General features: G+C 60.6%; 101 protein-coding genes and 1 tRNA gene (1 of these 102 running past the window's edge). 78 read left to right on the top strand and 24 right to left on the bottom strand.

Annotated elements, in window-relative coordinates; all coding sequences use genetic code 11:
* The first annotated feature begins 85 nt into the window (after positions 1-85).
* The 7 genes from JC616_RS22540 (at position 86) to JC616_RS22510 (ending at position 7,422) form a co-directional block, all read left to right on the top strand.
* Entirely contained in the window at positions 86-1,894 is a 1,809-nt protein-coding gene (locus tag JC616_RS22540) for a 2-isopropylmalate synthase (RefSeq protein ID WP_107802039.1), read from the top strand.
* Positions 1,895-2,191: 297 nt separating this feature from the next.
* Positions 2,192-2,830, top strand: a complete 639-nt coding sequence (gene bioD, locus JC616_RS22535; RefSeq protein ID WP_107800998.1) for a dethiobiotin synthase — start codon at positions 2,192-2,194, stop codon at positions 2,828-2,830.
* Between the two features lie 240 nt (positions 2,831-3,070).
* Positions 3,071-4,123 (top strand): cytochrome c oxidase subunit II, encoded by a 1,053-nt coding sequence (gene coxB / locus JC616_RS22530; RefSeq protein WP_253313900.1) that lies wholly within the window; start codon positions 3,071-3,073, stop codon positions 4,121-4,123.
* 38 nt (positions 4,124-4,161) lie between these two features.
* Positions 4,162-5,799 (top strand): cytochrome c oxidase subunit I, encoded by a 1,638-nt coding sequence (gene ctaD / locus JC616_RS22525; RefSeq protein WP_227105563.1) that lies wholly within the window; start codon positions 4,162-4,164, stop codon positions 5,797-5,799.
* A 10-nt stretch (positions 5,800-5,809) separates the two neighbouring features.
* Positions 5,810-6,364, top strand: coding sequence for a cytochrome c oxidase assembly protein (locus JC616_RS22520; RefSeq protein ID WP_227105561.1), 555 nt, complete (start codon positions 5,810-5,812; stop codon positions 6,362-6,364).
* Entirely contained in the window at positions 6,361-6,537 is a 177-nt protein-coding gene (locus JC616_RS22515; protein WP_081544914.1) for a DUF2970 domain-containing protein, read from the top strand. The genes JC616_RS22520 and JC616_RS22515 overlap by 4 nt, the downstream gene beginning before the upstream one ends.
* A gap of 21 nt (positions 6,538-6,558) precedes the next feature.
* Positions 6,559-7,422: a cytochrome c oxidase subunit 3 gene (locus tag JC616_RS22510; protein WP_227105548.1), complete on the top strand. Its 864-nt coding sequence runs from the start codon at positions 6,559-6,561 to the stop codon at positions 7,420-7,422.
* A gap of 57 nt (positions 7,423-7,479) precedes the next feature.
* Here the strand turns inward: JC616_RS22510 and JC616_RS22505 are convergent, their stop codons facing one another.
* Positions 7,480-7,677 carry a DUF2909 family protein gene (locus JC616_RS22505; RefSeq protein ID WP_019102806.1) on the bottom strand — a complete coding sequence of 66 codons (198 nt, stop codon included), beginning with the start codon at positions 7,675-7,677 and terminating at the stop codon, positions 7,480-7,482.
* A 91-nt stretch (positions 7,678-7,768) separates the two neighbouring features.
* On the opposite strand from JC616_RS22505, the gene JC616_RS22500 reads away from it, so the two are divergent.
* The 22 genes from JC616_RS22500 (at position 7,769) to JC616_RS22395 (ending at position 24,573) form a co-directional block, all read left to right on the top strand.
* On the top strand, positions 7,769-8,398 hold the full coding sequence (locus JC616_RS22500) for an SURF1 family protein (RefSeq protein WP_158274378.1): 630 nt from the start codon (positions 7,769-7,771) through the stop codon (positions 8,396-8,398).
* Positions 8,382-8,909 carry a hypothetical protein gene (locus tag JC616_RS22495; RefSeq protein WP_107800992.1) on the top strand — a complete coding sequence of 176 codons (528 nt, stop codon included), beginning with the start codon at positions 8,382-8,384 and terminating at the stop codon, positions 8,907-8,909. The genes JC616_RS22500 and JC616_RS22495 overlap by 17 nt, the downstream gene beginning before the upstream one ends.
* A 74-nt stretch (positions 8,910-8,983) precedes the next feature.
* The gene (locus JC616_RS22490; protein ID WP_227105545.1) at positions 8,984-10,000 is read left to right on the top strand and encodes a COX15/CtaA family protein; all 1,017 of its coding nucleotides are present in this window, start codon (positions 8,984-8,986) and stop codon (positions 9,998-10,000) included.
* Positions 10,001-10,026: 26 nt separating this feature from the next.
* Positions 10,027-10,926, top strand: coding sequence for a heme o synthase (locus JC616_RS22485; RefSeq protein ID WP_019102802.1), 900 nt, complete (start codon positions 10,027-10,029; stop codon positions 10,924-10,926).
* The gene (locus JC616_RS22480) at positions 10,926-11,513 is read left to right on the top strand and encodes an SCO family protein (RefSeq protein ID WP_227105544.1); all 588 of its coding nucleotides are present in this window, start codon (positions 10,926-10,928) and stop codon (positions 11,511-11,513) included. Before JC616_RS22485 ends, JC616_RS22480 begins: the two co-directional genes overlap by 1 nt.
* 93 nt (positions 11,514-11,606) lie before the next feature.
* On the top strand, positions 11,607-12,323 hold the full coding sequence (locus JC616_RS22475) for a flagellar brake protein (RefSeq protein ID WP_227105543.1): 717 nt from the start codon (positions 11,607-11,609) through the stop codon (positions 12,321-12,323).
* 55 nt (positions 12,324-12,378) lie between these two features.
* A complete protein-coding gene (hisG, locus tag JC616_RS22470; protein ID WP_107800989.1) occupies positions 12,379-13,020 on the top strand; it encodes an ATP phosphoribosyltransferase in 642 nt (213 codons plus the stop codon).
* 10 nt (positions 13,021-13,030) lie between these two features.
* A complete protein-coding gene (hisD, locus tag JC616_RS22465) occupies positions 13,031-14,323 on the top strand; it encodes a histidinol dehydrogenase (protein ID WP_107800988.1) in 1,293 nt (430 codons plus the stop codon).
* 60 nt (positions 14,324-14,383) lie between these two features.
* On the top strand, positions 14,384-15,373 hold the full coding sequence (locus JC616_RS22460) for an ABC transporter substrate-binding protein (RefSeq protein WP_227105542.1): 990 nt from the start codon (positions 14,384-14,386) through the stop codon (positions 15,371-15,373).
* Between the two features lie 99 nt (positions 15,374-15,472).
* Positions 15,473-16,543 (top strand): histidinol-phosphate transaminase, encoded by a 1,071-nt coding sequence (gene hisC / locus JC616_RS22455; RefSeq protein WP_227105541.1) that lies wholly within the window; start codon positions 15,473-15,475, stop codon positions 16,541-16,543.
* A gap of 3 nt (positions 16,544-16,546) precedes the next feature.
* Positions 16,547-17,140: an imidazoleglycerol-phosphate dehydratase HisB gene (gene hisB, locus JC616_RS22450; protein WP_107800985.1), complete on the top strand. Its 594-nt coding sequence runs from the start codon at positions 16,547-16,549 to the stop codon at positions 17,138-17,140.
* Between the two features lie 82 nt (positions 17,141-17,222).
* On the top strand, positions 17,223-17,864 hold the full coding sequence (gene hisH / locus JC616_RS22445) for an imidazole glycerol phosphate synthase subunit HisH (protein WP_227108620.1): 642 nt from the start codon (positions 17,223-17,225) through the stop codon (positions 17,862-17,864).
* Positions 17,865-17,884: 20 nt separating this feature from the next.
* A complete protein-coding gene (gene hisA / locus JC616_RS22440; protein ID WP_107800984.1) occupies positions 17,885-18,625 on the top strand; it encodes a 1-(5-phosphoribosyl)-5-[(5-phosphoribosylamino)methylideneamino]imidazole-4-carboxamide isomerase in 741 nt (246 codons plus the stop codon).
* 77 nt (positions 18,626-18,702) lie between these two features.
* Positions 18,703-19,467 (top strand): imidazole glycerol phosphate synthase subunit HisF, encoded by a 765-nt coding sequence (gene hisF / locus JC616_RS22435; RefSeq protein ID WP_019103912.1) that lies wholly within the window; start codon positions 18,703-18,705, stop codon positions 19,465-19,467.
* A gap of 118 nt (positions 19,468-19,585) precedes the next feature.
* A complete protein-coding gene (hisI, locus tag JC616_RS22430) occupies positions 19,586-19,978 on the top strand; it encodes a phosphoribosyl-AMP cyclohydrolase (protein ID WP_107800983.1) in 393 nt (130 codons plus the stop codon).
* A 124-nt stretch (positions 19,979-20,102) separates the two neighbouring features.
* The gene (locus JC616_RS22425) at positions 20,103-20,429 is read left to right on the top strand and encodes a phosphoribosyl-ATP diphosphatase (RefSeq protein ID WP_043589545.1); all 327 of its coding nucleotides are present in this window, start codon (positions 20,103-20,105) and stop codon (positions 20,427-20,429) included.
* Between the two features lie 22 nt (positions 20,430-20,451).
* Positions 20,452-20,778, top strand: a complete 327-nt coding sequence (locus JC616_RS22420; protein WP_107800982.1) for a histidine triad nucleotide-binding protein — start codon at positions 20,452-20,454, stop codon at positions 20,776-20,778.
* Between the two features lie 72 nt (positions 20,779-20,850).
* Complete coding sequence (tatA, locus tag JC616_RS22415; RefSeq protein ID WP_043589548.1) at positions 20,851-21,060, top strand: Sec-independent protein translocase subunit TatA; 210 nt, start codon at positions 20,851-20,853, stop codon at positions 21,058-21,060.
* Between the two features lie 14 nt (positions 21,061-21,074).
* Positions 21,075-21,575, top strand: a complete 501-nt coding sequence (tatB, locus tag JC616_RS22410) for a Sec-independent protein translocase protein TatB (protein ID WP_107800981.1) — start codon at positions 21,075-21,077, stop codon at positions 21,573-21,575.
* Between the two features lie 72 nt (positions 21,576-21,647).
* Entirely contained in the window at positions 21,648-22,388 is a 741-nt protein-coding gene (gene tatC / locus JC616_RS22405; RefSeq protein WP_107802034.1) for a twin-arginine translocase subunit TatC, read from the top strand.
* Positions 22,385-22,738, top strand: a complete 354-nt coding sequence (locus JC616_RS22400; protein ID WP_107800980.1) for a DUF2069 domain-containing protein — start codon at positions 22,385-22,387, stop codon at positions 22,736-22,738. Before tatC ends, JC616_RS22400 begins: the two co-directional genes overlap by 4 nt.
* 203 nt (positions 22,739-22,941) lie before the next feature.
* On the top strand, positions 22,942-24,573 hold the full coding sequence (locus tag JC616_RS22395; protein ID WP_107800979.1) for a methyl-accepting chemotaxis protein: 1,632 nt from the start codon (positions 22,942-22,944) through the stop codon (positions 24,571-24,573).
* Between the two features lie 16 nt (positions 24,574-24,589).
* Here the strand turns inward: JC616_RS22395 and JC616_RS22390 are convergent, their stop codons facing one another.
* The 6 genes from JC616_RS22390 to kynB all read right to left on the bottom strand — a co-directional run bounded on the left by JC616_RS22390 (position 24,590) and on the right by kynB (position 32,655).
* Complete coding sequence (locus JC616_RS22390) at positions 24,590-25,384, bottom strand: TatD family hydrolase (RefSeq protein WP_227105540.1); 795 nt, start codon at positions 25,382-25,384, stop codon at positions 24,590-24,592.
* 18 nt (positions 25,385-25,402) lie between these two features.
* Entirely contained in the window at positions 25,403-27,160 is a 1,758-nt protein-coding gene (locus tag JC616_RS22385; protein ID WP_107800977.1) for an ABC transporter ATP-binding protein, read from the bottom strand.
* On the bottom strand, positions 27,150-28,922 hold the full coding sequence (locus JC616_RS22380; protein WP_107800976.1) for an ABC transporter transmembrane domain-containing protein: 1,773 nt from the start codon (positions 28,920-28,922) through the stop codon (positions 27,150-27,152). The genes JC616_RS22385 and JC616_RS22380 overlap by 11 nt, the downstream gene beginning before the upstream one ends.
* Before the next feature lie 143 nt (positions 28,923-29,065).
* Complete coding sequence (locus JC616_RS22375) at positions 29,066-30,454, bottom strand: amino acid permease (RefSeq protein ID WP_227105538.1); 1,389 nt, start codon at positions 30,452-30,454, stop codon at positions 29,066-29,068.
* Positions 30,455-30,739: 285 nt separating this feature from the next.
* Entirely contained in the window at positions 30,740-31,993 is a 1,254-nt protein-coding gene (gene kynU / locus JC616_RS22370; protein ID WP_227105536.1) for a kynureninase, read from the bottom strand.
* 8 nt (positions 31,994-32,001) lie between these two features.
* On the bottom strand, positions 32,002-32,655 hold the full coding sequence (kynB, locus tag JC616_RS22365) for an arylformamidase (protein WP_227105534.1): 654 nt from the start codon (positions 32,653-32,655) through the stop codon (positions 32,002-32,004).
* 140 nt (positions 32,656-32,795) lie between these two features.
* Between kynB and JC616_RS22360 the strand changes: the two genes are divergently transcribed.
* The 3 genes from JC616_RS22360 to JC616_RS22350 all read left to right on the top strand — a co-directional run bounded on the left by JC616_RS22360 (position 32,796) and on the right by JC616_RS22350 (position 36,462).
* Positions 32,796-33,266 carry an Lrp/AsnC family transcriptional regulator gene (locus tag JC616_RS22360; protein WP_107800972.1) on the top strand — a complete coding sequence of 157 codons (471 nt, stop codon included), beginning with the start codon at positions 32,796-32,798 and terminating at the stop codon, positions 33,264-33,266.
* Between the two features lie 109 nt (positions 33,267-33,375).
* Complete coding sequence (locus JC616_RS22355; RefSeq protein WP_227105532.1) at positions 33,376-35,646, top strand: TonB-dependent receptor domain-containing protein; 2,271 nt, start codon at positions 33,376-33,378, stop codon at positions 35,644-35,646.
* A 255-nt stretch (positions 35,647-35,901) separates the two neighbouring features.
* Positions 35,902-36,462 (top strand): DUF2939 domain-containing protein, encoded by a 561-nt coding sequence (locus tag JC616_RS22350; protein ID WP_107800970.1) that lies wholly within the window; start codon positions 35,902-35,904, stop codon positions 36,460-36,462.
* Between the two features lie 80 nt (positions 36,463-36,542).
* On the opposite strand, the gene JC616_RS22345 is transcribed toward JC616_RS22350, so the two are convergent.
* Positions 36,543-36,627, bottom strand: a tRNA-Leu gene (locus JC616_RS22345).
* An 82-nt stretch (positions 36,628-36,709) separates the two neighbouring features.
* Complete coding sequence (gene rsmI / locus JC616_RS22340; protein ID WP_404990259.1) at positions 36,710-37,606, bottom strand: 16S rRNA (cytidine(1402)-2'-O)-methyltransferase; 897 nt, start codon at positions 37,604-37,606, stop codon at positions 36,710-36,712.
* 30 nt (positions 37,607-37,636) lie between these two features.
* Between rsmI and JC616_RS22335 the strand changes: the two genes are divergently transcribed.
* From JC616_RS22335 to JC616_RS22315, 5 genes are all read left to right on the top strand, one after another.
* On the top strand, positions 37,637-38,719 hold the full coding sequence (locus JC616_RS22335) for a penicillin-binding protein activator (protein ID WP_227105530.1): 1,083 nt from the start codon (positions 37,637-37,639) through the stop codon (positions 38,717-38,719).
* A complete protein-coding gene (locus tag JC616_RS22330) occupies positions 38,719-39,054 on the top strand; it encodes a YraN family protein (protein ID WP_107800967.1) in 336 nt (111 codons plus the stop codon). Before JC616_RS22335 ends, JC616_RS22330 begins: the two co-directional genes overlap by 1 nt.
* A gap of 39 nt (positions 39,055-39,093) precedes the next feature.
* The gene (locus JC616_RS22325; RefSeq protein WP_107800966.1) at positions 39,094-39,684 is read left to right on the top strand and encodes a phosphoheptose isomerase; all 591 of its coding nucleotides are present in this window, start codon (positions 39,094-39,096) and stop codon (positions 39,682-39,684) included.
* Positions 39,684-40,265: a BON domain-containing protein gene (locus tag JC616_RS22320; RefSeq protein ID WP_227105528.1), complete on the top strand. Its 582-nt coding sequence runs from the start codon at positions 39,684-39,686 to the stop codon at positions 40,263-40,265. Before JC616_RS22325 ends, JC616_RS22320 begins: the two co-directional genes overlap by 1 nt.
* A 235-nt stretch (positions 40,266-40,500) precedes the next feature.
* The gene (locus JC616_RS22315) at positions 40,501-41,298 is read left to right on the top strand and encodes a DNA-binding protein (protein WP_227105526.1); all 798 of its coding nucleotides are present in this window, start codon (positions 40,501-40,503) and stop codon (positions 41,296-41,298) included.
* Positions 41,299-41,315: 17 nt separating this feature from the next.
* Here the strand turns inward: JC616_RS22315 and JC616_RS22310 are convergent, their stop codons facing one another.
* The 4 genes from JC616_RS22310 to JC616_RS22295 all read right to left on the bottom strand — a co-directional run bounded on the left by JC616_RS22310 (position 41,316) and on the right by JC616_RS22295 (position 45,193).
* On the bottom strand, positions 41,316-42,509 hold the full coding sequence (locus JC616_RS22310; protein ID WP_107800963.1) for a sensor domain-containing phosphodiesterase: 1,194 nt from the start codon (positions 42,507-42,509) through the stop codon (positions 41,316-41,318).
* Positions 42,510-42,653: 144 nt separating this feature from the next.
* Positions 42,654-43,643 carry a Tim44 domain-containing protein gene (locus JC616_RS22305; protein ID WP_107800962.1) on the bottom strand — a complete coding sequence of 330 codons (990 nt, stop codon included), beginning with the start codon at positions 43,641-43,643 and terminating at the stop codon, positions 42,654-42,656.
* Between the two features lie 56 nt (positions 43,644-43,699).
* Positions 43,700-44,401 carry a tRNA (N6-threonylcarbamoyladenosine(37)-N6)-methyltransferase TrmO gene (tsaA, locus tag JC616_RS22300; RefSeq protein WP_227105524.1) on the bottom strand — a complete coding sequence of 234 codons (702 nt, stop codon included), beginning with the start codon at positions 44,399-44,401 and terminating at the stop codon, positions 43,700-43,702.
* Between the two features lie 42 nt (positions 44,402-44,443).
* Positions 44,444-45,193, bottom strand: coding sequence for a GNAT family N-acetyltransferase (locus JC616_RS22295; protein ID WP_107800960.1), 750 nt, complete (start codon positions 45,191-45,193; stop codon positions 44,444-44,446).
* 199 nt (positions 45,194-45,392) lie between these two features.
* Here JC616_RS22295 and mnmG point away from each other — a divergent pair, with 199 nt between their 5' ends.
* From mnmG to glmS, 16 genes are all read left to right on the top strand, one after another.
* Positions 45,393-47,288, top strand: a complete 1,896-nt coding sequence (gene mnmG / locus JC616_RS22290) for a tRNA uridine-5-carboxymethylaminomethyl(34) synthesis enzyme MnmG (protein ID WP_227105522.1) — start codon at positions 45,393-45,395, stop codon at positions 47,286-47,288.
* Positions 47,285-47,926 carry a 16S rRNA (guanine(527)-N(7))-methyltransferase RsmG gene (gene rsmG / locus JC616_RS22285; protein WP_048410014.1) on the top strand — a complete coding sequence of 214 codons (642 nt, stop codon included), beginning with the start codon at positions 47,285-47,287 and terminating at the stop codon, positions 47,924-47,926. Before mnmG ends, rsmG begins: the two co-directional genes overlap by 4 nt.
* Complete coding sequence (locus JC616_RS22280) at positions 47,923-48,714, top strand: ParA family protein (RefSeq protein WP_107800958.1); 792 nt, start codon at positions 47,923-47,925, stop codon at positions 48,712-48,714. The genes rsmG and JC616_RS22280 overlap by 4 nt, the downstream gene beginning before the upstream one ends.
* Positions 48,715-48,719: 5 nt before the next feature.
* The gene (locus JC616_RS22275; protein ID WP_227105520.1) at positions 48,720-49,577 is read left to right on the top strand and encodes a ParB/RepB/Spo0J family partition protein; all 858 of its coding nucleotides are present in this window, start codon (positions 48,720-48,722) and stop codon (positions 49,575-49,577) included.
* Between the two features lie 90 nt (positions 49,578-49,667).
* The gene (locus JC616_RS22270) at positions 49,668-50,030 is read left to right on the top strand and encodes an ATP synthase subunit I (protein ID WP_048413015.1); all 363 of its coding nucleotides are present in this window, start codon (positions 49,668-49,670) and stop codon (positions 50,028-50,030) included.
* Between the two features lie 11 nt (positions 50,031-50,041).
* Positions 50,042-50,854, top strand: a complete 813-nt coding sequence (gene atpB / locus JC616_RS22265; RefSeq protein WP_048413016.1) for a F0F1 ATP synthase subunit A — start codon at positions 50,042-50,044, stop codon at positions 50,852-50,854.
* A gap of 77 nt (positions 50,855-50,931) precedes the next feature.
* Positions 50,932-51,219, top strand: a complete 288-nt coding sequence (gene atpE, locus JC616_RS22260) for a F0F1 ATP synthase subunit C (protein WP_019101091.1) — start codon at positions 50,932-50,934, stop codon at positions 51,217-51,219.
* A gap of 50 nt (positions 51,220-51,269) precedes the next feature.
* The gene (locus JC616_RS22255) at positions 51,270-51,740 is read left to right on the top strand and encodes a F0F1 ATP synthase subunit B (RefSeq protein WP_048410019.1); all 471 of its coding nucleotides are present in this window, start codon (positions 51,270-51,272) and stop codon (positions 51,738-51,740) included.
* Between the two features lie 7 nt (positions 51,741-51,747).
* Complete coding sequence (locus JC616_RS22250) at positions 51,748-52,284, top strand: F0F1 ATP synthase subunit delta (protein ID WP_043589588.1); 537 nt, start codon at positions 51,748-51,750, stop codon at positions 52,282-52,284.
* 8 nt (positions 52,285-52,292) lie between these two features.
* A complete protein-coding gene (gene atpA / locus JC616_RS22245) occupies positions 52,293-53,837 on the top strand; it encodes a F0F1 ATP synthase subunit alpha (RefSeq protein ID WP_107800956.1) in 1,545 nt (514 codons plus the stop codon).
* A 43-nt stretch (positions 53,838-53,880) separates the two neighbouring features.
* Positions 53,881-54,747, top strand: coding sequence for a F0F1 ATP synthase subunit gamma (atpG, locus tag JC616_RS22240; protein ID WP_048410022.1), 867 nt, complete (start codon positions 53,881-53,883; stop codon positions 54,745-54,747).
* A 41-nt stretch (positions 54,748-54,788) separates the two neighbouring features.
* Positions 54,789-56,186: a F0F1 ATP synthase subunit beta gene (gene atpD / locus JC616_RS22235; protein WP_019103741.1), complete on the top strand. Its 1,398-nt coding sequence runs from the start codon at positions 54,789-54,791 to the stop codon at positions 56,184-56,186.
* Between the two features lie 11 nt (positions 56,187-56,197).
* Positions 56,198-56,620: a F0F1 ATP synthase subunit epsilon gene (locus JC616_RS22230; protein WP_019103740.1), complete on the top strand. Its 423-nt coding sequence runs from the start codon at positions 56,198-56,200 to the stop codon at positions 56,618-56,620.
* Between the two features lie 75 nt (positions 56,621-56,695).
* Positions 56,696-58,063 (top strand): bifunctional UDP-N-acetylglucosamine diphosphorylase/glucosamine-1-phosphate N-acetyltransferase GlmU, encoded by a 1,368-nt coding sequence (gene glmU / locus JC616_RS22225; RefSeq protein WP_227105518.1) that lies wholly within the window; start codon positions 56,696-56,698, stop codon positions 58,061-58,063.
* Positions 58,064-58,237: 174 nt separating this feature from the next.
* Positions 58,238-59,029, top strand: coding sequence for a DeoR/GlpR family DNA-binding transcription regulator (locus tag JC616_RS22220; protein WP_227105517.1), 792 nt, complete (start codon positions 58,238-58,240; stop codon positions 59,027-59,029).
* A complete protein-coding gene (gene glmS, locus JC616_RS22215; RefSeq protein WP_227105515.1) occupies positions 59,029-60,858 on the top strand; it encodes a glutamine--fructose-6-phosphate transaminase (isomerizing) in 1,830 nt (609 codons plus the stop codon). Before JC616_RS22220 ends, glmS begins: the two co-directional genes overlap by 1 nt.
* A 567-nt stretch (positions 60,859-61,425) precedes the next feature.
* On the opposite strand, the gene JC616_RS22210 is transcribed toward glmS, so the two are convergent.
* Positions 61,426-61,944: a DUF6471 domain-containing protein gene (locus JC616_RS22210; RefSeq protein ID WP_227105513.1), complete on the bottom strand. Its 519-nt coding sequence runs from the start codon at positions 61,942-61,944 to the stop codon at positions 61,426-61,428.
* Positions 61,945-62,932: 988 nt separating this feature from the next.
* Between JC616_RS22210 and JC616_RS22205 the strand changes: the two genes are divergently transcribed.
* From JC616_RS22205 to JC616_RS22135, 15 genes are all read left to right on the top strand, one after another.
* Positions 62,933-64,201, top strand: coding sequence for a hypothetical protein (locus tag JC616_RS22205; RefSeq protein WP_227105510.1), 1,269 nt, complete (start codon positions 62,933-62,935; stop codon positions 64,199-64,201).
* 5 nt (positions 64,202-64,206) lie between these two features.
* Positions 64,207-65,940, top strand: coding sequence for a TnsD family Tn7-like transposition protein (locus JC616_RS22200; RefSeq protein WP_227105508.1), 1,734 nt, complete (start codon positions 64,207-64,209; stop codon positions 65,938-65,940).
* Positions 65,941-65,994: 54 nt separating this feature from the next.
* On the top strand, positions 65,995-67,494 hold the full coding sequence (locus tag JC616_RS22195; RefSeq protein ID WP_227108618.1) for a TniQ family protein: 1,500 nt from the start codon (positions 65,995-65,997) through the stop codon (positions 67,492-67,494).
* Complete coding sequence (locus JC616_RS22190) at positions 67,470-68,396, top strand: PDDEXK family nuclease (RefSeq protein ID WP_227105506.1); 927 nt, start codon at positions 67,470-67,472, stop codon at positions 68,394-68,396. The genes JC616_RS22195 and JC616_RS22190 overlap by 25 nt, the downstream gene beginning before the upstream one ends.
* Before the next feature lie 44 nt (positions 68,397-68,440).
* Positions 68,441-70,711, top strand: coding sequence for a hypothetical protein (locus JC616_RS22185; RefSeq protein ID WP_227105504.1), 2,271 nt, complete (start codon positions 68,441-68,443; stop codon positions 70,709-70,711).
* A 287-nt stretch (positions 70,712-70,998) separates the two neighbouring features.
* Positions 70,999-72,651: a glyoxalase superfamily protein gene (locus JC616_RS22180; protein WP_227105502.1), complete on the top strand. Its 1,653-nt coding sequence runs from the start codon at positions 70,999-71,001 to the stop codon at positions 72,649-72,651.
* Positions 72,648-73,601: a DUF2726 domain-containing protein gene (locus JC616_RS22175; protein WP_227105500.1), complete on the top strand. Its 954-nt coding sequence runs from the start codon at positions 72,648-72,650 to the stop codon at positions 73,599-73,601. Before JC616_RS22180 ends, JC616_RS22175 begins: the two co-directional genes overlap by 4 nt.
* A 170-nt stretch (positions 73,602-73,771) precedes the next feature.
* Positions 73,772-74,371 (top strand): helix-turn-helix domain-containing protein, encoded by a 600-nt coding sequence (locus JC616_RS22170; RefSeq protein WP_199225938.1) that lies wholly within the window; start codon positions 73,772-73,774, stop codon positions 74,369-74,371.
* Between the two features lie 242 nt (positions 74,372-74,613).
* Positions 74,614-75,450 (top strand): vWA domain-containing protein, encoded by an 837-nt coding sequence (locus JC616_RS22165; RefSeq protein WP_107802018.1) that lies wholly within the window; start codon positions 74,614-74,616, stop codon positions 75,448-75,450.
* Positions 75,451-75,458: 8 nt separating this feature from the next.
* On the top strand, positions 75,459-76,187 hold the full coding sequence (locus tag JC616_RS22160; RefSeq protein WP_227105498.1) for a protein phosphatase 2C domain-containing protein: 729 nt from the start codon (positions 75,459-75,461) through the stop codon (positions 76,185-76,187).
* A gap of 5 nt (positions 76,188-76,192) precedes the next feature.
* Positions 76,193-77,941, top strand: a complete 1,749-nt coding sequence (locus tag JC616_RS22155) for a protein kinase family protein (RefSeq protein ID WP_146176738.1) — start codon at positions 76,193-76,195, stop codon at positions 77,939-77,941.
* Positions 77,942-78,013: 72 nt separating this feature from the next.
* Positions 78,014-79,564, top strand: a complete 1,551-nt coding sequence (locus JC616_RS22150; protein WP_227105496.1) for a hypothetical protein — start codon at positions 78,014-78,016, stop codon at positions 79,562-79,564.
* 151 nt (positions 79,565-79,715) lie between these two features.
* Positions 79,716-82,109, top strand: a complete 2,394-nt coding sequence (locus JC616_RS22145) for a tellurite resistance TerB family protein (protein WP_227105494.1) — start codon at positions 79,716-79,718, stop codon at positions 82,107-82,109.
* Entirely contained in the window at positions 82,106-83,410 is a 1,305-nt protein-coding gene (locus tag JC616_RS22140) for an ATP-binding protein (RefSeq protein WP_107800905.1), read from the top strand. Before JC616_RS22145 ends, JC616_RS22140 begins: the two co-directional genes overlap by 4 nt.
* 8 nt (positions 83,411-83,418) lie before the next feature.
* Entirely contained in the window at positions 83,419-85,656 is a 2,238-nt protein-coding gene (locus JC616_RS22135) for a DEAD/DEAH box helicase (RefSeq protein WP_227105492.1), read from the top strand.
* A gap of 50 nt (positions 85,657-85,706) precedes the next feature.
* On the opposite strand, the gene JC616_RS22130 is transcribed toward JC616_RS22135, so the two are convergent.
* The 6 genes from JC616_RS22130 to JC616_RS22105 form a co-directional block, all read right to left on the bottom strand.
* On the bottom strand, positions 85,707-86,888 hold the full coding sequence (locus tag JC616_RS22130) for a type VI immunity family protein (RefSeq protein ID WP_107800903.1): 1,182 nt from the start codon (positions 86,886-86,888) through the stop codon (positions 85,707-85,709).
* 14 nt (positions 86,889-86,902) lie between these two features.
* Entirely contained in the window at positions 86,903-88,081 is a 1,179-nt protein-coding gene (locus JC616_RS22125; RefSeq protein ID WP_227105490.1) for a VRR-NUC domain-containing protein, read from the bottom strand.
* Positions 88,081-90,942 (bottom strand): type VI secretion system Vgr family protein, encoded by a 2,862-nt coding sequence (locus JC616_RS22120; protein WP_227105488.1) that lies wholly within the window; start codon positions 90,940-90,942, stop codon positions 88,081-88,083. Before JC616_RS22120 ends, JC616_RS22125 begins: the two co-directional genes overlap by 1 nt.
* A gap of 234 nt (positions 90,943-91,176) precedes the next feature.
* The gene (locus JC616_RS22115) at positions 91,177-92,499 is read right to left on the bottom strand and encodes a DUF6035 family protein (protein ID WP_227105486.1); all 1,323 of its coding nucleotides are present in this window, start codon (positions 92,497-92,499) and stop codon (positions 91,177-91,179) included.
* Positions 92,500-92,599: 100 nt separating this feature from the next.
* The gene (locus JC616_RS22110) at positions 92,600-94,351 is read right to left on the bottom strand and encodes an SIR2 family protein (protein WP_227105485.1); all 1,752 of its coding nucleotides are present in this window, start codon (positions 94,349-94,351) and stop codon (positions 92,600-92,602) included.
* Between the two features lie 283 nt (positions 94,352-94,634).
* A complete protein-coding gene (locus JC616_RS22105; protein ID WP_227105483.1) occupies positions 94,635-95,258 on the bottom strand; it encodes a hypothetical protein in 624 nt (207 codons plus the stop codon).
* Positions 95,259-95,857: 599 nt separating this feature from the next.
* Here JC616_RS22105 and JC616_RS22100 point away from each other — a divergent pair.
* Positions 95,858-96,226, top strand: coding sequence for a hypothetical protein (locus tag JC616_RS22100; RefSeq protein ID WP_227105481.1), 369 nt, complete (start codon positions 95,858-95,860; stop codon positions 96,224-96,226).
* Positions 96,227-96,455: 229 nt separating this feature from the next.
* On the top strand, positions 96,456-97,076 hold the full coding sequence (locus JC616_RS22095) for a DUF6037 family protein (protein ID WP_227105479.1): 621 nt from the start codon (positions 96,456-96,458) through the stop codon (positions 97,074-97,076).
* 992 nt (positions 97,077-98,068) lie between these two features.
* Here JC616_RS22095 and JC616_RS22090 read toward each other — a convergent pair.
* Positions 98,069-99,100 carry a serine/threonine-protein kinase gene (locus JC616_RS22090; RefSeq protein ID WP_227105478.1) on the bottom strand — a complete coding sequence of 344 codons (1,032 nt, stop codon included), beginning with the start codon at positions 99,098-99,100 and terminating at the stop codon, positions 98,069-98,071.
* Positions 99,100-99,573, bottom strand: coding sequence for a hypothetical protein (locus JC616_RS22085; protein ID WP_227105477.1), 474 nt, complete (start codon positions 99,571-99,573; stop codon positions 99,100-99,102). Before JC616_RS22085 ends, JC616_RS22090 begins: the two co-directional genes overlap by 1 nt.
* Before the next feature lie 402 nt (positions 99,574-99,975).
* Here JC616_RS22085 and JC616_RS22080 point away from each other — a divergent pair, with 402 nt between their 5' ends.
* From JC616_RS22080 to JC616_RS22050, 7 genes are all read left to right on the top strand, one after another.
* Positions 99,976-100,572: an HD domain-containing protein gene (locus JC616_RS22080; protein ID WP_107800896.1), complete on the top strand. Its 597-nt coding sequence runs from the start codon at positions 99,976-99,978 to the stop codon at positions 100,570-100,572.
* A 354-nt stretch (positions 100,573-100,926) separates the two neighbouring features.
* A complete protein-coding gene (locus JC616_RS22075) occupies positions 100,927-101,451 on the top strand; it encodes a hypothetical protein (RefSeq protein WP_107800895.1) in 525 nt (174 codons plus the stop codon).
* 305 nt (positions 101,452-101,756) lie between these two features.
* Positions 101,757-102,392, top strand: coding sequence for a hypothetical protein (locus tag JC616_RS22070; RefSeq protein ID WP_107800894.1), 636 nt, complete (start codon positions 101,757-101,759; stop codon positions 102,390-102,392).
* 63 nt (positions 102,393-102,455) lie between these two features.
* The gene (locus tag JC616_RS22065; RefSeq protein WP_107800893.1) at positions 102,456-103,151 is read left to right on the top strand and encodes an EcpB family pilus assembly chaperone; all 696 of its coding nucleotides are present in this window, start codon (positions 102,456-102,458) and stop codon (positions 103,149-103,151) included.
* 61 nt (positions 103,152-103,212) lie between these two features.
* A complete protein-coding gene (locus tag JC616_RS22060) occupies positions 103,213-105,702 on the top strand; it encodes a TcfC E-set like domain-containing protein (protein ID WP_227105476.1) in 2,490 nt (829 codons plus the stop codon).
* A 54-nt stretch (positions 105,703-105,756) separates the two neighbouring features.
* Complete coding sequence (locus tag JC616_RS22055; protein WP_227105475.1) at positions 105,757-110,466, top strand: hypothetical protein; 4,710 nt, start codon at positions 105,757-105,759, stop codon at positions 110,464-110,466.
* A 60-nt stretch (positions 110,467-110,526) separates the two neighbouring features.
* Positions 110,527-111,189, top strand: a complete 663-nt coding sequence (locus JC616_RS22050) for a hypothetical protein (RefSeq protein ID WP_227105474.1) — start codon at positions 110,527-110,529, stop codon at positions 111,187-111,189.
* Positions 111,190-111,326: 137 nt separating this feature from the next.
* On the opposite strand, the gene JC616_RS22045 is transcribed toward JC616_RS22050, so the two are convergent.
* A complete protein-coding gene (locus tag JC616_RS22045; RefSeq protein WP_227105472.1) occupies positions 111,327-113,789 on the bottom strand; it encodes an ATP-binding protein in 2,463 nt (820 codons plus the stop codon).
* Between the two features lie 479 nt (positions 113,790-114,268).
* Between JC616_RS22045 and JC616_RS22040 the strand changes: the two genes are divergently transcribed.
* Positions 114,269-114,952 carry a response regulator transcription factor gene (locus tag JC616_RS22040; RefSeq protein ID WP_107800888.1) on the top strand — a complete coding sequence of 228 codons (684 nt, stop codon included), beginning with the start codon at positions 114,269-114,271 and terminating at the stop codon, positions 114,950-114,952.
* 44 nt (positions 114,953-114,996) lie between these two features.
* Here JC616_RS22040 and JC616_RS22035 read toward each other — a convergent pair whose 3' ends face one another.
* A protein-coding gene (locus JC616_RS22035; RefSeq protein WP_227105470.1) for an isocitrate lyase/PEP mutase family protein crosses the window boundary here: on the bottom strand, positions 114,997-115,343 show its 3' end. 535 nt of this gene lie beyond the right edge of the window; the window shows 347 of its 882 coding nt (coding positions 536-882); the start codon falls outside the window, past its right edge — the gene reads right to left on this strand; the stop codon is at positions 114,997-114,999.

The following is a 115,343-nucleotide window of genomic DNA, read 5'->3' as shown; positions in this document are numbered from 1 at the left end:
TTTAATCACAGTTTTCAGCATGCAGATTTGACTTTATGTCTTGCTTGCCGGTAGGCTGGATCAAAATTTGCTGCGGGAGCACATGATGCAATTGGACATTGAACGCTTGATTGCGGACTTCGGCGGGCCGGGACAGCTGGCTGAGGATCTGAATCGCTTGTTCGCCGATGAGCCGGTGACTCGGGCGGCGATATACAAATGGAGAGAACGCGGCAGCCTGCCATTGGCCCAGCTCAACAAGCTGGCGGTGATGGCGGCCAGCCAGGGTAAACGCTTCGATTTCAACGATTATCTGATCGGCGTCGGGACAGGCGCGGAAATTGCAATGCAGGGACCAGGGAGAAACAGCCAGATGGGCAATCGTCTTTATATATTCGACACCACCTTGCGCGACGGCGAGCAATCGCCGGGCGCATCGATGACCAAGGAAGAAAAGATCCGGATTGCCCGCCAGCTGGAGCGTCTGGGCGTGGACATCATCGAAGCCGGTTTCGCCGCGGCGAGCCCGGGCGACGCCGACGCCATCCGCGCCATCGCCGAGGTGATCAAGGACTCCACCGTCTGTAGTCTGGCCCGCGCCAACGAGCGCGACGTCCGCGCCGCGGGCGAAGCGATCAAGCCGGCGGCGCGCGGCCGCATCCATACTTTCATCGCCACCAGCCCCATCCATATGGAGAAGAAGCTGCGCATGAGCCCGGACGAAGTGGTGGCGGCGGCGGTGGCGGCGGTGAAAATCGCCCGCGAATACACCGACGACGTGGAGTTCTCCGCCGAAGACGCGCTGCGCTCGGACATCAACTTTCTGGCGCGCATTTTCGGCGAAGTGATCAAGGCCGGCGCCACCACGCTGAACGTGCCGGACACCGTCGGTTACGCGGTGCCCTTCATCACCGAGGCTTTCTTCCGCGAATTGATCGCCAAGACGCCGGGCGGCGACAAAGTGGTCTGGTCCGCCCACTGTCACAACGACCTGGGCATGGCGGTGGCCAACAGCCTGGCCGCGGTGCTGGGCGGCGCGCGCCAGGTGGAATGCACCATCAACGGCCTGGGCGAGCGCGCCGGCAACGCCAGCCTGGAGGAAGTGGTGATGGCGGTGCGCACCCGCAAGGACGTGTTCGCGCTGGAAACCGGCATCGACGCCACCCAGATCGTGCCGGCCTCCAAGCTGGTGTCCACGGTGACCGGCTATCCGGTGCAGCCCAACAAGGCCATCGTCGGCGCCAACGCCTTCGCCCACGAGTCCGGCATTCATCAGGACGGCGTGCTCAAGCACCGCGAAACCTACGAGATCATGTCCGCCGAATCGGTGGGCTGGAGCACCAACCGCCTGACCCTGGGCAAATTGTCCGGCCGCAACGCCTTCAAGACCAAGCTGATCGAGCTGGGCATCGTGCTGGACAGCGAAGAAGCGCTGAACGCCGCCTTCGCCCGTTTCAAGGAGCTGGCGGACCGCAAGCGCGAGATTTTCGACGAGGACCTGCACGCGCTGGTGTCGGACGAGTTCAGCACCGTCCGCGAAGAGGATTACAAACTGGTGTCCTTGAAGATCGCCACCGAAACCGGCGAAGCGCCGGTGGCCTCCATCGTCTTCCTGGCGCACGGCGAAGAGCGCCGCGCCCAATCCAGCGGCTCCGGTCCGGTGGATGCCGCCTTCAAGGCGATTGAAAGCGTGGCCGCCAGCGGCGCGGAACTGGAACTGTACTCGGTGAACGCCATCACCAAGGGCACCGAATCCCAAGGCGAAGTGACGGTGCGCCTGGCGCGAGACGGCCGCATCGTCAGCGGCCTGGGCGCAGACACCGACATCATCGTGTCCTCGGCCAAGGCCTATTTGTCGGCCTTGAACAAATTGATGAACCAGGAGCAAAAGCTGAACGCACAAGCGCTGGTATGAGGTTTTCCGGCCGAGGCGGCCAGCGCGGCGCGTCGTCGACAAGGTTTTCCATCCCGTCCTTGTCGGCGTGCAGTCAGCGTTAGACCGTCCGGCCCAGGGAGTTCACTTTATCGAGTGTGAAGTCCATCAGGCCCACAAGGCCGACCCTTTTTGCCCCGGCTCACAAGGCCGCGCGGCGGACAGCCGACCCATGAGGTCGGCGTCGTTGCGCGGCGGAGCCGGGGTTTTTGCGTTTTACGCGCGGACGGGCCGGCGCTAGACTGCCAGCTCTCTCCTTCCCCATTACGGAAAGCGCCCATGTCCGCAGCCTTCTTCATCACCGGCACCGATACCGAAATCGGCAAGACCCACGTCGCCGTGCAATTGATCCGCCAATGGCAGGCCGAAGGCAAACGCGTGCTGGCGATGAAGCCGGTGGCTTCCGGCTGCGAACTGCTGGCCGACGGCAGCTGGTGGAACGACGACGTGGCGCGGCTGACCGCCGCCACCGGCCAGTCCGATCTGGAACTGATGAACCCCTATCGATTCCTGCCGCCGGTGTCGCCGCATATCGCCGCGAGCGAGGCCGGCGTGGACATCCGGCTGGACGTGATCGTCGACCATTACCAGCAATTGGCCGCCTGCGCCGACGTGGTGGTGGTGGAAGCGGCGGGCGGCTGGATGGCCCCGCTGTCCGACCGGCTGTTCATGGCCGATATGGCCAAGGCCTTGCAACTGCCGGTGATTCTGGTGGTGGGCATGCGGCTGGGCTGCATCAACCACGCCTTGCTGACCGCGCGCGCGGTGCTGGACGCCGGCCTGCCGCTGGCCGGCTGGGTGGCCAATCGAGTGGTGCCGCAGCAACAGGCCTACGAGCAGAACCTGGAAACCCTGCAAAGACACATGCCGGCGCCGCTATTGCTGGAAGTGCCGCACCTGGCCGGCGAATCCAACTGAGCCGCCGGGCGCGGAACGGCGCGCGCCGCGATTCCCATCCGTAATATTTTATTGCGTTGCCGCAAGACATTTTCTTGTTTTCCTTGACCTTTTTTTCTAGCATGCCATTAACCGGTCATGGGAATAGACCGGACCAGTCAGCACCATTTCATGTCAGTTGAGGATTTCTAGGGGGGCTCCATGTCCTGTATGCGCGTCCTTTGCTGTTGGCTGCCGATATCCTGCGCGTCAGCGGCCGAGTTGAATCTGCAAGCCCCCGTCACTCCCATTGCCCGCCAGCAATACGACCTGCACACCATGTTGCTGGTGATCACCTGCGTCATCTTCGCGCTGGTGTTCCTGGTGATGATGTACGCCATCGTCCGCCACCGCAAAGCCGCCGGCCATCAGGCCAAGCACTTCCATGAAAACACCACGGTGGAAATCATCTGGACGGTGATTCCGCTGCTGATCCTGATCGGCATGGCCTGGCCGGCCACCAAGGCGGTGTTGTCGCAGAAGAGCACGCGCGGCGAGGACATGACGGTCAAGGTCACCGGCTATCAATGGAAGTGGCGTTACGACTACCTGGACGATAATTTCGGCTTCATGAGCCATTTGTCCACGCCGCGCGAGGCCATCGCCAACGCCGCGGCCAAACCGGTCAATTACCTGCTGGAAGTGGACGAGCCGCTGGTGGTGCCCACCGGCAAGAAAGTGCGGCTGCTGCTGACCGCCAACGACGTGATCCACTCCTGGTGGGTGCCGCAGCTGGGCGTCAAGCAGGACGCGGTTCCCGGCTTTCTGCGCGACAGCTGGTTTCGCATAGACAAACCCGGCACTTATCGCGGCCAGTGCTCCGAGTTGTGCGGCAAGGACCACGGCTACATGCCCATCGTGGTGGAGGCCAAGACGCCGGACGACTACGCCAAGTGGCTGGAAGCCAAGAAAAAGCAAATGGCCGCGGCGGCGGACGATCCCAACAAGGTGTGGACGCTGGCCGATCTGAAAGCCCGCGGCGAAAAAGTCTACGCCCAGAACTGCGTCGCCTGTCATCAGGCCAACGGCAAGGGCCTGCCCGGCGCCTTCCCGGCGCTGGACGGTTCCAAGATAGCCATCGCCGACAAGCCGGCGCACATCCACATCGTCTTGTTCGGCAGTCAGAAAAACCCGGCGATGCAAGCCTGGGGCAAGCAGCTGTCCGATACCGACATCGCCGCGGTGATCACCTATGAGCGCAACGCCTGGGGCAACCACACCGGCGAATTGGTGCAGCCCAAAGAGATCAAGGCGGCCCGCGGCGCCACCGGCTGAGGCCGGGAGCGGCGGCGAACCCATGCAAGGAGAGCGATATGGCAATTGTCGATGACGCCGGCCATGCCGGGCACGCGCCGGGGCATCACGAGCGCCCGCGCGGCATCATGCGCTGGCTGGCGGCCACCAACCACAAGGACATCGGTTCGATGTATCTGTGGTTCTCCTTCATCATGTTCCTGTCCGGCGGGGTGATGGCGCTGTGCATCCGCGCCGAACTGTTCCAGCCCGGCCTGCAGTTCTTCCAGCCGGAGCTGTTCAACCAGTTCACCACCCTGCACGGCCTGATCATGGTGTTCGGCGCCATCATGCCGGCCTTCACCGGCCTGGCCAACTGGATGCTGCCGCTGATGATAGGCGCGCCGGACATGGCTTTCGCCCGGATGAACAACTGGAGCTTCTGGCTGCTGCCGCCGGCGGCGCTGCTGCTCCTGCTGTCCTTCATCGTGCCCGGCGGCGCGGCGGCGGCCGGCTGGACGCTGTACGCGCCCTTGTCCACCCAGATGGGCATGGGCATGGACATGACCATCTTCGCCATCCACATCATGGGCGTCAGCTCCATCATGGGGTCGATCAACATCATCGTCACCATCCTCAATCTGCGCGCGCCGGGCATGACCATGATGAAGATGCCGATGTTCGCCTGGGCCTCGCTGATCACCGCCTACCTGATCATCGCGGTGATGCCGGTCCTGGCCGGCGTGGTCACCATGGTGTTGACCGACCGTCACTTCGGCACCCATTTCTTCAACGCCGCCGGCGGCGGCGACCCCATCCTGTATCAGCACGTGTTCTGGTTCTTCGGCCATCCCGAGGTCTACATCATGGCGCTGCCGGCCTTCGGCATCGTCAGCCAGGTGATTCCCACCTTCGCCCGCAAGCCCTTGTTCGGCTACGCCTCCATGGTTTACGCCACCTCCAGCATCGGCATCCTGTCCTTCATGGTGTGGGCGCACCATATGTTCGCCACCGGCATGCCGGCCACCGCCCAGCTGTTCTTCATGTACGCGACCATGCTGATCGCGGTGCCCACCGGGGTCAAAGTGTTCAACTGGGTGGCCACCATGTGGGAAGGCAGCATGACGTTTGAAACGCCCATGCTGTTCGCCATCGGCTTCATCCTGCTGTTCACCATAGGCGGCCTGTCCGGCGTCACCCTCAGCGTGGCGGCGGTGGACATCCAGCTGCACGCCAGCTACTACGTGGTCGCCCATTTCCATTACGTGCTGGTGGCCGGGGCGCTGTTCAGCCTGTTCTCCGCCATCTATTACTGGTTTCCCAAGATGACGGGCAAGATGTACCACGAGGGCCTGGGCAAGCTGCATTTCTGGTGGTCCTTGCTGTGGTTCAACGTCACCTTCTTCCCCATGCACTTCCTCGGCCTCGCCGGCATGCCGCGGCGGATTCCCGACTACGCGCTGCAATTCACCGAATTCAACCAGCTGGCCAGCATCGGCGCCTTCATGTTCGGCCTGGGACAGTTGATCTTCCTCTACAACATCCTGCGCTCGCTGCGCCACGGCAAGCCCGCGCCGCATCATCCGTGGGAGGGCGCCAATACGCTGGAGTGGGCGATTCCCACCCCGGCGCCCTATCACAGCTTCGCCGAAGCGCCGCAGCTGGAGGTGATTGAAAACGGCGTGGTGGTGTCCAGCACCGGCGGCGAGCACCACTGAGGACGATGCGATGGAAGCCGCCGCCAAGCAGGGTCGCAGCAACCGCCAGCTGATGAAGAAACTGGCGGTGGTAGCCTTGCTGATGTTCGTTTTCGCCTGGGGGCTGATCCCGCTATACCGCGTGGTGTGCGAAGTCACCGGCCTCAATAACGTGGTCAAGGCCGATAGCCTGGACGAGTCCGCGCCGGCCACGGCGGCGGCGCACGATGTCGAAATGACTTTCGATGCCACGGTGCAGGCCGGCCTGCCGTGGCAGGTGCGCCCCTTGCAGACCCGGCTCAAGGTGAAGCCCGGCCAGTTCGTGCAGGTGGAGTATGAGATCACCAATGCCAGCGGTCAGCGGGTGGTGGGGCAGGCGATTCCGCGCTATCTGCCCGCCGCCGCCGGTGAGTACGTCAAGAAGCTGGAGTGCTTCTGCTTCCGCCAGCAGGCCTTCGCGCCCGGCGAAACCAGACGCTTTCCGGTGGTGTTCGTCGTCGACAAGCGTTTGCCGGCCTCAATAGACAGCATCACGCTGGCCTATACCGTGTTTGACGTGCCGGGCAATGCGGGAGCGGGCTCATGAGGGCATGGCAAGGCGTGTTGGCGGTGTTGTCCGCCTTTTTCGGCGTGCGCCGCAAGGCGGACGCGCGCGAGGACAGCAAGCTCTCGCCGCTGCAGCTGATACTGACCGCGCTGCTGCTGGCGGCGACTTTTATCGGCGTGTTGCTATTGGTGGTGCGGCTGGCCACGTCCTAATCGGTGTGCAGGGAGAACGCAATGACGACAGCGAACGAGCGGGAACAGACGCATTACTTTGTGCCGCAGCCATCGCGCTGGCCGGCGGTGGGCGCGGTGGCGCTGTTCTGCCTGGGCTTGGGCGCGGCTTTCGCCGTCAACGGCCAGCCGCTGGGCAAGCTGTCGCTGGGCGTGGGCGCGCTGATACTGATCTATATGTTGTTCGGCTGGTTCGGCGACGTGATCCGCGAAAGCCGGCACGGCGACTACCAGGGCAAGGAAGACATGTCCTTCCGCTGGGGCATGGGCTGGTTCATCTTCTCCGAGGTGATGTTCTTTGGCGCCTTCTTCGGCGCCTTGTACTGGGTGCGGGTGGTGTCGGTGCCGACCTTGGGCGAGATGGACTACAAAATCTTGTACCCGGATTTCGAGCCGTCCTGGCCGCTGCTGACCGGGCCGGGCATCACCAAGCCCTATCAGGCGATGGGGGCCTGGGGCCTGCCGGCGCTGAATACCCTGATCCTGCTGAGTTCCGGCGCGATGGTGACCTGGGCGCATTGGGCGCTGCTGCAAGGCCGGCGCGCGCAATTGAAGCTGGGGCTGCTGTTGACCGTGTTGCTGGGCAGCTTGTTCCTCTGCCTGCAGATGTACGAATACGGCCACGCGATGAGCGAGTTGAATCTGAGCCTGGCCTCCGGCGCTTACGGCATGACTTTCTTCATGCTGACCGGTTTTCACGGCCTGCACGTGCTCTTGGGCACCATCATTCTGGCGGTGGTGTGGCTGAGGGTGATGCGCGGGCATTTCGACGGCCAGCATCATTTCGCCTTCGAGGCGGCGGCCTGGTACTGGCACTTCGTCGACGTGGTGTGGCTGTTGCTGTTCGTCTTCGTCTACTGGCTGTGAACCGCGGGGCCGGACCAAAGGCCAGGGGCCGCGCCGGGACGAGGGCGGCCGGCTCGGCTAAGCTTGATGAGGGCGCCACCAGCCGAACAGCGCGCCCAGCAGCAAGAGCAGGAACAGGCCGATGGACAGGCCGATGCGCAAAGTGAGGGAGCGAACCAGACGTTGAGAGCCTTGATCGGACTTCAGCAGGCCGGTCAGGCCCCAGAACAGGGCAAGCACGATGCAGGCGAGCAAGAACAGAATGACAAGTTTCATTGCGGAATCCCCCGGTCGATTGGGCCGTCGATCTACAGCTTTGAAGTCTAGCGGCAAACGGCTGGTTTGGCTGTGTTTATTGGCCATGGCGGTGCTGCCTTTCTTTTTGGCGGCCTGGCAATGGCAGCGCGCGCAGGAAAAGGCCGAATTATTGCGCTCGCTGACCAGCGCCATCGGCGTGCCGCCGGTCAGCCTGATTTATCGCGAGGCCCGCCCGCAGCCGGAATTCAGCCGGGTGGCGCTGCCCGGCGCGCAGCCGGCCGGCCCGGCCTTGCTGTTGGAAAACAGCTATCTTGGCGAGGTCAAGGGCCGGCGCATGCTGCAACCCTGGCGGCTGGAAGACGGCGCGATGGCCCTGTTGGACCTGGGTTGGCTGGCCGACGGCGTGACGCCGCCCGCCGTCGATCCGAAAACGCTGACCTTGCGCGGACACTGGATGCCGCTGCCGCGCCACTTCGTGCTGCCCGGCGCGGTGGCCGGCGTGGAGGGCCGCGTCGACGCCATCGACATGGCCGCGCTGCGCCAGCGCTACCCCGGCCATTGGCATCAGGGCGTGGTGGTGCTGGAGCACTCGCCGGACCCGCTGCGGCATTGGCCGGTGCTGCCGGAATTCATGCCGGAGCGCCATTACGCCTATGCGGCGCAGTGGCTGCTGCTGGGCCTGTTATTGCTGCTGTCCTTGCATTCGCTGAGGAGACGTTCCCATGAGCCGCGTCGATGAAGCGTCCCCCGAGCCGTCCCGGCGCCGCGGCCGGCTCAAGCTGCTGCTGATGGCGGCCATCTGCCTGGCGCCGGTGCTCGCCTCTTGGGCGGCTTACCGGCTGATGCCGCCGCAGGGCGGCAAGAGCTACGGCCAATTGTTGCCGACGCGGCCGTTCGCGCTGACCGGCGCGCAAGGATGGCCGCGCGGCAAATGGGTGCTGGCGGCCAGGATAGAACCGGGCTGCCAGACACGCTGCCAGCAGCGCTTTTTCGCGATGCGCCAGATCCAGCGCGCGCAGGGCGAGGCCGCCGGCCGTCTGACCCGGCTGGGCTGGCAGGAGAGCGCCGCGCACGAGGAGGTGGACGCCACCCACATAGTGCAAACCGCGCAGACGGACGTCGACGGCGGCGGCTACTACCTGGTGGACCCCTTGGGCAATCAGGTCTTGTTCTATCCCGACGCCGCCGATCCCAAGAAAGTGATCCAGGAAATAGGCCGCGTGCTGAAAACCAATAACGGCATCGGTTGAGCTTGTTAAGCCGCGGCGCCCGCGCGGCCCGCGACATCCGCAGTTTCTTGGCCGCTCGACAAGGGGAGAGCAGCATGAGGCGACTGATCTGGCTGGCATTCATCCTGGCATGCGTGGTCGTGCCTTTCGGCGCCTATGTGCGCCTGTCCGACGCCGGGCTGGGCTGTCCGGACTGGCCGGGCTGTTACGGCCAGATCTCCCCGCATCACGCCGCGGAACGCATTCAGCAACAGCAAGCCCAGAGCCCGGACGGCCCGGTCAGCCTGGGCAAGGCCTGGAAGGAAATGAGCCATCGCTATCTGGCCGGCGCGCTCGGCGCGCTGATCGTCGCCATCGGCTGGCAGGCGTGGCGGCGGAAACGCCACCGCCGCGTCGCCGGGACGCTGTTGGCGGTGGTGCTGCTCCAGGGCTTGCTGGGCATGTGGACGGTGACCTTACTGCTCAAGCCGGCCATCGTCACCCTGCACCTTATCGGGGGCGTGTCGGTGCTGCTGCTGCTGGCCTGGCTGGCGCTGTCGCCGCGGCTCGCTCCGGTGGACGCGCCTGCGTCGTTGAGCTGGCTGGCGCGCGCTCTGGCGCTGGCGGTGGCTTTGCAATTGGCCCTGGGCGGCTGGGTGTCCACCAACTACGCCGCGCTGGCCTGTCAGGGCTTTCCCGCCTGCAATGGCGAATGGTGGCCGCAGATGCGCTTCGAACACGCTTTTCATCTGTTCCGCGCCTTGGGCGAGGCGCCGGACGGCAGCCCGCTGGCGGTGGGCAATCTGGTGGCGGTGCATTGGCTGCACCGGCTGGGCGCCGCCCTGGTGACCGTCTTGTGCCTGAGCGCGGCGCGCGCCGGCTGGCGGCTGCCGGCGCTGCGCGGCCACCTGTGTTGCTTGCTGGCGGCGCTGTCGCTGCAGATCGGGCTGGGCGTCGCCAATGTGTTGCTGGCGCTGCCCTTGCCGGTGGCGGTGCTGCATAACGCCGGCGCCGCCTGTCTGCTGCTGATCAGCTGCCTGCTGGCGCTGCGGCTGAGGCCGGCGCGCGCCGCGCAGGCGCGGCCGGTCGGGCCTTTGCCCCGTCTTTCCAAAAACCATCGCGAATGGGTTTGAGCGCCGCATCCTGAGGGGGGAAAAACATGAACGCAGCGGAGCTTCAGCAGGCGCGCCAGCACGCGGTCGCCTTGATGCAACTGGCCAAGCCCCGGGTGGTGGGGCTGATCGTGTTCTGCGCGGTGATCGGCATGTTTCTGGCGGGGCCGGGCTGGCCGGATCCGGCGCGCCTGTTGCCGGCCACCGCCGGCATCGCGCTGGTGGCCGGCGCGGCGGCGATGATCAATTGCCTGGTGGAGCGCACGGTGGACGCCAATATGCGCCGCACCGCCTGGCGCGCCACCGCCCGCGGCGAGGCCGGCGCGGCCGAGACCCTGATCATCGCGCTGACCGCCGGCGGCATCGGCATGGCCTTGCTGGCCGGCCTGGTCAACGCCTTGACCGCCTGGCTGACGCTGGCCACCTTCGTCGGCTACGCCATCGTCTACACCCTGCTGCTCAAGCCCAATACGCCGCAGAACATCGTGATCGGCGGCGCCAGCGGCGCGATGCCGCCGGTGCTGGGCTGGGCGGCGATGACCGGGGAGGTGCACGCGTTCGCGCTGGTGCTGTTCCTGATCATCTACGCCTGGACGCCGCCGCATTTCTGGGCGCTGGCGCTGTACCGCCGCGACGATTACGCCCGCGCCGGGCTGCCCATGCTGCCGGTGACCCACGGCCAGCGTTTCACCACGCTGTCCATCTTGCTGTACTCGCTGCTGTTGTCGGCCATCACCCTGTTGCCGGTGGCGATGGGCGCGGCCGGCTGGCTCTATCTGCTGGCGGCGCTGGCGCTGGACGCGCGGCTGCTCTTCCTTGCCGTGCGCCTGCATCGCCAGTATGCTGACGCTCTGGCCCGCCGCGCCTTCGCCTGGTCGATCTGGTATCTGACCTGGCTGTTCGCGGCCCTGCTGATAGACCATTACTGGCTGATACCCGTTTCCTGATGCGCAAATTGATAAAACTCGCCGGCTGGCTGCTGCTGCCGTTGTGGCTGGCCGCGTGCTCGCCGAATGAACCCAAGCTGGATTTGAAAGGCACCGACGTCGCCGGCGCGTCGATAGGCGGCGATTTCACGCTGACCGACCACCAAGGCCAGCGCCGCAGCCTGTCCCAATACCAGGGCAAGGTGGTGGCGCTGTTCTTCGGCTACACCCATTGCCCGGACGTCTGCCCCACCACCATGCTGGAATACGCGGCGGCGGTGAAGCAGCTGGGCGAGCAGGCCAGCCAGGTGCAGGTGCTGTTCGTCAGCATAGACCCGGAGCGCGACACGCCGCAGGTGCTGGCCGGCTATGTGCCGCATTTCAATCGAAGCTTCGTCGGCCTGACCGGCACGGCCGGCGAGGTCGAGCAGATCAAGAATCAATACAAGGTCGTCGCCCAGCGGGTGAGCCAGCCGGGCGGCGGCTATAGCGTGGACCACAGCGCCGGCTCCTATCTGTTGGATAAACAGGGCCGTTTGCGAGTGTTTGAGGCCTATGGCACGCCGTCGGCGAGCTTGGCTCATGATATTGGCCAGTTGTTACGCTAAACTTGGCGTATCGGAAACTGACGCAGACATGAAAGTCGGATCAAAGTGAGCAACGACCATAACGCTGGCGCAACATCCGGCTCGCAGCCATCGTTGGACCTCGCCAAATACACGCTGTCCACGTCGGTGGAGATCGCCCATCATCTGGCCGGCATCGCCAAGAACGGCCACATGGTGACGGTGTTTTCCAATAAGGGAAAAACCTTCATCCTGACTCGTTTCCTGGAGGTGGACCATAAGGCGGGCACGCTGGTGTTCGACTGGGGCGCGGACCCGGAGACCAATGAACATCTGCTGGCCAGCGAGCGCAATGTCTTCGTCTGCTCGCCGGAGGGCGTCAAGACCCAGTTCGTCACCGGCCAGGTGCGCCGCATAGACTGGGAGGGCCAGCCCGCCTTCCAGGCGGATCTGCCCGAGCAGGTGATCAAGCTGCAGCGCCGCGAATTCTTCCGCATCCAGACCCCGGCGGCCAGCCCGGTGATGTGCCATGTGGCGGATTACCCGCACAAGCCCATCGACCTGGCCTTGTTCGACGTCAGCCTGGGCGGCGTCAGCATGTGGCTGCCGCAGCCGGCCACGCCCGGCTTCGACATCGGCCAGCAATACCAGCGCTGCACGCTGGACCTGAAACCGCTGGGCGGGCTGCATATCGGGCTGGAAGTCCGTCACCGGCTGGCCGCCAAGCTGCGCAACGGCAACGAGGCCGTGCGCATCGGCTGCTCCTATCTGGGGCTGACGCCGGCGATGGAGACGCTGATCCAGCGCTACGTCGGCCTGCTGGAGCGCGAACGCCGCGCGCTGGTCGGCTGAATCCGCGCGCCGCTTCGCCTTAACCTCGATTTCGTCATCCTTGCCGCAAGACATCATGAAGCTGACTATTGCCCTGTCCAAAGGGCGCATCTTTGAAGAGACCCTGCCCCTGTTGGCCGCCGCCGGCATTTTGCCGGCGGAGGACCCGGAAGCCTCGCGCAAACTGATCATCGGCACCAACCATCCGGGCGTGCGGCTGGTGATCGTGCGCGCGTCCGACGTGCCGACCTATGTCCAGTACGGCGCCGCCGATCTGGGCATCGCCGGCCGCGACGTGCTGATCGAGCACGGCGGCGCCGGCCTGTACCAGCCGCTGGATCTCAATATCGCCAAATGCAATATGATGGTGGCGGTGCAGAACGGCTTCGACTACGAGGCCGCGGTGCGCCGCGGCGCGCGCCTGAAGATCGCCACCAAGTATCCGCAGATCGCGCGCGAGCATTTCGCCCGCAAGGGCGTGCATGTGGACATCATCAAGCTCTACGGTTCGATGGAGCTGGCGCCGCTGGTCGGCCTGGCCGACGCCATCGTGGACCTGGTCTCCACCGGCGGCACGCTGCGCGCCAACGATCTGGTCGCGGTCGAGCACATCGTCGACATCAGTTCGCGGCTGGTGGTCAACCAGGCCGCGCTCAAGCTCAAACACGACGTGATCCAGCCGGTGCTGGACGCATTCGCCGGCGCCGTGCCGGCCTGAGGTCCGCTCCATGCTGAAACTGTCCTCTTCCCAAGCCGATTTCACCGCCCGCCTGCAGGCGCTGCTGGCCTTTGAAACCGCGCAGGACCCGGCCGTCGACGCCGCCGTCGCCGCCATCTGCGACGACGTCAAGGCGCGCGGCGACGCCGCGGTGATCGACTACACCAACCGCTTCGACCGCATGCGCGCGGTCTCGATGGCCGATCTGACGCTGTCGCGCGAGCAACTGGAAGCCGCCTTCCACCGGCTGAGCGATCCGGTGCGCCACGCGCTGAGCACCGCCGCGGAACGGGTGCGCCGCTATCACGAGAAGCAACTGGCGCATTCCTGGAGTTATCAGGACGAGGACGGCACCTTGCTGGGCCAGCAGGTGACGCCGCTGGACCGCGTCGGCATCTATGTGCCGGGCGGCAAGGCCGCCTATCCCAGCTCGGTGTTGATGAACGCGATGCCGGCCAAGGTGGCCGGCGTCGGCGAAATCATCATGGTGGTGCCGACGCCGGACGGCGAGCGCAACGACCTGGTGCTGGCCGCCGCCTACATCGCCGGCGTGGACAAAGTGTTCACCTGCGGCGGCGCCCAGGCGGTGGCGGCCTTGGCCTACGGCACCGAGACCGTGCCCCAGGTCGACAAGATCACCGGCCCGGGCAACGCCTACGTCGCCGCGGCCAAGCGCCGGGTCTTCGGCGTGGTGGGCATCGACATGGTGGCCGGCCCGTCCGAAATCCTGGTGATCTGCGACGGCGACACCCCGCCGGACTGGGTGGCCATGGATTTGTTCAGCCAGGCCGAACACGACGAAATCGCCCAGGCCATCCTGCTGTGCCCGTCGGCGGACTATATCGCCCAGGTTGAGGCCAGCATCGCCAGACTGCTGCCGCAGATGCCGCGCCGCGCCATCATCGAGGCCAGCCTCGGCAATCGCGGCGCGCTGATCCAGGTCGGCGATCTGGCGCAAGCCTGTGAGATCGCCAACTACATCGCGCCCGAGCATCTGGAATTGTCGGTGGCCCATCCGGACGAGCTGTTGCCGTTGATCCGTCACGCCGGCGCCATCTTCATGGGCCGTTTCACTTCGGAGAGCCTGGGCGATTATTGCGCCGGCCCCAACCACGTGCTGCCCACCAGCCGCACCGCGCGTTTCGCCAGCCCGCTGGGCGTGTACGACTTCCAGAAGCGCAGCAGCCTGATCCGGGTGTCCCAGGCCGGCGCGCAGACGCTGGGCCAGGTCGCCAGCCTGCTGGCCCACGGCGAAGGCCTGAGCGCGCATGCGCGCGCGGCGGAGCTGAGGCTGGACGCCTAGCGGCGCTGGAGGCGAAACGCCGCTTCATCGCTTAATCTGGATAGGTAACCGGAGAAGGCGATGGCTGGGCTGAAACGCATCATGGCCGGACTCTGTCTGGCCTTTTTCTTGTCCGCGGCGGCAGGGGCGCAACCGCGGGTGCTGGTGGTGGAGAGCTATCACAGCGACTACCCCTGGGATCAGGATTACCGCCGCGCCCTGCAGGAGCGCCTGGGCAAGCGCGCGCAGCTGAGCTATTACGCGATGGACACCAAGCGTCTGCCGCCGGCCCAGCATCAGGCGCGCGCCGACGAGGCGCTGGCGATGGCGGCGAAAATAAAACCTGAGCTCGTCATCGTCGGCGACGACGCCGCCTTGCAAAGAGTGGGCAGCAAGCTGGCCCAGCGGGGCGTTCCGGTGATCTATCTGGGCATCAACAACAATCCGCGCAATTACTTCCCGGACGCGGCGTTGGGCGTCAGCGGCGTGCTGGAGCGGCCGTTGATTCTGCGCAGCGTCTTCGAATTGGGCAAAACCGTCAAAGGCCTGCGCAGCGCGCTGGTGCTGTTCGACGACGATCTCACCTCGCGCATCATCCGAGACGAGACCTTCGTCGGCCGCGACACCATGCTGCTGGCCAATATCCACGTCGACCTGGCCTTGACCGGCTCCTACGCGGACTGGCAGCGGCGGGTGCTGGGCGCCGCCGGCCGTTATCAGGCGGTCTGGGTCGGCCTTTACTTCACCCTGCGCGACGCCGGCGGCAAGGTGGTGCCCGGCGATGAAGTGCTGCGCTGGACCGCCGCCCACGCCAAGCTGCCGCTGTTCGCGTTCTGGGATTTCGCCGTGGGCAAGGACAAGGCCGCCGGCGGCCTGGTGCTGTCCGGCTACGAGCAGGGCCGCGAGGCGGCCAAGCTGGCCGAGCAAGTGTTGTTCCACGGCAAGCCGGTGGCCAGCCTGTTCCCGGTGACGCCGTCGGAAGGCCGCTATGTTTTCAGCCGCGAAGGCCTGGCGCGAGACCGCATAGAGCTGCCGGCGCGGCTGCGGGAACGGGCGAATTGGGTCGAGTAGCTGAAAGCGAATGAACACGCTACTATAGCTTTTCGTCTTTTCCGATAACACGGCTCCGCCCGCGGGGCTTTTGTTGGCCGCCAGGCCGATTGCGAAGTCATGAAAAAGTCCGTCCGACAGCTGGTGCGCGATGAGATCGCCGCCATCAGCGCCTACCCGGTAGCCTCCGCCGACGGCTACATCAAGCTGGACGCCATGGAGAATCCGTGGCCGCTGCCGGCCGAGCTGCGCCAGGAACTGGCGCGGACGCTGGCCGACGTCGCCGTCAACCGTTATCCGGACCCGTCCGGCGGCACGCTGAAAGCCCAGCTGAAGCAGGCGTTTTCCATCCCGGAGCCGGCCGAAGTGCTGCTGGGCAACGGCTCCGACGAGCTGATCACCCTGGTGGCGCAGGCGCTGGCCCGTCCCGGCGCCAAGTTGCTGGCGCTGGAGCCGTCCTTCGTGATGTACAAGATGAACGCGCTGTTCTCCGGCCTGGACTATGTCGGCGTGCCGCTGCGTTCCGATTTCAGCCTGGACCTGCGGGCGACGCTGGCGGCCATCGCCGAGCATCAGCCGGCGGTGGTGTTCGTGTCCTACCCCAACAACCCGACCGGCCCGCGCTTCGCCCGCGCAGAGGTGGAAGCGATCTGCGAGGCCGCGCCCGGCCTGGTGGTGGTGGACGAGGCCTATCAGGCTTTCGCCAGCGACAGCTTCATGAACCTGGCCGGCCTGCGCGACAATCTGATCGTGATGCGCACGCTGTCCAAGCTGGGCCTGGCCGGCATCCGCCTGGGTTACGCCGCCGGCCCCGCCGACTGGATCCGGGAACTGGACAAGGTGCGCCCGCCGTACAACGTCAATGTGCTGACCCAGGCCGCCGCGCGCTTCTCGCTGCGCCATATCGAGGTGTTCAACCGCCAGGCCGCGGAACTGTGCGAGGAACGCGGCCGGCTGGCCGCCGGGCTGGCGCGCCACGCCGCCATCGAAGCCTTCCCGTCGGAAGCCAATTTCATCACCATCCGGGTGCCGGACGCGCTGGCCTTGTACCAGCATTTCAAGGCCAGCGGCATCCTGATCAAGCAACTGCACGGCAGCCACCCCTTGCTGGAGCGATGCCTGCGCCTGACCGTGGGCGCGCCGCAGGAAAACGACGCCATGTTGGCGGCCCTGGACGCTTACTTCGCCTGAGCCATGAGAACCGCAACCGTTACCCGCAATACCCTGGAAACCCAGATCACCGTCAGCCTGAATCTGGACGGCGCCGGCGTAGGCCGCTTTGAAACCGGCGTGCCCTTTCTCGACCACATGATGGACCAGATCGCCCGCCACGGCCTGATTGATCTGGACGTGGTCGCCCACGGCGATCTGCATATCGACGCCCACCACACGGTGGAAGACATCGGCATCACCCTGGGCCAGGCCTTCGCCAAGGCGATAGGCGACAAGAAGGGCATCCGCCGCTACGGCCACGCCTACGTGCCGCTGGACGAGGCGCTGAGCCGGGTGGTGATCGACCTGTCCGGCCGTCCGGGCCTGGTATACCAGGTCGAATACACCCGCGCCAGCATCGGCCAGTTCGACGTAGACCTGTTTTCCGAGTTCTTCCACGGCTTCGTCAATCACAGCATGGTCACGCTGCACATAGACAATCTGCGCGGCGTCAACAGCCATCACCAGGCCGAGACCATCTTCAAGGCCTTCGGCCGCGCCTTGCGCATGGCCTGTGAGGCGGACGAACGCATGGCCGGACAGACGCCGTCCACCAAGGGCACGCTGACCGCATAAGTCGGCCGCGCCGTTTTTTCAGGGCTCCGGCCGCATTTGGCCGGAGCGCCGCCACACCCCGAAGCGAGCTTGCAGGATGGCGATTAAAGTTGCAGTAGTGGATTACGGCATGGGCAATCTGCATTCGGTGCTCAAGTCGGCGCAGGCCGTCAACGACATCGGCGCGGACATCTTCCTCACCAGCGAGCCGGAAGCCGTGCTCAAGGCGGACAAGGTGATCTTCCCCGGACAGGGCGCGATGCCGGACTGCATGCGCGAGCTGAACCAGCACGGGCTGGCCGAGGCGATAAGGGAAAGCACCAAGAACAAGCCGTTTTTTGGCATCTGCGTCGGCGCGCAGCTATTGTTCGAGGAAAGCGAGGAGGGGCCGACTCAAGGCCTGGGCCTGTTCCCCGGCAAGGTGGCGCGTTTTGCCGCCGGACTGCGCGACGCCGAGGGCGAGCGTTTGAAAGTGCCGCACATGGGCTGGAACCAGGTGTTCCAGACGCGGGTCCATCCCTTGTTCGCCGGCATCGCCGACGGCGAGCGTTTCTATTTTGTGCATAGTTACCACTTTGCGCCGGCCGATGCGGGCCTGACGCTGGCGGAAAGTGAATACCCTGAGCGGTTTTCATGTATTGTCGGTCGTGGGAACATCTTCGCAAGCCAGTTCCACACCGAAAAGAGCCACCGGGCCGGCCTTCAGATGATGAAGAACTTCCTGGCCTGGGATGGCAGTGTTTAACTCACGTTTGATTTAGCACCATGCTGCTCATACCCGCGATAGACCTGAAAGACGGTCAATGCGTACGCCTGAAACAGGGCGTGATGGACGATGCCACCGTTTTCTCCGACGACCCCGTGCAAGTCGCCGCCCATTGGCGCGATCAGGGCGCTCGCCGCCTGCATCTGGTCGACCTCAACGGCGCTTTCGCCGGCAAGCCCAAGAATCTGGCGGTGATCCGCGACATTCTGGGCGAGGTCGGCAATGAAATCCCCGTGCAATTGGGCGGCGGCATCCGTGATCTGGACACCATTGAGAAATACCTGGACATGGGTCTGGCCTACGTGATTATCGGCACCGCCGCGGTCAAGACGCCGGGCTTTCTGCACGATGCCTGCGACGCCTTCCCCGGCCAGGTCATCGTCGGCCTGGACGCCAAGGACGGCATGGTGGCGATAGACGGCTGGGCCAAGGTCACCAACCACAAGGTGATCGATCTGGCCAAACGCTTCCAGGACTACGGCGTCAATTCGGTGATCTACACCGACATCGGCCGCGACGGCATGATGAACGGCGTCAACATCGACGCCACCGTCAAGCTGGCGCAGGCGCTGACCATCCCGGTGATCGCCTCCGGCGGCCTGAGCAATCTCGACGACATCCGCGCCTTGTGCGCGGTGAAGGACGAGGGCGTCGAAGGCGCGATCACCGGCCGCGCCATCTACGAGGGCGGCATCGATTTCGCCGCCGCGCAGACGCTGGCCGACGAATTGTCGGACTGAGAGCCTGTTCTCGACTTATCAAGCCATGCCGGCCCGTACACACTGTTCGGGCCGGTTGGCCGTTTGCCGGACCCCATATGCTTGCCAAACGCATCATCCCCTGTCTGGACGTGACCGCCGGTCGCGTCGTCAAAGGCGTCAACTTCCTGGGTCTGCGCGACGCCGGCGACCCGGTGGAAATCGCCCGCCGCTATAACGAGCAGGGCGCGGACGAACTGACCTTTCTCGATATCACCGCCAGCTCGGACCAGCGCGACATCATTCTGCACGTGATCGAATCGGTGGCGGAGCAGGTGTTCATTCCGCTGACCGTGGGCGGCGGCGTGCGGGAAGTGGCGGACATCCGCCGCCTGCTCAGCGCCGGCGCGGACAAGGTCAGCATCAACACCGCGGCGGTGACCCGGCCGCAGCTGGTGAGCGAGGCGGCCGATCGCTTCGGCAGCCAGTGCGTCGTCGTGGCGGTGGACGCCAAGGCGGTGACGCCGGAGAACGACCGCTGGGAGGTGTTCACCCACGGCGGCCGCACGCGCACCGGCATCGACGCGGTGGCGTGGGCGCGTCAGATGCAGCAACTGGGGGCGGGCGAAATCCTGCTGACCAGCATGGACCGCGACGGCACCAAGATAGGCTTCAATCTGGAGCTGACGCGCGCGGTGTCGGAAGCGGTGGACATTCCGGTGATCGCCTCCGGCGGAGTGGGCACGCTGCAGCACCTGGTGGACGGGGTCAAACTGGGCAAGGCCGACGCGGTGCTGGCCGCCAGTATTTTCCATTTCGGCGAGCACACGGTGGCGGAGGCCAAGCAGGCGATGCGGGACGCCGGCATCGAAGTGCGGCTGTGAGCGCTTTCCGATCGACACTCTTGCCGGCGTCTTAATTTGAGGCGAAGCGGGCGCCGCGCTGAATCATTTGCCGCGCCGCCACTCATAGCCAAGGCGCGTGGCCTTCTAAAGGTGAGCCATGAATTGGTTGGATGAAGTCAAATGGGACGACAAGGGCCTGGTCGCCGCCATCGCCCAGGACGCCGCCAGCGGCCGGGTGCTGATGGTGGCGTGGATGAATCGCGACAGCCTGGCCCTGACCGCCGAAACCGGCGTCGCCCATTACTGGAGCCGCTCGCGCGGCAAGCTGTGGAAGAAGGGCGAGGATTCCGGCCACCTGCAAAGCGTCAAGGAGTTGCGGCTGGACTGCGACGGCGACGTGGTGGTGATGCAGATCGAGCAGGCCGGCGGCATCGCCTGCCATACCGGCCGCGAAAGCTGCTTCTACCGCCGCTTCGATCCGGCGCGGCAAGATTGGGAAGTGGTGGACGCGGTCTTGAAGGACCCGGGCGCCATCTACGGCAAGGCCTGACTTGCGCGCGGTCAACGCCTTGCGGCGGCTGGCCGTTAGAATGGCAGCCGGCAAGGCGATTGTTATCGTTTTGCCATCGGAACGACATATACTTGCCGGGGTTGCGGCGTAAAGGAATAGCGACATGAGCCAGGATGTGCTGAAAACCATCGCGGACACGCTGGAAGCGCGGCGCGAGGCCAGTTCCCAGTCTTCCTATGTGGCGTCCCTGTTTCACAAGGGCGAGGACGCCATTCTGAAGAAAGTGGCGGAGGAGGCGGCGGAAACGCTGATGGCCTCCAAGGACAAGGACAAGCTGCATCTGGTGCGCGAAGTGGCCGACCTGTGGTTCCACAGCATGGTGTTGCTGACCTATCATGGCCTGCGGCCCGAGGACGTGCTGATGGAGTTGAAGCGGCGCGAGGGTATTTCCGGCCTGGATGAAAAGGCCTCCCGCGCCCCCACCCCTTAAGATTGAGCGAGAGCCGACAATAATGACAGACTGCATCTTCTGCAAAATCGTGGCCGGGCAGATTCCGGCCAATAAAATCTACGAAGACGACGATGTGCTGGCCTTCCACGACATCCGTCCGATCGCTCCCGTGCATTTCATGCTGATTCCCAAGCTGCACGTGGATTCGCTGGCCCATTGCGGCCCCGAGCACGAGGCGGTGCTGGGCAAGATGCTGACCCTGGCGCCCAAGCTGGCGCGCGAGCAGGGCCTGGAGGGCGGCTTCAAGACCGGCATCAACACCGGCCGCGGCGGCGGGCAGGAAGTGTTCCACCTGCACGTGCATGTGTTCGGCCACAAGAATAACTGATCGGCCCGCGGGCCCGAAGCGGGAGGCCGGGCGGCCTCCGCGTACTAATTCGATTTGATAAGGAAGTGAATCATGGGTTCTTTCAGCATCTGGCACTGGCTGGTGGTATTGCTGATCGTGGTGCTGGTGTTCGGCACCAAGAAACTGCGCAATATCGGTGAAGATCTGGGCGGCGCGGTCAAAGGCTTCAAGGAAGGCATGAACGGCGAGAACGACAAGGCCGCCAAGGACAAGCCGGCTGAAACCGGCCGCATCATCGACGGCGACGCCGACAAGAAATAAGGCGCGGCTCAAGCGTGTTTGAAATCAGCTTTGGCGAAATCCTGTTGATAGGCGTGGTGGCCCTGGTGGTCTTGGGGCCGGAGCGCCTGCCCACGGTGGCGCGCACCCTGGGCGCGCTGGTGGGCCGCGCCCAGCGTTTCGTGGCCACGGTGAAGTCCGACATCCAGCAGCAGGCCAATCTGACCGGCCTGAACGAATTGCGGCAGGACATCGAGGACGCGGCGCAGTCGTTCAAAGGCCAGCTCGACTCCGAAGTGCGGGGCGTGCGCGAGGCGATGGAGCAGAACAGCGCCGAACTGCGTTCCCTGGCGGACGAGGCGCGCGCGCCGGTGGAAGAGGCGGCCAATCTCATCCACGGCGGCCTGCAGCCGGATCTGCTGGACCCGCTTCCGGCCGACGTCGAGGCGCAGGCCGAGGCGGCGCCGGTCAAGGACGAGAACCAGCTGGACCTGTTCGACGACTTGCCGCCGGCGGCGCCGGCTCCCCAGCCGGCCGATCCGCCATCGCCGCGTTGAGCTTGGCCGCACCCGGCCGGGCGGGACTGGCGCCCGCTCCGGCCGTTCCTGAATCCATTGGACATCCCGCGCATGAATGAACAACCCTTGCTCGCGCATCTGATCGAGTTGCGCACCCGTCTGGTACGGGCGCTGCTCGGCGTCGCGCTGGTGTTTCTCGGCCTGTTCCATTGGTCCGGGGACATCTACCATCTGCTGGCCAAGCCGCTGCTGGACGCGCTGCCTAAGGGGGCGAACATGATCGCCACCGACGTCACCGCGCCGTTCTTCGTACCGGTCAAGGTGACCATGCTGGTGGCCTTCCTGATCTCGCTGCCCAATACCCTGTACCAGATTTGGGCCTTTGTCGCGCCCGGGCTCTACCACCATGAGAAACGGCTGGTGCTGCCCCTGGTGGTGGCCAGCCTGTTGCTGTTCCTCACCGGCATGGCTTTCGCCTACTTCCTGGTCTTCCCCGTGGTGTTCGGCTTCATGTCGGCGGTGACGCCGGTCGGGGTCAGCATGATGACCGACATCGATAAATACCTGTCCTTCGTGCTCGGCATGTTCATGGCCTTCGGCGTCACCTTCGAGGTGCCGGTGGTGGTGATCCTGCTGGTGCGCATGGGCGTGGTGTCGGTGGAAAAACTGCGCCAGGGCCGGCCTTACGTGATCGTCGGCGCCTTCGTGGTGGCCGCCGTCGTCACGCCGCCGGACGTGCTGTCGCAAACCCTGCTGGCGGTGCCGCTGTGGCTGTTGTACGAGGCGGGCATTCTGTTGGCGGTGTTCCTGGGCCGCAAGAAGGAGCGCCCTTTGCTGGAGGATGGTTCATGAATCGAAACGCCTGGCATTACGGCGCGTCGGCGTCGCTGATCGCCCTGATCCTGCTGTGCCTGGCCTGGGAGCTGTGGCTGGCGCCGCTGCGTCCGGGCGGCTCGCTGCTGGCGCTCAAGGCGGCGGTGCTGCTGCTGCCGCTGCGCGGCATCCTGGCCCAGCGCCTGTACACCTATCAATGGGCCAGCATGTTCATCTTGGCTTATTTCACCGAGGGCGTGATGCGCGGTTGGGCGGATCGCGGTCTGTCGCAACAACTTGCATGGGGCGAAATCTTCTTAAGCGGACTATTCTTCGTCTGTGTATTGGGCTTTGCCAGAACCTTCAAGTTGTCGCGTCAGCCGCAGTAGACCTCGCGCGCAGCCAAAAGGAAGCCGTCAGCTCATGCTGACGGCTTTTTTTGCGTCCACCGCGCATGCCGGGCGCAGAGTGTGAAACTTGCCGGAGTCATGCGGTGAAAACCGTGAACGGCTTGGTTTACCATCGCGGCGAAACCGCGGACTTGAATCGGCGGGAATCCAAAAAAAACATAGTTTGGTTGGGGAGTGTGTAAATGCGGAATATGACGATTGCGGCCCGGATCACCCTGGGTTTCGCCTTGTTGCTGGTGGCGCTGGCGGTGACCAGCTTGCTGGCCTTCATGGGGTTGGGCAGCATTTCCAGCCGGGTGGAGGATGTCAGCACTCATGAACTGGCCTTTTACCGCGACGTGGTGGAGTTGCAGCAGCATATGGGCAATCTGCGGCGTTTCGAGAAGGACTATTTCATCAATCTGGGCGACGCCGCCAAGCGGAGCGAGTACAGCGGGAAATGGAGCAAGACGCTGGACGGCGCGCACGCGGCGATCAAGAGCGCCGGCACCCATCCGCTGAACGGCGACGCCGCCCAGCAGCTGACGACGCTGGACGGGCTGCTCAACAGCTACGCCGACGGCTTCAAGACGGTGGGCGCCAAGGTGGACAAGCAGGAACTGGCCAGCACCAGCGACGCCAACAAGGCGTTTGGCCAGTACAAGGGCAGCATCCACCAGATGGAAGAGGTCTCGGCCAAACTGGCCAAGGGCGCTTCCGACGCGGTGGCGGGGCTGCGCGGCCAGATCGATGCCTCCGCGGACGCGGTGCGCAGCCAGTTGCTGGCCACGGTGGCGGTCGGCCTGCTGGCCAGCCTGGTGGTGTCCTGGTACATCATCCGCTCCATCCGCGTGCCCTTGCTGCAGATGCGGGATTCCGCGCAGCAACTGGCGCAAACCTGCGATCTGAACCTGGAACTGCCGGACTTCGGCCGCAATGAGCTGGGCAGCGTCGGCGAATCGCTGGCCTCGCTGGTCGGCACCGTGCGCCGGCTGGTGCAGGAAGCCCAGGGCCACGCCACGCAACTGGCCAGCGCTTCGGGGCAGATGGCGGACGTCAGCTCCCAGGTGTCCGGCGCCGCGGCCAATCAGGCGGAATCCGCCGCCAGCGGCGCGGCGGCGATCGAGCAGATGTCGGTCAGCATCAATCTGGTGGCGGACAATACCCGCGACGTGGAAGGCCAGGCGCGCCAGACCATGGCGCAGGCGGATCGCGGCAACGGCCTGGCGGAAAAAGCCGCCAGCGAGATCCAGCTGATCGCCAGCGGCATTACCGAAACCTCCACGGTGATGGGGCAGCTCAATCAGCGTTCTAGCGATATCGGCGACATCGTGCGGGTGATCCGCGACATCGCCGAGCAGACCAATCTCTTGGCGCTGAACGCGGCGATCGAGGCGGCGCGGGCCGGGGAGATGGGCCGCGGCTTCGCGGTGGTGGCGGACGAGGTGCGCAAGCTGGCCGAGCGCACCAGCCAGGCCACCACCGAGATTTCCACCCATATCGAAGGGGTTCAGACCGATACCCAGCGCGCCTACCAGAGCATGCAGCAGGCCAACGCCCGCATCGAGAGCGGCGTCAGCAGCACCTCCAGCGTGGCCGAGTCGCTGCGTGAAATCCATCAGCTGTCCCAGCACTCGGTGGAGCGCATCACCGACATCGCCAACGCGATCAAGGAGCAAAGCCACGCCAGCCAGCTGGTGGCGGGCAATGTGGAGCAGATGGCGCAGATGAACGAGAGCACCGCCAAGGCCTCTGGCCAGGCCAGCCAGCTATCGCAGGAGCTGCAGCAGTTGTCGGTGGATTTGGACTCCAATCTCAGGCGCTTCCGCACCTGAGGGAAGGGGCTTCATCTCAGCCGGCGATGCCCAGCGCCTCCAGGCTATTGCGGTACAAGGCCTGGCGCAGCGCCGTCTCCGGCAGGCCGCGCAGCTCGGCTAGCTGCGCGCTGAAGGCGGCCAGATGGGCCGGCTCGTTGGGCCGGTCCTGGGCGAACTCGGGGCGGATGTCCGGCGCGTCGGTTTCCAGCACCAGGCCGGACAGCGGCAGCGTGGCCGCCAGCCGGCGGATGCGCTGGGAGCCGGAGTAGGTCATCGCGCCGCCGAAGCCCAGCTTCATGCCCTGGCGCAGCATCGCGTCCGCTTGCTGCGGGCTGCCGTTGAAGGCGTGGGCGATGCCCCGCTCGACGCGCTGCTCGCGCAGATGCTTGAGCACGCGGTCCACCGATCGGCGCACGTGCAGCACCACCGGCAGCGCGTATTTGCGCGCCAGCTTCAGCTGTTCGACGAACAAGGCCTCCTGCCGCGCCGGATCCAGCTCCGGCAGATAGAAGTCCAGGCCTATCTCTCCCACCGCCTCCGGCCGCTGTTCGCGCAGCGCGCGCTCCAGCTGCTCCAGATGCTCGTCCAGGTGCCGTTCCAGATAGATGGGATGCAGGCCGAAGCCTATCCAGCAGCCGTGATCGCGGCGCATGGCGGCGGCGGCGTCGAAGGTGTCGGCGCGCACCGCCGGCACCAGGATCTGGTCGACGCCGGCGGCGCGCGCGCGCTCCAGCACGGCGGACAGCATGGGCGCCAATTCCGGCGCGTCCAGATGGCAGTGGGTGTCGATCAGCGCGCCGGGCGCGGGCAGGGCGGGGAAACGGTGCATGGCGGATTCGTCGTTCGTTCAGCCGGCTTCCGGCTGCAATTGCTGCAGCAAGTATAGCCGTTGGTAGATGCCGCCCTCGGTCATCAAGGCCTCGTGATTGCCGGTTTCGGCGATCTGGCCGTGGTTGAGCACGATGATGCGGTCGGCGTCGCGGATGGTGGACAGCCGGTGGGCGATGGAGATCAGGGTGATCTGGCCGCGCAGCTGTTCCAGCGCTCCTTGCACCAGTTGCTCGGTTTCGCTGTCGATGTGGGAGGTGGCCTCGTCCAGCAGCAGGATGCGCGGCTTGCCCGCCAGCGCGCGGGCGATGGCGATCAGCTGCTTCTGTCCGCTGGACAGCCGCGAGCCGCTCTCGCCCATATCGGTGTCGTAGCCCTGCTCCAGGGCCAGGATCAGATCGTGCGCGCCGGCCGCGCGCGCGGCGTCCTCGATCTGCTGCTGCGTCAACGGCCGGCCCATGGCGATATTGTCGCGCGCGCTGGCGGCCAGCAGAAAGGGCTCCTGCGGCACCAGGCCGACGCCGTCGCGGAAGGCGGCGTCGTCGAAGGCGGCCAGCGGCTGCTCGTCGATCAGGATCTCGCCGCCTTGCGGCGCGTAGAAGCGCAGCAGCAGCGACAGCAGCGTGGATTTGCCGCTGCCGGTGTGGCCGACGATGCCGATGAAGCCGCCGGCCGGAATCTCCAGCGAAAGATCGGGCAATACCGGCCGCTCAGGCTGATAGCCGAAGCTCACCCGGCGGAAGCTGACCGCGCCCCGCTCGATGCGGCCCTGGCCGTGGCCGGCCGCCGCCGCCGGCTCCTGCAGCAGCGCGTCCACCCGCGCCGCCGCCACCACCGCCTGCTGCAGCTGGCTGAACTGCATGGTGATCTGGATCAGCGGGTCCACCATGCGGCCGATATAGCTGATGAAGGCGTAGAGCACGCCGATCTGCAGCGCGCCCAGCGGCCGCTGGCTGAAGCTGTAGATCACCCCGGCCAGCAACAGCACTTTCAGCAGGTCCAGCGCCGGACGCAATAGCCAGGCGTTGGCGCTCAACTCCGCGATCCGCGCCCGGTAGTAATTGTGGTTGGCCTGATCGAAACGCGCGGCGAAGCGGCCGGTGGCGTTGGCGGCCTGCAACACGCTCATGCCGGAGATGGATTCGGCCATCTGGGCGTTGATGTCGCTGCGCAGCGCGCGGGCGCGCGTCACCGACGGCGCGCTCCAGCGCTGGTAGAGCCAGACGATGGCCAGCATCGCCGGCAGCAGCAGCGCCGCCAGCAGCATCAGCCGCCAGTCCAGCCAGGCCATCGCCGCCATCACACCGATGACCACGATGCTGCTGTCCAGCATCACGAACAGCACCTGCACGTACAAGGCCTTCACCGATTCGGTGTCGTTGGTGACGCGGCTGACCAGCTGGCCGGTGATCGCCTTGTCGAAAAAGGCCATCGGCAGCCGGATCACGTGGCGGTAAACCTGTTCGCGCAGTCTTTGCACCGAGCGCATCGCCACGCCGGACAGGCGCACCAGCTGCAGATAGCGCAGGCTGGACGCGGCGTAGCCGGCCATCAGACAGGCGAGCAGCAGCAGGCCCATTTCCAGCCATTGCGGCGCGCGCGGCAGCAGATAGCGGTCGATGAACACCTTGCCCAGCAGCGGCGACAGCGCCTCCATCAGCGCGGCGGCGATCAGCCACAGCGTGCCCCACAGCACATGGCGCTTTTCCGGCGCGGCGGAGTGGCGCAGCAGGGCCACCGCCCGGCTGCGGTTGATCGCGGATTGATCAGATTTCATCCAGGCTGGCCTCCAGTTGTTGATAGCGCCACTGGCTGGCGTACCAGCCGTTCAATTGCAGCAGCGCCTCGTGGCTGCCGGCTTCGGCGATGCCGCCGTGCTGCAGTACGACGATGTGGTCGGCGTCCGCCACCGCGGACAGCCGATGGCTGGCGATGATCACGCTGCGGCCGCGGCGCGCCTCGCGCAGATGTTGCAGAATCTGGGTCTCGGTCTGGGTGTCCACCGCGGACAAGGCGTCGTCCAGCAGCAGCAGCGGCGCGTCCGCCAGCAAGGCGCGGGCGATGGCCAGCCGTTGGCGCTGGCCGCCGGACAAGGCCACGCCTTTTTCGCCCACCGGGGTGGCGTAGCCCTGGGCCAGGCGCAGGATGTCCTCGTGCACCGCCGCCAGCCGCGCCACGCGTTCGATCTCGCGTTCGGCGGCGTCCGGGCGCGTCAGCGCGATATTGTCGGCTACCGAGGCTGAGAACAGAAAGGACTCCTGCGGCACCCAGCTGATCGCCGCGCGCAAGGCGTCCATCTTGTATTCCTCCAGCGGCACGCCGTTCCAGCTGACGCTGCCGGCCGGCAGCGGATACTGGCGCAGCAGCAGGCGCAGCAGCGTGGATTTGCCGCTGCCGGTGGGGCCGACGATGCCCAGGGTCTGGCCGCGGCCCAGGCGCAGATCGATCGCGCGCAAGGCCGGCGCGCTTTGCCCCGGATAAGTGAAGTTCAGGTCGCGCCAGCGCAGTTCGCCGGCCGGCTCCGTGGCGTTGACGCCGCTGTCGTCCACGGACTCGGGCGCGCTCAGCACCGGCTCCAGCCGGTTCCAGCCGGCGCGGCCGCGTTCCAGCAGCGACAGCACCCAGCCGGCGGCGAACATCGGCCAGATCAGCTGGCCCAGATACATGCTGAAGCTGGTCAGCGCGCCTATGGTCAGCTGCTGCTGCCACACCAGATAGCCGCCGATGCCCAGCGTGGCCGCCGCCGCGGTGCTCAGGGTCAGCCCCACCACCGGTTCGAACGCCGCCTCCCAGCGTTGCGCCTCCAGGCTGTTGTCGGCGGCGGAGGCGGCCAGGCCGGCCAGCTCGCGGCTATTGCGTTCCTCCAGGCCCAGGGTGCGCAGCGTGCGCACTCCGCTCAGCGTTTCCTGCACGTGGTCGTTGAGCCGGCTGAAGCTTTGCAGCGAGCCGGCCCAGGCCTGGTGCACGCGGCGGGTGATGCGCCAGAAGGCGAAGGCCATCAGCGGGAAGGGCAGCAGCGCGGCGGCGGCCAGCCGCCAGTCTATGCCCAGGGTCATCATCGCCAGCACCATCACCAGGGTCAGGCTGCCGTCGAAGCCGGCCAGCATCGCCTCGCCGGCGGCCATTTCCACCGCGTCGATATCGTTGGTGGCGCGCGCCATCAGATCGCCGGTGCGCTGGTGATGGTAGAAGCCCGGCCCCTGGCGGCTCAGCCGCTGATACAGCCGGGTGCGCAATTCCACGCCCAGTTGGTAGGCGGCGGCGAAGAGCTGCAGCCGCCAGCCGGCGCGCAGCAGATAGATCACCACGCCGAAGAGCAGCAGCCAGCCCAGCTCGCGCATGAGTTGCGGGGCGCCGAGCTGGCCCTTGGCCAGCAGGTCGACGATTTCTCCGATCTGGCGCGGAATCAGCACGGTGAGCACCGCCACGGCGGCCAGCATCAGCGCCGCGCGCAGATAGTAAGGCCAATGACGGAGGACGAAGTCGCGCAGCAGCGCGGACAGGCTGGCGCCGGGGGCGAGAGCGGACGGGCGTGACATGGCGGGGGCGGATTATCCGGATTGGGTGCGAGCCGAATATTCTATGCCGAATCCGATCGCGGTGTCAGAACCGCTTCAAGCCCGTATCGCGCGAAGCGCGGCGGATCCTGAAGCGGCTCTCGGGCGGGCCCTCGTATGACGGTCTAGCCCTGTTGCGCCGCCGGCTTCGGCCGCGGCTTGCGCACGGTGTGGAACAACACGACCAGCAGCAGCAGGAAGGGCAGGCCAAAGACCAGGGTCAGCCGGAACACCTCGGTGAAGGCGGTGGTGATCATGATCGCCAGCATCAACACCAGGCCGGCCAGCGTGGTGTAGGGAAACAGGCGCATCTTGAACGGCAGATCCAGGCCGCCGGCCTGATCGTGATGGCGGCGGAAACGCAGATGGGTGTAGAAAATCATCAGCCAGGTGAACAGCGCGCCGAACATCGACAGCGCGATCATCAGCGTGAACGCCTGTTGCGGAAACAAGACGTACAGCACCGCCGCCAGCGCGATGCCGCTGGTGGACAGCAGGAGCGCGTTGACCGGGATGCCGCGCTGGTTCAGTTTGCCCAGCCCGATCGGCGCGTCGCCGGCGCGGGACAGGCTGAACATCATGCGGGTGGTGATGTAGAGCTGGCTGTTCATCGCCGACAGCGCGGCCACCACCACCACGAAGTTGAGAATGCCGGCGGCGTAGGGGATGTTCAGCACCTGCATCACGGTGACGAAGGGGCTGTTGCCGGCGCCGATCCGGCCCCAGGGCACGATGGCGATGATCAGGCTCAAGGACAGCAGATAGAACACCACCAGCCGCGCGATGGTGGCGCGGAAAGCCTGGCGCACCGCCTGTTCCGGGTTTTCCGCCTCGCCGGCGGCCACCGCGATCATCTCCACGCTCAGATAACTGAAGATGGAAATCACCACCGCCACCCACATGCCCCAGACCCCGTTGGGGAAGAAGCCGCCATCGGCGCTGAAGTTGCGCGCGCCGTAAGCGGGGTTGCCGCTGCCCCACACCACATAGCAGCCCATCAGGATGAAGGCGACGATGGCGAAGATCTTGATGGTGGAGAACCAGTACTCCACCGTGCCGAAGGCCTTGACGCTGGTGGCGTTGACGCCGATCAGCGCGCTGGAGAACAGCAGAATCCAGATCCAGGGCGGGGTGTCGGGAAACCAGTAGCGCATGTATTCGGCCACGGCGGTGATTTCGGTGCCCACCGCCAGCACCACGCAGGCCCAATAGCTGTAGCGCACCAGGAAGCCGGCCAGCGGGCTGACGTAGTGCTCGGCGTAGGCGCCGAAGGAGCCGGAAGTGGCGTGCGCCACCGTCATCTCCGCCAGGCAGCCCATCAGCAACAGGGTGATCAGGCCGCCTATGGCGTAGCTGAGCACCACGCTGGGGCCGGCGAAGCCGATGGCGAACTTGCTGCCTAGGAACAGACCGGTGCCGATGGCGCCGCCGATGGCGATCATGCTCATCTGCCCGGCGCTGAGCCGGCGCTGCAGGCCCTGTTCCCTATCCTTGATGTCCTGGAAACTGCTCATGATGTTCTCCTCTGTCTATGCGGCGCGGTCTGGCGGGATCTGACGTCCCTTGCGCTATGGCGCCGCCGCGCGGGGCTGCCGGCGGCGGTTTGATGCGGCGCGCGGCCAAGCCGCGCGCCATGCAGGTTTTGAACAGCTCTCAGAACGTGCTGACGATCTCGCGAGCTAGGGCGAGACAAGGCGAAAACGAGCGAAAAAGCGGAATGTACGAGGGGTACATGAGCATTTTGAGCTTGTACTCACCGTGCAACGCTCCACGAAGCGCAGCAGATCGTAAACAGGTTCTCAGGTCACCGCGCCGCGGCGGTGGAACTCAGGTTTATCCCAGCTGCCGCTGTCCAGAATCTCGCGCAGGATTTCCACCGAGTCCCAGATGTCGGCATGGCTCAGGTAGAGCGGAGTGATGCCGAAGCGCAGCACTTCCGGCTCGCGGTAATCGCCGATGACGCCGTTGGCGATCAAGGCCTGCATCACCGCGAAGCCTTGCGGATGGCGGAAGCTGACGTGGCTGCCGCGGCGCGCGTGCTCGCGCGGGGTGATCAGGGTCAGCGGGTGGCCGCCGCAGCGCTGCTCCACCAGCTCGATGAAGAGATCGGTCAGCGCCAGCGATTTGGCGCGCAGCTGCTGGGCATCCACCTGGCGCGCCACGTCCAGACCGCATTCCACCAAGGCCAGCGACACGATGGGCTGGGTGCCGCACAGGAAGCGGCGTATGCCCTGGGCCGGCGCGTAGTCGGCCGCCATCTCGAAGGGCTTGGCGTGGCCCCACCAGCCGGACAAGGGCTGCCAGAAAGCGTTCTGATGGCGCGGGGCCACCCAGATGAAGGCGGGCGAGCCCGGTCCGCCGTTCAGGTATTTGTAGGTGCAGCCCACGGCGAAATCGGCGTCCGCGCCGTTCAGGTCCACTTGCAGCGCGCCGGCCGAGTGCGCCAGGTCCCAGATCGCCAGCGCGCCGCGCTGATGGGCGCTGCGGGTGACCGCGGCCATATCGTACAAATAACCGGTGCGGTAATTGACGTGGGACAGCAGCAGCACCGCCACGTCCTCGTCCAGCGCCTGTTCCAGCGGCAGCGCCTCGTCGATCAGACGCAATTCATAGCCCTGCTGCAGGAATTCGATCATGCCCTGGATCATGTAGAGATCGGTGGGGAAGTTGTCGCGCTCGGACAGGATCACCTTGCGCTCCGGATGAGCCTGCCGCTGGATGCGCAGGGCCGCCGCCAGCGCCTTGAACAGATTCAGCGAGGTGGTGTCGGTGACCACGGTTTCGCCGGGACCGGCGCCCAAGAGCGGCGCCAGCTTGTCGCCCAGACGCGCCGGCATATCGAACCAGCCGGCGGTGTTCCAGCTGCGGATCAAATCATGGCCCCATTCGCCGGTGATCACCTGCCGGCTGCGCTCCAGCGCGCCCTTGGGCAGCACGCCCAGCGAGTTGCCGTCCAGATAGAAAGTGTTGGCCGGCAGATCGAACCGCTGGCGGAAGCCGGCCAGCGGGTCTTGCTGATCGGCGATGAGACAAGCTTCGCGAGTGTGTTTCATGGCGGGTCCTACACGAGAGGGGTGGAAACGGGCAAGGACCGCAGCACGGCGCGCACCGGGCTGGCGTCCAGATTCATCAACTTCAGCGGCAGCGCGATCAACTCGTAATCGCCCTCCGGCGCGTGATCCAGCAGCAGCTGTTCCAGGATGGCCATGCGCTGGCGCGCGGTGGCGTGATGGGCGTCCATGGTCTTGCTGTCCATCGGGTCCAGCGAGGCGGTGTCCACGCCTATCAGCCGCACGCCCTGGCCGCCCAGCCAGTCGATGGCGGCGGCCTCCACGCCGGGGAAGTCCGCGTCCCAGGCCTCCAGCGGATAGCGCGCGTAACTGCGGATCAGCAGCCGCGGGGGCAGCGGGCCGGGCCGGGCCTCAAGCCGCGCGCGGATCTGCTCCAGCCGGATCAGCGGGCCGGGGGACAGGCAATGGATCAGCCGGCACGGCCCCAGATAGGCGTCCAGCGCCACCTGGCCTATACCCTGGCCGGCGGCCTGGAAGTGAGCCGGCGCGTCGGCGTGCGCGCCGCTGTGAGGCGACAGCGTCAGCCGCGCCACATTGACCGGACAGTGGGCGTCCAGCTGCCAGGCGGGGCTGGCGTCGAAGGCGGTGTCGCCGGGCCAGACCGGCAGGCCGGCGCGCAGCGGGGGGCTGATATCGAGCAACATGGAACGGTTCCTGAGCGGTAAGAAGCCTGGAATCATGCTAGCACCAAGGCATCCGCCAGAAATTGCAAGTTGGTCTTGCTAATGGCATGCTTTTCGCAGGAACTGCAGCGGAGCAGACAGATAACGATGGGAAATTGCAAATGCAGCTTGACGCGATAGATTGCCGGATTCTTTCCGCATTGCAGCACAACGCCAGGCTCAGCAATCAGGATCTGGCCGACCAGGTGGCCCTGTCTCCGTCCGCCTGTCTGCGGCGGGTGCGCGCGCTGGAAAGCCAGGGACTGATCCGCGGCTATCACGCCCAACTGGACCCGGCCCTGCTCGGCTACGAGCTGGAAGCCATCGTCCACGTGACGCTGGATCGGGCGCGCGAAGACTGGCATGAAGACTTCATGGAGCGCATCCGGCAGTTTGAGGAAATCGCCGCCGCCTACATCGTCGCCGGTCCCAGCAACTACGTGCTGCATGTCCGTTGCCGCAATCTGGCCGCCTTCAGCGGCTTCATCGTGGAGCGGCTGAACCGCATTCCCGGCATGCGCGACATCTGCTCCTATATTGTGATGCGCACGCTCAAGGATCAGCGCTGGCAAGTGCCGCTGGACGGTAAATAGCCGCGTGCCGGGTGGGGCCGGTGCGGAGAGGGGCTTGGTATAATTACCATTGTTAATGAGAATCATTAGCATTAACTTCGGCGCTCCTGAACCCCACCCCACCCACGCCATGAAATACCGGAGCCTTTCCGCCTGCCTGTTATTGTCGGCAGCCCATCCGCAAACCCTGCTGGCCGCCGAACCCGCGCCGCAAATGGAAACCGTCCACGTCAACGCCGAGCGCAAAGCCGCGCTCTTGCATGGCGAGGTGCTGGACGCAGAGCAATTGCGCCGCGCGCGCGGCACCGGCAACGCCGACATCTTCTCCGGCCTGCCCAGCGTGCAGGTCAACAATATCCGCAACGAAGCCGGCGCCATCGACCTGGGCATCCGCGGCCTGCAAGGCGAAGGCCGGGTGCCGGTCTTGATAGACGGCAGCCTGCAATCCACCCACACCGCCCGCGGCTACCAGGGCACCAGCGACCGCACCTATATCGATTCGGACCTGATCAGCAAGGTCAGCGTGGAGGAGGGCGCCAGCAACGGCGCCTTCTCCAGCGGCGCGATCGGAGGCCTGGTGCAGATGCGCACCTTGGGCGTCGAGGACGTGCTGCGCCCCGGCAAGGATTTCGGCGTGCTGCTGAAGGGCAGCGTGTACAACAACAACAAGACGCCCCGGGTGCCGGACGATGAGCGCGACCAGGTGTATTACCAGCTCAACAACGGCCTCAGCCCGCGCACCTTCAACAACGGCTCGGCCACGCTGGCGCTGGCCTATCGGCAGCCCGGCCTGGACGCCTTGCTGGCCTACAGCAAGCGGCGCTCCGGCAATTACTTCGCCGGCAGCCACGGTTTCGACGGCTACCCGGAGGCGGTGGTGTCGCGCGGCCAGGAAGTGGTGAACACCAGTTACGAAAGCGATTCGCTGCTGGCCAAGCTGGGCTTCGCGCTGAACGACGCGCAGCGACTGAAGCTGATCTTCCGCCGCCACCGCCAGCAGGCCGGCGAACTGCTGGCCGCCTACTGGTACAAGAACTCCAACGACAAGAACTTCCAGGAACTGCCGCCGGGCGTGGAGTCCATGCCGCAATGGGCGCTGGGCAGCGCCGTCGTGCACGCCTACAGCGCCAACTACAGCTATACGCCCAGCGACAACAAGCTGATCGACCTGAACCTGGGCCTGTGGGCCACCGAGGCGGATCTGGACCAGCACAACGGCTTGTGGGCCGGCCGTCCCGGCGCGTCCTACGGCGATCAGTACATGCATGCCTACAACAACAAGCGCCATGGCTTCAATTTGCTCAACCGCTCGGAACTGGAGGCGCTGCCCTTGAGCCTGAGCTACGGCCTGGCCTTCCAGCAGGAGCGCACCCAGCCCACCAGCCGCTACACCGAGCAGCCGCGGACGCTGGTGGCCTCGCGCAACGGCGTGCGCAACGAGCGCAGCCTGTTCGGCAACGCCGTGCTGTCCTATCGCTGGGCCAGCTTCTCCCTGGGCGCGAATCTGCATGGTTCGACCACGCGCGACTATGCGACCAATCTGGAAGCGGATTACGCGCCCAAGCTGGATTTGACCGGCCAGGTCGACGTGCACCTGGCCAAGTGGCTGGATGTCTACGCCAAGGGCGGCCGCGCCTATCGCACTCCCAGCCTGTATGAAACCACCACCTCCTCCGAGGTGTTCAGCTACAACCCGTACAACCCCTTGCGGCCGGAACGTTCGCTGAACCTGGAACTGGGCTTGAAGGCGAGCTTCCAGGACGTGTTCCGCGATCAGGAACGCATCGGCTTCAAGGCCGCTTATTTCAACAACAAGGTGGCGGATTATATTTCCAGCGCCTGGCTGGACCGGACGCCGGGCATGCCGTCGTGGCAGGGCAATCTGACCTTCCTCAACTACGACAAGGTGGAGCTGCGCGGCTTCGAGTTCGGCGTGGACTACCACAGCCCGTCTTTCTTCGTGGAGGCCGCCGCCACGCGCTACCTGGACCCGGAAGTGTGCTCGGTGAACCAGGCGAGCCGGCGCGACGCCGCGGTGTGCAATCAGAACGGCTTCGCCTGGAGCCTGATTCCGACCCGCATCCCGCCCAAGAGCGTATACGTGATTTCCGCCGGCAAGCATTGGCTGAACGGCGACCTGACCGTGGGCGGCCGCCTGAAATACCATGCCGGCAAGACCAATCCGGCCGGGTGGCTGAAAGGCACCGGCGCGCAGCCGGTGCTGGAACTGGCGTCCGAGCGGCTGGTGGACCTGTTCATCGAGTACCGGCTGAACAAGCAGGTCAATCTGAATTTCAATGTGGACAACCTGACCAACCGCTATGCGGTGGACACCGGTTCCGTGATCAGCATGCCGATACCGGGGCGGACCATACGGATGGGGATGGAAGCGCGCTTCTGAGAACCTGTTCAGAGTCCGCTGCGTTTCGTGGAGCGTTGCACGGCGAGTACAAGCTCAAAATGCTCATGTACCCCTCGTACATTCCGCTTTTCGCTTGTTTTCGCCTTGTCTCGCTCTGGCTCGCGAGACGTTGAACAGGCTCTGAGCCGCCGGCCGCGCGTTTTTTGCCGCGGCCGGCGGGAATCTGCGCGCCGGCCGGCGGTCTGTAGACTTTATGAGCCGCATGAGGCGGCCGCTTGATTCAGGGGGATAAACATGAGCATGAAAATGAAGTTGACGCTGGGCGCGGCGGTCGTGGCCCTGGGGGCGTGGTTCTACGCGACGCCGTATTTGGCGGTGCGGGGCATGCAGCAGGCCTTGGACGCGCGCGACGCGGCCAAACTGTCCGGCTATGTGGACTACCCGGCCTTGCGCAACAGCCTGAAAGAGTCCGTCGTGCCCAAATCGGTGCTGGACCTGAACCAATCCAAGGACAAGAACCCGCTGGCGGCGATGGGCGCGGCCATTGCCGACGCGGTGGTCGCCCCGGTGGTGGACGCCATGGTGACGCCGGAAAGCCTGGCTTTGATGATGCGAGGGATCAAGCCCAAGCCGGGCCTGCCGCAAGGCGGCGCGGATGAGCCGGCGGCCGGCGGAGGCGGCGCAGCGTCGACGGAGCCGCGCGCCGGCGTCGACACGGCCATGGGCTATGAAGACATCGATCGTTTCGTGGTGACGGTCAAGCAGAAAGACAAAGCCGAACAGTCGCTGGGTCTGGTGTTCAAGCGCGACGGCTGGTTGGGCTGGAAACTGTCGGCGGTGCGCCTGCCGGAATAAGAACGGCTGCTTGAGACAACAAAAAACCCGCAGAGCTCGCGCTGTGCGGGGTTTTTGATGTTTCGGCCTGCCAAAATCGCTGGTGCCCAGAGTCGGACTCGAACCGACACACCTTGCGGCGGGGGATTTTGAATCCCCTGCGTCTACCAATTTCGCCATCCGGGCGTCTTCGGCATTCCGAGAAGGAGAATAATAGCGATAGCAAATCGCTTTGTAAATCCTTTTTTCCCCGGCGCTTGGCCGCGGTTCACTCCTGCTTCAATTTAAGCGCCAAGTCGTAGAGCTGTTTGCGGTTGCCGTCGCAGATCTGCGCGGTCAGCGACGCCGCCTGCTTGGTGGGCAGTTCCGCCGCCAGCAGCTTGAGCACGCGCACGGTGTCTTCCGGCACCGCGTCGTCGGCGTCCTCGCGCGCCGGCGCGGCGTCCAGAATCAGCACGATCTCGCCGCGCTGCTGATTGGAGTCTGACTCCACCCACTCCAGCATGTCCTGGGCCGGCAGATTGCGGAAGGTTTCGAAAGTCTTGGTCAACTCGCGCGCCAGCAGCAGCCGGCGCTCCGCGCCCAGTTCCGCGACGATGTCGCGCAAGGTGTCGACGATGCGGTGCGGCGCCTCGTAGCACACGGTCAGATGCGGCGCGGACAGCCATTGGCGCAGCGTCTTGCGGCGCTCGCCGCTCTTGGGCGGCAAGAAGCCGTGGAACAGGAAGGACGGCGCGGTCAGGCCGCTGGCGGACAGGGCGGCGATCACCGCGCTGGAGCCGGGCACCGGCCGCACCGGCAGGCCGGCGGCGCGCACCGCCTCCGCCAGCCGCGCGCCGGGATCGGACACCGCCGGCGTGCCGGCGTCGGACACCTGCACCACGACCTGGTCTTCGGACAGCCAGCGCACCACTTGTTCCGCCATGCCGCGCTCATTGTGTTCGCGCAGGCTGACCAGGCGTTTGGCGTGAATGCCGTAGGCGGACAACAGCTGTCCGGTCACGCGTGTGTCCTCGGCGCAGACCACGTCGGCGGCGCTGAAAGCGGCCAAGGCGCGGGCGCTGATGTCGGCCAGATTTCCAATGGGCGTGGCCACCACATATAATGTGCCGCGACAGAAACTTTCCCTGGCTGATTCAAGCAGATGAGCGAACGAAGTATGCAAAGACTGACTCCGCTGTTGGTTGGCGTCTTGATGACTTGGTTGACGCCGACAATGGCGCAAACCCCGGACTATATCATCCAAAGCAATACCGCGCCGCTCAAGTTGTTGGGCCAGCAGGCGCCGAAACCGGCCGTGCCGGCGACCGCGCCGCGGGACGCCAGCGCGACGGCGGCGAAACCGCAGCCGGCCGGCGGCCGCCTGCGCGTCGGCCTGCTGCTGCCCACCGGCTCCGCCACCCTGGGCGAGGCCGCCGCGGTGGTGCGCAGCGGCGTGGAGGCGGCGGCGCGCGTGGATCAGAACGCAGAGCTGGTGCCCATAGAGGCGTCCGAGGACACCGCCGTGGCCGGCTACAAGCAGGCCTTGGCCAGCGGGGTCAATGTGGTGATCGGCCCGCTGTCGCGCGGGGCCATCGCCGCGGTAGCGCCCGCGGTCACGGTGCCTACGCTGGCTTTGAACTCGATAGGCCGCGAAGTGCCGGCCAATCCGAAGCTGTTCTCGCTGTCGCTGATCGTCGAGGGCGAGGCGCGCCAGGTGGCGCGCCTGATGTACGAAGACGGCCGCGCCAATCCCTTGCTGCTGTTCGGTGCGGACAGCCTGTCGCAGCGGCTGCGCCAGGCCTTCATCGACGAATGGCGAAGCCTGAGCCGCGGCAAATCCCCGATGGCGCTGGAAGCCAAGCCGGACAGCCTGCCGGCGATTCTGCAGGCGGCGGCCGGCGCCGACGCCGTGTTCATGGCGCTGGACGCGCACGAGGCCGGCATCGTCAAGGCCGCGCTGGCGCCGGAACTGCCGGTGTACGGCACCTCCCAGCTCAACGGCCGCGGCAGCGCGGTGGCGCTGGCCGGGGTGAGGGTGATAGACATGCCCTGGTTCCTGATGCCGGAGCATCCGGCGGTGAAACGCTATCCGCGGCCGGCGGCGGCGTTGACGATGCAGACCGAGCGCCTGTACGCGCTGGGCGTGGACGCCTGGCGGCTGGCGGTGCTGCTGGCGGGCGCGCGGCAGCCGCTGGGCCTGAGGCTGGACGGCATCACCGGCGATTTGAGGCTGGGGCGCGACCGCCTGTTCGAGCGCCAGCTGCCGATGGCGGTGCTGAGCGTGGAGCAGCCGTAGTGAATCTTCAAGGCCGGCTTGCCGAGGACAAGGCGCTGGCCTGGCTGCTGAGGCGGGGCCTGACGCTGGTGGAGCGCAACTGGTCCTGCCGCGGCGGCGAAATCGATCTGATCATGCGCGATGGGCGCTACTGGGTGTTTATCGAGGTGCGCCATCGCGCCAGCGCGGCCTTCGGCGGCGCGGCCGCCAGCATAGGGGCGGCCAAGCAAAGGAAACTCATGCTGGCCGCCGAGGTCTATCTGTCCCAAAAGGGAATAGACGCGCCATGCCGTTTTGACGCGGTATTGACCGTGGGCGAGGCGGAGCCGCAGTGGTTGCAGAATATTTTCATGTAGTGCGATGGGTCGACCGACCCTAAAAGATAAGGATGTCCCATGGATTTGATTGACCGCGTCAGCGGGCATTTCCTGGAAAGCATCGCCGTCAAGCAAGAGGCGATGGAGTTGTTGTCGCCGGCGATAGCCGCGGCGGCGGAACAGATGGTGGCTTGCCTGATGAACGAAGGCAAGATTTTGACCTGCGGCAACGGCGGTTCGGCGGCGGATGCGCAGAACTTCGCCGCGGAAATGGTCGGGCGCTTTGAGAAGGAACGCCCGGGCCTGGCGGCGATTTCATTGGCCACCGACAGCTCGGTCTTGAGCGCGATCGGCAACGATTACGATTTCGACATGGTGTTTTCCAAACAGGTCAGGGCCTTGGGCCACACCAACGACCTGCTGCTGGCGATTTCCGCGTCCGGCAACGCCGCCAATGTGATCGAGGCCATCTACGCGGCGCATGAGCGCGGCATGAGCGTGATCGCCCTGACCGGCATGGACGGCGGCAAGGTGGCCGAAATCCTGTCGCCGGAAGACATACAGCTGATTGTGCCGGCGCTGCGTCGCTGCCGGATTCAGGAAGTGCACACCCTGATGGTCCACGCCCTGTGCGACACCATCGATTACATGTTGTTGGGAGGTGAATGATGAAGCGTCGCGTATTCGCGGTATTGCTGGCTGCTGGCTTCAGCAGCGCTCTGAGCGGTTGTTTCGGCGTAGTGGCGGCGGGCGCGGCCGGCGGCGCCTTGGTGGCCACGGATCGCCGCACCAGCGGCGCCTATGTGGACGACCAGGGCATAGAATTGAAAGCCGCCGACCAGATCGGCAAGCTGTTGCCGTCCGCCCACGTCAACACCACCAGCTTCAACCGCGCGGTGTTGCTGACCGGCGAAGTGCCCAGCGAGCAGGCGCGCCAGCAGGCGGAGCTGACCGCGCGCGGCATCCCCAATGTGCGCCGCGTGTTCAACTACACCGTGGTGGCGCCGGCGTCCGGCTTCTCCGAGCGCAGCAGCGACACCTGGGTGACCAGCAAGGCGCGCACCCGCCTGCTGGACGGCAAGGGCTATAACCCGAACAACGTCAAAGTGGTGACCGAGCGCGGCGTGGTCTACATGCTGGGCATGGTGACCCAGGCGGAAGGCGCGGCGGCGGCCAAGGTGGTCAGCGAGACCTCCGGCGTGCAGAAAGTGGTGACCTTGTTCGAATACATCAACGACATCGCGCAGTAAGGCGGATGTCCCGCGATCACAAGCCCGGCTTAGGCCGGGCTTTTTCATTGTTCGGCGGCGGGGCGGCGGAGAATTCCTGGGTTTTTTAGGAAAAATCCTATGTCCGCTCGCCGGCGCTTCTGCTGCAATCTGCCTTGCTGCCGAAACCTCGCGTTTCGGCGCAATTTCTGACGCCCGGTTTTGGCCGGGCGGTACCGGCAACGCAGTTGGCAAAGATGGGCGAGGACGCGGCTTTATGAACCAGGCGGGCAAGATATCGGCGGAGGCGCGGGAGCGCATCATCGCGGCGGCGACGGAACTATACGAGAAGTCCGGCCGCCAGCGGCACCCTGCCGTCGACCAGGTCCGCCAGCTGGCGGGGGTGGACATGGACGCCGCCAGCGTGGTGCTGAAAGACTGGCGACGGGTGCAGCCGGCGACGGCGGCGGCCCTGGACGGCGAGGTGCCGGAAGGCGTCAGCCAGGCGGGGATGGCCGCGCTGGAGGCTATCTGGACCCAGGCCAAGGCGCTGGCCAACGACAGCCTGAGCGCCGCGCAGGCGGCTTGGGAGCGCGAGCGGGCCGAACTGGATCATCTGCGCGCCGAACTCGCCGGCGCTTTCGAACGCCAGGCGGCGGAACTGGACGCCACGCGCCGCCAGTTGTCGGCCTCCCTGGCCTTGACCGCGCAGCAGGCGCAGGACCTGGCGGTGGCGCAACCGCAGGCGGAGGCGTTTCGGGAGCGCATGGACAAGGCCGAGGTCCGGGTCGGCGAACTGGAGCGGGAGCTGTCCGAGGCGAAAAGCCTGTTGTTGCGGTCTCAGAACGAGTTGCGCCTGAGCGCCGCCGACGGCCAGGCGGCGGAAACGGCGCTGGCCAAACTGCGCGGCGAATTGCTGCAATCCAGCGCCAGCGCCGCGATGAAGGCGGAAGTGGCCCGGATCAAGATGTCGCCCAAGCCGGGCGCCGCGCCGGAGGCCGGCGAGGAGGACGAGTCCTTGAAGGCCGCCTACACGCCGCAGCCCGCGGCTGAGGACATCCTGAAGTTTCGCTGATCCTGGCGCGGCCGCCGTCAGTGCTGGGGAATCAGCACGTCGGCGCACAGCACGTGCATGATCTCGTCGATTTCTATCGCCATCGAGATGGTGACGCAGGAGCGGGTGTCGGTCATGGACAGATAAGGCTCGCTCATATACAGCACGCCGGGCTGATCCACCGCGTGTTGAAAGTAGCTGCGCCGCGACCAGACCGCGCCGGTGGTGTCCACCAGCGGCGCGAACTTGGGATTGGCGGCGGCCCGCGGCTGGCGGCTGTTCAGGTTGCGGCCGATCTGGCGTCCGGCGCTGTCCAGCAGGAAGCAACGCACCACGTCCGGCAGCGCCAGCATGGGCTTGGCGGCCAGATCGAACGGCGTGCCTTGCATCAGCGAGATGGCGCTTTGCACGAAGGATTGCCGCGCCAGCTCGATCTGGCGTCGCGTCAGTTTGCGTTTCAGCAGCTCGCGCGCCATCAGCTCGTCCCAGCGTTCGTCGATGCGCGGCGTGATGACGTGGTCCTGATCCGGCTGATCGCTGGGGTGGGCGACGAAATAGCCTTGCACCAAATCGCAGCCCGATTCCAGCGCGATCAGCACGTCCTGATCGGTTTCTATCCCTTCCTCCACCACCAAGGCACCAATTTCGTGCATCAGCCGCACCAGCTTGGCCAGCAGGTTGCGGGTGCGCGGCTGGTGGACGGCGGCGCGCAGCAGGTGGCGGTCGAATTTGACCAGGTCCGGTTCCAGCTGGCAGACGCGGTCCAGATTGGAATGGCCGACGCCGAAGTCGTCGATGGCGATCAGGAAGCCGCTGCTTTTCAGCACATTGACGCCTTCGATCAAGGCCTCGTCCACTTCCAGCACATGTTCCAGCACTTCCAGCACCACCTGGCTGGGGTCCAGCCCGGCGGCCTTGATGCCGTTGGCCAGCGCCATCGCGCGTTCCGGCCGCGATAAGGACGCGGCGTCGATATTGAGAAACAGCCAGCAGGGATGATCGCTTTGCATCTGGCTGAAACGGACGGCATGGGCTTCGCTCACCGCCAGATCCAGCTGGTGGCGGCGTTCGGGCGAGACGACGGAATAAAAAGCCTCCGCCGGCGTCAGCGGGGACGTGTCCTGTCTGGCGCGCAGCAAAGCTTCCATGCCTATCGTGCGGCGATGCGCCAGACTGTAGATAGGCTGGAAGTGACTGCCGAGTTTCAAGCCGGCATGCTCGAATTCTTTCATGGAATAGCTGCCCTCCGTGGCGCGGACTCTACGGCCGGTATTGTTTTTTTGCCTGAAGCAATCGGCATTCCAGTTTAGTGCATCGCCATTAAAAATAAAAAACGGGCCATGCGGCCCGTTTGGATAAAGATGTTAAGAAGCTTGCTACTGTTGGATGCCCGCCACCAACCACTTGCCGTTGGTGCTGTCGTCCTTGATGTAGTGCCAGTATTCGGAGAACGGCTCCGCCGACGCGCCCACGGCCTCGCTGACCGTGCCGGAGAAGCGCACGCTGGCGATGTAGCGGCCGCCTTCCATGCTGGCTTCGGACAGCTGGCAGTCCAGTTGCGGGAAATCGGCCACCTCGGTGTTGGCGGCGATGTCTTCGCGCAGCGCGTTGAACAGATCCGGCGTCATGTACTTGCGCACTTCTTCCAGGCTTTCTGTGCTGTTCAGGTTTTGCAGGTGCAAGAAGGTGGCCTTGGCCTGACGCAGGAAGTGCGGGGTCTCGGTGCCGTCCGGCAGGCGCGCGGGCGCCTCGCTGATCGCGCCGCCGCCAAAGCCGGCTTGCGCGCCGCCCAGGCCGGAGCCGATTTTCGGGATGGAGTCGAAACGGGCCGGTTCTTGATAGCCGCCCATGTTCTGCGGCATGCCCGCTGCTTGCGGCGCAGCCATGGCCGGACGCGCCGCGCCGGCCTTGCGGCGGAAGAACATGTAGCCGCCTGCCAGCACCAGGCCCAGCAGGGCCAGCGTGCCCCAGGGCATGCCGCCGCTCTTCTGCGGCTGCTGACCTTGGGCTTGCGCCGCCAGCGCCGGATCGGCGTTGCCGTTGGCCGCGGCCGGCGCTTGTTGCTGGCCGCCTTTGTCGCTCATGGCGGAGCCCAGCATATAGCCGGCGGCCGCGCCCGCGGCGCCTGCGGCTACGGCGGTGCCGATGCCGGGGCCGGACTTGGGTTGAGCTTGAACCGGAGCGGGCGCTTGCGCGGGCGGCGCAACCGGGCGCGCCGGCGCTTGTTGTTGGTAAGAACGGGTGGGGGCCGAGCGCTGCATGCCGGCGCTCTTGCCTTTACCTAGGCGGGCCGCTTCCGCGAACGGAGCGGCCAACATGGAAACCATGGTGAAGGCGAGCATGATCGTCTTCGCGCGGGTGGTCATATTTGCTTTTTTCCTGAGTGGTTGGTATCGCCCCGGTATGACTGGGGCGCAAAAGATTAGTTCGGGGTCAACGGCTGAATTTCAATGACTTGCGCATGGTTTTTTTCCACGCGGAAACGCACATTCCAGTGGTGCAGCGCCACGCCGTAGACCCGCTGCGGGTCGTCTTGATAGGCCGGGCGCGGGTCCTGGGCCAGCACCTGTTCCACCAGCGCGGCGAAATCGCCCGGCAGGCCGGCTTCGGCGGCCAGCTGCGCGCGCGCGGCGGGGTCCCAGCCCACGCTCAATTGCGGCGGGGGACCGTCGACAAAGCCGCCGCGGGCTTCCGGCCGGGCTTCGACGAAGGGAATATAGGGCTTGATGTCCAGCACCGGGGTGCCGTCCAGCAGATCGGCGCCCTCCAGCGTCAGCACCACCTTGGGCTGGGTGTCCACGCGCAGCAGCCGCACTAGGGACAGGCCCAGCGGATTGGGGCGATGGGTGGCGCGGCTGGCGAACACGCCGACCTTGGCGTTGCCGCCCAAGCGCGGCGGCCGCACCAGCGGCTGCCAGCCGCGCTCGGCGGTTTGATGGAACACGAAGCTGATCCAGACGTGGGAAAACGCGTCCAGCCCGCGCACCATGTCGGGGTGGTCGTAGGGCGGCAGCAGCTCCAGCGTGATGCGGGCGGCGTTGACCAGCGAGGGCTGGCGCGGGATGCCGAATTTTTCGCGGTAGGGCGAGCGGATCACGCCCACCGTGTCGAAGGTGTAGCTCATGGCCGGATTGTAGCATCCGGCCAGGGGCGCGATCTGCGGCGGCTAGCCGACGAAGTGCTTGTTGTAGCGGCTGCTCAGCCGCCCCATGGGCAGCAGCATGAAGAAATCCGCGCAGTTGAAGTCCGGGTCCCAGGCCGGTTCGCCGCAGATATAGGCGCCGGCGCGCAGATAGCCCTTGATCAGCGCCGGCAGCGGCGCGGAGGGGGCGTCGTCGCGGACCCGGTCCAGCGGCAGCGGCAGGTGGGGGAACACCCGCCATTCCGGCGGCGACAGATGCTTGGCCTCCAGTTGGCGATAGAGGCTGACCGCCTGGTGGCCGCCGTCGCTCAGCGACACGCTGGCGCAGCCGGCCAGGTATTGGCCGCCGTGCTGTTGCACGTAATCGGCGAGGCCGGACCAGAGCAGGGCGATCACCGCGCCGGAGCGGAAGTCGCGGTGCACGCAGGAGCGGCCCACTTCGATCAGGCCGGCGCGCAGGTGGGCCAGCCGGGTCAGATCGAATTCGTGTTCGGAATACAGGCTGGGCGCGCGGCGCGCCATGGCCGGGGACAGCATGCGGTAAGTGCCCACCACCAGGCCGCTGGCGGCGTCTTCCACGATCAGGTGATCGCACAACTCGTCGTATTCGTCGCAATCGATGCCCAGGTCGCGGGAGCCGAGCTCCGCGCCCATTTCCCCGGCGAACACATCGAAGCGCAGCTTCTGCGCGCGGCGGATATCCCGCGCTTCACTGGCCACGCGCACGCTTAGGCGCGGTTTGGCGCTCACGGCAAGCTGTTCATTTAGCAGCATGTTTTGCTCCCTTTTGTGGTGAGTCCCATGCTAGGCAGCTTGTTTGACGCGGCGATGTCTTTAATATGACTATCGGGTGACCGGCGCTTGACGCCGTCGTTACCGGCTGGATTTATTGAAATCAACGACTTACGCTGGTTCAGGATTTGGCGTAGAATAGGCCGTTTTTCCGTTCGATTTGCTCTTTACCGACAAAGCCATGATTTATCCGACAAACTTCGACGTGATAGTGGTGGGCGGCGGCCATGCCGGCACCGAGGCCGCGCTGGCGGCCGCGCGCATGGGCTGCGACACCCTTCTTTTGACGCACAACATCGAGACCTTGGGTCAGATGTCGTGCAATCCGTCGATCGGCGGCATCGGCAAGGGCCATCTGGTCAAGGAAGTGGATGCCCTGGGCGGCGCGATGGCGCTGGCCACCGACATTGGCGGCATCCAGTTCCGCACCCTCAACGCCTCCAAGGGCCCGGCGGTGCGCGCCACCCGCGCCCAGGCCGACCGCATCCTGTACAAGGCGGCGATCCGCGAGATGCTGGAGAACCAGCCCAATCTGACGCTGTTCCAGCAGCCGGTGGACGATCTGCTGATAGAGGGCGACCGCGTCGCCGGGGCCATCACCGCCATCGGCATCACCTTCCGCGCCAAGACCGTGGTGTTGACCGCCGGTACCTTCCTGTCCGGCAAGATCCACGTCGGCATGGAGAACTACACCGGCGGCCGCGCCGGCGATCAGGCCGCGTCCACGCTGGGCGCGCGCTTGCGCGAACTGGCCCTGCCGGTGGGACGGCTGAAAACCGGCACGCCGCCGCGCATCGACGGCCGCAGCGTCGACTTCTCTGTGATGGAAGAGCAGCCGGGCGACACGCCGGAGCCGGTGTTCTCCTACCGCGGCAGCCGCGCGCTGCATCCCAAGCAGCTGCCGTGCTGGATCACCCACACCAATGAACGCACCCACGAGATCATCCGCTCCGGCTTCGACCGCAGCCCGATGTTCACCGGGGTGATAGAAGGCGTTGGCCCGCGTTACTGCCCGTCCATCGAAGACAAGATCAACCGCTTCGCCGACAAGGACAGCCACCAGGTCTTCCTGGAGCCGGAAGGTCTGACCACGCACGAGTTCTACCCCAACGGGATTTCCACCAGCCTGCCCTTCGACATCCAGCTGGCGGCGGTGCGTTCGATCCGTGGCATGGAGAACGCCCACATCCTGCGGCCCGGCTACGCGATCGAATACGACTACTTCGACCCGCGCGGCCTGAAGGCCTCGCTGGAGACCAAGGCGATCCAGGGCCTGTTCTTCGCCGGCCAGATCAACGGCACCACCGGCTATGAAGAAGCCGCCGCCCAGGGCCTGCTGGCCGGCATGAACGCCGCCCTGTTCGCTCGGGACCAGGCTAGCTGGTGTCCGCGCCGCGACGAGGCCTATCTGGGCGTATTGGTGGACGATCTGATCACCAAGGGCGTGGCCGAGCCTTACCGTATGTTCACCAGCCGCGCCGAATTCCGCCTGCAGTTGCGCGAAGACAACGCCGACCTGCGCCTGACCGAGATTGCCCGCCAACACGGCCTGATCGGCGATGCCCAATGGGACAGCTTCTGCCGCAAGCGCGACGCGGTGGAGGCGGAGAAGGCCCGCCTGAAGGCCACCTGGCTGCATCCGGCGCGGCTGAGCGACGCCGCCGCGCTGCAAGCGTTGCTGGGCAAGGCGATAGAGCGCGAATACAGCCTGTACGATTTGCTGAAGCGGCCCAATGTCGCCTACGCCGATTTGATGACGCTGCCGGAGGCCGGCGGCGCGGTGGCGGACGAGGCGGTTGCCGAGCAGGTGGAAATTCAGGTCAAATACCAAGGCTATATCAACCGCCAGAACGAAGAACTGGCGCGCCGCGACAACCTTGAAGACGTGCGCCTGCCGGCCGACATCGACTACGGTCTGGTCAAGGGCCTGTCCAAGGAAGTGCAGCAGAAACTGAACCAGCAACGCCCGGAAACCCTGGGGCAGGCTTCGCGCATCCAGGGCATTACCCCGGCAGCGGTTGCTCTTTTGATGGTCCACCTGAAACGCGGCTTTGCCGACGCAACGAAAACCGCATGACACATAACGCAGAACTACAACAAGGCCTGTCGCAGCTGAAACTGGAACTGAGCGACGCGCAAATCGATTTGCTGGACCGCTATCTGGCGCTGCTGGCCAAGTGGAACCAGACCTATAACCTGACCGCGGTGCGCGAGGAAAAGCGCATGGTCAGCTACCATCTGCTGGACAGCCTGAGCCTGGTGCCGCATCTGGACGGCGGCAGCCGCCTGCTGGACGTCGGTTCCGGCGGCGGCATGCCCGGCATTCCGGCGGCGATCGCTCGCCCGGATCTGCAAGTGGTGCTGCTGGATTCCAACCATAAGAAAACCACCTTCCTGCGTCAGGTGGTGGTGGAACTGGGCCTGCCCAATGTGCAGGTGATGACCGAGCGGGTGGAGGCCTACCAGCCGGAACAGAAGTTCGACCGAATCACCAGCCGGGCGTTTTCCGAGCTGGCCGAGTTCGTCAAGCTGACCCGCCACCTGCTGGCGGATCACGGTCAATATGTAGCAATGAAGGGTGTCTATCCTTACGAGGAAATCGCCTTGTTGCCGCAGGGTACGGTGGTTTCCGAAGTATTGCCGGTGACAGTGCCGGGCCTGGATGCCGAACGGCACCTGGTGAGAATGCGCCTGGAAGGGGTGGGTGCGCAATGAATTCAAGGGTGATCGCGGTCGCCAACCAGAAGGGCGGGGTCGGCAAGACCACGACTGTGGTGAATCTGGCGGCGGGCCTGGCCGACTTGGGCCGGCGCGTGCTGATTGTCGATCTCGACCCGCAGGGCAATGCCACCATGGGTAGCGGCATCGCCAAGCAATCCCTGAAACTGTCCGGCTACGACGTGCTGCTGGGCGAGGCTTCGATCGAAGACGCGCGCCAGCCGGCGAAGGAGGGCGGTTACGACGTGCTGCCCGCCAACCGCGATCTGGGCGGCGCGGAGCTGGAGCTGGTCAACGAGCTGGCGCGCGAAGCGCGGCTGAAGAACGCGCTGCAGGCGGTGGAGGAGCAGTACGACTACGTGCTGATAGACTGCCCGCCCTCGCTGAACCTGCTGACCCTGAACGGGCTGGTGGCGGCGCACAGCGTGCTGATCCCGATGGTGTGCGAATACTACGCGCTGGAAGGCCTGTCCGATCTGGTGGCGACCTTGCGCAAGGTGCGGGTGGCGGTGAATCCCAAGATCGAGATCATGGGCCTGCTGCGCACCATGTTCGACGCGCGCAATAATTTGTCGCAGCAGGTCTCCGAGCAACTGGCCCGCCATTTCGGCGCCAAGGTGTTCGACACCGTGATACCGCGCAATGTGCGGCTGGCGGAAGCGCCCAGCCACGGCTTGCCCGGCCTGGTCTACGATCGCGCCTCGCGCGGCGCGCAAGCCTATCTTGCGCTGGCGCAAGAGCTGGCGGACAGGCTAGAGCCCGCAACCACAACCCCCTCCGTCTAAGCGATATGGCCAAATTAAAAGGATTGGGGCGCGGCCTGGACGCGCTCCTGTCCACTGCCGAGACAGTGGACGACAGATTGACTTCCCTTCCCATCGACAGCATCCGTCCCGGCAAATACCAGCCGCGCAGCTTCATGGACGAGGGCGCGCTGGACGAACTGGCCGCGTCCATTCGCTCCCAAGGCGTGATCCAGCCGCTGGTGGTGCGCGAAATCGGCTTTGGCGATTACGAACTGATCGCCGGCGAGCGGCGCTGGCGCGCCTCGCGCAAGGCCGGCTTGTCCGAAGTGCCCGCGGTGATCAAGAGCGTGCCGGACGAAGCGGCGCTGGCGATGGCGCTGATCGAAAACATTCAGCGCCAGGAGTTGGATCCCATCGAGGAGGCCCAGGGCCTCAAGCGCCTGATCGACGAGTTCGGCCTGACCCACGAGGCCGCGGCCGACGCGGTGGGCCGTTCGCGCAGCGCGGTCAGCAATCTATTGCGTCTGCTGGCCCTGCCGGAGCCGGTACAGACCATGCTGCATCAGGGGCGGCTGGAGATGGGCCATGCGCGCGCCTTGCTGGCGCTGCCGGTGGTTGAGCAGCTGGGCCTGGCGCAGGAGGTGGGTGAGAAAGGCCTGTCCGTGCGCGAGGTGGAGCGCAGGGTACAGCAGAAAGCTGTGGAAAAAACCACAGTTGCACCGCAGCAAAAACAGACAGACCCGGACGTGAGCCGGCTGGCGGAACAGGTGTCGGAACGCATAGGCGCGCGCGTCAGCATCCGTCACGCAAACCGCGGCAACGGCAGGCTGGTCATAGAATATGCAACGCTGGACGAGCTGGAAGGCTTGTTGGAAAAGCTGCAGAAAACTTCAAGCAAATGAGACTGTTGCAACGCAGCATGTCAATGACAGGCAAGTTGACGCAAATCAAGCGTGAAGCCTATAATTCGGCGGTTTTTTTGCTGGGTAAACATGGTTAATCCAGAAGTTAAGCGTATACTGCGCCTGCAGTGCACCCTGGTGGGGGTCGCGCTGCTGATCGGAATGGTTGCAGGGGGAGGAAACCTGGCCGTTCCGGTTTCTGTCTTGCTTGGCGGATTGTCGGCCTTGGTGCCGGCTCTGGTGTACGCCAGAATCGCCTACGCCAAGCGCCATGTCGCTCCCGCGGAACTGATGAAAGCGCATTTCAGGGCAGAGGCCGTCAAATACGTCCTCACCATCCTGATATTTGGTGCGACTTTGGTATTTTTCAAGGATTTATCGATAGTCGGTCTTTTTGGCGGATTTTTTGCCGCCGTATCCGGCTACTGGTTCGGGCTTTTAATCAAAAATTGAGAAAATGAGCGATGGCAAGCAACGCAACTGACTACATCAAGCACCACCTCACCTTCTGGAATTCGGATCCTTCCGCCGGCTTCTGGAGCCTGCACCTTGATACCTTCTCCATTTCGCTGGTTCTCGCCTTCATCTTCGCCGGCGTGTTCGCTGTCGTGGCGCGCAAGGCCAAGCTGGAGAATCCGGGCCGGCTGCAGCTGTTTGTGGAAAGCATCGTGGAGATGGTGGACAAGCAGGTGCGCGACGTATTCCACGGCCAGAGCAAGGTGATCGCTCCGCTGGCGCTGACCATTTTCTGCTGGATCTTCCTGATGAACTTCATGGACCTGCTGCCGGTGGATCTGCTGCCGACGCTGGCCCAGTGGGTGGGTTACACCTTCTTCGGCGCCGAGCCGCATCATGTTTACTTCCGCGTCGTGCCGTCCGCCGACGTGAACGCCACCTTCGCGATGTCCTTGTCCGTGATGTTCTGCATCATCGGCTTCTCCATCAGCGCCAAGGGCGTGGGCGGTTACACCAAAGAACTGTTCACCGCGCCTTTCCACGCGGAAGGCACCGTGGGCAAGATCCTGCTGGCTCCGGCCAACTTCCTGTTGCAGATGGTGGAACTGCTGGCCAAGCCGATTTCGCTGTCCCTGCGTTTGTTCGGCAATATGTACGCCGGCGAAATGATCTTCATCCTGATCGCGCTGCTGCCCTGGGGCCTGCAATGGCTGCTGGGTGCGCCGTGGGCGATCTTCCATATCCTGATCATCACCCTGCAGGCCTTCGTGTTCATGATGCTGACCATCGTGTACCTGAGCCTGGCGGTGGAAGCGCACTAATACCGGTTTCTTTGTTTTACCTTTGTTTTTTTAGCTTTTTTACCAACCATCCTTGATTAAGTCTTAGGAGATACACAATGGAAGCACTCGTTTCTCAGATCCAGTCCATGACCGTACTGGCCGCTGCCCTGATCATTGGCCTGGGCGCCATCGGTACTGCTCTGGGTTTTGCCATCCTGGGTGGCAAATTCCTCGAGTCCTCCGCCCGTCAACCGGAAATGATCCCGGTTCTGCAAACCAAACTGTTCATTCTGGCCGGTCTGCTTGACGCCATCTCCATGATCGGTGTTGGTATCGCCATGCTGTACACCTTCAATAACCCGTTCCTGTCCGCCGCCCTGGCCGCTCTGAAAGCCGGCGCTTAATTTTTAAGCGGAATTGGTTGTTGCAGTAATACTACTGGAGGAAAACAAGCGTGGAATTCAACGTAACACTACTGGGCCAGGCGATCACGTTCGCCATCCTGGTATGGTTCACCATGAAGTTTGTTTGGCCTCCGCTTACCAACATGATGGATGAGCGCGCCAAGCGCATCGCAGACGGCCTGGCCGCCGGCGAGCGTGGCAAGCAAGATCTGGAAGCCGCTGAAAAGCGCGTTGCGGACGAACTCCGCAAGGCCAAACAGCAAGCGACCGAAATCGTGATGGCCGCTGAAAAGCGCGCCAGCCAGATCGTGGATGAAGCCAAGGATGCCGCACGCGTTGAAGGCGCGCGCATTGTGGCCGACGCCAAGTCTGAGATCGATCAGGAAGTCCTGCGCGCCAAGGAAACCCTGCGCGCGCAAGTGGCCGACCTGGCGGTTGCGGGCGCAGAGAAGATCCTGCGCAAAGAGATCGACTCGGCCAAGCACGCTGATCTGCTTGCCTCCATCAAAGCGGAGTTTTAATTAACTCATGGCAGAACTCATTACCGTAGCTAGGCCCTATGCCGAAGCGGTATACAGCCTCGCCACCGAGCAGCACGCCACCCAGCAATGGTCGGAATCGCTGTCGTGGCTGGCTGCCATGGTGAAGAACCCGGATTTGGAAGCCGTCATCACCAATCCGAAACATACCGCACAAGAGCTTGAGGCGCTGATGCTGGATGTTCTGGGCGCGCGCGGCAACGAAGACGTAAAACGTTTTCTGGCCGCGCTGATCGAGAACAACCGTTTGACGCTGCTGCCGCAAATCGCCGAACAGTTTGAAGTGTTCAAGGCGCAAGCGGAAGGCGTTGTGGATGCCGTGGTGGAAACGGCGTTTGCAATGAACGATGCACAGCAAGCCGAACTGACCGACACGCTTTCCAAGAAGTACGGCAAATCCGTACGGATTGATGTGCGTGACAACCCTGACCTGATCGGCGGGGTTCGTGTGTTGGTAGGCGACGATGTCATCGACGCTTCCGTGCGCGGCAAACTGCAAGCCATGGCAGTAAGCCTCAAGAATTAGGAGAGATCATGCAGTTGAACCCCTCTGAAATCAGCGATCTGATCAAGGCGAAGATTCAGAACCTGGCCGAAGGCGCAGAAACCCGTACCAAAGGTACCGTGATTTCCGTGACCGACGGCATCGTTCGTATCCATGGCCTGGCAGACGTGATGCAGGGTGAAATGCTCGAATTCCCGGGCAACACCTTCGGCCTCGCGATGAACCTGGAGCGCGACTCTGTCGGCGCCGTGGTTCTGGGCGAGTACGAGCACATCTCGGAAGGCGACGAAGTTACTTGTACCGGTCGCATTCTGGAAGTTCCGGTAGGTCCGGAACTGGTTGGCCGCGTGGTCAACGCCCTGGGTCAGCCTATCGACGGCAAGGGCCCGGTTAACGCCAAGCTGTCCAGCCCGATCGAAAAGATCGCGCCGGGCGTGATTGCGCGTCAATCGGTATCCCAGCCGATGCAGACCGGCCTGAAGGCCATCGACTCGATGGTTCCGGTTGGCCGCGGTCAGCGCGAGCTGATCATCGGCGACCGCCAGACCGGCAAGACCGCGGTGGCGCTGGATGCGATCATCAACCAAAAAGGCACCGGCGTAGTGTGCATCTACGTGGCGATTGGCCAAAAGGCCTCCTCCATCGCCAACGTGGTGCGCAAGCTGGAAGAACACGGCGCGCTGGGCCACACCATCGTGGTGGCCGCGACCGCTTCCGAAGCCGCCGCGCTGCAGTTCATCGCCCCGTACTCCGGCTGCGCGATGGGCGAATACTTCCGCGACATCGGCGAAGACGCGCTGATCGTGTACGACGACCTGTCCAAGCAGGCTGTCGCCTACCGTCAGATTTCGCTGCTGCTGCGCCGTCCGCCGGGCCGCGAAGCCTACCCCGGCGACGTGTTCTATCTGCACTCCCGTCTGCTGGAACGCGCTTCCCGCATCAATGAAGACGAAGTGGCCAAGCTGACCAACGGCGAAGTGAAAGGCAAGACCGGTTCCCTGACCGCGCTGCCTATCATCGAAACCCAGGCCGGCGACGTTTCCGCCTTCGTGCCGACCAACGTGATCTCGATCACCGACGGTCAGATCTTCCTGGAAACCGACCTCTTCAACGCAGGCATCCGCCCGGCCATCAACGCCGGTATCTCGGTATCCCGCGTTGGCGGCGCCGCGCAGACCAAGGTGATCAAGAAGCTGGGCGGCGGTATCCGTCTGGCCCTGGCCCAGTACCGTGAATTGGCTGCGTTCTCGCAGTTCGCTTCCGATCTGGACGAGGCTACCCGCAAGCAACTGCAACACGGCGAAGTGGTTACCGAGCTGATGAAGCAGAAGCAGTTCCTGCCGCTGGCCACCGCCGAAATGGCGTTGACCCTGTGGGCGGTGAACAAGGGCAGCTACGAAGACGTTCCGGTGAAGAAAGCCCTGGCTTTCGAAGCGGCGTTCCTCGCCTATGTGCGCGCGAACCACCACGACGTGTTGGCCGCGGTGAACGCTTCCGGCGATCTGTCCGGCGACAACGAGAAAATCCTGGCCAAGGCGATGGAATCGTTCAAGGCTGGCTTCAGCTACAACTGAGTCTTTTCGGTTAACGCAAACAGTTACTAGGAAAGGTTCAGGAATGGCAGTCGGCAAAGAGATTCTCACCAAGATCCGAAGCGTGCAAAACACGCAGAAGATCACTCGCGCAATGCAAATGGTGGCGACCTCCAAGATGCGCAAAACGCAAGAGCGTATGCGCGCTGCCCGTCCTTACGCCGAGAAGGTGCGCACAGTCATGGCGCACCTTGCTCAGGCGAACACGGATCTTGAGCACCCGCTGTTGCAAAGCCGCGACGTAGTCAAACGCGCCGGCATCATCCTGATGACCTCCGACAAGGGCCTGTGCGGCGGCTTGAACGTGAACACGCTCAAGCGCTTCTTCGCCCAAGTCAAGGATCTGCAGGACCAGGGCATCGAAGTGGATGTCTGCTGCCTGGGCCAAAAAGGCCTGGCGGCATGCCAGCGCGCGCGCCTCAACGTTGTGGCCAGCGCAACCCAGCTCGGCGATGTGCCGAAGATGGAAAAACTGATTGGCCCGCTTACGGTGCTGTTCAAGCAGTACGCCGAAGGCGAACTGGACGCGCTCTACATCGTTTACTCCCGTTTCATCAACACGATGAAGCAGGAGCCGGCGACTGAACAGCTGCTGCCGTTGACCTCGGAACACATGGTGGTGGAGCACTCGCACTCGTGGGATTACCTGTACGAGCCGAGCGCCCTTGCCGTGATGGAGTTCCTGGTCAAACGCTATATCGAGTCGGTTGTGTTCGAGGCGATGGCCGAGAACATGGCCTCCGAGCAAGCTGCCCGCATGGTGGCGATGAAATCCGCCACGGACAACGCCGGTAACACGATCAAGCAACTGCGACTTGTGTACAACAAGGCTCGTCAGGCGGCGATCACTACCGAATTGTCTGAAATCGTGGCAGGCGCCGCAGCGGTGTAAGCCGTCGCAGACTGAAAAAGTTTAATGTTTAGGAACCGATAATGAGCCAAGGTAAAATCGTACAAATCATTGGCGCGGTGATCGACGTGGAGTTTCCGCGCGACGCCATGCCAAAGGTTTATGATGCCCTGAAGCTGGTTGATGCCGACCTGACGCTCGAAGTCCAGCAGCAGCTGGGCGACGGCGTAGCGCGCACCATCGCCATGGGCAGCTCTGACGGCCTGAAGCGTGGCATGAGCGTAGTCAACACCGGCGCACCGATCTCGGTGCCGGTGGGCAGCGCCACCCTGGGCCGCATCATGGATGTCTTGGGCAACCCGGTGGACGAAGCCGGCGCGGTAGCGACCGATGTTCGCCGCGCCATCCACCAGCCCGCTCCGAAGTTCGACGAACTGTCCCCCGCCACCGACCTGCTGGAAACCGGCATCAAGGTGATCGACCTGCTGTGCCCGTTCGCCAAAGGCGGCAAAGTGGGCCTGTTCGGCGGCGCCGGCGTGGGCAAGACCGTGAACATGATGGAACTGATCAACAACATCGCCAAGGCACACTCCGGTTTGTCCGTGTTTGCCGGCGTTGGTGAGCGCACTCGTGAAGGTAACGACTTCTATCACGAGATGAAGGACTCCAACGTACTGGACAAAGTGGCGATGGTGTACGGCCAGATGAACGAGCCGCCGGGCAACCGTCTGCGCGTGGCCCTGACCGGTCTGACCATGGCCGAGCACTTCCGCGACGAGAAAGACGAAAGCGGCAAAGGCCGCGACGTGCTGTTCTTCGTGGACAACATCTACCGCTACACCCTGGCCGGTACTGAAGTATCCGCTCTGCTGGGCCGTATGCCTTCCGCCGTGGGCTATCAGCCGACGCTGGCGGAAGAAATGGGCCGTCTGCAAGAGCGCATTACTTCGACCCGCGATGGCTCGATCACCTCCATCCAGGCCGTATACGTGCCTGCGGATGACTTGACCGACCCGTCCCCGGCGACCACCTTCGCCCACTTGGACGCCACCGTGGTTCTGTCGCGCGACATCGCTTCGCTGGGTATCTACCCGGCGGTGGATCCGCTTGACTCCACCTCGCGTCAGCTGGATCCGCTGGTGGTAGGCGACGAGCACTACACGGTAGCCCGTGGCGTGCAGTCCACGCTGCAGCGTTACAAGGAACTGCGCGACATCATCGCGATTCTGGGTATGGACGAACTGTCCGAGGAAGACAAACTGGTCGTGGCTCGCGCCCGTAAGATCCAGCGCTTCCTGTCTCAGCCGTTCCACGTGGCTGAAGTATTTACCGGCTCGCCGGGCAAATACGTGCCGCTGCGCGAAACCATCAAGGGTTTCAAGGCCATTCTCGCTGGCGAGTACGACCATCTGCCGGAACAAGCGTTCTACATGGTTGGCTCCATTGAAGAAGCTGCCGAGAAAGCCAAGACCCTTAACTAAGGAGAGGGCTGATGTCCAAGATGCGTGTGGAAGTGGTCAGCACCGAGCAAATGATCTTCTCCGGCGAAGCTGAGTTCGTGGTTGCGCCGGCTACCGAAGGCGAGATCGGTGTGTATCCCCAACACGTGCCGCTCCTGACCCGTATCAAGCCCGGCGTGCTGCGTCTGAAAGTGCCGGGCAGCAGCGAAGAAGTACTGGTGGCAGTGTCTGGCGGCATGATGGAAGTGCAGCCCAGCCTGATCACCGTGCTGGCCGATACGGCGATTCGCGGCGAGGATCTCGACGAGGCCCGCGCCAATGAGGCAAAACGCGCTGCGGAGGATTCTCTCAAGCGCGCCACCGACGACCTCTCCACCGCGAAGGCGCACGCTGCTCTGGCAGTGGCCATCGCGGAGTTGAAGGCGCTGGATTTCCTCAAGAAGCGCGCCCACTGATAAGAGATGTAATCGTGTATAGTAGGCTGCCACGCAAGTGGCAGCCTTTTTCCGTTTTCGAGTCGTGAAAAAACCATGGACAGTCTCAGCATCGTCATTCTCGCTGCCGGCAAGGGCAAGCGCATGTACTCCTCCAAACCCAAGGTATTGCACCCCATAGGCGGCGAGCCGATGCTGGCGCGGGTGATCCGCACCGCGCGCGCCTTGAAGCCTGCGCGTCTGATCGTGGTGTACGGCCACGGCGGCGAACAGGTGCGGGCGGCCATCCCGGACGCGGACCTGATCTGGGCCGAGCAGGCCGAGCAGCTGGGCACCGGCCACGCGCTGAAGATGGCCCTGCCGCACCTGCCGAAGGACGGCAAGACCATGGTGTTGTACGGCGATGTGCCGCTGACCAAGGCGGACACGCTGCATCGCTTGTCCGGCGCCGCCGGCGCCGGCATGGCGGTGCTGACCGACGTGCTGGACGACGCCAGCGGCTACGGCCGCATGGTGCGCGGCGCGGACGGCAAGCTCCAGGCCATCGTCGAGCACAAGGACTGTACGCCGGCGCAACTGGCGATCCGTGAAATCAATACCGGCATGATGGCCTTGCCCAATGCGCGGCTGTCCGGCTGGCTCGCCGCGCTCAATAACGGCAACGCCCAGGGCGAATACTATCTGACCGACGTGCTGGCCCTGGCGGTGGCGGACGGCGTGAGCGTGGACAGCGCCAGCGTGGACGCCAGCTGGGAAGCCGCCGGCGTCAACAACAAGGTGCAGCTGGCTGAGCTGGAGCGCATCTTGCAGCGCAACCAGGCGCAAGCCTTGCTGGAAGCCGGCGTCACGCTGGCGGACCCGGCGCGCATCGACATCCGCGGCGAACTCAGCCACGGCATGGACGTGAGCATAGACGTGGGCTGCGTGTTCGAAGGCGTGGTGGAGCTGGGCGAGCAGGTGGAAATCGGCGCGCACTGCGTGCTGAAAAACGTCAAAGTGGCCGCCGGCACCAAGATCGCGCCGTTCTCGCATCTGGAAGACGCGGTGGTGGGCGAGGGATGCCGGATCGGGCCTTACGCCCGGCTGCGCCCCGGCGCGCAACTGGCCGGCCACGTGCATATCGGCAACTTCGTCGAAGTGAAGAAAAGCGTGATCGGCGAAGGCTCCAAGGTCAACCACCTGAGTTATATCGGCGACGCCGAGATCGGCGGCAAGGTGAATGTGGGCGCCGGCTCGGTGACCTGCAATTACGACGGCATCAACAAATTCAAGACCGTGATCGGCGACAACGTCTTCGTCGGCTCCGGCACCCTGATGGTGGCGCCGGTGACGCTGGAATCCTACAGCACCATAGGCGCCGGCTCGGTGATCAGCCGGACCGCGCCGGCCGGCGAACTGACGGTGGCGCGCGCGCGCCAGGTCACGGTGCCGGGCTGGAAGCGGCCGCAGAAAAAGACCGACTGACTCCATTTCCCGGCTAAGTGGCGCCCATTCTCCTGATTTGGAGGATGGGCGCCGTTTTTCATGGCGGCATTCTTGCGACAACCCCTTGCCGCGGCGCGACGCTTCCGCGGCCGGCGCTTGTCAAAGCCGAAGCGGCGCTGCTATGATCGCGAAACTTTCGAAACGAAACATAAAATGACCAAGCGAAACACTCAGCAACGCCGTCACGCTATTGCCGCCCTGGTGCAGGAACGCGGCGAGGTCAGCGTGGACGAGCTGACCAAGCGCTTCTCCACCTCCGAAGTGACCATACGCAAAGACCTGGCCCTGCTGGAAACCGGCGGCCTGCTGCTGCGCCGCTACGGCGGCGCGGTGTCCTTGCCGTCGGAGATGGTGGTCGAAGAAGACGCGGAGCAGGTTTCAAAACGAAAGATCGCCATCGCCCGCGCCGCCGCCGAGCGGCTGCGCGACCACAACCGCGTGATCATAGACAGCGGCACCACCACCAGCGCGATGATCCCGCTGCTGGGCAATAAGCGCGGCCTGGTGGTGATGACCAACTCCCTGAACGTGGCCGGCGCGCTGCGCGAGCTGGAGAACGAACCCACGCTGCTGATGACCGGCGGCACCTGGGACCCGCATTCCGAATCCTTCCAGGGCCAGGTGGCGGAACAGGTGCTGCGTTCCTATGATTTTGATCAGCTGTTCATCGGCGCGGACGGCATCGACCTGGAGCGCGGCACCACCACCTTCAACGAACTGGTGGGCTTGTCGCGCGTAATGGCCGAAGTGGCGCGCGAAGTCATCGTGATGGTGGAGTCGGAAAAGATAGGCCGGCGCATCCCCAATCTGGAATTGCCGTGGGAGCGCATTCATACCCTGGTGACCGACGACGCCTTGTCGGCGGAGGCCAGAACCCAAATTCAGGCGAAGGGCATTGCGCTGATCTGCGCGTCCTCGCCCGCTGATAGTCCAAGGAGAAAGTAATGTGCGGCATTGTCGGCGCCATCGCGGCGCGTAATGTGGTTCCGGTATTGGTGGACGGCCTGAAGCGGCTGGAATACCGCGGCTACGACTCCGCCGGCGTGGCGGTCTTGGCCGGCGACGCCATCCGTCGCGTGCGCCGCGTCGGCCGTGTCGCGGAGATGGAAAACGCCGCGGCGGAAGAAAGCCTGCAAGGGCAGCTGGGCATCGGCCACACCCGCTGGGCCACCCATGGCGGCGTCACCGAACCCAACGCCCACCCGCACGTATCCTTCGGCAAGATCGCCGTGGTGCACAACGGCATCATCGAAAACCACGAAGAGCAGCGCGAACGCCTGAAAGGCCTGGGCTACGCCTTCGAATCCCAGACCGACACCGAAGTCATCGCTCACCTGGTGCATCACTACTACCAGGCCGGCGACAGCCTGTTCGACGCGGTCAAGCGCGCCAGCCGCGAGCTGACCGGCGCTTACGCCATCGGCGTGATCGCGGTGGACCGCCCGGACGAACTGGTGTGCGCGCGCATGGGCTGCCCGCTGCTGGTGGGCCTGGGCGACGGCGAGAACTTCATCGCCTCCGACGTCTCCGCCATCGTGTCCGCCACCCGCCGCGTGATCTTCCTGGAAGAGGGCGACATCGGCCGGCTGACCCGCGACGGCGTGGAACTGCTGGACAAGGACGACCAGCCGGCGCAACGCCCGGTGCACGTGTCCGACGTGTCGCTGGCCTCGCTGGAACTGGGCCCGTACAGCCACTTCATGCAGAAGGAAATCCACGAACAGCCGAAGGCGCTGTCCGACACCATAGACGCGGTGCAGGACTACGGCTTCAATCCCGAGCTGTTCGGCGAGCGCGCCGGCGAAGTGCTGCCGCAGCTGGAAGGCGTCAAGATCCTGGCCTGCGGCACCAGCTACTACGCCGGCCTGACCGCCAAATACTGGATCGAAACCATCGCCGGCGTGCAGTGCGATGTGGAAATCGCCAGCGAATACCGCTACCGCAGCGCCTGGGCCAACCCCAATTACCTGGTGACCACCATCTCCCAATCCGGCGAGACGCTGGACACCATGGAAGCGCTGAAATACGCCAAGGAACTGGGCCACCGCTACGCGCTGTCTATCTGCAATGTGCGCGAATCCGCGATTCCGCGCGCCAGCGAACTGGTGTTCTTCACCCGCGCCGGCGCCGAGATCGGCGTGGCTTCCACCAAGGCCTTCACCACCCAATTGGTGGGCTTGTTCGCGCTGGCGGTGACCCTGGGCAAGATGCGCGGCAAGGTCAGCGCGGCCGACGAGGCGCGCTACCTGGACGAACTGCGCCACCTGCCGGGCAGCGTGCAGCATGCGCTGAACCTGGAACCGCAGATCAAGGCCTGGGCCGACAAGTTCGCCGCCAAGGACAATGCGCTGTTCCTGGGCCGCGGCCTGCATTTCCCCATCGCGCTGGAAGGCGCGCTCAAGCTGAAGGAAATCTCCTACATCCACGCCGAAGCCTACCCGGCCGGTGAGCTCAAGCACGGCCCGCTGGCGCTGGTGGACGAAGACATGCCGGTGGTGGTGATCGCCCCCAATGACGCGCTGCTGGAAAAGGTGAAATCCAATATGCAGGAAGTGCGCGCGCGCGGCGGCGAGCTGTTCGTGTTCGCCGACCTGGACAGTCATTTCAGCGAATCCGACGGCGTGCACGTGATCCGCACCCCGCGCCATGTCGGCGTGCTCAGCCCGGTGGTGCACGCCATCCCGGTGCAGATGCTGGCCTACCATGTGGCGCTGGCGCGCGGCACCGACGTCGACAAGCCGCGCAACCTAGCCAAGAGCGTGACGGTGGAGTGAGGTTTGCGCCAGGCATTGACTAGTGTGTAAGCGGTAAATAGAAACGTTGGTTTTTAGTTTCGAAGAAGCGTGGGTTTTCGTAGCCTCAGTTGCCCGGAAACCCACGCCAGCATTGCTTCCCAACGTATTTATTTGTCGCGACATTTCCCGTCAGAATTGCACAAGAAGCACCCCCCCATTCTTTTTAGAATTCGCCCTGGGCGCCACCGCCTAACCTCCTCTTGCTGCCGTAGCGTTGCCTACTCGGTACGGTGGCATTCACGTCTTCGGTATGACTCACAAGCGGATTTTATGAGTAGCACATGTATGGGCTGTATCCGTATAGCTTAAAACCCACGCCTTCGGTTGTGCAGGGAGATGGCCATCTGGGCTCCTCCGTCTTGGGCGTCTTGGATGATGTGTGGTCTGCAGCCTGCGATGGGGGTATAGCTGGTAAGGGCTGTTGACTGACGTTGGGAATGGGGTCTACAGGGGTGGCAGCTTGCTGTAAAAATGTAAGTTAATACGTACTTTTTCGTCGAGGAGCGAGTGACGACGCTGGGGGCATGGCAATGATGCTTGGTTTGTTTAGTCGCCGCTTGCAGGTGTGGATGCTGCGGTCGAAACCAAGTCTCGGTATTCAATAAAGGCGTCCAAACTTCTGCTGCGCAGGATAACGAGGCATCGTAGGAAGTCGGGTAGGAATAGATTTCCAGACGTTACGTGAGCGGCGAGGGTCTTCTGTGTGAAGCTGGCGCCAAGCGTGGTGAGCCGAGCGGCAAGCTCATCGATGCTCACCGGTGGGATTTGACGGATTTCGCTAAGAATGACAGCTTTAGCACGCTCTTCCCAAGGGGTTGCAACATCAAATGCTGTTCGCCAAAGCATAGGCGGCTCGGCATCAATCACATGAAGAATCTGCAGGAACAACGCCAGGCGTACCCTTCCGAGCGCGACACGAGACGCCAGCGCTTTTTCGTCTTCGTGCATGTCAAATGTAGTAGCTAACCGCCTGGCGAGCTCGGCATAGCCCACATCTTTTCGCATGAGGGCAACGCGAACGACACGGGCAGCCAAGCTTGCCCAAGGAGCAATTTTTTCGCTCACAAATTTCCTTGTGTTCTAGAAATTTACGTCTATCGTTTACGCTGTAAATACCTACATTTTTATAGGAGAGCTCTCGCCGCCTGGAATGGGTAAGGACCCTGCTATCAGCGTTGGCGTAGCTCAATTGTAGGAAGGTCGGCTGTTTCTGCCAATGGTTGGTGTGATGGCTCGCATGTGGGTTAAGAAGGGAGCTGATGGCGAAGCGGAGTGAGCAAAGGACGTTATGCGTGATGGCTTGGCGGTTTGCAAGCTGAGTTAAGCGAGGGCATTGCAGCAGGCCGGTTGTGTGCGTGCGTACAGAACTGTTGAGCGAACGTGTGCCCTTGCTTTGGGGTGAGAGTGCACAGTAGAATGCGGATTCTTTTGTTTTATACGAAAACGCAAAAACCCCGATATTGCCTCATGGTATACCGGTAATTGGCGTTTTGTCAACTGACCCGTTACACCTTTTCTCAATCACACTGGGCTGGAGCAAAAGCATGTAAACGCTAATTCGATAGCAGCACCAACAACTTGTGCACCACAAATGAAAATGGAGGGTTTCCGGTTGGCGCCAGAAATCCCTCCACTGAGTTTGTTTTAGTGGCAAGCCAAACTGAAGCCGCCCAAACTCCCAATTCAGACGGGATGGTTTCATGCATGGCGTGCTCTGTCAACCCCTGCGGCCAATTTTTTGGCTGCAGGGGGGCGAAGCTATGGATGCAATCAATGGAAATGACTATCCGCGTCAAGGACGGCGGGCGCCTATACTCCCGCCGCCCAGACTCTTTTATCGTAAGTTGCCCGTCCAGGGGCCACGCCTACTACCTGTTGCCTCATTGTTGTTCCCGGTGTGGCTTGTATGAGTCATGGTTTGAACCAGCCTTTATAGGTGGCCGCCATGCATAACTCACTGGTCTCCACGGCTTCCCGTTCCCCGCAAGTGATGCCGCGGGAAGTTGTCTTGAGTTCCACTTCAGTTGCCGTGAGCGACCTAATGAGCCCCCGCATGGCCGAAATCATGCGGGTACTGCCGGCCGCAGAGTTGCGCAATAAGATGCGGTGGCCGGCGGTGCCTCATGCAGCAGAACTGCGAGAGGCCGACCCCGAGACCAAAATCCAAGCCCTCTCCAGCTTCAGCGGGGCCTATCTCCCGCTAACGGAGACACTGACGTTTATTTCGCAGGTTCTAGCCAAAATTCGTGAGGTATACCGCGCCAAGCAGTTTGGTTGTGAGGAATTTCGGCGTTATTTCCACGCAACCGCGGAGGTTCTGCATGGTGAGAGATTGCGACCACTGCCAGCATGTCTCAGCTCTATCACCGACACAGGATTCTGGATGACAGGACCCTCATTAATGGGGCGAACTGCGGCTTTGCGGCGGTTGGTTGAAATCTTGGGAAGGCCATTTTTGGTCGAGGGAGAGCATCCTGCCCCGCGATGTATGTGGGTGATACCAGTTCTCTACCTAACCTACCCGACCTGCGGAACGCTCCAGGGGATGCTTAGGGATATGCGTGAGCGCGTACTGTCTGTGATTGGAGGGTACGACACCGATATCAATGCACTGTCCGATATAGAGGGTTGGCGTGGCCAGAATGTAGCGATTGCAATCTGCACCCTGCTGAATGTCGGCCTGGTTGTCCTCGATGGTGGTGGCTTTGCAAACGTCAATGGCCATACAGCGGCCATTTTGCAATTCCTGCTTAAGTTGCGACAGCACACAGGCATCCCAGTGCTCATCTCAGGCACCAGCGCATTCATGTACTGCACAAGCTTCATGGGAACTACGGCCTCTAACCTGGTCAACGGCCCTGGTCTGCATCTCGACCCGATTCCCAAGCCTGCTCCGTTGGTAGATGGCGAGGTCCCGAAAGCCAGAGGTGTCTGGCGGCAAGTGGTTACCTGGTTGTGGCAGGAGGGAGTGCTTCCAGAACATTGTGAGATGCCGGCTGCGCTTCCTGAGTGGGTATATGGCGTGACATTTGGCCGATTTGGTTGGCTGGTTCAGGGGTTTCGGGCGCTGCACGTCACGCTTGTGACGACACCTGAGATGCAGCAGCCAGGCCGCCTTACCGAAGACGCCGTGAGGCAAATATTTGAGCGGGCGTTACAGCTGCATACCGGTGCCCGAAGTGCCATAGCGAGGACGCAAGAAGTGGCATCTGGTAAAGGCAAGCTGGCTGTCTTGAAGAATCTCGACCACCTTCCAGCGGCACTTTTTGAAAAGTCTCAGGTGCACGAGTGGTTGGACGAAGCAATCTTGAGTCGGATATGACCAACATGAATCAGAACATTTTGGTAGCGCCGCACTTCCCTGACGGAGAGATTGTGAACGCCTTCCTCACTCGCATACTGAGTTATGGCGGCGTGCACTCTTTGTCTCTGGCATGCCGCCAGCTTCTCAATAGACGCCCCAGTCTTGATGGAATGCCGAATTACCTTGGTTTATTCCATCAAGAGCTCGGCTATCTTTATGGCGATATCGATACGCTCATCGATAAGCATACCGAATTCAACTTCATTTGCTGCGGCCTGCCCAAGGCGAAGTTTTCTGCTCAGCGGGCTAGGTTGATTGATATGTATAAGGGGCCTGTTCGGCTCTGCCGACTTCCTTTGCTTTTTAGCGTCAGTGAACAGAGTTATCTGCAATGTTCCGAATGTGAAGAGCAGCAAAAAAGGGAGTTTGGATTCTCATTCATCCACCGGCGCATGGGTGTCCCATTCGTAAATGTCTGCCCTATTCATGGGACTCCCTTGTGTGCCAGCAAGGGACAGTTGCTACTTTTTGATGCCCACTGCCAGTCAAAACCAAATAGTTACCAAGTGGCTATGACTATGGAGCTAGGGAAACGAATTGAATATTGCATGGAGACGCCTGTGCATTTATCAAGATACGACAAAGATAGTGTTATTCATTTATTTAAATTATCAGGTTGGATAGATGATAACAATCGATTCCACCTTATAGATTTTACACGGAAGTTCTCGGTTTTTTTTGATGGAGCATTTTCGGATGAGCGTTTAAAGATTCTATGCCAGTCGGAACGGCATATTGAAAATGCGATACGTGCACTATTTCGAAATGAAAAAGGTATCCACCCAGAATGGTGTGTGTTATTTGCTTGGTTTGCGGAGCAACAGCCATACACCGGTCCAGCCCAGTCCACGGTAGCCATACCCATTGAGGTAGTGCATAGAAGATTGGCAAGTCCAAAGGTAATGCCGTTGCGTGAAGCTGTTGCTGCCGAGCTGGCTAAACATAAGACCCTGCAGGCAACAGCAATGGCTATGGGAATTAGTGCCTCGCTACTCAACGTGTTGTGCAAACGTTATGAAATTAATGTCAGTTGGCGTCCTAAAACTTTGAAAGAATCTATTGCTAACCAAATCAAGAAAGAGCTAGCGAATGGTAAGTCACCGTCTGAAGTTGCTGCAAAATTCCAAATTTCGCTAACAAGCGTGTACCGCCAACTTGCAATTTTGACAGACGTACCGCTTCCTCGCGAGAAAGCGCTGAGTGCTCGCATAGAGTCTGATAAGGCGGAATGGCTGAATGCTATCCAGACAAATCCTGAAATGTCTCGCAATAGTTTACGGAAGAAATATCCAACATTATGGATGCGCTTATATAGAAATGCGCATGACTGGTTTGTGGCCAATCAGCCTACTTTCCAGTTGCCTAATAATGGAGTGCGTGCAAGCCCGCCATGCAAATTACTTTGCAACTTAAATAGCGCGCTCGCTGAAGCAGCTGATGTTTGTACTGCGCCAGATAAAAAGCGCATCAACATGTCCCGCTATCGTTTCCAAGAACTTACACGAGTCCCTATCTATGCTTTGAAGAAGTGTGAGGATAATGGTTTTGTGGAAAAGCGCGAGGAGCTGCATGATGATTTTGTTCGAGCGCGTCTCAAGCGCCTTGCTGGGCTTGTCGGTAGACCATGTGCTATTGCAAAGAAAGCTGGCCTCCGTGAAGAGACCATTCGTAAAGTATTAAAGAAAAAAACAGATTGATTAATTAAATTTAGGGGATTGCCAGTGGTGCGTAGAAATCCGCAGTTGTTCACCATGCACATGGTGCCTGAAGAAGACGTGACTGGATTTATTGTGCGTCAGTCATTTGAGAGGAGTCAAGGAAAGGTCCTTATACGGCCAAGCACTGTAGCGGATTCTACAAGACGACCAGGATGGGTATTCCCCTCTGGGCTTGGCCACCTTGGGGAGGAATTGCAGGCCAAACTTCCACCTGTTGACGAATTAATTGATGGTCATACTCGATTTCCGCTTTATGCAAAATTCTTGACGGAAAAAGATTCAAAAGCATTACGTGAACATCACAAGGGAATCGCAATTAAGGGGGTGGCCGCTCGTGTTGGTATGACGAATGGTGCTTTCCGAGGAAGGATGACTATGTGCCCAGAGTGCATGGAGCGCGACATCCACCAGAATGGTTATGCCATCTGGCACCGACTTGCCTTGATGCCGGGAATTTTGGCGTGCCCAGTACATAAACGACCGCTACTCACGTTCTGTGAGGCCTGTGAAGCTGGTCATCGTCGTGTACGGACGAACTGGCGTCCGATGAGACGCTGTGTATGTGGCGGCCATTTGAGGGTAGTAGCAAGGCTAGATAACAAAACGCAAGAAATGGCCATATCGGTCGCCAGTATGGCCGACCAAATTCTTCGAGGAACGGGCTCTTCAGTGGTGTCCTCGGAGTCTGTCACACAGGCTCTGCACCATTACTTTGGAAACTGCCGGCGTCTGCATCACAGGTTGAATGAAGCGCTATATCAGGCTATTGGACCTGATTATCGCTCATTCCTAGGTATCGGCTTGGATACCTTGAAGCGTCTGGTAGGTTCTTTGGGTCACTATGGTCCTATTCGCAATCCCATTCAGAATCTTGCGGTCATACATGCGGTTTTTGGCGGATTTGATAATTTCTCAGATGTGCTACGAGCAGGCCAAGAAACGGCTGGTATTCGTTTTTCTAATCCTGAGTCGGATAAAAAAATCCCCGACAAGCGCCGAAAGGATAGGCATCGAACGAAAGAGCAATACATTGAATGGGTTGGTGGTCTTCCGTGGGAGCAGCAGGCTAATCTTAGGTTGACGTATCGAAAATGGTTACTTGAATTACTGCATGAAAAGCCAGCCATTTATAGAGCAGAATTAAAATCGCAACCTGGTAGCAAGGCTGCACTCCGTTATCTGTTGAATATCGATAAGGCATGGTACGACCGCACTCTACCGTCAATAGCCAGAAAACGGTGTTATGTAACTCAAGAGCTTATTAATGTGCGAAAAATTGAGCAGCTTACTAGGCATATACAGAAACGATACGAGTTATCTCTTAAAGAAAGGCCCATGCAGCGAATCACTAAAGCTTATCTTCTCTCCAATGTGTCGTGCGAAACCGCTACTAACTTGGTGCTTGCGAGCGAAGGTATTCAAATGTCACTTGCTGCTTGCTCAGAAACCTTTGCTGAGTGGAAGAAGCGGGTGGAAGGAAACAACCTGAAACAGGAAAAATGCTCACGATGGCATACCCAAAACGCAGGTTAATTGCTGATTGTAGTCATCTACCCTACACCCCGGATGATGCAAAACGCATTCTCCGTACCGGTAAGCTTGACTACGTTGAGAGCTTTCCCCGACCAGAAAATGCAACAGGTTTTTATTTGGCGGATTTGGTTGGCAAGCCGATTCTGTCATGGCCTCCTGAATTGCCGAAACATGACCCGCGTGGGCATCCATCAACACCGAAATTTGAAGCATGGAAAAAAGCACAGGATAGCAAAATTGGTATTGCTGGAAATTACTTTGGCTTTAAAGGTGGAGGGCTTACACCAAACCATTCTGGACTTGAGGAACGCTGCCTCTATCATTTTGGGATGAATCCATTTGTTGTTGAGGTGCGTGCGCAATATCCAGAATGGGAACGCGGCATGTATCAGGAATACAAAGAAATGAATTTGCGTATGCCAAAACGCGGCGTGATAACTATTGATTTTCTTCTTACTTTGCAAATACCAGGGGGCTCGGGGTTTCACTATCACGCCGTTTCAGTGAAGCCTTATGAAAAGCTAAAGCAGCTATCTGTACAGAAAAGGCATCTACGTGAGGTGGAATTGCTTCGTTGGTGGGGTTGTACACACGAAATAATGACTGAGCATTCAATTTCCATGCGTGAACATATTAATAACAGACGTCTTTTTGAGTATATGAAGATGGTGAATGATGTTTCAACATATCAGGAGGTCGCATCAAATATGGCGACCATATTGTTGAATGAGACTAGGTTTGAAATATGCGACCAGAGAATTAGTGCCGCTGCAGGATGTTTAGGATTGGGGAGGGATGTAGGCTATCGGATTTTCGCGATTGCGAATTTCTTAGGCTATCTAACACTTGACCATGAGCATGAAATTTTGCCTGATAAGCCCTTGGTTTTGGTTGGTGACTGACGATTGTAGATTTTTATGTTGCTGAATTTGACTGGGGTTTAATTGTGGATGCTACAGAAAAGCCGGTAATTATACGCAACAGTAATCTATCGCTTATTGTTGGGCGCGGTAAGGAACTAATATTTAGGGTCCTTGCTTATAATGAATTGAGTGTCTGCGTTGTTGAGCTGGGGGTGGTAAAAGCTGTCAAGGGCAATGCTCTAGTGAGTAAAATATTTATACCGAATCCGCCCTCGAAAAAAGTCAGAAATAGAAAGAAATGGGCGCGAAATTTTGTAGATAATGCTCTTGCGAATGGAACGCTTGTACGTGTGGCGGAGTTTGGCATCCCAGAGCAGATGACTCAATGCAGCATCCCTCCAGGGAGTAGTCCAGAATTGGACCGGAGAAGAAGCGTTGTTGAGTATATTGATAGATGTTGGGGTGATTCTGTTTTTTGGAACTGTAAAATTAATGCAAAAGCAGTTGGAGATGCCGCAACTCGATTCGGTGTTTGTGAGGATGCAGTGCGACAGTGGTTTGAAATGCATAAGTTTTATGGAGGGCATGAGAATGCACTTATAGACCATCATTGGAGAAAAGGTGCTCCAGGTGTCTCTCGGCGAGATTTACGAAATGCAGATGGAACTCATACGCTGCTTGGCAGGAGAACTGACAGCGAGAAAATATTTGGGAATAAAGGGCACAAGAGAAAGCGCCTAACCAAGCAACAGCTTGCAAAATACACTAGCTTTTTAAGGAAAGAAGCATGGGATAGTAATGATAATTTCCCTAAAATATTTCAGCGTTGGCTTGTTAGCCGTGTGGCATTTAATCGTGATAAGGATGGAAACCTAGTAACATATCAAGTCGACCCCAGGAGTTTTTCTGGAGACGATAACATGAAGAGGATTGGCAGGAGGCTTCTTAAGCAATTTAGGGCTGAGCGAGCTGAAAGTCGGGGAGTTAAGGCAGGTCGAAGAGGAGGTAGTGCTCAAGACATTGTGCATGACCAATTGTCCATTTTGGATATGGATGGAACTCTGGCAGAAAATTATCTTCTTTTTGGTGGCAAAGAGATGTGGATTGACGGGAGAGGGAAAATTACTGTCCTGCTGGCTGTTGACCGGGCAAGTCTGGCTATTGTTGGTTGGGATGTGAGCTTTGGTCCTGAAAATGGTGATGCATATTTAAATTGTGTCTTTTCGGCATATACGCCCAAGACTCGTGAGCTTCATCGGTGGGGTGTGCCATATCTGGCCGGCATGGTTTATGGATGTGCCACTGATTTATTTATTGACCGGGGGCCCGGAGTATCATTGAGGGCACAAACGTCGCTTGTTGATGGGTTGCGAGTGGCTGCAAAAATGGCTCCACCGGGTAGCCCTCCATCCAAAGGGCACGCTGAGCAGGTGATGAAGTACTTCCAAGAGGAGCTGAGTAATTTGTCTGGCTCTACATTCAAAACTGGCGATAAGGATGAGGATAGGAAAAGACAAAAGAATGCCAAGAAGGGAGCAGTTTCCTTGGAGGAATTCATGCAAGCCCTGCTTAAGGCAATTAGTAGGCGTAATCTGGAGACCGATGCAAGACATCTTTTGACGTCGGATATGATGAAGAACAACATTGCCGCTTGCCCAGCTGAGATATATCGTTACAACAAAAACCGTAGGCGTGGTGATGCCCAGTGGGATTTGGCTCCAGAAGATGTTTTTAGAAGACTTTGTATTCCTCGAAAAAAGAAAGCTCCGAATGGAATTGTTTCAATCGATGGTAGAAAATATACCTCGGCAGAACTTCAGCTCTATGCGCGTACTTCTGAAGCAATGCACAATGAGGCCTCTTGTGAAATACAAACTTACGAGATTCCAAATGCTCCCTTTGTCTTGTTATGGGAGTTGACAGGTCAAGGACTTGGGCTGCTTGAAGCTACAGCGTCGACGAAGAAGATATTCGAGGACGGGTATGGTTTTTTAACAAAATACCAAAATTACTACCGAAATCACCTGTCTGCAGAAGCAAAATTCATCGCTCGCAAGGACGTGAATGCCGCCATTAGTGCTGAGAGGGCGGCATCTGCCGCGGTGGTTTCGAAAGTCACACAAGCCAAGATAGACAATGTTGAGCGCAACGCAGCAATGGCGGCTCCTGTGGTCGAGACGGTTGGTACACCGAAAGAGCAGGCCCGGAGACACCTAGAACGCCAGAAGGTGAAATCCATTATTTCTGAGTTCAATCAGGCTCCTTTACAGGAGAGCGATTTCGCCAAGCCCATTGGTCGCGATAACGACTTGGTTTGGATTGATGACGAACAGGATTTGTTCATCGATGGTTAGCCGGCGGTGCGGGCGGGGAGCATTAGATGCGAGAGACTACAGTTTGTAGCTTGATGCCTCATGGCTGACACTCAGCAGGTATTGACGCACGGTTTTCATGCACTTAGTATAGGTTAGCGGTTGAGCCAAACCGTGGGCGAGTTGGCGCCCGTCAGTGCACGCACCGGACTTGTCCGGCACGGCAAAGCCAGTCGAAATTCCTGCGATACCTCTCTCTCGGCTTGATGACTCTTGGAAAGCCGGATAACGCGTGCCGTCCTGAAGAGCTTTCCGTTATGGAGTTCATCATGACTGCTTTCTCCTCTACCACTGCCGCCCCTGGCTTCTCTGCCTCTAATTCCGAACAGGAACAAGCTAAAATTTTATGGTCGTATCTCGGTCCTAAGCATCCCCGCTTGACGGAGCCGACCGTACAGATTGTCGTCCGCAAACTTGCACAGAGTCCGCTGGAAGGGCCCAAGCAACTCGCCAGACGACTCCAGCAAGAGCTGTTGCAATTTGGCGTTGCTATTAAGCACACAGCAGCAGTGGAGGCAGCCTCTCGGTTACAGGGGTTCTCAGACTGGCATACGGCCCGGCGGCAAGTTCCTAATGACACGCTCAGATTGACAGTAGTCATGGCGGATGTAACCGAAGATTTTGCTCGCTGGCAAGATTTGGCCATCAGACTCTGTAGCTGGTGCGAAGATTGGGTGGCCCAGCGGGGTCCATGCGTGTTCAGCCTCAGTTTTGCCGCCAGTCACATGGCGATTAATGTTCACGTCAAGCAGCCAGATGCTTCTGAACAGACTTGGCCGTTCCTGTTGGTAACCACCTTAACCAGTAATGGTGAATGGCTGGCCGACGCTTCTGGTGCGCTGGAGAGGCTGCGCCGACATCTAGAGGAACCAGGGAAAGCCATACTGGATGGTCTTGCTGTGTTCCAATTGTGTCGGAGCTTGTCGTCAGGATTGTCGCACGCTAATAGTACAGACCTGACCATGGCCGATGTGGTGAACTCAGAACTTGTCCTGCTTCAAGTGGACCACGAGTTGGATTCGGGCTATGAAATCGCCCGCGGAGATGAGCTGACCTGCTGGTCACAGTTGAAACTAGCGTCCAAAAAACAGGGAGTACAGGCGATTACGTTAAAGGATGGTGCTTGGATAATCGGCGAGGCCCGATATATTTGGCAACTATCCACGATTCGCCCGAAAGACATCAGCCCGGGTCTGCTTATTCAGGAATTTAACGAGGCCAACTCTGCCGCCTTGCTTCGACGTTATCACGCCACAAGTCGCTTCTTTCTACATGGCATACCACATCTTGAGGTTAAGGCTAAGCTTCTGAAAGACTTGGGCGGGCTGAGCGAATGCTACCGTATCGATGTGCCCCGGTTGCTCCGGGAATTGGACCAGGCTGGCTTGACTTGGGAAAGCTACTGCGCAGAAGTTGACGAGCAATTGCCTATGGATTCCCAGCTACCGGTCGGGTTTGTATTGGGCCTCATTGAGCGCTTGCAGCTTCAGGAGCCGAACGTCTTGTTTGCGCGGCCAAACCGTTCGGAGCTTGCTCTGGCAAAAGATGATGTTCTATTGCGCACTCTGCTGCTTCGGGTCGACCATGTGACCTATCGGCTTCCACGTGGCGTGAGCAGTGAGATTCTTGAAAAGGTGCGCGAAGCGATTGATGAACTCAGCACGGGAATGCGGCTGCAAAAGCTAATGGCGGGAGGGACTTTCCTTACCCAAGACGACCCCTTGCCTTATCTGGTGTATGCCAGCGATGCAGAGGAGTTTCGCCTGACGCTCGAAAGTCATTCCATGGTGATGTACGTAGGGATAGTGCCTCGGCTGTTCAGGACTGAAGTGTTGCAGGCTACCCTGCCTCAGGCATTTCCCTTTGCGTTAGGGCAAAGCCTGTTCTTGGACATTGATTTTGCCGAGGAGGCCGCACTATGAATGCCATCGCTCAGGAATTGAGGGCGTGTCTGGAAGAGCGGAATCTGGCTGGCTTTCTCGATGGCTTTGAGGCCATGTTGCGGACCGAGGCTCGTCCTCTCGATATCCGCGATATAACACAGCGTATTTTGCCTGCGATTCTGCTTGAGCTGCTGCAAAGTCGGCGTATCGACGCGCCTTGTTTGGTGCGCCTTGCGCAGCTTATTCGTAGCAACGTGCTCCTCGTTGTGGACAATGAAGTTCTTGTTGGTATTAACCAGCAACTACCGGCAGCTTGGCGAGTGGTCAAAGATGTAGGGACACCCTTGCCGACTCCTTTGATGACATATTCCGATGAGCCTCCCCGCCGTTCAAAGCGCACCGCTCCTTCTGGCCTGCCTGCGTCCGCGGATACCATTCCTATGCGGCGCATCGTGCTGCACAGTGAGTACGCCCTCGGTGTAGTGAATGTTAGTGACATGATGTCATTTAAGAAAAATGTTTGCGCCAGTCGTCAAGAGCGGGAGTTTCTCAAGGCGGTACGACAGTACTTCCCCAATCTGCAAGCCTACCCCAACGTGCCATTACGAAATTTCATCGAGGTAGAGGGAATGGTCTGTAGATTATCCGAGCGTCACCGTAGCTATGTACGGGCTGCCCAAGTCGATGTGCTGTTGTGCACCCAGGAGGAAGACCCCGTTGTCGGGTTCGAATTGGATTCGGCCTATCACGATGCCGCGGAAGTGGTGGAACGCGACCAGTTGAAAGACGAGCTGTTTTCCTTGGCTGGCATTCCACTGTTTCGTATCCGAGCGGATAACGCTTCACATGTGCGAGCCGAGGATTTTTACGACTTGCTGATTGCTGATGCGGAGTCCTTGGATAAGATACGCCCCCGCCGGCTCCGGCCGCGACGCGACCACGATACCTTGGTGCCTGCATCCTTGCAGGCGAGTGTCATGATGGGCTAAGGGCTGGTACGTATGGGAAACGGCTGCGGAGAGCTCATCCGATGGATAGTTCGTCGCGTGTGCGCCGGCGGACAGAGGTGTCTTGCCAAAGAGCGAGCTTGAGGTGAATCATTCCTTCGCCATCTAACCGCAGCACAAGTCGTTTCCCCGTATCGTTGCTCCGAAGCTTGATGAGCGCGCTAACTCCTAAAACACCGACATGGAGCAACCTATCTGCCCAGGCGGGTGTGGTATTCCATGTCCTGTCTAAAGCAATACGGCTATTCGTCATTACAGGCAAGATTCTGCCTTTAAACAGCTTAAATCCGTTTAATAGGCAAAATCTTGCCTGTTGTGGTGCGAACCATACTACTCGTTTTATTGTTAGGCCGATGCACTGGGCGCGGCTGTTTGATAGCTTGGTACGTTATCGGTCAATCAAGGCGCTTCGGAAAAACCAAGCGAGTGCAATTGTGGCAGCTGCAAATCTAACGTCAGAAGAAATGGAAGCTGAGCTGGGCGAAAAGCTCAGAAGGCTTCGACTGAACAAGAACATCGACCAGCAGACCTTGGCGGCGCGGGCGGGAATAAGCGTTCGTGCTCTGCGAAACCTTGAGAGCGGACAAGGTTCATCAGTCAATACCTTGCTCAGGGTACTTCGCACCCTGGGCCGGGAGTCATGGCTGCAAACCATTGCCCCAGTGCCTACTATCAATCCGCTCACACTAACTCGAGCTGCCAAGCCACGGCAGCGCGCATCGCAGAAGCGTAAGCTACAGAATAAAGATTAACCTTATCGAAGCCGATTGCGGCAACTGCTTTGTCCAATTGTATGACAATAGGCTTACCGGCCTGACATTGACGTTCTCAAGAACAGTAGAGCTAGGAGCAGATGCAGGCGTTCGCACAGTGAGCTCCCTCGAATCCGTATCTTCCCTCTTTTCCGCGCACCATATCATGAAAATTTGATTTTTATGCCTTGTGGGCATGAATTTGGAATGTAATGATTATGCGTTATCAAAAGGGGACCGCCATGCCATACCAAGCCTCCATCCAACGCAGTACACCGACCGCTTTTCTGTTCTTAGTTGACCAATCAGGTTCCATGGGGGACTTGATGGCTGCTTCCGACAAAACTAAAGCTCAATTCGTTGCGGATGTGCTCAACCGTACGCTGATGAACCTCATCACTCGTTGCTCGAAGCCAGAAGGGATTCGCGACTACTTCCAAATTGGTGTTATCGGTTACGGGGGCATGGGCGCCTGTAACGGTTTTCAAGGCTCTCTGGGTGGTAGCATTTTGCATCCAATTTCCAGTATCGGCGCCAACCCGTTACGTATAGAAGAGCGCCGTAAGAAGATGGATGACGGGGCGGGCGGCCTCATCGAGCAAACAGTCAAATTTCCTATCTGGTTCGAGCCACAGGCCGATGGTGGCACCCCCATGTGCGCCGCGTTGACTCAAGCGGCCGAAGAACTCGCTGCCTGGTGTGATGCGAATCCGGATAGCTACCCTCCGACGGTTTTACATGTGACCGATGGGGAATCCACAGATGGCGACCCAGAAGCAGTCGCGGACACCTTGCGTCAATTTCAGACCAATGACGGTAACGTGTTGTTACTGAACCTGCATGTGAGCGCGCAGGCGGGCAACCCTATCCGTTTCCCCGCTGCGGAGGGTGGATTACCCGACCAGTACTCCAAGCTGCTCTTCAGAATGTCCAGCCAATTGCCCCAGCATCTAGTTAGCTATGCCCAAGGCAAAGGGTTTAGCGTCTCTCATGAATCCCGAGGGTTCATGTTCAATGCAGAGGCGTCTGAGATTGTCGAGTTCTTTGACATCGGCACACGTCCGTCGCAAATGCGGTAGAGCATTCAATGTTACGTGTAGAGTTCCATGCGTCAGTTCCCAAAGAACTGGAACAGCCAGAGCTGAACGAAGATGCGCTGGCCATCGATGAGGCGGCAGGCAGGTTCGCCGTTTCTGATGGGGCCTCCACAGCATACGATTCGCGCATCTGGGCGAACATGCTGACGGCGCGTTTTCTTCAGTCTCCGGCGGTAAACCATGAATGGGTGACAGCTCTTATCCGCGAATACCGTGCGAGCTACGACTTCGACCAGCTATCGTGGATTCAACAATCAGGTATTGAGCAAGGGGCCTTTGCTACCTTGCTGGCGGCAGAGTTCCAGCCCGAGCGGGTGGAGCTGGAACTCCTCTGTGTCGGCGATAGCCTGGCCGTCCTGGTCGAAAATGGCACTGCCTTAAAAACCTTTCCCTACAGCCATGCTGAGCAGTTCGATGTAGACCCGACGTTGCTCTCAACACGTAGCGACGCCAATGAATTTATAACAGCCAGCCAGTTCTACAGCCAGCACTCAACGACCTGGTCCCTCCATAACAACTCAGTGGTCCTGCTGATGACTGATGCCCTGGGGAAATGGTTGCTAGAAGCGTCGGTAAAGGACCATTCCACATTACAGCAACTGCTCACCATCGGTTCAGAAGAGGAATTCAAACAGCTGGTAATGACACTTCGCGAGACGAAACAGATAAAAGTCGATGATACGACTCTCGTGAGATTGGCATTTGGAGTGAAAGTTTAAGCCTGATGCGTTATCCCAGCCTTGAGCAATACCAAGTAGCACTGCAATCGCCGAGGACAGCCTTTATTGATGCGTCCTTAGCCTCCGGCTCGATACCGACCAATATGCTCAGCCTGCCAGAGGTTATCAGCGGGGGCTTTGCGCTCACCTATCGTGTAGACGTATCGAGCAACCGTTATGCGGTACGGTGTTTTCATAAAGAGTCCACTGCACTTGAGCAGCGTTATACCGCAATAGCGAAACGGTTGAGGTCGCTAGCGTCTCCTTATTTCTTAACTTTCGAATACCAATCACAGGGCGTTAGGGTCGATGGCGCTGTTTTCCCATTGGTAAAAATGGCTTGGGCTTCCGGGGAAACGTTGGGCGAGTTCCTTGAAGCCCACCACAAAGACCGTCAAAAGCTGTCCAATTTGCAGCAGGCCCTGCGGTCGCTGGCGACATATCTGGAACAGCAGGGGATTGCTCACGGGGATATTCAGACCGGTAACCTGATGGTGTCGAAAGATGGTCGAACCATACAGTTGATTGACTATGATGGGATGTTTGTTCCGGAGGTTGCGGCACTAGGTTCGTCGGAAATGGGGCATCTCAATTTCCAACACCCAAAGCGGGATGCTCGGCATTTTGATAGTCGACTGGACCGCTTTTCATTCATTCTGCTGGATTTGGCTCTGCGCGCCTTACAGGGTCACCCTCAGTTGTGGGTGGCCACCCAGTGTGAATCTGACTCGATAATTTTCCGAGCCAACGACTTCATTGACCCACCGTCATCAGGGGCGTTTACACAACTTTTCAAGCTATCCGGCCTTGAACGAGACGTTAAAAATTTTGCGGCTATTTGCCAAGGGGGCTACAGCGAAGTCCCATCCTTAGCAGAGTTCATCAACGGGCAGTACACCCCCAGAACTGTAGTCGCCCTGGGAGCGGGTTCACAGGTCAGGGCACGCGCAGCATATCTTAGCCAGTACCCTGTTCTGGATGGCGGCGACTACATGTTGCTTCAGCGGCATATAGGCCAAATGGTGGAGCTCGTAGGCCGAATTATTGAAGTGAGTGAGAGTAGGACGCGGCACGGCAAACCCTATGTATTCATCAATTTTGCTGACTGGCGTGGCCAATGCGTAAAACTCACTATTTGGAGTACCGCCCTTAGCAAATTCTCCAGTAAGCCGACAAAAAGTTGGGAGGGGCGATGGGTCAGCACCAAAGGGTTGGTTGACCCTATTTATCGTAGCAAACCGAGCGCTCGTCAGCCGTATGAACATATCAGCATAACCATTTCCGCCCCTAACCAAATCCTGTTGCTGGACGGAGAAGAAGCGCTTTATCGCCTTGGCAGGTCAAACAATGCCAAAGTGGTATCACGGGGAGATACCGTTAATAACAGCGAATTGCTCTCGCAATTACGGGGAAATGCTCCTTCGGCAGTAAGTTCATCAGTTCGGCCGAAAATCCAGCAACCACTGCCATCCCCGAATCAACAACTACTGGCCAAGTTGAAAGGCCAGCAAGCCACCCAGAGCCCCATTACACATAGAAGTGCAGCGGCAGGGCAACCACAGCAAAAACCAAGAGTGCAGCGTACGCCGGTATCAACTCCATCGAGACCGTCAGCAGGTTCCATTCAGCACAGAATGCCCATGAATGTCCGGCACACCCAAATCACAGGCAAGAAGGGGAGAATTCGTAAATGGCTGTACTGGGGGATTGGGCTATTTTTTCTGTACTGGGTACTGACGGCTCTTCATGCATGAATGCTTATCGTTTTGTGGCTGAGACTGGCTAGACCGCTTAACCAAATATGCATTTAGGAAACGTAGAACTAAATGAGAAACAAGACCGCGTGGGAGAAAGCAGCCGAGGCACAGGGTACGACCGACTCGGAACGCGCCCTGACCCAGCTCGCTCGCAAAGCGTTCCTGAGCTTGTGGAGCTATCCAAACGTCTATAGCGATGAAGGAAGGTCAGGCGGCAAGGGAGATGGCAAGGAGCTGGTAGACCTACTGGTGGTCTTTGGCTCCGACGTGCTGCTGTTCTCCGACAAGCACTGCGCATTTCAGTCAAACGTAGACATCAAGGTAGCTTGGCCACGTTGGTACAAGCGGGCCATCGAGAAGTCTGCAAAGCAGCTTGCCGGCGCCGAAAATTTCCTTCGGCGGTTCCCGGACCGCGTCTTCGTCGATAAATCATGTCAGACCCCGTTGCCTGTAGCTCTCCCTGACCCAGCCGTAGCCCGCTATTTCCTAATTGCTGTCACGCGCGGAGGTCATGAGGCTACAGCTCGGCACTTTGGTGGTGGCAGCACTGGCAGCGTGATGTTTAACAACCTGCTTGAGGAAGATGCTCACTACAAACAGCCATTCGAAGTCGGTTTCCCACTAAAAGGCCGCCGCTTCGTTCACGTTCTTGATGAGGTGACGGTTGGTGCTCTCCTGGAGGAGCTGGATACAGTACCGGACCTTGTCGACTACCTTGTCTGCAAGGAACGTTTTTTGGGTGCAAATATTGCCTTCATGCACGTTGCCGGTGAAGAAGAATTGCTGGCGACGTATATGTGCACGATGGAGAACGGCCGACATACCTTGCCCAAAGTACCGAAAGGACGTAATGCGGTCATCCTCCCTGAGGGACATTGGCGGTACTACTGCTCAAGCCCCCAACGAGCGGCCAAGCGCCTGGCTGACCAAGACAGCTATATGTGGGATGCGCTCATTGAATACCAAGCGTCTTTCGTTCGCGCAGGGACCGCGATTGGACTCCCTGAAGCACCACCGGAGACCATTGACCACGAGCGTATCCTACGCGCTCTTGCCTCAGAGCCCCGACTAGCCAGGCGTGCGCTAGCAAATGATTTCCGCTTTGCGCTCTCGAAGAGTACGCCTGGCGAGAAGTTTGCGCGCATGACCCTGAGTGGCGACAACATGTCTCGCGCGTATGTTTTCCTGACCATACCGAAGCAGTCGGATATGGACTACCAAACTTACCGAGAGATGCGCACAGCTTTACTGTTCACGTACTGCCACGGCATCAAGCTACGCTTTCACCATGTGACCGAAGCGGTATGTATAGCCTCTGAGCCATTCTCCGAGGAAGCCGCCTCCCAAGACTTTCTGTATGTCGACCTTTCTGAAGACATGGGGCCAGAAGAATCCGCCATGTGGGCGGACACGATGGTGGAGTTGGATGTATTGCAGACACCGGCCGAGGATATGCAGTACCTGGCGCAAAAAATTCCCGAGTTTCCCATGCCTTTCAACTTCGGTGGACCGCCGTTCTACGAGTATGACCCAAGCGCTCCAACGAACCGTGCCGAGCGACGCAAAATGGAGCGAGAAGCCAGGAAAGAAGCAAAGAAGGCGAACAAGCAGAATGGTTAGGTGTTGTAACTATGACGATGCGCCGATAGCGAAGATATGTAGAGTTAGGCCAATCAAATCGACCGACAGAGCCCGAAACCATATCGACAACTCGTCATCTAGTAGTTCACACTTACAGGACATATAGATATTAAAGGTCCAGGAGGACTGCATGGCTAGGCGTCGGAAGGCCAGTAACATCTTTGTAGGAAAAAGGCGCAGCACTAAGGCTGGCGAGTCGGTAGCGCTTGGTGTCGTAGTTGTGATAGGGATTGTCATTGCCGCGATTTCTATGATTCCGATTTGGGTGTGGTATGGCGTGGCTGTTCTGCTAACGGTTGTTGTCATCAAGTACATCTACAATGCTGTAACCAAGTCTTCTCAAGGGCAGCCTACTGTAGATACAACTATGGCAAGCAGCGTTACCCACCCCAAGGCTGATAATCTTGTTTCAGTACGGTCCAATACCTCCACCTCAGATAATAACGAGCATCGACTGCCGCCGCCCCCGGCAGGTTTAACCGGCATCCATTGGATTCCGATGGGAGAATCCGTAGATATCGCAGGTATTCACATCCCAGGTGGGCTGCTCTATGTCGGAACGCCTCCTCGTAATACATCAAATCCGGCATGGATTGACCCGGCTAAGAAAGTAGCAGCAGCTGGCGACTACCAAGAACGCCAACTTGACTACTGGCCAAGCTATTCAGAGGCAACACCAACGGCCCGTCGGGCCTATCTCAATTGGCTTGCATCCGGGAAATGCGACCCAGATGCCGATATTGGTTTTGTTTTTCTCTACTTTTATGGCCTTGAATACCGGGCGATAAACGATGCACAAGAGAGTGCGGCAGCCAAAGCTGAAATTCCACAAATAGCGAACGAACTGAGGCGCCTGCTCAGCATCTACGGTAATCGTTCTGGGTCATTTCGAAGCTACGCAGGGAATTTATACGAGCTGCTCTCTCTGGCAGACTTGCCAAGCCCACTGTACCGGGCCCCCATTCCCGACCTCCCTCAATCCTATGAGGTCCCCCTATACATTCGGCTTGCCTTAGGCTCTGCAGCCGTTGATGGCGCACCTGTTCCAGCCGCGTTGGCTCGCTCCTGGGTTATGTACTCTCCTGTAATTCGCCTTCGTACCCCAGCAACACGTTGCAGCAAGCAGTTTGACCAACTATTTGGTCTGCGCTATGCCGAATTGTTTGGCGAAGGAATGGTCCTGCCTAGAAATAAAACCAAGCTGAAATGTATGTATCGGCCGGCATCAATGGCGCTAAGCAATAAAGGCATTACCGCTACCTTTGGGGACACTCCTGACGTTACTGTGCTGACAAAGCCAATCAAGCAGCTTACAGAGCTCACAGAATCAGTCACTCAAGAACTGGATGCTTACAGCCGATACCTTGGTAAAAACCCTGAGACCGAAAGTGCGCTCGAAGGACTACTACTGTTACCACCTGTGCTGTGGCCCGAAGCGTCGAAGCAGACCCTGGACGAACTAAAAGCCAAAATTGGTGATGGCATGCTAGTCCTTTCTTTCCAGGAGCTACTCAGCACTCTGGATGCAAGAACGACGTTAACCAAAGACAAAGCCACCGCGATGGCTAAAGCTCTGGAGTCACTGTCTATTGGGATAGAGCCAGACATCCTGAGCGGGGCTCGGTTGCCTAAGCCAGAAGACAAGTTGGCACTTTTTGCCATTCCACCGGGAGAGGAAACGTCCCGCGCTACTCCAGCTTACCAAGTCGCCGCGCTGACACTACAAGTAGCCTCTATTGTCGCAGCCGCGGATGGAGATTTCAGTGCGGACGAGTTGAACAACCTACTGCACCATATTGAGTCCTGGACCCATCTCACCCCGAGTCACATCAGCCGGCTTAAGGCGCACTTGCGTCTGCTGGTGATTACTCCCGCCTCGCTCCCTGCACTGAAGAAAAAGCTGGAGCCCCTAGACGTTGCAACCAAAGAGACCCTTGGCGCATTCATGGCGACAGTGGCCCAAACGGACGGCAAGGTCACTCCCGATGAAGTGAAAATGCTGGAGAAAATTTATAAGGCACTGGGGATTGACCCCAAAAAGGTATTCAGTGATGTGCATGCCGTCGCTGCGGGCTCTTCTCCCACAACCATAGCGATAGAAACAATTGAAAAATCAGGCTTTACACTAGACCCTGCGCGCATCGCTGCACTTCAAAGTGATACAGCTAAAGTCTCCGCGCTCCTCGCCAATATTTTTAATGAAGACGTTCCAGTAGGAATCGGCCATATTGACACAGACTTGGACCAAGCTAACACGGATGATGCCCCCGTATTGGAGACCCATTCCACGCAAAGCCTGATGGGACTTGACGAGTTGCATACTGCCTTTGCCCGACTACTTATCTCTCGCCCCCAATGGACAAGAGACGAACTGCAGGATGTAGCCACAGACATGGACCTGATGCTTGATGGCGCCCTTGAGCGGGTTAATGAAGCCGCCTACGACAGCCATGATATCCCTTTCACTGAAGGCGATGACCCCATTGAGGTTAACGCTGAAGTTCTGGAGAAGATTGACGCATGACTACGACCATTCGCCCGAAAGACCGAGATTCTGTTCTCCAATCTCTTCGTGCCGGCGTTGTACCACGTTCAGGTCAGCACCTCATCCAGGTGGGCCGTACGCGTGAAATCGAAACAATGGTTAATGATATTGACCGGATTGCTGATGGCGGTTCAGGATTCCGGGTCGTCATTGGAGAGTATGGTGCTGGCAAGACCTTCTTTCTTAATTTAGTGCGTGCGGTTGCTATGGAGCGAAAGCTGGTGGTGGCCAGTGCTGACCTGAACCCTGACCGCCGCCTACATGCAAGTGGGGGCCAAGCACGTTCGCTGTACGCTGAATTGATGCGCAATCTGTCGACGCGTACTAAGCCGGAAGGCGGCGCACTGGTTGGTATCGTCGAGAAGTTCATCGCGACGGCCAAGACTGATGCCAAGACGCAGGGCCTGGCCACAGAGGCCATTATTCGTGAGCGGCTCAACCATCTCACCGAATTGGTTAATGGCTACGATTTTGCTGACGTGATTGCGGCCTACTGCCGAGGCTTCGAAGAGGGCAATGAAGAACTCAAAGCCAATGCTATCCGTTGGTTGCGTGGGGAATACTCGACCAAGACGGATGCTAGGCAAGCACTTGGGGTACGTAGCATCGTCGATGATGCCTCCATTTACGACCAGCTTAAGCTGTTGTCGCGCTTCGTAAGATTGGCAGGGTTCACTGGTCTCCTGGTTAGCCTTGATGAGCTAGTCAACCTCTACAAGTTGGCAAATACGCAGGCGCGCAACTCCAACTACGAACAGATTCTGCGTATTCTGAACGATTCGCTCCAAGGCTCCGCTGAAGGCCTTGGGTTTATCCTTGGAGGCACGCCTGAGTTTCTCCTTGACCCAAGACGGGGGCTGTATAGCTATCCGGCTTTGCAGAGCCGACTCGCCCAGAACAGCTTTGCAACAGGGGAGTTAGTCGACTTAAGCGGTCCTGTCGTTCGACTATCAAGCCTGACGCCAGAAGACTTCTACGTGCTACTACAGAAGATTCGGGGAGTATTTGCATTGGGTGACGAGAGCAAATACCTCGTTCCAGACCAAGGTATCTTCAGTTTCATGGAGCATTGCTCGAAACGGATTGGCGATGCTTACTTTCGTACGCCCCGAACTACCATTACGTCCTTCATCAACCTGCTGGCTATCTTGGAGCAAAACCCTGGCACAGCATGGCAGGAGCTGCTGGGGGGCGTCGAAGTGCTCGCCGACACTGGTGGTAACGCAGATTTGGCGGTTGAGGGCGAGGATGACGACGAATTTGCATCCTTCAAAATGTAAGCCGCGCGATGGCATCGCGTACCTCTAACTCGTTTTTCCTGCTGGATGAACGCATCCAGCGCTTTCTCTGGCAAGAGCAGTGGGAGGCGCTGCGAGAAGCTCAGGAAGCCGCCATCCCACTCATCGTAGGGGCTGACCGAGATGTCATCGTGGCTGCGGCAACTGCAGCAGGTAAGACTGAAGCGGCGTTCTTGCCTGCACTCACCCATCTCCTGCAGCAAGAAACCCCGGCTCTTATCGTTTACATCAGCCCATTGAAGGCGCTCATCAACGACCAATTCGGTCGACTAGAGCGCCTCTGCGAGCAGTTAGAGATACCGGTGTGGCCCTGGCATGGTGATATTGCGGCCTCAACCAAGGCCAAGTTCACATCTCAACGGCACGGGGTGCTGCTCATTACACCGGAGTCGCTGGAAGCGCAGCTCTGCAATCGAGGCACGGCAGTTGCAGCCCTGTTCGAGCGTGTGGCCTATTTCGTGATTGATGAGCTGCATGCATTTATCGGCTCGGAACGGGGTAAACAACTACAGTCACTGCTACATCGGATTGACACCGCCATCAAGAGAACAACTCCGCGAATTGGGCTATCTGCAACGTTGGGGGATATGAATCTAGCTGCGGAGTTTCTCCGTCCCGGCGGTAGAGCAGGCGTAGCGATGGTCGTATCAAAATCAGAAGGTGGGGAGCTGCGCATCCTTCTGAAAGGCTATGAAGAACCCCTGGTCGTCCAGAGCAAGACCTTCTTTGTCGATGACGCCAAGGCCGCGGATGACGATGATGAAGAGCCCCCTGAACCCAAGATGCCTGCGGCCATCGCTACACATCTCCTCAAAAACTTGAGAGGCTCTAACAACCTCATTTTTCCGAACTCACGCCGTGAGGTCGAACGCTACACCTATTTACTCAACCGCTTTTGTGATGAACAACAGGTGCCAAACGAGTTCTGGCCACATCACGGTAGTCTGTCCAAAGAGTTACGCCTGGAGACCGAAGCCGCTTTGAAACAGAAGGAGCGCCCCGCCTCGGCTATATGTACGAACACGCTCGAGCTCGGTATTGATATTGGCGCGGTCAAGAGTGTGGCCCAAATTGGCCCTCCTCCTTCAGTTGCCAGCCTACGCCAGCGCTTGGGGCGCTCTGGTCGAAGGAAAGGTGAGCCTGCCATTCTGCGGGGCTACACCATAGAAAATGCTTTAGGTGGAAAATCCTCATTGGCTACGGACTTGCGCTTAAATACCGTTCAGACCATTGCGATGATTTCGCTGCTGATAGAGGGCTGGTTTGAACCACCAGTAGTACATGGTATGCACTTGTCCACGCTTGTGCAGCAGGTGCTCTCCATCATCGCGCAGTACGGTGGCGCCACCATTGGTCAGCTCTACGGGTTCCTCTGTGCTCCTGGTTGCCCCTTCTCCGGCGTTAGTAAAGATGAGTTTGTCGCACTAATTCGCCATATGGGGCAGAAAGAGCTATTGGTTCAAGAGTCATCTGGTTTGCTCCTCCATGGCCAACTTGGTGAAAAATTCGTTAATCACTACAGCTTTTTTGCCGCATTCGCTTCAGAAGAAGAATTCCGCATCGTTTGCGGCAATCGAACGCTTGGAACCTTACCGGTATCGCAGATGTTGGCCGAGGGCCAGCGGATTCTGTTCGGTGGCCGGACGTGGAAAGTAAAAGAGGTGCTCGAAGACGAGAAAATGGTTGTTGTGGAAAAAGCCCGTGGAGGTGTCGCTCCAGCATTTTCTGGAGGCGCAGGCCGCACACATTCCAAAGTCAGGCAACGCATGCGCGAGGTGCTGGAGGCCGGTGACTCACCGGCTTATCTTGACCCAACAGCGGCCCAGTTTTTGATGGAGGCACGACAAAGCTATCATCGGCTTGGGCTGCACGAGACGGCGTTCCTCGACTTGGGCAGTAGCGTAGTCGTCTTGGCCTGGCTTGGAGACGATGTGAATGAGGCCATTGCTTGTTTGCTGAGATATCACGGCTTTGAAGCCATGCTAGCCGGCCCTTTTGTCGAAGTTCAGAAGAGCTCCCGAGAGATAGCAGAAATAATCCAAGCCCTGAAACAAGGCATTCAGCCTGAGTGCATGGCTGACCTGTTTTCAGAAAGAGATAACCTTCAACGAGAGAAATGGGACTGGGCGCTACCGGCTTCATTACTACGCAAGGCATACACTAGTCGTTATTTGGACCTGGCAGGAATGGCAGCGTGGGCAGCAAACCTAACCGCGGCATCGGCCTGACATTCTGCAGTGTGCTGGTGCACCAGCGACATCATGACACCATAATGGTCTTAAACAGTGTCCAAATACCAAATCGTGTCACCATACTTTGAACTCGGGAAATCAGGCATGACTTCACCTTGTTCGAAATGGCGCTCGGCGCCTTTCTTGGCCGGTGTCCACCAGAAGCCGCTCTGTGGGCACGGTTGACCACCCTCACACCGCCCACCTGGTGCAGCGTGTTCCACTGTAGGCTCCGGGGTGGGTAGGGGGATGTTGTCGAAGCGCGCGTACCAGCTACCGGATTCCGCTTCATCAAAGCCATTCTGTTGCGGCAGGTAGTAGTGCAGCGAGCCCGGCTCGGTGGTGCGCACTGGTTTCACAGCACGGTTTACCGCGACATAGGGGATGGGGGCGCCATCCTCTGGTGCGCCAAGGTCGGGGTACTCGCCGGCCTGAATCATCAAGCCGCTGGCGTAGGTGCTAAAGGTAATCTCAGGCCAGGCTGCGAGTTGCGCACGAATGGCCGCCTCTCCGCCCAACTGCTGCACGAAGCCATCACCCAGGATAGTTAGCCAGTTGGCGCCCTTGATGTGGTGTTGTAACTCAAACGCCCCCGCCACAAATGCCCGAGTATCTACGTCCAGACCGATGAAACGCTGGGCTAGCTCGTACTCGTACGGCATGTACTGGTGATAGTCTGCGGGGAGAATCGATGAGAAACCACCGTAGCCGTGAACCGGATTCAATTTGTTGGCAATAAACGCCACCAGGCGTTGATATTGCTCACGGCCATTGGCAGAAAGGAGTATCTCGGCGGGTAAAGCGAACTTCAGGAAAGACTTTCTTCCCCACTCCTCGTGTACACGTTGAATGGTCAGGCACCCCATTTGGTAGCTGGGTGCGTAGTCCTTGGTTTTTTCCGAGGTAATGAGCCACTCCAGCGCATCATCCGGGTCGACGAGCTCCAGGGCTTTCGTCCGGCACCGTTGGTAGATGGCCGTCGTCATTTGGCCAAACTTTTCGCCTGAGAAAAACTTGCCTTTCAACTGGGCGCCAAACAGCTCATAAAAGTAATCGAAACACTCGACGATTTTGTGACGTACGGCCACCGTACTGCCACCCTCGTAGAAGAAGGTAGCAATCAAGCCAGGACGAATGACCACCGTGTCGTCGGTACCCATGGTCCCCGTCAAATCACCCTGGTATTGCTGCAGTCGTTGCAGCTGCCGCGGTAGCGATGTTTGTTCCATTTCTCAATCCTAATCTATGCCGTGGTCGCCATCGTGGCACCACCGAGAATCCCCACGCAGGCGAGGAAGCCGGCCACCAGCTCAGCCGGCAGGGCAAGTACCATCACCACGGCGGCCGCCACCACCAGTGCAATGCCGACCACCACCTTGCTGACATTGAGCACAATCTGCCCCCACTCAATCTGGCTAATCTCGCTCCAGGCGATGTCGCAGTAGCGTTCAATCTTGGCCCATACCGCCTTCAATTGCGCCTCGGTCCAACTCGCCAGCATGCGGCCTTGCTCGTTGACCCAGGTCCAGGCGTGACTGGTTTGGTCGAGCACCCAGCGGCCTGACTCTAACAGCCAAGCGGCCTCTTGTGCCAGCCAGTCGCGGGTATCTTTCGCCAGGCCCTCCATGCCTTTCTTGGCACCGGCCCACATCTCATGCAGCTCGCGTTGTAACTGTGTACCCCAGTCCTGGATGTAGCCGGGGGTTGAGACAGGCACTGGGCTATAGATAGGCGCCGGTACGCGCTGGCTTTGTGACTTGGATTGGGTTTGTGACTGCGAACTAAATACTGGCGCTTTAGCTGGTTGCGTCGATTCCTTTTCCTTGCGGCGGTCACGCACATCCAGCACGGTGAACCGAATTGGTCCCCCAGAAATATCTTGGTAGGCCTGTTCTTGCCGCCATTCCAAATAGTCGCCTGGAAATTTAATCTCCACTACTCGAGCCAAATTATCACCATGCGGTACGCCATCATGGTCCGCAGCTGTACGGCCAGGCCAGCGCGTTTCCTTATCCTTCACAATAATCAGGTCAGGGCGCCGCAAATAGCCTTTCGATAACCCTTTGGGAAACGGGTTGACGGTATGCCGTCGATTGCTCCCTTCCGCGCGCAAGCTAGAGCTGAGAAAGGGAATCGGGGGGTTCCGCTTCATGTCGAAGCTCACCTCGGCTTTGTAGAACCATTTGAAGCCATGCCCATACTCATCCAGGCGAATCAGCGTAGACATGGTGATTTGCCGCATATTGAGGTTATAGCGGCGGCCGGTTTTCTTGCTGGTCACCTCTACCGCCTTGGGGGCCAGAATCGCCTTGTCGGCCTTCTCGGTCAGGTAGGGCTTGTTGGCCGGATGGGGCAATTTGGCATACTCGGGACGCTCTTCCACGATGGTCATCGTGCTCCCGGCTGGTTGGTACTTGGCCATCAGGCGTCTTCTCCGTTGTCGTCTTTCAACTGCAGCCCGCGCTCCGCTTGGCCAGTGCCATAGCCGTACAGGGTGTAGTCCTGTTCGACCGGAGGCTTGGGCGCCTCGAGCCCCACCGGCTGGGCATTCGGCGTGAAGGCGGCACTCGTCTTGCCCTGCCAGTCGGTGTAACCCGACAGCGTGCGGCCATTCGCCAATTTGAGCCGGTACGCTTTGCCGACCAGTGGCTCGCCAGTTTTTTCGTCTTGCAGGATATAGCTGCGCTGATAGCCTTTAGGCAGGAACGGCATCGGCATCGAGACGCTCGCAGGTCCGCTCATCTCGTGGCTGCTGCCCTTGATACTGATTTTGCCCGGGCAGTGCAGCTCGATGTTGCCGCCTTTGAGCCGGATATACGCGCCACCGCAGGTCAGCAAGATTTCTTCTTTGCCGGTGACGGTGATGCGGCCTTTGGTCGAAGTGATAGCCACATCTTTGGAGGCCGTCAGCTCCATCTCGCCTTCTTGCGCCTGTACCTGGACTTTGCCTTTGGCGGCAATCAGCTTCATGGTCACTTGGTCCGCCACACCGGCGACAAACAGGCTGATGTGTTTGCCGACATTGGCCAACCAGCGCCGGCCGGAGGTTTGGTTGAGGTCGCGCTGCGCAATCAGGTCCAGGTTGGTGCCGGCAGCCAGGGTCTGGCTCTGCTCGGACACGCTCGCCAGGCCGGCCGGCGCCGACAGTACCAGCAGCGGTTGTTGGCCAGCCTGGTCGCCGGTAGCCATCTTGCCGTCTGAATCGGTGTTGGTCCCAGCTTCCCAGGCGTGCAGCGCATCGAGCTGGTGCTGCAGGTGGCCTATGGGCCGTTGACGCCCCTTGCTGTTGTCGGCGTCGATTTCCTCTGGGCCGGTCTCCATGGTGTCGGCCTGCTGGGCGGTGGCGGCTTCCGCCAGCACCTGGCTCAGCGCCAGCGCAGACTGCAGTTGGCTGCTAGCATACTCACGTGCCAGCTGTTTGCCGCCGGCGCCGTTCTGCGCCTCGGTGGTCACGAGCAGGCCGTTGGCGGCGCGGATAGCGCCGTGTTGGTCGGTGCGCAGCTCGAAGCCCTCACCGCGGGGGTTCGCTTTGCCGTCTTGTCTTGGCGTGGTGAGATAGCCTTGATTGAGTTGCGTGGCGCCGTGTGTGCTGGCTAACCGTGACCGGACTTGGTTTGGCGTGTCGTCGAATAGCAGTTCGTTATAGCCCTGGCCGTCGTGCTCCTTGGATTTGATGCCGGACAGCGTTTTGTTGCCTGGCAGGCTGCCGGCACCGCTGAACTGAGGCGGCATATGGCTGCCGTTATACAAAACACCGGTGACGACAGGACGGTCAATATTCCCTTCGATAAAGTTGACCAGGACTTCTTGGCCAACTCGCGGAAGATGCATGTGACCGAAACCAGCGCCGGCCGAGGGCATGGCGACGCGCAGCCAGCAGGAGGAGCGCTCATCCATATTGGCGCCGATGGTGGGGTGCTCTGCGGCTCTTTGCCAATGCAGCTGTACCTTGATACGGCCGAATTCATCGGTGTACACCTCGCGGCAGTCTTTTGGCCCCACAACGGTCCCGGTCTGCGGGCCAAGGCTCGTGTGCGCAGCATGTTCGGTATGCGCGTATGGCGGCGTCAGTGGAATGCCGCGGCGTTGTGCTTGGAAGGTGGTCTGAAACGGCGGCGCGTTGTCTGTGGGCTCGAGCACCAGGCGCGGGGCGGCCTGTCTCAGCTGTTGGGTCAGGTCGGCGCCCAAGTTGTTGTTGGCACGCAGGGTTTGCTGCGTGACGACAAATTCGCGTTGCGCCGCCGCGTCGGCATCGTGCGCGGGGTGGTCGTCCAGACGGAAATATTCGCCAGGCAGCAGGCCGCGCACGGTACCGCTGCCGCTGAATTGCTTGGACTGCAGGTCCAACGCCTGCTGGCGCAATTTGGCGTAGTGGTTCAGTTTTTGCTCGTCGCCGGCAAGGTAGATGCCGGGCGCATCGTAGTTTTGCAGGGTCGACTGCAGCGCCTGCCCGCTCTGTCCCGACTGCTGCGCACTGTCCTGGGCAGCGTGCAGCGTGGCGACCAGTTTGTAGTCGAAACTGGCCAGCGCCGTTTGCCCTGACATCACCTGGCGTTGCGATGCCCAGGCCGTGAGGCCATCCTCTTTTTCTGAGGCGTCGGCACGATGGAACCGCACCCGGCCGACAGCTGCTTGCGGCAAATTGTGGGCGTCATCGAACACTACCAACTTGACCTTGGGGCCATCGTCATCCAGGTGCATAAAGCGCCACGCCAACCCCTCGGAGTGCAACAGCCGTACGATGAAATCGAAGTCGCTCTCTTTGTATTGCACGCAGTAGCTTCTAACCGGCAGCTCGGCGGTTTCGAATGCCAGTGACTGGACACGAGCAAACACCGGATTCGCGGTTTGATGCTCCGAAATAATCTGCCGCACAATCTCCGAAACCGGCATATCTTGGAACACACGCGCTGTGCGTCGATGGCGCAAAAGCGAAAAGGGAGCCTCCACCGCAATCCGATATTGCGCGAACCCGCCGTCGGCACCTAAGCGTTCTGCACTCGATACAATGCCGCAGCGAATTACCTCCGCACCATTGGCATCTTTGATGCCAATACGGGCTGCCTGCCCCAGCAATGCCTTTAGCTCGATGCCGTCGGATGGGGATAAACAAGTCAACAGATAGCGATAGGATTGCGAAACGCCTTCCGTGCCCTCCAGGCTTTGCGGCAGCATCTGCTCGGCGGCAATCTGTCCCTCTCCCAATGAAAGGGTCAGTAGGCGATGCTCTTGAGTGAAAGCAGATGCAAAACTGGCGAGCAGGGTGTTGAGGTTAAGGTCCATCGACAAATCCTGTTGCAGAATAAAAAACACCCTCATCGGAGAGGGTGATGGCCGAGACACGCTATCGTTAGGTTGCTTAAATATATTAAGTTCCCATGCCTAGGCCAGCAATGCATTAGCTCAAGAGATTGATAATCTTTTATGAAGCCTGACAAAAAGAACAGGTTACGGAGTATCTGCCTTGATGACAGCCCTAAATGCATGGTTCTGGTTGCCGGCAAATATTGATGAGAATCATAATTTTAACGTTGAGGACTGTTCGAGGATGTCTAATTCAGGAAAAAGCATATCGATAAGTTCATGATGACTCGTATCCGGGAGGTAAGATGAGTCGCCTTGGCTAATGGCGGATTTGTACATTCTTACTTTTTGCCTCCATTTTCCCGTTGGGTCTTCTGCTTTAATTTGCTCCGCGCGATTATAGACCTGCAGAGCCCTCCGAAATAATTGCAACACAGGCTTTTGGGCACTGGCAATCCAGTGCGCAATCTCCACCAATGTCGAGTAATTCCAACCCACTGGGTGGCCATGCTTTGCTGAATACAAGGCGTTCAATATTGTACGGGGTAGATAACTGGGGAACTCCGGCAAGGGGTATGGGCTCTGGCTAAACTGTGTCCGAAGCGCCCCCCACGTTTTGTAGTCGACAGAGCCTCGGTCTGCCGCATAGTCAAGCCAGAAGGCTTCGAATGCTTTCCGGCGCAGGGTTTCCGGAGCGGATTCTTGCTTCTGCCATGTTTGCAGAGCCTTGTCGTAATCGAAATAGAACGCACGTTGCCCCGCTAGGTCGAGCGTCAAGTCGTGAAAAGCAACAACCTGCCGGGACAAGTTGGTCGACGCTGGCTGTGCCCAGATGCACTCAAGATGGAACGCGGCCTGTTTGAGGGAAGTTGCGACGGTCTCTCGGTTAGCAATAAAAGCATTTTGATTGTTATTGAAAAACACATCGTCTTGCGTCAGACGCCGGTTATCATCCTCAAACTGGGCGAATATCCAGAACAGCAGAGCCCCTTCCTGTAGGTAGAACTGGCGCCGCTCGGCGATAACATTCAGGTATGTCGTTGAAAGCTGAATCTCGAAGATGACCGGAATATCGCCATACATCGCCTGCACATCCGGGCGCCGCCACTGGCCCAAGGAGCCCTTCCAAGTGTCTTCACTGCGAATCTGAGAGAACCTGGGGTCCGCGGAAAGGCATTGCACGACCCAATCCTTCATCCGGCGATGCAAGGCACTTTCTTTGGCACCGTTGTATTTTCGGGCGTTGATTTCCTGCTGGGACAGCTCGCCCCGGGTCCGCGCGGGGCATCTGTCGTCCTCAAGTTCATGTCTGAAAAAGAAGTGTTGTTTGTCTGGGCAACTCACAAGGTACACAGGGATACCGCATAAAGAACAAGCGTAAAGCGGCTCCTGCTTATTAATCTGCGTGCGCAATGCCATCCGAAGTTTCATTACCTCAGCGTAATCCGAGCTAATAACCTTCGTGACGGGATGATGCTGGCCGGTCTGTAAATCCAGGACGTCTTGGATGGCTGGATTTTCGACTGCGAGCGACATGCGCCTCTCCTTGTTGTTATGGGTGATAGCTGTCGTCCGACGCTAGTTTGCCTCAATATGTTGCGGCTGGAGTATCCTACCTAAGATAAAGCCCTATCCATCACCACCATTGTAGTTTCTGGATAAATGCCTCCAACGCATCTAGCTGCTTGCCACACTCGTCGGCCGTGATACCAAACAAATTGCTTGTGACCAAAGGAGAATTGCCTCCATCCTTAGCCAGTTGTGACCTTAGCGATGAGGTGATTTGCTCTCGATTACTATATCTATAACCAAAGCCACCGAGAGGTGCCCAATACCCGAAATGCTCACTTGGGTTTGTGTTTGCGCCATATGCAAGGGCTGATACGAGTTCAAATCTATCGAAGGCCAACACGTATGCTTTCGCGTTTGCATAGCGCTGCTCCAGGTACGATGCCAACCACTCACACAGCCACTCACTCAGTGGAGCGCGATGGCGCTCCTTCCCCTCCAACAACTTGGCGCTGTCATCCTGAAGTAAACAGTACGGCGGAAGTAGGTGTACGGCCAGCTTGTTTTCCCTGTTTTCCCTCTCAATGATGGCCGAAAGCAAACGCTGAACAAAAAAGTACCGACCCGACTCGAGAGCCGGCACACCGAGAGCAAAGAGGAGAAGGGTGGCTGGAAAACGCTCCAACGCTGCCCACAAGGTATAGCCACCTCCCTGTGCTCGCCCGGCCGCTAGCTTTTGAAGGGCTCGTACCCAGACCTCTTGGTGGCCATCATCTGCCCATCGCCCAGCCTCAACAGCCATTGCAACCAGCGTGGTCATCGCAGCTTCATAGGCTTTAACTCGATGGTTGAACTGGGCCGCATCAGGGGGCGGCCCGCCTTGGACGGGAAATTTGTCGAGTCCAATTTCGGACAGTACGTGCTCGACCTCGCCTTCAACTAAGTCGGCATGCTGAATCCGGTAGCGTGGCTCGGACATGTACCGCTTCAGGGCGGCAACGGCGGCGGCCGTAGACAATGGGTGAGGTCTCGCAAATTCTGCCAGAGCCTCCACTTGCCGATGTACCGTGCTGAAGAAGCTATCGGCATCTGTGATGGAGACAACCTGGGCACCTCGGTGCTCAATAAGCTGTCTCGCTGCGTCACTTGGCTCCCCACGAACGGCCCAATAGGTGGCAAATCGCCGCGATGGTGCGCGGAAGATGGCACGCCGCAGCGCTTCATCCCAGTCAGCAGACCAACCGCAAACAATCAAGCCGAACTCATCGAAGATACGGTCGAGCAAAGTGTCGAACTCGGCGGGATAGCCACTTAACTCTTCGGGAGTGTTCCGGATGCGAGTATCGAGATAGTCGCCGTGGACCTTAAATACGCAGCATTGCGTATGGATGAGCGGCATTGCGCCGTGAACATGGTCAGAGCTACTGAGCACCGTAGGCGTGACCCCGACATCAAGCAGCGCCAGTTCCATCAGGCGGTCGAAGTTGGTCGTCACAATGACTCGCACAAAGCCCTTGGCAACCAAGTCGGCAATGGCGCGGTGGGCTGGCGTGGGCTGTTTTGCCCCTTCTTCCTTCTCCTGTTCGGTTGGCTCCCAATATTGCCGCAACAGTTGCTGTCGCTCCGCGGGGGTCTTGGCCAGCGCGTCGAGCAATTCGGAGTAGTCCGGCTCTTTGTGGAACTTGTCGCGGTACCACGCAGAAGGGTCTACACCACACTCTTCGCCACCCACGGCCGCAAGGCGGCGTACTAGGTCTAGCGTGATTTCCCAACCTGTCGGAATCCTGGCCGACCGTGACAGTCCAGACCCGAAGAGCACGGCATACACGCCGCGATTGGCCTGCATCGAAAAGGCCAATGAGTGAATTGGTTCAATCATGCATCCCCCGAAATTTTCTTATATGGCGTCGACAGACACCGTCTGCTCCAGCCCCACATGTGTCGATGTCAGTTCGGTAGCTTGCGGGCCGCAAGAGCCAACAAAGTCTGCACGCGGCTTGTCTCAAATAGGCTATGTCGGCTCGCCAAGCAACCCATTTAGAATATCACCTCGGAAATGCCAAGGGCTACTCGGGATTGTCCGCTGCTTAGCCTGTAAATATGTATCCGTATCTTGGGGTAAGAGTGCCCAAGGGCTTTTTCTTATCCAAACTTGTAATATGCTAGACAAAGTCCACTCGGATGATTTGCTCCGGAGAAACAGGGGTATTTTCCCCATCGAAGCACATAGCCGAATTACTATCAGGCGCCCCTTCCAATAGGGCTGACCTCAAGTAACAGAGAGCCACCCCCAGATAGGTTTCCACCAGCGAATCAGCAACTGCGACGAATTTCACAAGAGCGGGTTGCCAACGTTCCTGGAAGATGGGCAACAAATCCAACTTACAAGCGTTACGTATCTCTTCACAGAGGTCTTCAATGATTTCCGGCATAGCCAGATAATCATGTTGGGAACAGGATTCTGCATGGAAGGCCAACTCTCGTATCAGAATGGCATAGGGCCCCCAGTGCATGGAATTGGTTATCTTTTCGCGAAAATGGTGGGCACAACCGCCTTTGCGGGCAAAAGCCTGACGAACTTGTTCTTGATGTTGGTCGTTGTCCAGAGTGGCCAGGATGGCTTCTTTTAAGGAGTCAAGCCGCTGCCCCAAGGGAAAAATGCCGTCCCGGAAGGTGGTTCCGTGTGGGACTCGTGTCCCATGGAACCAGCAGACCTCTGAAGGCAACTGTGGGTTGCCAAAGTGTAAGGAGACTCTTTCGAAGAGGTATTGCTGAAATTCAGGCAAGTCTCGCCAGTGCTCATCGTAATCCAGACCATGTATAGGGTCCTGCACAAATGGCAGAAACGATTCTGCGGAACACTGAAATGCATGGCAAAGGGACGCAATTGTGCTCTCACGCGTCTCACAATCTAACCGGTTAGGATTTGTTGTCATCGTTGTTTTGGGGCTTTTGCTTAGGGAAGGCGGGGGATTTGTTCAGACCTTCCCTAGCGTGGTAGCGAGACCGACTCAGTCCCCTGGGCTGCTGCGGACAACTGAGTCAGTATTTTAGCTTTCTCTGTTCTACGGAGATGTCTGCTCACATTGCCACTGCGTAGCAGTAGTCACAATAGTAAGCGATGATTCTCAAGGTGCTGAACGGTTTCAAAGAACCCAGGCCCCACCTCTAGCGGTTATCTCCTCCCCCCTCCCAGAGCACGCTATGATTCGGTCAGACGACATGTACTTTTGAGCGCACGTAAATATGCAATGGGGAATGGACTGTGAGACGTCTCAAAGAGGTAGTCGATAAGCTGTACCACCCACCGAAGGATGGGAGGCGTCAGGTATTTGCGTTATCTCGCCCTGAAGCGGAAAAATTGCCCAGATTGCCAGCGGTAGCCATGATTTCCATCACTGCACCAGAGCGCCCGATTGCAGCGGTTGACGGTTTCGCGTACTTGCTCCGCCTGAGCTTCGAGGATGTAGACTTCCTTAATTCCTCCCTCTCCAAGAAGGCCCAGCAAAAAGCTCAAAATGCGTTCACGCCTTCTCAAGCCTCCCAAATCCTCGACTTCGTGAATGGCTTGCCTGGTGACGTTCATTCATTAGTTGTGCATTGCGAAGGTGGATTTTCCCGTTCATGCGCCATTGCCCTGGCACTGCATCAACGTTTTGGTTACTTAGCCGAGGTTGAGCGGCTGTCCAAGGGAAATCCGAGCGTGCTACAACTAATGCTGGCTTGTCGCGCGGCTAGTGAAGAAAAAAGCTGACACTGGCCGTCGCAAAGGCATTCGACCTCGTAACAACCAGCAAGAATATGCTACTTATTAGCCCAATCCCCATACAAGGGGATTTGGTGGGGAACCACTGAAGCCAGAGGGCGCATTGGGGCGCGCGGGAATACAGTCCGAAGACTCTCTGTGCGAGTAAAATGACCCTGCAGAGCGCTTCGATACAGAACTAGGTAGCCGTATTGTCACTTTGTAAAAGGGGATGGCCATGTTCATGAAAAACCTTAAGGCTCTGCATGAGAGCATGCTTAACACATTGAATGCCCATGGAGAAGCTGTTGAGCACCAGCGCTTTCGAAGTCGGCAAGGCGGGGTGACGTTTGAGTGTATCTTCTCGACAGGCGAGACGCCTTATATGCTGTCGTTAACCTCAAGAGGCACAGCAGAACAGCCCCAGTCCGAGTTCTTTCTGTTTGAAGTTACAGACGACTATAAAATTGCCGGTTACTTTGGCGACATGTATGGTCGGCTAGCCAAATTGCTTTCTACCAATGGGGGGCTGTCTGGAAATAAGTTGCAGCCGAATGATTTTCTTGCTCAGCTTGATGCCAATACGCCAACAAAGGCGACGCACAATAACGTCCCTGGTACTGATGAAATCATTGCAGGCAGGCCCGACATCACGGAAGACCGGGAGAGTCCCTACTGGAGTCATTGGACCACTCCTCGGAGCAAAGCTGACGGGTCGCCTGGCAGCGTCTCTCCCGAAAATCGTAAAAAGACAGCCGCGCTCCTGGGCTCGGCTGCGTTGGCTTACAGCATTAGAGTTCGCATGTCCTCTTGTTGGAGCCCTACACCGACCCATGCGAATTGGAGACCACAGGACTAGTGAGGCAGGCGGGCTGCTGTCCAGTCTCCAGGTGGTAGCTTGAGTGCGGTTGACGAGTGCAGTAGTTAACAGATAGTCCGCCCCAGGTTCTCTTTCTTCATCGGTGCTGTGGCCAATCAAGATATGCCAACTTAGTGACCTCGGGGGCTGATTTCCTTGCGCCAGCAGACGCCAAAACCAACGCTTTTATTTCCCAAGAGCGAAAAAGCCTGAAAGGTGGGGTTCTTTCACAAGTATGAAGTGTTGGTTTTGTAAAAATTTTATTTAATTTCAGTATGTTAGTGCTTTGTGGCTTTGGGCGCCAACGCTTCTATTTACCGCCTACACTAGTGATCAGAAAGAATAAAGGCAGTCACGATGATGACTTGATCTGCAGGTTGCTAGTAGCGTGAAACGAAGAGGCCCGGAAGGGCTTCTTTTCGTTTGAGATTGCTTGGTTTGATGATGTGTAAGGGAAGGATCGCAGGGGGTGCTCGTTGGCTAAAGTTGCTCTTTGCAGACGAAATGATAGGTGACTAATTGTGCATTAGAAACAGCCATCCAATGCATCTATCAAACAAGAGCCTATCCACTCACCGGTAGATCAAACTAGGCAAAGTGGTACCAAAACTCCTATATCTAAGTTTGTTTACTTCCAGCGACAACAGCATACATCTATGGTCGCTTGTGTAGAGCGCTACTTGAGGTCATACTGTATGCATAAATCGTCAAGTATTAAGAGATCAAAGTAAGCTTTTTGACCAAGATGTCAAGGGGCGATGAAGCCATGAGCTTAAAGCAAGCAAATCTTAATGCAGCACTCCCTCGTTGCAAGCACTGCCAGCGCTATTGGCAGCCGAGTGAAGGAGTGGTAGCAAGCAACTCTTATTGCCCTTCCTGCTCGGAGTCGCGGCGATCGATTGCCGAAGAACGCCTTGGGCTCAAGCCGCTTACCCAAATAGATAGAAACGAGCGGTATTTACTGCCCCGCTCGCTACGTTTTACCTAAGTGGTTAAGCCCTTAAGAATGTCTCAAGTCTTTTTATCGCCTCCGTCTGACCGATAAGACCGTTCGACCCGCCGAGAGACATTTTTCTTCCGGCCTTCCCGGCTGGTTCACTCCATGCTTTCCACTCATGTTTACGCGCGGGGTGCCGAGTCCATTCGACCACCTTTAACCGCTTTCCCGAGGTTTGCTCCCACCTCACCAGGTCGGGAGTTACAGTGGCCGTCCAGCTCGGAGTAGGCAATGCCGACAAAGCATTGAGAACCTGCCCAGCAGTCTGGTATCGAAGCGCTGGATCGTCATTGAGCATCTTCCGGATCAATCTGCGCCAAGCTTTCGGTATGTGTGGGAGCCAACGGAGCGTATTGGCGAATCCGCCATCAGGCACTATATCTCGTGCGGGAGGAGACTCCTCGTACCAAACCTTGCCATGTAATAGACGGTAGAGGGTCATCCCAAGAGCCCAGATGTCTGTCTTGGTGCTAGTACCGTTTCCAAGCCAAACCTCGTACGCGATGTGGTCGCAGTATCCTGCTTGCGAACCGTAGCCCAGGATCAAATCGTCGGTGACAAGTCCGAAATCGCCAAGTTGGGCTACTCCACTTTCGTCAATCAAGATGTTGCCAGGTTTGATATCCCGATGAAGCATTCCACGCGCGTGCAATGCCTCTAGGCCTAGCGACACCTCAGTTGCAATCTTGCGAACTTGGAGCAGTGGCAACGGCCCCGCATCGAAGATGCTTTGAAGCGAGCCTCCTGGGCAGAAAGCCATGCAGAAACGGATGCTATTTCCATCCGGAAGCTCTTCAATGTGGAAGACCTGGACGACATTTCGATGGCGGGCTTTCGAAAGTTTCTGAGCCTCAGCTAGAAAGCCGGCCTTGTACGCCAGCCATTCATCGTCAGAGTGCCCAGGCTTTCGGGCCAGTACTTTCACAGCCACCCTGCCATGGACACCATCCTCACCGAGAAAAACCTCGCCGAAATGGCCATTGCCAAGCTTAGGGCCAACATTTAGCGCTGGAACAACACCTACCATCAACGATTCCTCGCAGCGATGATGAGCATTGCGGCCTCGCGGCTGGTTTTCCTCAGTTTGCCACCCTCTATGTGCTCATCCCAGAAGCTATCGTCTTTCAAGTACTCGTCAACCTTTCTCTCTCCGTATGTCCGGCTGATAACTGCCTTCGAAAGAATCTCAACTTCGGCTGCCGAAGCAGCAGCAGCGATGACTACGCCTCTCACCTCCGCACTCTCTAGTACGGCCAGTCTCACTGAGCCTGTGGGTAGTGCACTTGCTTTAACCACGACCGAATCGATCCCATTCTCACGGAAATAATCAGAGCAACGCTGGTGGAGAACGGAGAGACCAGGTCCTCGTTCGCCTTTCTGCAGAGTCCAAGTGGTGTCAGAAAGTATGGTAATGGGCGCGTTTTCGTCATCCGGTATTTGAGCATCTACAACCGTAATGGCATCTCCTACGACCACGATTCCAGCATAGCGGTATGTCATATTCTGCTTCCTGTGCGGGGTGATTTTATAAACCAGTGTTTTGGCATAATTCTACTAGTCTAACAGTTATAGATAGAGGGTAAACATGACGATTGATTTGATATGGTCTAGTTAACCCATGCCCGTAATTCCTTAAAGGACGGATAGGTAGCGACCGCCTGCCGTTCTACTCTTGGTGACTGGATGACCACTCTGACTGATGATAAGTCGCCATGGATGGCCACTCTGGACGATAAGGACACAGAGAGATCGATCTTGGCTCCTTGGCCAGAACTGCCTTCCTACTCATCCCAACCTGCGCAATGAGACGCGGCTGCTCCCCCTCATCCCATGATGGTGCCGATCCGGACCACAGCTATAATCCTCCTCCGTGGCGAAACAGATCTGAATGCGGGATAAGCGATGCAAGTATCGGCCTTGGAACGGCAACTGAATTTTCTGAGAGAGATAGACCGCTTGAAGTCGGTGCTGCGGCAATCGCCGTTGCTGGACCAGAGCCGCCGGGAGAACTCGGCCGAGCATTCCTGGCATCTGGCGATGTACGCCTTGTTGCTGGGCGATTACGCCAGCGGTCCGGTCAACACCGAGCGGGTGATCAAGATGCTGCTGCTGCACGATGTGGTGGAGGTGGATGCCGGCGATTTCCCTATCCACGGCCAGGCCGTGCCTGGGGCGCAGGCGGAAGCGGAGGCGAGGGCGGCGGAGCGTTTGTTTGGCTTGCTGCCGGCGGAGCAGGGCGCTGAGCTGCTGGCGCTGTGGCGCGAGTTTGAGCGCGCGGAAAGCGCCGACGCCTGTTTCGCCAAGGCTTTGGATCGTTTCCAGCCTTTGCTGATCAATGTCTTTACCGGCGGCGGGACCTGGACGCAGAACGATGTTTCGCTGGAGCAGGTGTTGTCCCGTTATGGCCCGGTGATCCAAAAAGGCGCGCCGCAGCTTTGGCTGTTGTGCGAGCAGTGGGTGCGCCGGCATTTTGCGAAGCAGCCTGAACAGCCGATTTAACGCTATTCCTAGCCCAAGCGATGGCTTGCCTCCGCCGCGCGCGGCGCGCCAGGCGCGGCTTTCTTGTGCTGCCGGGTGCCGCCGGCTTGACGCTCTCCCGCTCCTCCCCAACAATAGCCCCCGCGCCGCAGCAATCGCGGCGCTCGGGTTTAGTCTCCCGACTTGGACTTCTACCGCGGATGCGCTGTTTCCACAGCGTATCCGTTGCCATTGCTTTGCCTATTCGGGCGGGCCGTGGCAAGTGGCGCCCTCGCGGGCGCGCCGGTTTTAGTAGAAGTCCACCGGTAGACTAACTCTTGTCATGTGCCCGCCCTGCCGCTTTGCGGCATGGCCCTTCTGCTCAGGAGGTTGCAAATGGTAAAGCTTGTCCGTCCGGTGCTTGGCATCGATCTCTCTTCGTCCCCTGCTGAAACTCAAGACATCCGTCAGGACGTCGCATCCCCACTCCCGCCGCTAGGGCCGCGCTCGCGCTACCGTTTTGTCGGCAGCGAAGCCAAAGACCTCAGCCTGCCCTTTGTCCGCCGCGTCAAAGGCCGCACTTATCCGCATTACTGGCAGCCGGCCGAGGCGGAGAATGCGTTCGAGGCCAGCGCCTTGGGCCGTCAATACGCCGCCCATCTGGCGCAGCTGCTGAAACTCAACCGCCAACACGCCGCGCGCGGGCTGTTGTTCCGCATCGCTTGCGATATGGATTTCCGCGACCACAGCCACCGCCGCAGCATGTGCAAGAGCTTCTTCAATTATCTGGAGATGTTGTTGAGCCTGGGTGTGGCGCAGATTGATCTGCCGCGGCATGTGGCGGCGGTGCAGCAGCTCTACCTGAGCCTGGACGAGTTGGACGCCTTGCCGCGCAAGCTGGGGCGGAAGAAGAGGCGCTAAGCCGGGGAGGGCGCTGCCGGCCCTGCGGGACTGGCTGTGAGTGCCCTCTTGGACAGGCTTTTATCCCGCTCCCGCATTCCGCTTTCATCCGGCTTTCTTCGTGTTTTTCCCCTTAGTTTTGCGCCCCGGCGGGTCAATTCGCTCTGAGTCGAGAGGGGCGGATGGCATCCGCGCGTTCTCGTCCGCCGGGTGTTTTGAGAGTGCTCTTATAGAGTTTGATCGGCGGCTTTTCGATAATGACGTGCCAAGTACAGCTTAAGGCCGTATTTGCAGGTTTTATTTTATAGACCTCTATTGAAAGCGAAATGATGAATAAAGTCGTGCTGCCTGCATTGCTGGCTGCGGTATTCAGCGTCGGCGCCCATGCCGCCGACCCCATTCCTGGTTCCACTCGCGCTTCCGCCGAATGGGATGTGACCGCGGATAAGGATAGCTCGCACGCTATCGAAATCACGGCTAAAAAGCCGAATGTGCATTTCGTGTACAGCCCGATTTCCAAAACCATTGAATCCAAAAACCTGGATTTCGATATCCGCATGCTGAATTCGGATGAATACACCATCAGCGGCTATAAGGTAAAAGCCTCCTCGGTCCAGCATCAGCTGAGCCATACCGCGTCCATCGGGGAAATGGATTTTGACCTCAGCGTGACGGACCATGCCGGCAAGCAGGTGAAACTGTCGGCCGAACCGAAGGATCTGGACGGCCTGTCCGGGTTTGGCGAATTCGCGAAAGTGGCTTCCATCGCCGGAGAGAATAAAGGCACTTCTCAGCTGAAAGCGGAGTTTGCCGGCGGCAAGGATTCCAGCGGCGTCATGGTGACCGAAGCGTCTAAATTGAGCGATGGCCAATACGTGGGCAAATTCGATTTGATCCTGGACGCCTCCTGGCAGAAAACAGTCAAAACCGAAGAAGAGAATACGCAATTCTCCGTTCGCTGATTTCAAAGGGTAGCGCCAAAAAAGGGAGCCTAGCTCCCTTTTTATTTTGAGGAGTTTCAGCTTATGCCAGGGTGCTTCAGATTTCACGCTTTGGCCTGTTTGCTGCTGCCGGCATGGGCCGGGGCGATTCAGGTTTCCGATATGACGGCGGCGATGCCGTCCAATAAAGAGGCGGTCACGATCCACGCCAGAAACACCGAGCAGCAAGCGTCTTTGCTGTCGGTGAGCGTGACGCAGGTGGACTCTCCGTACGAGGGCGCGCGCGAGCTGAATACGGACGGCGCCAGCCTGCAATTCACGCCGGCGCGGGTGTTGCTGGCGGCGGGGCAGGATCAGGCGGTCCGCTTCATCTACAGCGGCCCCAAGGACGACAGGGAGCGCTATTACAAGGTGACCTGGAAGAACGCCTTGCTGGGCTTGGCGGACGAGGGCGCGGATTCCGAGAAAAGCGGCGACGTCGAGTTTTTGACCGGCATCAGAACCAATCTGCTGGTGCTGCCCAAGCAGCCGCGGTTTGACTACGCCTATCGGCGCGGCCATCTGGAAAACCGGGGCAATGTGTCGTTTCAGGCGATTGCCTACGGGCCGTGCAAGCAAAAGCGGCTGGGCGAGGTCTGCAAGGAGCGCTACTGGATTGGGCCGGGCTACGCGGTGAATTTCAAGACGATAGACAGCAGCCAGGGCCAGGACAAAGTGATGTTGCAGCGGGATGGAAAATTCTTGGACGCGGAGAAAGATGCGCCGCTTGACGACGCATGACGGCGACGACGGTGGGTGAGGCGAGATGAAGCGTGCGCGGGATATCGTTCTTAAAAACGGGATGGCTTTTTTAAGTGCGCTGCTGTTGGCGGAGACGGCGCTGGCCGCGGCGGCGGATGCCGAGCGGCGGCCCTTGGCGCAGCAAGTGCAGTTAAACAAGCTTGCCTTGTCGGCGGAGATCAAGGACCTGCTGCGCGAAGGCGTGTCCATGCCGCTGGTGGCGCGTTCGGCGCGGCAAGCCTCGGACGAGGGCGTGGTGTCGGCCACGCTGACGGTGAGGCTGCAGGCCGACGGCTCAATGCGGCTGGACAAGGTCAAACCGCTGCTGGCCAACAACAAGAGCGTGTTGAGCCCGTCCGCGGTCCAGGCCTTGCGGCAGGCGACGGGGCGGACGTTTTCGCCGGGCGGGGCCTTGAGTCTGGGCGATGCCGAGCGCTTGCAGCTGGACATGATGGCGATGCGGGTGGACCTGTTTCTGGAGCCGGCCGGTTTCGCCGCCGACGATGCGCATCTGCGGGAGTCCGTGTTGCAGGCGCCGTCCTCGGGCGGGCTGTCCAGCGTGCTCAAGTACGCGTTCAACGGCTATAGCTCGCGCAATCAGGGACGCGGCCATTCTTCCGGCTATCTCACTTTCGACGACACCACGTCCTTGGGCGTGGACCACGTCAATGTGATGGGCTCCGCCTATCTGGACGATTCGGCGGCGGATCAGTCCGTAACGCTGGACCGCGTCATGTATGAGCGCGATATCGACGGCAAACGGCTGGCGCTGGGCATGGTGGACGGCTGGAACCTGCAAAGCCTGGGCAATGTGTCCACCTTGAACGGCAGCCGGATGTACGGGTTCTCCTATGGCAACGTCAGCCAGACTCTGAAGCTGGACCCCGGCCAGTCCTTGAATCCCATCGATGTCTATCTGCCGGCCACCGGGGAGGTGCGCGTCAAGCGCGAAGGCCGCTTGTTGAGCACGCAAAGGCTGGGCATGGGCAATCACCGGCTGGACACCTCGGCCTTGCAGGCCGGCGTTTACGACGTGGAGGTGGAGATACTGGTGGCCGGCCAGGTGCAAAGCCGCCGCGTGTACCGGATCAACAAGCCGGTGGGCGGCTCCAGCCTGCGCGACGGCTTGAACTGGCAGCTGTGGGGCGGCGCCGGAGAGGCGATGGCCCGCTACGGCGATCAGGGCGCGCCGGAGGACGAGGGCGGGGCTTACCGGCCCTTGTTCGGTGTGTCGGTGGGGGCGCTGTGGCATGAGGTGGACTGGAATCTGACCCTGTATCAAAACGATAAGACCACGGTGCAGGAAGGTTTCGCCTCTTGGCAGCTGTCCAGCGCGCTGCGCGCCAGCGTGCAAAACCTGTTGGCCAGCGACGGCGCCCGGCGCCGGGTGGGCACGCTCAATCTGGCGCTGCCTCGCGGCATCGGCAGCCTGTGGCTGACCGGGGAGCGCGGCGCGAAGGGCCGGCGTCTGAATTTCTACGCCCGGGATTACGATTCGCTGGGCGCCAATTTCAATTTGCACGGCTGGGGCGTGGACGCCGGGTCGATCAACCTCAGTTACGACCGGGACCGGAGCAGCGGCTATCGCTATATGCGCGCCGATTATTCGCGGCAGATGTACAACGGCAAATGGGGCGGCGCTCAGTTGCAGCTCGGCAGCAGCCGCAATCTCAACGGCGGCTCGGTGGATCAGCAGTATTACGCGATGCTGACTTTCAACCTGGCCATGGACGGCAATTTCAGCGTGGGCATGTCGCATCGAGACGGCGGCGACACGCTGGACCTGTCGGCCAGCAAGTCGTTTGAAAACAGCGTGATCGACGATGTGGGCGCCAATGCCAGCATCAGCCGCGAAGGCGCAGGCGGCCAGTCTTCCAGCTTCGGCGCTTACGTCGGCTTCAACGGCCGCTACGGCCAGGGCAATGTGTCGGTGGACGCGGAGCGGGACAGCCGCAGCGCCAGCGTCAATATGCAGGGCGGCCTGGCCTGGGGCGGCGGCGCGGTCGCCGCCGGCGGCGGGCAGGACGAGGCCGGCATCGTCGTCGATGTGCCGGGAGCGCCGGACGGCGCGCTGGAGGCGGTGCTGAACGAGCAAAGCCACAGTTTGCGCCAGGGGCGCAATTGGATCGCGGCGCCGGCCTACAACACTTATCACTTCTATGTGCGCGACGCGGAAAGCGGGCAGGCCAGCTACGAGGTGTCCGACACCGACCATGAGTACACGCTGTACCCGGGCAATGTGGTGCGGGTGACGCCCAAGATCAAACGGATGGTGACGGTGTTCGGTCAGCTGACCGGCGTCGACGGCGCGCCGCTGCGGCATGTCATGGTGCGCAACCATATCGGCCAGGCCCGGACCGACGAGCAGGGCAACTTCGCCATCGACGTGGATCAGCGTTATCCGGAGGTCAGCGTCGAACCCGGCGCGGCGGAACGCTTCCGGGTCAATCTGGATTTGAAGGACGCCGGCGCCACGGCCTGGCTGGGCAAGATCGTCTATGGCCGGGACGCGGACCGGATTTACGCGCCCTTGCGCGAAGACGAAGGCTGAGCCGGCGTGCGCAATCCCCTCATCACCCCATCCCAGCAGGACAGACGGACTGAAATGAAATACTGGATCTCAACTCTGATCTTCATGGCCGGCCTCGGCGCGGGGCTGGCGCAAACGACGCCGGCCGGCGTTTCGCAGGCCGCGCCCGGCGCGGGATTTCTCCCGGTGCGGCCCCTTCCGGCGCCGGCCAAGCCGCCGGAACCCTTGGGCCGGCAGGAGTGGCGCAGCCAGCAGGACTTGATCCTGATTGAAGACCGGCTGGCCGGCACTCAGTATCTGAGCACCCTGGGCAGCAGCGGCGGCATCCTGCCCGGCAGCCAGGCCCAGGCCGTTTTCGGCGCGCGCGCGCCGCGCGGCGGCGCCAAGAAAGTGGCCATCTGGTATACCCATCAGCCGGACGCCCAGGTGCGGGAGATCCGCCAGTTGCAGCCGCTGCAGGCTTTCCGCGGCATGGCGGACGCGCACGGCGCGGCCATGGGCCTGAGCGGCGACGGCTTCAGGCCGGCGCAGGGCCGCCAGGTCAACCCGGTGTTGAGCGAACTGGCTTTCGACACCATCGCCAAAGCGGCGCCGGGCGCGTCGCGCGAGCTGTCCTTCGTGGAAACCCTGGCCAGCGGCGGCGAACGCCGCTTTGTGACCCAGCTCAGCAAACGCGCCCATCTGATCCTCAATCCCGCGCCGGCCAATAGCTGCCGCAATGAAACGGTGGACGGCGTCGCCGGCAAGCTGTGCGTGTTGCGGACCATTGCCGGCCAAAGCAATGCCGGCAGCGGCGGCGATCTGATGTTCACGGTGCGCGCCAAGATGCTGGCAACGCCCAAGGCCCGTTTCCGGGTGGGCGGGGAATGGCGGCATATCAACGATAGCGTGCCCATCGCCGCCTTCGCCCGCGCCAGGGCGGTGGAGGTCTTCTTTGTGCCGCCGCCGGCGGAGCAGTTGCAAGCCTTTATGACCGCCCATCCCAAGATCCGGCTGGATAGCTTGGTGGAGGCCGGTTTTTACTCGCGCTCGCGCTTGTTCCGCGGCGACCGCTTCAATCTGCAATTGCCCGCCATGGGCGGGGGCAAGCCGCCGGTCCAGCGGCGCTATTCGCGGCTGGGCCTGTTGTTGATCGACGATCAGTCCAGCGGCCGCCAGTACGTGACCACGGTCAGCGGCAGCCGGGACCAGGCCATTTACGGCGAGCGCCATCCGCAAGACGGCAGCCGCGCCGCCGCCTGGTATCTGGAAGCCGGCGCGAGACCGCCCTTGTTCGCGCTGCAGCAGCTGGGCCGCGCCAGCCCCGCCGGCGGTTTCGCCGGTTTTGCCGACGCTCAGGGCCAGGTGCGGGGCGGCCTCAGCGCCGCCGCGCCCTATCTCAATCCGGTGTTCAGCGAGGCCGCGTTCGCCGCGCTGCTGCATCAGCCCTTGGGCGGGCAACAGCGCTTGACGGTGGAGGGCTTGCGCAGCGGCGGGGAGGCGGTCAGCTACCAATTGAACGCCAGCCAGCAGGCCAGGCTGACCCTGGCCGCGCCGGAGGGGCCGGCTTGCCGGCCGGACACGGTGGACGGCGTGGCCGGCCAGCGCTGCGTGTTGCGGCGGCTGGCGGCGGAGAGCCGCGCGGGCGGCGACATCCGCCTCTTGATCCGCGCCAAGCGCCCCTTGCCCGGAGGGCGCTTCCGCGCGGGCCGGGAGTGGCGCCGGCTGGGCGAGAGCGCGGCCGTTGCCGAATTGAGCGGCGCCCGTGAGCTGGAGCTGTTCCTGCCGGCCGCGTCCGGCTTGCTGCGCGGGCCGTCGGCGCCGGCGGGCGGGCAGGCGCTGTCCTCGCTGGTGGAGGCCTATTTCTATTCCAGCGGCCGCCAGCACCAGGGGGACCGCTTCGCGCTGAGCTTGAGGGACGGCTATTTGCCGGCGCCGCAGGCCAAGGCCGGTGCGCTCAAGCTGCTGACGATAGAGGACGAACCCAGCCAGCAACACTACATCACCACCTTGCAAGCCGAGCCGGGGCAAAGCCTGTACGGCGCGCGGCGACCGCGGGCGGGCCAGCGCGCCGCCACCTGGTATGTGGAGGCGGAGACGGCCAGCGGGCGAAGCGGCGAGCTGCAAGCCAGACAGGCGCTGCCCGCGGCCTTGATCGCCGGTTTCTCCGACCGCCAAGGGCGGGTCAGCGTCGGCCGCGCCATGCGGCAGCCGGGGCAAATCCATCCGGTGTTCAATGAGCGCGCCTTTGCGGAATGGCTGCGTCTGCCCCTGGGCGGCCGCCAGTTGCTGACGCTGGAGGCGGAGCGCGGCGGCCAGCCGGTGACGGTGCGGGCGCAGGCGGAAAAAAGCGCGATGTTGCGCCTGGGCCCGCCGCAGGCCGCTTGCCGTCCGGAGACGGTGGACGGGATGGCGGGACGGGTCTGCGCGCTGCGCTCGGTCGCGGGCGAGTCCCAGGCGCAGAGCGGCGGCGGCGTCCGCTTCAGCGTCCGCGGCCCGCAGATCGCGGCCAAGGCGCGTTTCCGGGTGGGGACGCAGCCTTGGCGCCGGCTGGGCGAGAGCGTGGAAGCGGCGGAGTTCGCCGGCGCCAAGGCGGTGGAGCTGTTTCTGCCGCCGGCCGGGCGCGGCCGCCAGGCGCAGGGGATGGAGGCCGTGTTTTATTCCGGGGAGCGCGACGATGTTCTGGTCTTGCCGCTAGACGCGCCCAAGCCAGAGGCGGCGGGCGGCGAGGTGGACTTCGTCTTCGGCTCCAGTCACGAGGGCATGATGAAAACGGTGCCGGCTTCCATCACTCTGATGCTGAATGAGTCGGTGGTGGCGGGCGGGCCGAACGAGATCCGGTTTGCCGGCGTCAGCGACTCGGTATTGGAGAAAAAAGCGCATGTGACGTTTTCGCCGGCCATGCTCGGCGAGAAAGACATTTCACTGCTCGAGACGCTGAAACTGCCGGTAGGCACCGAGGCGCTGAGTTTCGACTTTAAGCATGCCTGCTTTGAAAAGAATGAAAAGAAGGAGTGCACAATCGATAAGGATTCCGGAACCAAGGCGGTCGGGGTGACCTTCAACGGCCGGGGAGTCGCTCAACCGCCATGGTTCCGCTGGTTTGAGAAGCCCGCGGCGAGAATCAATAACGTTAGCGTCAGCCCGGATAGGGTCAACACCGCTGTGGAGACCAACGTCGAGTTCGCCATCGATATCGCCGATGGGCTTGGCGCGGGGACGCATGACCACGCGTTGGAGTGCGATCTGGGCACTGCCAATAAGTTGTTTGGCGATCCCGACTTTGTCGAGCTCATGGATAGCAATGAAAGGTTTATCGGCAGGCTGCCCTTGAAGGGCAGCCAAACACTGGAAATTTTGCCCAGCCAATATTCGTTCCCGGTGAAGTTCTCCTTGCGCACCAAGGCTGGGGAAAAGCCAGGCCTTGTTAGACTGTCTTGCGAGTACAACTATTCCGGCTGGTCCTATCCCTCGGTGAAGATCATCGAGGAAGACCTGAGTCTGGCCTCGATCGAGGGGCCGGACGAGGGCCGGGTTGGGGAGGATTTGGAATACCGGATCTTCACCGACGGGATCTCCCTTGGAAAGCGCAATCTGACCGTTACCGTGGCGGGCAAGGACGTGCCCTGGGGGCTGGACATCCCCACGCTCCATTTCGGCGAGACCGAGATCAAGCCGCAATGCGGCAAGGATTGCGTATTCACTTTCAAGCCCGCCGAGGGCAATAAGGTGACGCTTCAGCTGGGCATCAAGGGCAAATCGGTCAGCGGCCGCCGCGACGCCTACCATATCGCGGTCAGCCTGGAGGGGGACAAGACCTTGGACAAGGATTTCTCCATTGTGCCGAACTGGGCGCTGGAGTCGCTGGTGTCCAACGGCGATGTGGCGGCCGGCGCGCCGCTGCGTTACCGGCTGCGCTTGAACGCGCCGGCGGCCCAGGCGCTGACCCTGTGGCTGCGGACCCGGCCTCAGGACGGCCAGGCCGTGGACGATGGCTACGAGGGCGGCCGGGTGACGGTGAAGGACGGGGACAAGGTGCTGGCCGCCGCGCTGAACACCGGCGATTGGGGCGCGGTGACTCTGCCGCAGGGCAGCGAGAGCATGGTGGTGGAGGTGCCGACGCGAAGCTTTGACGATGGCGTCCGCAACACGCGCGCGCTTGAGCTGGGCGCGGCCTTGAGCGAAGACAAGCCGGAGGCGGAACCGCCCGCCGCCAAATACGCCATCGGGCGGATTTATCAGCCCAAGTCCAGTGTTTCGGTATTGCCGGCCAGCGAGGGTTCGAATCGCGGCAGCGGCTGGGTGGGCGCGCCGGACGGCCGGATTCGGCTGGATTACCTGATCCGCGCGCAAATGGCCAATCTGCCGCCGGCGGGCGGGCCGGAGCGCGGCGCGACGCGGCGCTACCTGAGTCAGCGCGGCCTGGGCGCGGTCAAGGCGAGCTTGTCGCTGGACGGCAAGCACGGCGCGAGCCAGCGGGAGGGCATGTGCCGTTTTGCGCTGCAAAGCGATGCGCGGCAAGGGGTGCTGTTCCCGGCCTGGCTCACCTTCGACGCCGACGGCGGCGGCCGGCGCGAGCCGGACAATTGTTCCGCTACGGTAAGCCACGATTTGAGCGCCGGCGCCTGGCTGGACGAGGGCAGCGATCCCGCCCAAGGGTTGGAGAAACGGAAGCTGCCGTTCAGCCTGTGGTTCCAGCTGGACGATCCGGTGTCGCTGCTGACCACCGAGGGCGCGCCGTGGTATGGCCGCGCGCTGGGCTCGGGCGCGGTGCGGGTGGACATGAGCCTGGAGCTCGCCCAATAAGCAGGCGGATGCGCGCGGCCGTCTCGGCCCGCGCGTCGGCGGAAGGAAACGAAGATGTTCATGAATATGCGAAAGGCCTTGCCGGCGCTGCTGTGCGCCTTGCCGGCGATGTCGGCCTGGTCCTTGCAGATGGCCCCGGTGATCGAGTTGGACGCCGACCGGAACGAGATGCGGGTGGAGTTGAAAAACGATTCCCGGCAGCCGCACAGCTACCGCATCGTTCTGCGGCCCTTGGCCGGCCTGGAGGCCGGCGCGGGCGAGGACGCCGAACCGGCCACGGTGGACGCGGCGCCGGCGCGTTTGAGCTTGAAGGCCGGCGCCAGCGGCGCGATCAAGCTGCGTTACCGCGGCGCGGCGATGGAGGGGCGGGAGCGCTACTATCGTTTGCAAGTGGTGGAGGTGGCGGCGGCCGGCGCGCAGGGCGCGCGCCGGGCCGGGGCTTGGGTGGATTATCCGCTGGCGCTGGGCAGCGTGTTGATTGTCCGGCCGCGCGCGGCCTATCTGGACTTCCATCTGGATCACGGTGTTTTGCGCAATACCGGCAACGCGGCTTTCTGGCTGCTGCAGGACGAGGCCTGCGGCGGCAAAACCGGCAGCACCAAGATACAGGCGCCCGGCAGCGCGGCGCGATTGGCGCCGCTGACGGGGCGCTCGCTGGTGCGGGTGGGCCTGGGCGACGAGATCCGGGTGGTGGTGGATCAGTGCGCGGGCGAGCAGGGCTAAGAGCCTGTTTACGATCTGCCGCGCGTCGGCGATACGGCGTTGAAAACCGCTTCGAAACGCCCATGCGTCGTCCGGCCATTCCGCTTCTTCCGCCGCAAGGCCTTGTCTCGTCCTTGCTTGCGAGGCTTTGAACGGCTTTAGGCGTCGTCCTCGGGCGCTTCTTGCCGCCGCCATTGCGCCAAGGCCTGCTCGAACTCCCGATGCCAGGCCAGCAGCGCTTCCTCCTCCGGGCGCTCGCCTTCCGTCCGCAGCGCGTGCTCCATCCGGGCGGCCAGCCGCGCCAGGGGCTCCGCGCCCACCGTCAGCGCGCCGCCTTTGAGCCGGTGCACATGGTGGAGCATGATGTCCGGCAGTTGGTTGGCGGCGGCTTGCCGGAACTGGAGCAGGTCCTGCCGCGCGCTGCGGCTGTACAGCCGGGCCAGGTCCAGCGCCGAGGCGGGCAGGGCGAGCGGCGGCGGCGCGGCGCCTTCCGTCGTCAACCACAAACGCAATATGTCCTCGATATCCCGCAGGCTGAGCGGCTTGGACAGCATACCGTCCATGCCGCTGGCGATGCAGCGGTTCTTGTGCGCCAGATCGGTGATCGCGGAGATGGCGATGATGGGGGTGAAGGTCAGATTCCGTTCCGCCTCCAACTGGCGGATGCGCCTGGCGGTTTCGTAGCCGTCGATGCCGGGCAGATTGCAGTCCATCAGGATCATCGCGAAGGCTTCGCCTTGCCGCAGTAGCCGCAAGGCGGTCTGGCCGTCTTCCGCGATGACGGCGTCGCAGCCCAGCTGCGCGAGCTGCCGGCGGATGGCCTGCTGGTTCACCTCCATGTCTTCCACCACCAGCAGGCGTTGCGGCGGCAGGGCGTCGGGCGCGGGTCCGGAGGCGGGGGCCTGCGCGTCGGCGGCGGAGGGTTCGGCGACATCGACATGCAGGACAAAGCTGACGGCGGTGCCCTTGCCCTCGGCGCTCTCCAGCAGAATGCTGCCGCCCATCAGCTCGATCAATTGCTTGCAGATGCTCAGGCCCAGGCCGCTGCCGCCGTAGCGGCGGCCGGTGGAGCGTTCCGCCTGGCTGTAGGCGCGGAAGAGTTTTTCCTGTTGGGCCTTGGCGATGCCGACGCCGGTGTCGCGCACCGTGACCAGAAGCTTCCCGGATTTGGCGCTTTGCAGATTGAACTGCATCAAGAGCGCCACCTCGCCGCGATCGGTGAATTTGATGGCGTTGGACAGCAGATTGGTCATGATCTGACGCATGCGCAACGGGTCCAGGATCAACAGGCGGTTTTCCAGCCCGTCCGCGGCCAGGGTCAGTTCCAGTCCTTTGCGGCTGGCGCTCAGGCGTTGGCTGTCGCTGATCCCTCTGGCCAGTTCCAGCAGATCGGTGGGCAGTGTTTCCAGCGCCAGATGCCGCGCTTCCAGCTTGGCGGTGTCCAGCACATCGTCCAGCAGCTCCAGCAGATTGAGGGCGGAGGAGCCGGCCAGCGCGGCGAGCTCCTGCTGCTGCTTGCTTTGCCGGGTTTGCTGCAGGAGTTCGATGGCGGCGAGTATCGCATTCATCGGCGTTCTGATTTCGTGGCTCATCATGGCGATGAATTTCGACTTCGCCTCCTCGCTGGCCACCGCCCGGCGTTTGGCCCAGCGGGCCTGCGTGAACAGGAAGACCATCACCGACAGCACGCAGATCACCAGCAGGATTTCCGGCAGGTAGTAGCGGCTGATCTGATGCATGGACGGTTTGCCGAAGTCGATGTCGGCGACCCAATCGTCAAAAATCTCGTCGGTCTCGGACGGGCTGAGCTGGAGCAGGGACTTGTCGATGATGGAGCGCAGCTCCGGATATTGCTGCGCCACCTTGATGTTCAGGCCGGTGAACATTTCCGGCATGGTGCCGGAGATTTGCAGGGTTTTGGGGAAGCGTCCCTGCAACACCGGGCGGAACACGATTTCCGCGCCGATGGCGGCGAACACCTTGCCGTCGGCGACGGCCTTCAAGGCCGCCACCGGGTCGTTGATCAGCACCAGTTGCAGATAAGGGTAGTGCGCGCGCAGATACTGCTCATAACCGCCCCCGCCCTTGACCGCGACGGCCTTGCGTTCCAGTTGGGACGGGTTGAACAAGCCTTCGGCGCCGGCCTTGGTGATGATGATGGTGGCGGTGGAGGCGTAGGGCTGGCTATTCAGCAGCGGTATGCCATATTCCTTGGGAATCAGCTGCGTCGCGCCCATGGTGGCCAGATAGATCTTCCCGCTTTTCAACTTGCCTATCATGTCCTGGGTGTTCGCCGCGGCGACTAATTGAAACCGCAGGCCGCTCTTTTGGGCAATGGCTTTCAGGTAGGCGCAGCTCAGCCCCTTGTGGCTGCCGTTTTCAATATATTCCAGCGGCCAGTAGGGATCGATGGAATAGTAGATGGTGGGGTGCTGTTTGATCCAGGCGATTTCTTCCGCGGTATAGGACGGCGGCTCCGCCTGACTGGCCGCGCTGGACGCGCCCAGCCAGATAATAAACAGCGCGGACCAGAGCAGGGCGTGAAACGCGGTATTAAGGAGCGGGCGCAGGGGCGGGGCGGCAAAGGGGAGAATAGATTGCTTAGCTGTATTGTTTGCCATGCGGCCGCCGTCTTTGCTGTGTTTTCTTGGGCATTATAGTCGGTCCGGCCGTTTTGGCGATGCGGCGTTCTGGAAGGCGGTTAATTGCATACGGCTTATTTTACCTGGGAAATAAGCGCTTAGCGAACGCCCGGCTTTGAGAATGGTCTTGTTGACGCCGATTTGTCCGGGCATTTAGCATTTTTTATCAATCCGGCGCGCAAGCGCGTTTGCGCGCGCAGAGTATGTTTTTGTATTTTGATCTTTTGAGAAATATTTATTTTGCTTGATTTTATTGCATGATATTGGTGTCCGGCGTCTTATTGTTTTGCCTTGTTTTATCATGGGTCAAAGTTGGCGCTTGAAATATTGCGGCGGGTTTTGAAAGAGAGAGGGGCCGGCTGCGGCGCGCTGACGGCGCATGCTATATTGGGACGTGCTTTTCAAAGAGCGGGAGTTTGAATTGATGCTGAAGTGATTTTTATCGCCATGGAGGAGGAATGAAGAAAAGAAAAATCAAAGTGATGTTATTGGACGACCACGAGGTGGTCAGACAGGGTTTGGGCTTTAGATTGTCGCAGGAGGGCGATATCGTCTTGGCGGGCAGCTTCGGCGACAGCCGCTCTTTTCTGGCGGCCTTGAATCATGAGCGGCCGGACGTGCTGGTGCTGGATTACGCGCTGCAGCCTCAGGACATGGACGGTTTGAACCTGATCCGCGCCATCCGCGCGCGTTTTCCCGAGGTGGTGATCCTGATCATGTCCTCTTATTACAACACGGCCACGGTGTCCCTGGCTTTGAGGGCCGGCGCGCGCGGCTTCGTCGGCAAACAGCAGGACCTGGACGAACTGGTGCGGGCGGTCCGGGTGGCGGCGTCCGGGCGCGTGTATCTGACCGCGGAAATGGCGCTGGAATTGGCGCAGGCCCAGCAGGCGGACAGCGTGCCCGCCGACAGTTCCACGCATGCGCCGGACGCGATGGACCGGGTGGTCCGCCTGTCCGCCTTGTCGCCGCGGGAGCTGGAGGTGCTGCGCTGTTTTCTGGAAGGCATGACGGTCAGCGAAATCGCGGACAAGTTCTCCAAGAGCATCAAGACCATCAGCGGCCAGAAACAGGCCGCGATCAAGAAGCTGGGTCTGAAGTCGGACCACGAGCTGTATTTCATCAAGGACGAAATCCAATAGACGGGCGGGCTGGGCGCCCGCCCTTCGTCGCGGCCCGGCCGCGCTCACTCCCGCCCGGCCGCGCCGTAGCGCGCGTCCAGTTCGTCGTAGAGCGGCTTGTTGACCAGGCGCTGACGTTCGGCGAACGGGGCCACCAGTTGCGGGTCTTCTTGCAGAATGCCGTCGCGGGACAGCGCGCCCAGCGCCCGCTGCATGCCGAGCACCGCGCCTTGCAGCGCGGCGTTGGCGTACAGCACCAGACCGTAGCCCAGTTCTTTCAGATCGGCGGCGCTGAGCGCCGGGGTCTTGCCGCCGATGACGATATTCATCAGCAAGGGGCGGTCGAACAGCGCCGGCAGCCGGCGGATGTCGTCCAGCTCGCGCACCGCTTCGATGAACAGCACGTCGGCGC

It is taken from the genome of Chromobacterium rhizoryzae, assembly GCF_020544465.1.
GTDB lineage: Bacteria > Pseudomonadota > Gammaproteobacteria > Burkholderiales > Chromobacteriaceae > Chromobacterium.
This window is presented reverse-complemented; position numbering and strand designations above follow the sequence as displayed.

What these genes read in the sequence shown, in the direction of transcription:
- JC616_RS22110 (WP_227105485.1), bottom strand. Translation starts at nt 94,351, where the DNA reads ATGATTGAACCAATTCACTCATTGGCCTTTTCGATGCAGGCCAATCGC.
- JC616_RS22460 (WP_227105542.1), top strand. Translation starts at nt 14,384, where the DNA reads ATGGCTGGGCTGAAACGCATCATGGCCGGACTCTGTCTGGCCTTTTTC.
- tatA (WP_043589548.1), top strand. Translation starts at nt 20,851, where the DNA reads ATGGGTTCTTTCAGCATCTGGCACTGGCTGGTGGTATTGCTGATCGTG.
- tatC (WP_107802034.1), top strand. Translation starts at nt 21,648, where the DNA reads ATGAATGAACAACCCTTGCTCGCGCATCTGATCGAGTTGCGCACCCGT.
- JC616_RS22205 (WP_227105510.1), top strand. Translation starts at nt 62,933, where the DNA reads ATGGCCGAAATCATGCGGGTACTGCCGGCCGCAGAGTTGCGCAATAAG.
- JC616_RS22250 (WP_043589588.1), top strand. Translation starts at nt 51,748, where the DNA reads ATGGCAGAACTCATTACCGTAGCTAGGCCCTATGCCGAAGCGGTATAC.
- JC616_RS22320 (WP_227105528.1), top strand. Translation starts at nt 39,684, where the DNA reads ATGAAGCGTCGCGTATTCGCGGTATTGCTGGCTGCTGGCTTCAGCAGC.
- JC616_RS22380 (WP_107800976.1), bottom strand. Translation starts at nt 28,922, where the DNA reads ATGTCACGCCCGTCCGCTCTCGCCCCCGGCGCCAGCCTGTCCGCGCTG.
- JC616_RS22480 (WP_227105544.1), top strand. Translation starts at nt 10,926, where the DNA reads ATGCGCAAATTGATAAAACTCGCCGGCTGGCTGCTGCTGCCGTTGTGG.
- hisC (WP_227105541.1), top strand. Translation starts at nt 15,473, where the DNA reads ATGAAAAAGTCCGTCCGACAGCTGGTGCGCGATGAGATCGCCGCCATC.
- JC616_RS22120 (WP_227105488.1), bottom strand. Translation starts at nt 90,942, where the DNA reads ATGGACCTTAACCTCAACACCCTGCTCGCCAGTTTTGCATCTGCTTTC.
- atpE (WP_019101091.1), top strand. Translation starts at nt 50,932, where the DNA reads ATGGAAGCACTCGTTTCTCAGATCCAGTCCATGACCGTACTGGCCGCT.
- JC616_RS22135 (WP_227105492.1), top strand. Translation starts at nt 83,419, where the DNA reads ATGGCATCGCGTACCTCTAACTCGTTTTTCCTGCTGGATGAACGCATC.
- JC616_RS22095 (WP_227105479.1), top strand. Translation starts at nt 96,456, where the DNA reads ATGTTCATGAAAAACCTTAAGGCTCTGCATGAGAGCATGCTTAACACA.
- mnmG (WP_227105522.1), top strand. Translation starts at nt 45,393, where the DNA reads ATGATTTATCCGACAAACTTCGACGTGATAGTGGTGGGCGGCGGCCAT.
- JC616_RS22310 (WP_107800963.1), bottom strand. Translation starts at nt 42,509, where the DNA reads ATGAAAGAATTCGAGCATGCCGGCTTGAAACTCGGCAGTCACTTCCAG.
- JC616_RS22325 (WP_107800966.1), top strand. Translation starts at nt 39,094, where the DNA reads ATGGATTTGATTGACCGCGTCAGCGGGCATTTCCTGGAAAGCATCGCC.
- JC616_RS22355 (WP_227105532.1), top strand. Translation starts at nt 33,376, where the DNA reads ATGAAATACCGGAGCCTTTCCGCCTGCCTGTTATTGTCGGCAGCCCAT.
- JC616_RS22040 (WP_107800888.1), top strand. Translation starts at nt 114,269, where the DNA reads ATGAAGAAAAGAAAAATCAAAGTGATGTTATTGGACGACCACGAGGTG.
- JC616_RS22090 (WP_227105478.1), bottom strand. Translation starts at nt 99,100, where the DNA reads ATGGTAGGTGTTGTTCCAGCGCTAAATGTTGGCCCTAAGCTTGGCAAT.
- JC616_RS22150 (WP_227105496.1), top strand. Translation starts at nt 78,014, where the DNA reads ATGAGAAACAAGACCGCGTGGGAGAAAGCAGCCGAGGCACAGGGTACG.
- JC616_RS22070 (WP_107800894.1), top strand. Translation starts at nt 101,757, where the DNA reads ATGATGAATAAAGTCGTGCTGCCTGCATTGCTGGCTGCGGTATTCAGC.
- JC616_RS22045 (WP_227105472.1), bottom strand. Translation starts at nt 113,789, where the DNA reads ATGGCAAACAATACAGCTAAGCAATCTATTCTCCCCTTTGCCGCCCCG.
- JC616_RS22165 (WP_107802018.1), top strand. Translation starts at nt 74,614, where the DNA reads ATGCCATACCAAGCCTCCATCCAACGCAGTACACCGACCGCTTTTCTG.
- JC616_RS22515 (WP_081544914.1), top strand. Translation starts at nt 6,361, where the DNA reads ATGAGGGCATGGCAAGGCGTGTTGGCGGTGTTGTCCGCCTTTTTCGGC.
- kynU (WP_227105536.1), bottom strand. Translation starts at nt 31,993, where the DNA reads ATGAAACACACTCGCGAAGCTTGTCTCATCGCCGATCAGCAAGACCCG.
- glmS (WP_227105515.1), top strand. Translation starts at nt 59,029, where the DNA reads ATGTGCGGCATTGTCGGCGCCATCGCGGCGCGTAATGTGGTTCCGGTA.
- JC616_RS22075 (WP_107800895.1), top strand. Translation starts at nt 100,927, where the DNA reads ATGGTAAAGCTTGTCCGTCCGGTGCTTGGCATCGATCTCTCTTCGTCC.
- JC616_RS22510 (WP_227105548.1), top strand. Translation starts at nt 6,559, where the DNA reads ATGACGACAGCGAACGAGCGGGAACAGACGCATTACTTTGTGCCGCAG.
- JC616_RS22390 (WP_227105540.1), bottom strand. Translation starts at nt 25,384, where the DNA reads ATGCACCGTTTCCCCGCCCTGCCCGCGCCCGGCGCGCTGATCGACACC.
- JC616_RS22505 (WP_019102806.1), bottom strand. Translation starts at nt 7,677, where the DNA reads ATGAAACTTGTCATTCTGTTCTTGCTCGCCTGCATCGTGCTTGCCCTG.
- atpB (WP_048413016.1), top strand. Translation starts at nt 50,042, where the DNA reads ATGGCAAGCAACGCAACTGACTACATCAAGCACCACCTCACCTTCTGG.
- JC616_RS22175 (WP_227105500.1), top strand. Translation starts at nt 72,648, where the DNA reads ATGAATGCCATCGCTCAGGAATTGAGGGCGTGTCTGGAAGAGCGGAAT.
- JC616_RS22115 (WP_227105486.1), bottom strand. Translation starts at nt 92,499, where the DNA reads ATGTCGCTCGCAGTCGAAAATCCAGCCATCCAAGACGTCCTGGATTTA.
- bioD (WP_107800998.1), top strand. Translation starts at nt 2,192, where the DNA reads ATGTCCGCAGCCTTCTTCATCACCGGCACCGATACCGAAATCGGCAAG.
- JC616_RS22085 (WP_227105477.1), bottom strand. Translation starts at nt 99,573, where the DNA reads ATGACATACCGCTATGCTGGAATCGTGGTCGTAGGAGATGCCATTACG.
- JC616_RS22230 (WP_019103740.1), top strand. Translation starts at nt 56,198, where the DNA reads ATGTCCAAGATGCGTGTGGAAGTGGTCAGCACCGAGCAAATGATCTTC.
- glmU (WP_227105518.1), top strand. Translation starts at nt 56,696, where the DNA reads ATGGACAGTCTCAGCATCGTCATTCTCGCTGCCGGCAAGGGCAAGCGC.
- JC616_RS22055 (WP_227105475.1), top strand. Translation starts at nt 105,757, where the DNA reads ATGAAATACTGGATCTCAACTCTGATCTTCATGGCCGGCCTCGGCGCG.
- JC616_RS22145 (WP_227105494.1), top strand. Translation starts at nt 79,716, where the DNA reads ATGGCTAGGCGTCGGAAGGCCAGTAACATCTTTGTAGGAAAAAGGCGC.
- JC616_RS22155 (WP_146176738.1), top strand. Translation starts at nt 76,193, where the DNA reads ATGCGTTATCCCAGCCTTGAGCAATACCAAGTAGCACTGCAATCGCCG.
- JC616_RS22050 (WP_227105474.1), top strand. Translation starts at nt 110,527, where the DNA reads ATGAATATGCGAAAGGCCTTGCCGGCGCTGCTGTGCGCCTTGCCGGCG.
- JC616_RS22080 (WP_107800896.1), top strand. Translation starts at nt 99,976, where the DNA reads ATGCAAGTATCGGCCTTGGAACGGCAACTGAATTTTCTGAGAGAGATA.
- JC616_RS22315 (WP_227105526.1), top strand. Translation starts at nt 40,501, where the DNA reads ATGAACCAGGCGGGCAAGATATCGGCGGAGGCGCGGGAGCGCATCATC.
- atpG (WP_048410022.1), top strand. Translation starts at nt 53,881, where the DNA reads ATGGCAGTCGGCAAAGAGATTCTCACCAAGATCCGAAGCGTGCAAAAC.
- JC616_RS22360 (WP_107800972.1), top strand. Translation starts at nt 32,796, where the DNA reads ATGCAGCTTGACGCGATAGATTGCCGGATTCTTTCCGCATTGCAGCAC.
- JC616_RS22540 (WP_107802039.1), top strand. Translation starts at nt 86, where the DNA reads ATGCAATTGGACATTGAACGCTTGATTGCGGACTTCGGCGGGCCGGGA.
- hisB (WP_107800985.1), top strand. Translation starts at nt 16,547, where the DNA reads ATGAGAACCGCAACCGTTACCCGCAATACCCTGGAAACCCAGATCACC.
- JC616_RS22220 (WP_227105517.1), top strand. Translation starts at nt 58,238, where the DNA reads ATGACCAAGCGAAACACTCAGCAACGCCGTCACGCTATTGCCGCCCTG.
- hisF (WP_019103912.1), top strand. Translation starts at nt 18,703, where the DNA reads ATGCTTGCCAAACGCATCATCCCCTGTCTGGACGTGACCGCCGGTCGC.
- hisD (WP_107800988.1), top strand. Translation starts at nt 13,031, where the DNA reads ATGCTGAAACTGTCCTCTTCCCAAGCCGATTTCACCGCCCGCCTGCAG.
- JC616_RS22420 (WP_107800982.1), top strand. Translation starts at nt 20,452, where the DNA reads ATGACAGACTGCATCTTCTGCAAAATCGTGGCCGGGCAGATTCCGGCC.
- JC616_RS22200 (WP_227105508.1), top strand. Translation starts at nt 64,207, where the DNA reads ATGAATCAGAACATTTTGGTAGCGCCGCACTTCCCTGACGGAGAGATT.
- JC616_RS22280 (WP_107800958.1), top strand. Translation starts at nt 47,923, where the DNA reads ATGAATTCAAGGGTGATCGCGGTCGCCAACCAGAAGGGCGGGGTCGGC.
- JC616_RS22275 (WP_227105520.1), top strand. Translation starts at nt 48,720, where the DNA reads ATGGCCAAATTAAAAGGATTGGGGCGCGGCCTGGACGCGCTCCTGTCC.
- JC616_RS22125 (WP_227105490.1), bottom strand. Translation starts at nt 88,081, where the DNA reads ATGGCCAAGTACCAACCAGCCGGGAGCACGATGACCATCGTGGAAGAG.
- JC616_RS22495 (WP_107800992.1), top strand. Translation starts at nt 8,382, where the DNA reads ATGAGCCGCGTCGATGAAGCGTCCCCCGAGCCGTCCCGGCGCCGCGGC.
- ctaD (WP_227105563.1), top strand. Translation starts at nt 4,162, where the DNA reads ATGGCAATTGTCGATGACGCCGGCCATGCCGGGCACGCGCCGGGGCAT.
- JC616_RS22170 (WP_199225938.1), top strand. Translation starts at nt 73,772, where the DNA reads ATGAGCGCGCTAACTCCTAAAACACCGACATGGAGCAACCTATCTGCC.
- hisG (WP_107800989.1), top strand. Translation starts at nt 12,379, where the DNA reads ATGAAGCTGACTATTGCCCTGTCCAAAGGGCGCATCTTTGAAGAGACC.
- JC616_RS22425 (WP_043589545.1), top strand. Translation starts at nt 20,103, where the DNA reads ATGAGCCAGGATGTGCTGAAAACCATCGCGGACACGCTGGAAGCGCGG.
- JC616_RS22400 (WP_107800980.1), top strand. Translation starts at nt 22,385, where the DNA reads ATGAATCGAAACGCCTGGCATTACGGCGCGTCGGCGTCGCTGATCGCC.
- JC616_RS22295 (WP_107800960.1), bottom strand. Translation starts at nt 45,193, where the DNA reads ATGCTGCTAAATGAACAGCTTGCCGTGAGCGCCAAACCGCGCCTAAGC.
- JC616_RS22130 (WP_107800903.1), bottom strand. Translation starts at nt 86,888, where the DNA reads ATGGAACAAACATCGCTACCGCGGCAGCTGCAACGACTGCAGCAATAC.
- JC616_RS22490 (WP_227105545.1), top strand. Translation starts at nt 8,984, where the DNA reads ATGAGGCGACTGATCTGGCTGGCATTCATCCTGGCATGCGTGGTCGTG.
- atpD (WP_019103741.1), top strand. Translation starts at nt 54,789, where the DNA reads ATGAGCCAAGGTAAAATCGTACAAATCATTGGCGCGGTGATCGACGTG.
- JC616_RS22520 (WP_227105561.1), top strand. Translation starts at nt 5,810, where the DNA reads ATGGAAGCCGCCGCCAAGCAGGGTCGCAGCAACCGCCAGCTGATGAAG.
- JC616_RS22395 (WP_107800979.1), top strand. Translation starts at nt 22,942, where the DNA reads ATGCGGAATATGACGATTGCGGCCCGGATCACCCTGGGTTTCGCCTTG.
- JC616_RS22065 (WP_107800893.1), top strand. Translation starts at nt 102,456, where the DNA reads ATGCCAGGGTGCTTCAGATTTCACGCTTTGGCCTGTTTGCTGCTGCCG.
- JC616_RS22485 (WP_019102802.1), top strand. Translation starts at nt 10,027, where the DNA reads ATGAACGCAGCGGAGCTTCAGCAGGCGCGCCAGCACGCGGTCGCCTTG.
- JC616_RS22060 (WP_227105476.1), top strand. Translation starts at nt 103,213, where the DNA reads ATGGCTTTTTTAAGTGCGCTGCTGTTGGCGGAGACGGCGCTGGCCGCG.
- JC616_RS22160 (WP_227105498.1), top strand. Translation starts at nt 75,459, where the DNA reads ATGTTACGTGTAGAGTTCCATGCGTCAGTTCCCAAAGAACTGGAACAG.
- rsmG (WP_048410014.1), top strand. Translation starts at nt 47,285, where the DNA reads ATGACACATAACGCAGAACTACAACAAGGCCTGTCGCAGCTGAAACTG.
- JC616_RS22180 (WP_227105502.1), top strand. Translation starts at nt 70,999, where the DNA reads ATGACTGCTTTCTCCTCTACCACTGCCGCCCCTGGCTTCTCTGCCTCT.
- JC616_RS22100 (WP_227105481.1), top strand. Translation starts at nt 95,858, where the DNA reads ATGATTTCCATCACTGCACCAGAGCGCCCGATTGCAGCGGTTGACGGT.
- JC616_RS22350 (WP_107800970.1), top strand. Translation starts at nt 35,902, where the DNA reads ATGAGCATGAAAATGAAGTTGACGCTGGGCGCGGCGGTCGTGGCCCTG.
- JC616_RS22140 (WP_107800905.1), top strand. Translation starts at nt 82,106, where the DNA reads ATGACTACGACCATTCGCCCGAAAGACCGAGATTCTGTTCTCCAATCT.
- hisI (WP_107800983.1), top strand. Translation starts at nt 19,586, where the DNA reads ATGAATTGGTTGGATGAAGTCAAATGGGACGACAAGGGCCTGGTCGCC.
- JC616_RS22190 (WP_227105506.1), top strand. Translation starts at nt 67,470, where the DNA reads ATGGCATACCCAAAACGCAGGTTAATTGCTGATTGTAGTCATCTACCC.
- JC616_RS22375 (WP_227105538.1), bottom strand. Translation starts at nt 30,454, where the DNA reads ATGAGCAGTTTCCAGGACATCAAGGATAGGGAACAGGGCCTGCAGCGC.
- tsaA (WP_227105524.1), bottom strand. Translation starts at nt 44,401, where the DNA reads ATGAGCTACACCTTCGACACGGTGGGCGTGATCCGCTCGCCCTACCGC.
- hisA (WP_107800984.1), top strand. Translation starts at nt 17,885, where the DNA reads ATGCTGCTCATACCCGCGATAGACCTGAAAGACGGTCAATGCGTACGC.
- JC616_RS22270 (WP_048413015.1), top strand. Translation starts at nt 49,668, where the DNA reads ATGGTTAATCCAGAAGTTAAGCGTATACTGCGCCTGCAGTGCACCCTG.
- JC616_RS22195 (WP_227108618.1), top strand. Translation starts at nt 65,995, where the DNA reads ATGCACATGGTGCCTGAAGAAGACGTGACTGGATTTATTGTGCGTCAG.
- JC616_RS22335 (WP_227105530.1), top strand. Translation starts at nt 37,637, where the DNA reads ATGACTTGGTTGACGCCGACAATGGCGCAAACCCCGGACTATATCATC.
- JC616_RS22385 (WP_107800977.1), bottom strand. Translation starts at nt 27,160, where the DNA reads ATGAAATCTGATCAATCCGCGATCAACCGCAGCCGGGCGGTGGCCCTG.
- kynB (WP_227105534.1), bottom strand. Translation starts at nt 32,655, where the DNA reads ATGTTGCTCGATATCAGCCCCCCGCTGCGCGCCGGCCTGCCGGTCTGG.
- atpA (WP_107800956.1), top strand. Translation starts at nt 52,293, where the DNA reads ATGCAGTTGAACCCCTCTGAAATCAGCGATCTGATCAAGGCGAAGATT.
- JC616_RS22305 (WP_107800962.1), bottom strand. Translation starts at nt 43,643, where the DNA reads ATGACCACCCGCGCGAAGACGATCATGCTCGCCTTCACCATGGTTTCC.